The sequence below is a fragment of the Chryseobacterium sp. Marseille-Q3244 genome, from assembly GCF_940807095.1.
Lineage (GTDB): Bacteria > Bacteroidota > Bacteroidia > Flavobacteriales > Weeksellaceae > Chryseobacterium.
The window spans coordinates 346,029-461,371 of sequence record NZ_CALNWX010000001.1 but is presented as its reverse complement, the minus strand read 5'-3'; the positions used below and the strand labels follow the sequence as shown (position 1 = coordinate 461,371).

105 protein-coding genes and 5 tRNA genes (2 of these 110 cut by a window edge) are annotated in these 115,343 nt (G+C 36.1%); 51 read left to right on the top strand and 59 right to left on the bottom strand.

Going from position 1 to position 115,343, the window contains the following annotated elements; translation table 11 throughout:
* The 8 genes from NBX25_RS02140 to msrA all read left to right on the top strand — a co-directional run.
* Positions 1-1,816, top strand: the 3' portion of a protein-coding gene (locus tag NBX25_RS02140) for a TonB-dependent siderophore receptor (RefSeq protein WP_250252661.1). Its footprint begins 392 nt before the window's first position; only the last 1,816 of its 2,208 coding nucleotides appear in the window; the start codon falls outside the window, past its left edge; it ends in the stop codon at positions 1,814-1,816.
* Between the two features lie 30 nt (positions 1,817-1,846).
* A complete protein-coding gene (locus NBX25_RS02135) occupies positions 1,847-3,955 on the top strand; it encodes a TonB-dependent siderophore receptor (RefSeq protein WP_250252660.1) in 2,109 nt (702 codons plus the stop codon).
* Between the two features lie 111 nt (positions 3,956-4,066).
* Positions 4,067-4,867 (top strand): PepSY-associated TM helix domain-containing protein, encoded by an 801-nt coding sequence (locus tag NBX25_RS02130; RefSeq protein WP_250252659.1) that lies wholly within the window; start codon positions 4,067-4,069, stop codon positions 4,865-4,867.
* Positions 4,867-5,268 (top strand): PepSY-associated TM helix domain-containing protein, encoded by a 402-nt coding sequence (locus tag NBX25_RS02125; protein WP_250252658.1) that lies wholly within the window; start codon positions 4,867-4,869, stop codon positions 5,266-5,268. Before NBX25_RS02130 ends, NBX25_RS02125 begins: the two co-directional genes overlap by 1 nt.
* Positions 5,268-7,382, top strand: a complete 2,115-nt coding sequence (locus NBX25_RS02120; RefSeq protein WP_250252657.1) for a TonB-dependent receptor — start codon at positions 5,268-5,270, stop codon at positions 7,380-7,382. The genes NBX25_RS02125 and NBX25_RS02120 overlap by 1 nt, the downstream gene beginning before the upstream one ends.
* 50 nt (positions 7,383-7,432) lie before the next feature.
* Positions 7,433-8,647 carry a PepSY-associated TM helix domain-containing protein gene (locus NBX25_RS02115; RefSeq protein WP_250252656.1) on the top strand — a complete coding sequence of 405 codons (1,215 nt, stop codon included), beginning with the start codon at positions 7,433-7,435 and terminating at the stop codon, positions 8,645-8,647.
* Positions 8,648-8,726: 79 nt separating this feature from the next.
* A complete protein-coding gene (locus NBX25_RS02110) occupies positions 8,727-9,695 on the top strand; it encodes an ROK family protein (protein WP_123858304.1) in 969 nt (322 codons plus the stop codon).
* Between the two features lie 269 nt (positions 9,696-9,964).
* Positions 9,965-10,519: a peptide-methionine (S)-S-oxide reductase MsrA gene (gene msrA, locus NBX25_RS02105; protein WP_250252655.1), complete on the top strand. Its 555-nt coding sequence runs from the start codon at positions 9,965-9,967 to the stop codon at positions 10,517-10,519.
* Positions 10,520-10,552: 33 nt separating this feature from the next.
* Here the strand turns inward: msrA and NBX25_RS02100 are convergent, their stop codons facing one another.
* Together NBX25_RS02100 and NBX25_RS02095 are read right to left on the bottom strand one after the other, a co-directional pair.
* The gene (locus NBX25_RS02100) at positions 10,553-10,732 is read right to left on the bottom strand and encodes a hypothetical protein (RefSeq protein WP_250252654.1); all 180 of its coding nucleotides are present in this window, start codon (positions 10,730-10,732) and stop codon (positions 10,553-10,555) included.
* Positions 10,733-10,768: 36 nt separating this feature from the next.
* Positions 10,769-11,578: a hypothetical protein gene (locus NBX25_RS02095; RefSeq protein WP_250252653.1), complete on the bottom strand. Its 810-nt coding sequence runs from the start codon at positions 11,576-11,578 to the stop codon at positions 10,769-10,771.
* A gap of 383 nt (positions 11,579-11,961) precedes the next feature.
* On the opposite strand from NBX25_RS02095, the gene NBX25_RS02090 reads away from it, so the two are divergent.
* From NBX25_RS02090 to NBX25_RS02055, 8 genes are all read left to right on the top strand, one after another.
* A complete protein-coding gene (locus NBX25_RS02090) occupies positions 11,962-12,141 on the top strand; it encodes a hypothetical protein (RefSeq protein ID WP_250252651.1) in 180 nt (59 codons plus the stop codon).
* Between the two features lie 51 nt (positions 12,142-12,192).
* Positions 12,193-13,854, top strand: a complete 1,662-nt coding sequence (locus NBX25_RS02085; protein WP_250252649.1) for a tetratricopeptide repeat-containing sensor histidine kinase — start codon at positions 12,193-12,195, stop codon at positions 13,852-13,854.
* Positions 13,855-13,866: 12 nt separating this feature from the next.
* Entirely contained in the window at positions 13,867-14,532 is a 666-nt protein-coding gene (locus NBX25_RS02080; protein ID WP_250252647.1) for a response regulator, read from the top strand.
* Positions 14,533-14,653: 121 nt separating this feature from the next.
* Entirely contained in the window at positions 14,654-14,917 is a 264-nt protein-coding gene (locus tag NBX25_RS02075) for a hypothetical protein (RefSeq protein WP_250252645.1), read from the top strand.
* A complete protein-coding gene (yidD, locus tag NBX25_RS02070; protein ID WP_250252643.1) occupies positions 14,889-15,212 on the top strand; it encodes a membrane protein insertion efficiency factor YidD in 324 nt (107 codons plus the stop codon). The genes NBX25_RS02075 and yidD overlap by 29 nt, the downstream gene beginning before the upstream one ends.
* Positions 15,178-15,510: a YegP family protein gene (locus NBX25_RS02065; protein WP_250252641.1), complete on the top strand. Its 333-nt coding sequence runs from the start codon at positions 15,178-15,180 to the stop codon at positions 15,508-15,510. Before yidD ends, NBX25_RS02065 begins: the two co-directional genes overlap by 35 nt.
* 10 nt (positions 15,511-15,520) lie before the next feature.
* Entirely contained in the window at positions 15,521-16,588 is a 1,068-nt protein-coding gene (locus NBX25_RS02060) for a type I restriction endonuclease (protein ID WP_250252639.1), read from the top strand.
* Between the two features lie 77 nt (positions 16,589-16,665).
* Positions 16,666-17,010 (top strand): hypothetical protein, encoded by a 345-nt coding sequence (locus tag NBX25_RS02055; protein WP_123909614.1) that lies wholly within the window; start codon positions 16,666-16,668, stop codon positions 17,008-17,010.
* 94 nt (positions 17,011-17,104) lie between these two features.
* Here the strand turns inward: NBX25_RS02055 and NBX25_RS02050 are convergent, their stop codons facing one another.
* The 3 genes from NBX25_RS02050 to NBX25_RS02040 all read right to left on the bottom strand — a co-directional run bounded on the left by NBX25_RS02050 (position 17,105) and on the right by NBX25_RS02040 (position 18,999).
* Complete coding sequence (locus NBX25_RS02050; RefSeq protein ID WP_123909613.1) at positions 17,105-17,557, bottom strand: GNAT family N-acetyltransferase; 453 nt, start codon at positions 17,555-17,557, stop codon at positions 17,105-17,107.
* Positions 17,547-18,173, bottom strand: a complete 627-nt coding sequence (gene yihA, locus NBX25_RS02045) for a ribosome biogenesis GTP-binding protein YihA/YsxC (RefSeq protein ID WP_123909612.1) — start codon at positions 18,171-18,173, stop codon at positions 17,547-17,549. Before yihA ends, NBX25_RS02050 begins: the two co-directional genes overlap by 11 nt.
* A gap of 64 nt (positions 18,174-18,237) precedes the next feature.
* Positions 18,238-18,999, bottom strand: coding sequence for an alpha/beta fold hydrolase (locus tag NBX25_RS02040; RefSeq protein WP_123909611.1), 762 nt, complete (start codon positions 18,997-18,999; stop codon positions 18,238-18,240).
* A gap of 272 nt (positions 19,000-19,271) precedes the next feature.
* On the opposite strand from NBX25_RS02040, the gene mraZ reads away from it, so the two are divergent.
* From mraZ to NBX25_RS01960, 16 genes are all read left to right on the top strand, one after another.
* Positions 19,272-19,730 carry a division/cell wall cluster transcriptional repressor MraZ gene (gene mraZ / locus NBX25_RS02035; protein ID WP_123909610.1) on the top strand — a complete coding sequence of 153 codons (459 nt, stop codon included), beginning with the start codon at positions 19,272-19,274 and terminating at the stop codon, positions 19,728-19,730.
* 47 nt (positions 19,731-19,777) lie between these two features.
* Positions 19,778-20,671, top strand: coding sequence for a 16S rRNA (cytosine(1402)-N(4))-methyltransferase RsmH (gene rsmH, locus NBX25_RS02030; protein ID WP_123909609.1), 894 nt, complete (start codon positions 19,778-19,780; stop codon positions 20,669-20,671).
* A gap of 96 nt (positions 20,672-20,767) precedes the next feature.
* On the top strand, positions 20,768-21,133 hold the full coding sequence (locus NBX25_RS02025; protein WP_123858318.1) for an FtsL-like putative cell division protein: 366 nt from the start codon (positions 20,768-20,770) through the stop codon (positions 21,131-21,133).
* The gene (locus NBX25_RS02020) at positions 21,117-23,108 is read left to right on the top strand and encodes a penicillin-binding transpeptidase domain-containing protein (protein ID WP_123909608.1); all 1,992 of its coding nucleotides are present in this window, start codon (positions 21,117-21,119) and stop codon (positions 23,106-23,108) included. Before NBX25_RS02025 ends, NBX25_RS02020 begins: the two co-directional genes overlap by 17 nt.
* Positions 23,109-23,169: 61 nt before the next feature.
* On the top strand, positions 23,170-24,630 hold the full coding sequence (locus tag NBX25_RS02015; protein ID WP_250252637.1) for a UDP-N-acetylmuramoyl-L-alanyl-D-glutamate--2,6-diaminopimelate ligase: 1,461 nt from the start codon (positions 23,170-23,172) through the stop codon (positions 24,628-24,630).
* An 18-nt stretch (positions 24,631-24,648) separates the two neighbouring features.
* Complete coding sequence (gene mraY / locus NBX25_RS02010) at positions 24,649-25,890, top strand: phospho-N-acetylmuramoyl-pentapeptide-transferase (RefSeq protein ID WP_123909606.1); 1,242 nt, start codon at positions 24,649-24,651, stop codon at positions 25,888-25,890.
* A gap of 80 nt (positions 25,891-25,970) precedes the next feature.
* Positions 25,971-27,308 (top strand): UDP-N-acetylmuramoyl-L-alanine--D-glutamate ligase, encoded by a 1,338-nt coding sequence (murD, locus tag NBX25_RS02005; RefSeq protein WP_250252629.1) that lies wholly within the window; start codon positions 25,971-25,973, stop codon positions 27,306-27,308.
* A gap of 22 nt (positions 27,309-27,330) precedes the next feature.
* On the top strand, positions 27,331-28,569 hold the full coding sequence (locus tag NBX25_RS02000) for an FtsW/RodA/SpoVE family cell cycle protein (RefSeq protein WP_123909604.1): 1,239 nt from the start codon (positions 27,331-27,333) through the stop codon (positions 28,567-28,569).
* A gap of 64 nt (positions 28,570-28,633) precedes the next feature.
* A complete protein-coding gene (murG, locus tag NBX25_RS01995; protein WP_123909603.1) occupies positions 28,634-29,734 on the top strand; it encodes an undecaprenyldiphospho-muramoylpentapeptide beta-N-acetylglucosaminyltransferase in 1,101 nt (366 codons plus the stop codon).
* Positions 29,735-29,860: 126 nt separating this feature from the next.
* Positions 29,861-31,219, top strand: coding sequence for a UDP-N-acetylmuramate--L-alanine ligase (murC, locus tag NBX25_RS01990; RefSeq protein WP_123909602.1), 1,359 nt, complete (start codon positions 29,861-29,863; stop codon positions 31,217-31,219).
* Between the two features lie 65 nt (positions 31,220-31,284).
* Positions 31,285-32,253, top strand: coding sequence for a cell division protein FtsQ/DivIB (locus tag NBX25_RS01985; protein WP_123909601.1), 969 nt, complete (start codon positions 31,285-31,287; stop codon positions 32,251-32,253).
* 83 nt (positions 32,254-32,336) lie between these two features.
* Positions 32,337-33,722 (top strand): cell division protein FtsA, encoded by a 1,386-nt coding sequence (ftsA, locus tag NBX25_RS01980; protein WP_250252626.1) that lies wholly within the window; start codon positions 32,337-32,339, stop codon positions 33,720-33,722.
* A 91-nt stretch (positions 33,723-33,813) separates the two neighbouring features.
* Positions 33,814-35,715 (top strand): cell division protein FtsZ, encoded by a 1,902-nt coding sequence (ftsZ, locus tag NBX25_RS01975; protein ID WP_250252624.1) that lies wholly within the window; start codon positions 33,814-33,816, stop codon positions 35,713-35,715.
* A 119-nt stretch (positions 35,716-35,834) separates the two neighbouring features.
* On the top strand, positions 35,835-36,281 hold the full coding sequence (locus NBX25_RS01970; protein ID WP_250252622.1) for a GatB/YqeY domain-containing protein: 447 nt from the start codon (positions 35,835-35,837) through the stop codon (positions 36,279-36,281).
* A gap of 455 nt (positions 36,282-36,736) precedes the next feature.
* The gene (locus NBX25_RS01965; RefSeq protein ID WP_123909597.1) at positions 36,737-37,147 is read left to right on the top strand and encodes a BrxA/BrxB family bacilliredoxin; all 411 of its coding nucleotides are present in this window, start codon (positions 36,737-36,739) and stop codon (positions 37,145-37,147) included.
* A gap of 105 nt (positions 37,148-37,252) precedes the next feature.
* Positions 37,253-38,767: a GH3 auxin-responsive promoter family protein gene (locus NBX25_RS01960; RefSeq protein WP_250252620.1), complete on the top strand. Its 1,515-nt coding sequence runs from the start codon at positions 37,253-37,255 to the stop codon at positions 38,765-38,767.
* A 73-nt stretch (positions 38,768-38,840) separates the two neighbouring features.
* Here the strand turns inward: NBX25_RS01960 and NBX25_RS01955 are convergent, their stop codons facing one another.
* The 10 genes from NBX25_RS01955 to NBX25_RS01910 all read right to left on the bottom strand — a co-directional run bounded on the left by NBX25_RS01955 (position 38,841) and on the right by NBX25_RS01910 (position 48,548).
* Complete coding sequence (locus NBX25_RS01955; protein ID WP_123909595.1) at positions 38,841-39,287, bottom strand: hypothetical protein; 447 nt, start codon at positions 39,285-39,287, stop codon at positions 38,841-38,843.
* Between the two features lie 29 nt (positions 39,288-39,316).
* Positions 39,317-39,679, bottom strand: a complete 363-nt coding sequence (locus tag NBX25_RS01950; protein WP_123909594.1) for a hypothetical protein — start codon at positions 39,677-39,679, stop codon at positions 39,317-39,319.
* A gap of 4 nt (positions 39,680-39,683) precedes the next feature.
* On the bottom strand, positions 39,684-40,655 hold the full coding sequence (locus NBX25_RS01945; RefSeq protein ID WP_123858334.1) for an endonuclease/exonuclease/phosphatase family protein: 972 nt from the start codon (positions 40,653-40,655) through the stop codon (positions 39,684-39,686).
* Between the two features lie 74 nt (positions 40,656-40,729).
* Complete coding sequence (locus NBX25_RS01940; RefSeq protein ID WP_164464425.1) at positions 40,730-41,731, bottom strand: endonuclease/exonuclease/phosphatase family protein; 1,002 nt, start codon at positions 41,729-41,731, stop codon at positions 40,730-40,732.
* Between the two features lie 9 nt (positions 41,732-41,740).
* Positions 41,741-42,469 (bottom strand): rhomboid family intramembrane serine protease, encoded by a 729-nt coding sequence (locus tag NBX25_RS01935; RefSeq protein WP_250252618.1) that lies wholly within the window; start codon positions 42,467-42,469, stop codon positions 41,741-41,743.
* Between the two features lie 5 nt (positions 42,470-42,474).
* Positions 42,475-44,271, bottom strand: coding sequence for a DNA mismatch repair endonuclease MutL (gene mutL / locus NBX25_RS01930; protein WP_250252616.1), 1,797 nt, complete (start codon positions 44,269-44,271; stop codon positions 42,475-42,477).
* Positions 44,272-44,518: 247 nt separating this feature from the next.
* Positions 44,519-45,346 (bottom strand): YoaK family protein, encoded by an 828-nt coding sequence (locus tag NBX25_RS01925; RefSeq protein WP_123909591.1) that lies wholly within the window; start codon positions 45,344-45,346, stop codon positions 44,519-44,521.
* 31 nt (positions 45,347-45,377) lie between these two features.
* A complete protein-coding gene (locus NBX25_RS01920) occupies positions 45,378-45,872 on the bottom strand; it encodes a hypothetical protein (RefSeq protein WP_123909590.1) in 495 nt (164 codons plus the stop codon).
* Positions 45,873-46,433: 561 nt separating this feature from the next.
* Positions 46,434-47,837, bottom strand: a complete 1,404-nt coding sequence (locus NBX25_RS01915; protein ID WP_250252614.1) for a sensor histidine kinase — start codon at positions 47,835-47,837, stop codon at positions 46,434-46,436.
* A 3-nt stretch (positions 47,838-47,840) separates the two neighbouring features.
* A complete protein-coding gene (locus NBX25_RS01910) occupies positions 47,841-48,548 on the bottom strand; it encodes a response regulator transcription factor (protein WP_250252612.1) in 708 nt (235 codons plus the stop codon).
* A 407-nt stretch (positions 48,549-48,955) separates the two neighbouring features.
* Between NBX25_RS01910 and NBX25_RS01905 the strand changes: the two genes are divergently transcribed.
* From NBX25_RS01905 to NBX25_RS01880, 6 genes are all read left to right on the top strand, one after another.
* Entirely contained in the window at positions 48,956-49,525 is a 570-nt protein-coding gene (locus NBX25_RS01905; RefSeq protein WP_250252611.1) for a helix-turn-helix domain-containing protein, read from the top strand.
* Between the two features lie 491 nt (positions 49,526-50,016).
* The gene (locus NBX25_RS01900; protein ID WP_250252609.1) at positions 50,017-52,842 is read left to right on the top strand and encodes a TonB-dependent receptor; all 2,826 of its coding nucleotides are present in this window, start codon (positions 50,017-50,019) and stop codon (positions 52,840-52,842) included.
* Between the two features lie 9 nt (positions 52,843-52,851).
* Positions 52,852-54,150 carry a DUF5690 family protein gene (locus NBX25_RS01895; protein WP_250252607.1) on the top strand — a complete coding sequence of 433 codons (1,299 nt, stop codon included), beginning with the start codon at positions 52,852-52,854 and terminating at the stop codon, positions 54,148-54,150.
* A gap of 11 nt (positions 54,151-54,161) precedes the next feature.
* Positions 54,162-55,316 (top strand): TIGR03364 family FAD-dependent oxidoreductase, encoded by a 1,155-nt coding sequence (locus NBX25_RS01890; protein WP_123858343.1) that lies wholly within the window; start codon positions 54,162-54,164, stop codon positions 55,314-55,316.
* 6 nt (positions 55,317-55,322) lie between these two features.
* Positions 55,323-55,991 carry an HAD-IA family hydrolase gene (locus tag NBX25_RS01885; protein ID WP_250252605.1) on the top strand — a complete coding sequence of 223 codons (669 nt, stop codon included), beginning with the start codon at positions 55,323-55,325 and terminating at the stop codon, positions 55,989-55,991.
* A 503-nt stretch (positions 55,992-56,494) separates the two neighbouring features.
* Entirely contained in the window at positions 56,495-58,327 is a 1,833-nt protein-coding gene (locus NBX25_RS01880) for an alkaline phosphatase family protein (RefSeq protein ID WP_250252602.1), read from the top strand.
* Positions 58,328-58,403: 76 nt separating this feature from the next.
* Here NBX25_RS01880 and NBX25_RS01875 read toward each other — a convergent pair whose 3' ends face one another.
* The 3 genes from NBX25_RS01875 to NBX25_RS01865 are packed head-to-tail and all read right to left on the bottom strand — an operon-like array spanning position 58,404 to position 60,727.
* Positions 58,404-58,889, bottom strand: coding sequence for a GNAT family N-acetyltransferase (locus NBX25_RS01875; protein ID WP_123909583.1), 486 nt, complete (start codon positions 58,887-58,889; stop codon positions 58,404-58,406).
* A gap of 12 nt (positions 58,890-58,901) precedes the next feature.
* Positions 58,902-60,317 carry an aminotransferase-like domain-containing protein gene (locus NBX25_RS01870; protein WP_123909582.1) on the bottom strand — a complete coding sequence of 472 codons (1,416 nt, stop codon included), beginning with the start codon at positions 60,315-60,317 and terminating at the stop codon, positions 58,902-58,904.
* A 41-nt stretch (positions 60,318-60,358) separates the two neighbouring features.
* Positions 60,359-60,727 (bottom strand): hypothetical protein, encoded by a 369-nt coding sequence (locus NBX25_RS01865; protein WP_123909581.1) that lies wholly within the window; start codon positions 60,725-60,727, stop codon positions 60,359-60,361.
* Between the two features lie 190 nt (positions 60,728-60,917).
* On the opposite strand from NBX25_RS01865, the gene NBX25_RS01860 reads away from it, so the two are divergent.
* Positions 60,918-62,210, top strand: coding sequence for a DUF389 domain-containing protein (locus NBX25_RS01860; protein WP_123858349.1), 1,293 nt, complete (start codon positions 60,918-60,920; stop codon positions 62,208-62,210).
* Positions 62,211-62,277: 67 nt separating this feature from the next.
* On the opposite strand, the gene NBX25_RS01855 is transcribed toward NBX25_RS01860, so the two are convergent.
* The 5 genes from NBX25_RS01855 to NBX25_RS01835 all read right to left on the bottom strand — a co-directional run bounded on the left by NBX25_RS01855 (position 62,278) and on the right by NBX25_RS01835 (position 71,172).
* Positions 62,278-67,077: a DNA repair ATPase gene (locus tag NBX25_RS01855; RefSeq protein ID WP_250252600.1), complete on the bottom strand. Its 4,800-nt coding sequence runs from the start codon at positions 67,075-67,077 to the stop codon at positions 62,278-62,280.
* A gap of 175 nt (positions 67,078-67,252) precedes the next feature.
* Entirely contained in the window at positions 67,253-69,274 is a 2,022-nt protein-coding gene (locus NBX25_RS01850; protein ID WP_250252598.1) for an SPFH domain-containing protein, read from the bottom strand.
* Between the two features lie 115 nt (positions 69,275-69,389).
* Positions 69,390-70,052, bottom strand: coding sequence for a YqiJ family protein (locus tag NBX25_RS01845; RefSeq protein WP_250252596.1), 663 nt, complete (start codon positions 70,050-70,052; stop codon positions 69,390-69,392).
* A gap of 3 nt (positions 70,053-70,055) precedes the next feature.
* On the bottom strand, positions 70,056-70,757 hold the full coding sequence (locus NBX25_RS01840; RefSeq protein WP_250252594.1) for a PspA/IM30 family protein: 702 nt from the start codon (positions 70,755-70,757) through the stop codon (positions 70,056-70,058).
* Between the two features lie 19 nt (positions 70,758-70,776).
* The gene (locus NBX25_RS01835; protein ID WP_123909576.1) at positions 70,777-71,172 is read right to left on the bottom strand and encodes a YbjN domain-containing protein; all 396 of its coding nucleotides are present in this window, start codon (positions 71,170-71,172) and stop codon (positions 70,777-70,779) included.
* A gap of 125 nt (positions 71,173-71,297) precedes the next feature.
* Here NBX25_RS01835 and NBX25_RS01830 point away from each other — a divergent pair, with 125 nt between their 5' ends.
* Positions 71,298-71,903, top strand: a complete 606-nt coding sequence (locus NBX25_RS01830) for a helix-turn-helix domain-containing protein (RefSeq protein WP_250252592.1) — start codon at positions 71,298-71,300, stop codon at positions 71,901-71,903.
* A 2-nt stretch (positions 71,904-71,905) separates the two neighbouring features.
* Here NBX25_RS01830 and NBX25_RS01825 read toward each other — a convergent pair whose 3' ends face one another.
* Together NBX25_RS01825 and NBX25_RS01820 are read right to left on the bottom strand one after the other, a co-directional pair.
* The gene (locus tag NBX25_RS01825) at positions 71,906-73,069 is read right to left on the bottom strand and encodes a PepSY-associated TM helix domain-containing protein (RefSeq protein ID WP_250252589.1); all 1,164 of its coding nucleotides are present in this window, start codon (positions 73,067-73,069) and stop codon (positions 71,906-71,908) included.
* On the bottom strand, positions 73,070-75,454 hold the full coding sequence (locus tag NBX25_RS01820) for a TonB-dependent siderophore receptor (protein WP_250252587.1): 2,385 nt from the start codon (positions 75,452-75,454) through the stop codon (positions 73,070-73,072).
* Positions 75,455-75,552: 98 nt separating this feature from the next.
* On the opposite strand from NBX25_RS01820, the gene NBX25_RS01815 reads away from it, so the two are divergent.
* Complete coding sequence (locus NBX25_RS01815; RefSeq protein WP_250252585.1) at positions 75,553-76,539, top strand: helix-turn-helix domain-containing protein; 987 nt, start codon at positions 75,553-75,555, stop codon at positions 76,537-76,539.
* Positions 76,540-76,639: 100 nt separating this feature from the next.
* Here NBX25_RS01815 and NBX25_RS01810 read toward each other — a convergent pair.
* From NBX25_RS01810 to NBX25_RS01790, 5 genes are all read right to left on the bottom strand, one after another.
* Positions 76,640-76,723: transfer RNA gene (locus tag NBX25_RS01810), tRNA-Leu, on the bottom strand.
* 49 nt (positions 76,724-76,772) lie between these two features.
* Positions 76,773-76,857: transfer RNA gene (locus NBX25_RS01805), tRNA-Leu, on the bottom strand.
* A 122-nt stretch (positions 76,858-76,979) separates the two neighbouring features.
* A tRNA-Leu gene (locus NBX25_RS01800) sits at positions 76,980-77,063 on the bottom strand.
* A gap of 6 nt (positions 77,064-77,069) precedes the next feature.
* Positions 77,070-77,145, bottom strand: a tRNA-Gly gene (locus NBX25_RS01795).
* Between the two features lie 4 nt (positions 77,146-77,149).
* Positions 77,150-77,231, bottom strand: a tRNA-Leu gene (locus NBX25_RS01790).
* Positions 77,232-77,410: 179 nt separating this feature from the next.
* On the opposite strand from NBX25_RS01790, the gene NBX25_RS01785 reads away from it, so the two are divergent.
* The 3 genes from NBX25_RS01785 to NBX25_RS01775 all read left to right on the top strand — a co-directional run bounded on the left by NBX25_RS01785 (position 77,411) and on the right by NBX25_RS01775 (position 79,369).
* Positions 77,411-77,788, top strand: coding sequence for a DUF3127 domain-containing protein (locus NBX25_RS01785; RefSeq protein WP_123909572.1), 378 nt, complete (start codon positions 77,411-77,413; stop codon positions 77,786-77,788).
* A 62-nt stretch (positions 77,789-77,850) separates the two neighbouring features.
* A complete protein-coding gene (gene aat / locus NBX25_RS01780; RefSeq protein ID WP_250252583.1) occupies positions 77,851-78,504 on the top strand; it encodes a leucyl/phenylalanyl-tRNA--protein transferase in 654 nt (217 codons plus the stop codon).
* A complete protein-coding gene (locus NBX25_RS01775) occupies positions 78,491-79,369 on the top strand; it encodes a DMT family transporter (protein ID WP_123909570.1) in 879 nt (292 codons plus the stop codon). Before aat ends, NBX25_RS01775 begins: the two co-directional genes overlap by 14 nt.
* Positions 79,370-79,575: 206 nt before the next feature.
* On the opposite strand, the gene NBX25_RS01770 is transcribed toward NBX25_RS01775, so the two are convergent.
* The 8 genes from NBX25_RS01770 to NBX25_RS01735 all read right to left on the bottom strand — a co-directional run bounded on the left by NBX25_RS01770 (position 79,576) and on the right by NBX25_RS01735 (position 89,001).
* Entirely contained in the window at positions 79,576-80,958 is a 1,383-nt protein-coding gene (locus tag NBX25_RS01770; RefSeq protein ID WP_123909569.1) for a tetratricopeptide repeat protein, read from the bottom strand.
* A 209-nt stretch (positions 80,959-81,167) separates the two neighbouring features.
* Positions 81,168-82,139, bottom strand: coding sequence for a quinone oxidoreductase family protein (locus tag NBX25_RS01765; RefSeq protein WP_250252581.1), 972 nt, complete (start codon positions 82,137-82,139; stop codon positions 81,168-81,170).
* 229 nt (positions 82,140-82,368) lie between these two features.
* Entirely contained in the window at positions 82,369-82,950 is a 582-nt protein-coding gene (locus NBX25_RS01760) for a Crp/Fnr family transcriptional regulator (protein WP_123909567.1), read from the bottom strand.
* A 44-nt stretch (positions 82,951-82,994) separates the two neighbouring features.
* Positions 82,995-84,377: a phosphoglucosamine mutase gene (gene glmM, locus NBX25_RS01755; protein WP_123909566.1), complete on the bottom strand. Its 1,383-nt coding sequence runs from the start codon at positions 84,375-84,377 to the stop codon at positions 82,995-82,997.
* Between the two features lie 69 nt (positions 84,378-84,446).
* The gene (locus NBX25_RS01750) at positions 84,447-85,460 is read right to left on the bottom strand and encodes a DUF4421 family protein (protein ID WP_250252580.1); all 1,014 of its coding nucleotides are present in this window, start codon (positions 85,458-85,460) and stop codon (positions 84,447-84,449) included.
* Between the two features lie 219 nt (positions 85,461-85,679).
* Complete coding sequence (gene feoB, locus NBX25_RS01745; protein ID WP_250252578.1) at positions 85,680-87,713, bottom strand: ferrous iron transport protein B; 2,034 nt, start codon at positions 87,711-87,713, stop codon at positions 85,680-85,682.
* On the bottom strand, positions 87,713-87,967 hold the full coding sequence (locus NBX25_RS01740; protein WP_082811058.1) for a FeoA family protein: 255 nt from the start codon (positions 87,965-87,967) through the stop codon (positions 87,713-87,715). Before NBX25_RS01740 ends, feoB begins: the two co-directional genes overlap by 1 nt.
* A gap of 134 nt (positions 87,968-88,101) precedes the next feature.
* The gene (locus NBX25_RS01735) at positions 88,102-89,001 is read right to left on the bottom strand and encodes a GLPGLI family protein (protein ID WP_250252576.1); all 900 of its coding nucleotides are present in this window, start codon (positions 88,999-89,001) and stop codon (positions 88,102-88,104) included.
* A 202-nt stretch (positions 89,002-89,203) separates the two neighbouring features.
* Here NBX25_RS01735 and NBX25_RS01730 point away from each other — a divergent pair, with 202 nt between their 5' ends.
* Positions 89,204-89,701, top strand: coding sequence for a DinB family protein (locus NBX25_RS01730; RefSeq protein ID WP_123858368.1), 498 nt, complete (start codon positions 89,204-89,206; stop codon positions 89,699-89,701).
* Between the two features lie 51 nt (positions 89,702-89,752).
* Here the strand turns inward: NBX25_RS01730 and NBX25_RS01725 are convergent, their stop codons facing one another.
* Positions 89,753-92,464 (bottom strand): Plug and carboxypeptidase regulatory-like domain-containing protein, encoded by a 2,712-nt coding sequence (locus NBX25_RS01725; protein ID WP_250252574.1) that lies wholly within the window; start codon positions 92,462-92,464, stop codon positions 89,753-89,755.
* A 678-nt stretch (positions 92,465-93,142) separates the two neighbouring features.
* Here NBX25_RS01725 and NBX25_RS01720 point away from each other — a divergent pair.
* Positions 93,143-94,024, top strand: coding sequence for a cupin-like domain-containing protein (locus NBX25_RS01720; protein ID WP_123909562.1), 882 nt, complete (start codon positions 93,143-93,145; stop codon positions 94,022-94,024).
* A 60-nt stretch (positions 94,025-94,084) separates the two neighbouring features.
* On the opposite strand, the gene NBX25_RS01715 is transcribed toward NBX25_RS01720, so the two are convergent.
* From NBX25_RS01715 to NBX25_RS01640, 16 genes are all read right to left on the bottom strand, one after another.
* Positions 94,085-95,809 (bottom strand): M14 family metallopeptidase, encoded by a 1,725-nt coding sequence (locus NBX25_RS01715; RefSeq protein WP_250252788.1) that lies wholly within the window; start codon positions 95,807-95,809, stop codon positions 94,085-94,087.
* A 107-nt stretch (positions 95,810-95,916) separates the two neighbouring features.
* Positions 95,917-96,174: a hypothetical protein gene (locus NBX25_RS01710; RefSeq protein ID WP_250252572.1), complete on the bottom strand. Its 258-nt coding sequence runs from the start codon at positions 96,172-96,174 to the stop codon at positions 95,917-95,919.
* A gap of 167 nt (positions 96,175-96,341) precedes the next feature.
* The gene (locus NBX25_RS01705; protein WP_123858372.1) at positions 96,342-97,088 is read right to left on the bottom strand and encodes a metallophosphoesterase family protein; all 747 of its coding nucleotides are present in this window, start codon (positions 97,086-97,088) and stop codon (positions 96,342-96,344) included.
* Between the two features lie 76 nt (positions 97,089-97,164).
* Entirely contained in the window at positions 97,165-97,707 is a 543-nt protein-coding gene (locus NBX25_RS01700) for an RNA 2'-phosphotransferase (RefSeq protein ID WP_250252569.1), read from the bottom strand.
* Positions 97,708-97,722: 15 nt separating this feature from the next.
* Positions 97,723-98,202 (bottom strand): hypothetical protein, encoded by a 480-nt coding sequence (locus NBX25_RS01695; RefSeq protein WP_250252567.1) that lies wholly within the window; start codon positions 98,200-98,202, stop codon positions 97,723-97,725.
* A complete protein-coding gene (locus NBX25_RS01690) occupies positions 98,199-99,146 on the bottom strand; it encodes an ADP-ribosylglycohydrolase family protein (RefSeq protein WP_250252566.1) in 948 nt (315 codons plus the stop codon). Before NBX25_RS01690 ends, NBX25_RS01695 begins: the two co-directional genes overlap by 4 nt.
* Positions 99,146-99,832, bottom strand: a complete 687-nt coding sequence (locus NBX25_RS01685) for a Sir2 family NAD-dependent protein deacetylase (protein WP_250252564.1) — start codon at positions 99,830-99,832, stop codon at positions 99,146-99,148. Before NBX25_RS01685 ends, NBX25_RS01690 begins: the two co-directional genes overlap by 1 nt.
* 65 nt (positions 99,833-99,897) lie before the next feature.
* A complete protein-coding gene (locus NBX25_RS01680; RefSeq protein WP_123909556.1) occupies positions 99,898-100,413 on the bottom strand; it encodes an O-acetyl-ADP-ribose deacetylase in 516 nt (171 codons plus the stop codon).
* A complete protein-coding gene (locus tag NBX25_RS01675) occupies positions 100,410-101,225 on the bottom strand; it encodes a TIGR02452 family protein (RefSeq protein ID WP_250252562.1) in 816 nt (271 codons plus the stop codon). The genes NBX25_RS01680 and NBX25_RS01675 overlap by 4 nt, the downstream gene beginning before the upstream one ends.
* Before the next feature lie 155 nt (positions 101,226-101,380).
* Entirely contained in the window at positions 101,381-101,809 is a 429-nt protein-coding gene (locus tag NBX25_RS01670; RefSeq protein WP_250252560.1) for an ADP-ribosylation/crystallin J1, read from the bottom strand.
* 10 nt (positions 101,810-101,819) lie between these two features.
* Complete coding sequence (locus tag NBX25_RS01665) at positions 101,820-102,413, bottom strand: DUF4291 domain-containing protein (protein WP_250252558.1); 594 nt, start codon at positions 102,411-102,413, stop codon at positions 101,820-101,822.
* Positions 102,414-102,484: 71 nt separating this feature from the next.
* On the bottom strand, positions 102,485-103,555 hold the full coding sequence (locus tag NBX25_RS01660) for an adenylosuccinate synthetase (RefSeq protein WP_250252557.1): 1,071 nt from the start codon (positions 103,553-103,555) through the stop codon (positions 102,485-102,487).
* 44 nt (positions 103,556-103,599) lie between these two features.
* Complete coding sequence (locus NBX25_RS01655) at positions 103,600-104,454, bottom strand: hypothetical protein (protein WP_250252555.1); 855 nt, start codon at positions 104,452-104,454, stop codon at positions 103,600-103,602.
* Between the two features lie 2 nt (positions 104,455-104,456).
* Positions 104,457-104,792 (bottom strand): hypothetical protein, encoded by a 336-nt coding sequence (locus NBX25_RS01650; protein ID WP_123909550.1) that lies wholly within the window; start codon positions 104,790-104,792, stop codon positions 104,457-104,459.
* Positions 104,793-104,916: 124 nt separating this feature from the next.
* The gene (ybiA, locus tag NBX25_RS01645; protein ID WP_250252553.1) at positions 104,917-105,459 is read right to left on the bottom strand and encodes a riboflavin biosynthesis intermediates N-glycosidase; all 543 of its coding nucleotides are present in this window, start codon (positions 105,457-105,459) and stop codon (positions 104,917-104,919) included.
* Positions 105,460-105,779: 320 nt separating this feature from the next.
* A complete protein-coding gene (locus NBX25_RS01640) occupies positions 105,780-106,475 on the bottom strand; it encodes an NUDIX hydrolase (protein ID WP_123909548.1) in 696 nt (231 codons plus the stop codon).
* A gap of 122 nt (positions 106,476-106,597) precedes the next feature.
* On the opposite strand from NBX25_RS01640, the gene NBX25_RS01635 reads away from it, so the two are divergent.
* On the top strand, positions 106,598-107,239 hold the full coding sequence (locus NBX25_RS01635; protein WP_250252551.1) for a DUF1579 domain-containing protein: 642 nt from the start codon (positions 106,598-106,600) through the stop codon (positions 107,237-107,239).
* Between the two features lie 48 nt (positions 107,240-107,287).
* On the opposite strand, the gene lepA is transcribed toward NBX25_RS01635, so the two are convergent.
* The 4 genes from lepA to NBX25_RS01615 form a co-directional block, all read right to left on the bottom strand.
* Positions 107,288-109,084 (bottom strand): translation elongation factor 4, encoded by a 1,797-nt coding sequence (lepA, locus tag NBX25_RS01630; protein ID WP_068941220.1) that lies wholly within the window; start codon positions 109,082-109,084, stop codon positions 107,288-107,290.
* A gap of 239 nt (positions 109,085-109,323) precedes the next feature.
* Positions 109,324-109,839: a hypothetical protein gene (locus NBX25_RS01625; protein WP_123909545.1), complete on the bottom strand. Its 516-nt coding sequence runs from the start codon at positions 109,837-109,839 to the stop codon at positions 109,324-109,326.
* A 9-nt stretch (positions 109,840-109,848) separates the two neighbouring features.
* A complete protein-coding gene (locus tag NBX25_RS01620; protein ID WP_250252550.1) occupies positions 109,849-110,397 on the bottom strand; it encodes a hypothetical protein in 549 nt (182 codons plus the stop codon).
* 17 nt (positions 110,398-110,414) lie between these two features.
* On the bottom strand, positions 110,415-110,966 hold the full coding sequence (locus NBX25_RS01615; protein WP_250252548.1) for an RNA polymerase sigma factor: 552 nt from the start codon (positions 110,964-110,966) through the stop codon (positions 110,415-110,417).
* 182 nt (positions 110,967-111,148) lie between these two features.
* Between NBX25_RS01615 and NBX25_RS01610 the strand changes: the two genes are divergently transcribed.
* From NBX25_RS01610 to porW, 4 genes are all read left to right on the top strand, one after another.
* Positions 111,149-111,901 (top strand): Rossmann-like and DUF2520 domain-containing protein, encoded by a 753-nt coding sequence (locus NBX25_RS01610; RefSeq protein ID WP_250252546.1) that lies wholly within the window; start codon positions 111,149-111,151, stop codon positions 111,899-111,901.
* Positions 111,891-112,409 carry a KdsC family phosphatase gene (locus NBX25_RS01605; protein ID WP_250252544.1) on the top strand — a complete coding sequence of 173 codons (519 nt, stop codon included), beginning with the start codon at positions 111,891-111,893 and terminating at the stop codon, positions 112,407-112,409. Before NBX25_RS01610 ends, NBX25_RS01605 begins: the two co-directional genes overlap by 11 nt.
* Before the next feature lie 8 nt (positions 112,410-112,417).
* The gene (locus NBX25_RS01600; protein ID WP_250252542.1) at positions 112,418-112,981 is read left to right on the top strand and encodes a Maf family protein; all 564 of its coding nucleotides are present in this window, start codon (positions 112,418-112,420) and stop codon (positions 112,979-112,981) included.
* A 147-nt stretch (positions 112,982-113,128) separates the two neighbouring features.
* Positions 113,129-115,343, top strand: partial view of a type IX secretion system periplasmic lipoprotein PorW/SprE gene (gene porW / locus NBX25_RS01595; RefSeq protein WP_250252539.1) — the 5' portion only. It continues 374 nt past the right edge of the window; 2,215 of the gene's 2,589 nt are visible here — the first part of the coding sequence; its start codon is at positions 113,129-113,131; its stop codon lies off the right edge, out of view.

The window sequence follows — 115,343 nt, the reverse complement described above, 5'->3', positions numbered from 1 at the left end:
AAGAATTGAAGTATTGAAAGGTCCTTCTGCTACATTATTCGGAAGTAATGTAACTTCTTATGGGGGGGTTGTAAACAGAGTTACCAAAAAACCTTTTGAAACTTTTGCTGGTGCTGTTTCTCTAGCAGGAGGAAGTTATAATTTTTATAGAGTACAGGCAGACGTAAACACTCCTCTTACACAAGATAAAAAATTATTATTCAGATTAAATACAGCTTATACTAACCAGGGAACTTTCCAGAGAACCAATGCGAAGAATTCTTTCTATGCATTTACTCCATCCATTACTTATCGTCCTACGGATAACTTAGAGATCAATGCTGAATTGGAAATGTTTGAAACCAATTCGTATCCTGAGACAGCTTTCTTCTTTTATGTGCCAAGTGCACAGCTTGGTGCAGATAGCATGGACAAACTGGAAAAGCTAGGTTATAATTATAAACAATCTTACACAGGAGAAGGTCTTAAAACTATAGGTAAGGCCAGAAATTTCTTTGGACAGGTTAACTATAAAATTAATGAGCATATTAAATCCTCTACGAATGTAAGTACGGCTTATTCTTATTCTGATGGATTTAACCCTTATTTCTATTTTGCTCCGAAAGGAATGGTTACAGGAAATGCAAGTGATACAGAATTAGGAGTTGTAAGAGCTGATCAGTCAACCAAAGACAGCAAAAGAACTTATTTCCAGATTCAGCAGAATTTCAATTTTGATTTTAATATAGGAAGTGTCAGAAATAGAACTGTAGCTGGTTTTGACTATATGAGATTAAATGACAATCAATACTTTATGTTTACCAACTTTGACTGGGTTCCGTTCACAGGTACAGACTATACTAATATGAACGGGCAAACATTGGGAGCAATGTATGATAATCTGAGAAGTCAGCCTGATTTTGAAAAAAATAATACTTATATAAGCTCTGGTAAAAAAGATACCTATAGTGGCTATATTTCTAACGTTATTACACCAGTAGCCGGTCTTAACATTCTTACTTCAGTACGATATGAAACAAATAACTACAGAGGAGGCCAGGTAGGGCAAAATAAAACAGCCGAATATAAGCAGGGAGCATGGTCTCCAAAATTTGGAGTTGTTTACCAAATTCTTCCAGAAAAATTATCCGTATTTGGAAATTATCAAAACAGCTTCACTGTAAATGGATATTATACTTCAGACAAGGCTGGAAATGTAACACTTTCAACTCCTGAAAGAGCCAATCAGTTTGAAGGTGGTATTAAAACAAATCTTATCAAAGGAAGAATTACAACAACCTTGAGCTACTATAATATTCAGGTGAAAAATACCCTTCTTAATACGGGTGAAATGACAGGAACTGGACAGGCTGTACAAAACCAAGCTGGTTTATTAAGAAGCCAGGGAGTAGAATTGGAAGCAAACGCTTATCTGATCAAAGGATTCTCTGTGATTGCCGGAGTAAGCTATAATGATATGAAGTACACAGAAGCTGATAACACAGTAATCGGAAGAAGACCAGCTACTGCTTCATCTCCATGGTTGGTTAACTTCAATGCAAGCTACCAATTCCTTGACGGAAAATTAAAAGGACTTGGTTTCGGAGTTGGAGGAAACTATGCCAGTGACAACAAGATTGTGAACTCTACAACCATGGGTACGTTCATCCTTCCAAAATATCTGGTACTGAATGCCAATGCATTTTACGATACTAAAAAATTCAGAATCGGGGTAAAAGTAGACAACTTTACGAACGAACATTATTGGAGCGGATATACAACAGCCAATGCTCAGGCCCTTGCCAACGTATTGGGAAGCTTCACTTATAAATTTTAAACTTTTAGAATAATTATTCCCTTAAAAACAATGAAAAGAATAACAATAGGAGCTGCATTATTAACATCAATGTTAAGTTTTGCACAGGAAAAAAAAGACACCATCAAATCCAACGATATTGAAGAAGTAATTGTTAATGGAAGGTATTATCAAAAGTACAAACTAAACGAAGTTTCAGGTTCATTAAGAATTCAGACACCAATTCTTGAACTTCCTCAAAACGTACAATCAGTAAGTTCACAAGTTCTTTCTGATCAGATCACATTGAATATGTCTGAAGGAATTGTCCGTAATGTAAGTGGAGCAAGAAAAGTAGAACACTGGGATAACGTGTATTCCAATGTTTATATGAGAGGAGCCAGTATTGCCACGTTCATGAACGGAATGAATGTTTCTTCTACATGGGGTCCTATCAATCCTGATGCATCCATTATTGATAGAATAGAGTTTGTAAAAGGTCCTGCCGGATTTATGGGTTCTATGGGAGATCCTGCAGGGTTCTATAATGTAGTAACTAAAAAGCCAACAGGAAAATTTGCAAACAGTGTACGTTTCACTACGGGAAGCTATAATCTTTTCAGAGGTGAAGCAGATCTGGATGGAGTTCTTGTGAAAGACGGAGTTTTAGACTACCGAATTAACTTAATGGGAAGTTCCAACAAATCATGGGTCGAAAACGATAAAACAAGCAAAATCATTGTTGCTCCATCTATTACTTTCAGACCTACAAAGACAACTACATTTACAGCACAGTACAATTATCAGTATTTAAAATTCAATCAGCCCGGAGCTTATCTGATGTCTAATGACGGATATGCTTCACTGAATGTACATACCAACTTTAATGATCCCAATTTCAAGCAAACTGAAGTTAAAGATCAAAGTTTATTCTTAAGCTTAGACCAGAAACTTTTCAAAGATTGGGTTTGGAGTACACAATATGCTTATATGGACTTGAACTATGACGGAGGCTCATGGTGGGGAACTTTTGACCCAGCCAATAAAAATATTTTAAATAGAACATTAAGCAACTGGCAGGCAAAAGGAAAAAACCACATTTTCCAGACCTATGTAAGAGGAACGCTTAATACAGGAAACATTGTTCATAAAATTATTGCTGGATTCGATTATGGAGATAGAAGATACGAAGCAGACTTTTCTTCCTATTCAAAAATTGTAGATGATAAAGAAACCTTACAATTCCCTATTGATATTTATAATGTGAATTATGGAGTAGATCCTACCAGGCTACCCTCTTCTGACTTTTATACGTTAAACACCTCTGCTCCTTTTTATAATGATCAGGGAGTAAAATATACATCTTATTATGCTCAGGATCAGATTGAAATGTTTGATAATAAGTTAAGATTAACCTTAGCAGGAAGATATACAAGTGGAAAAACTTATTCTGCTTATCCTAACCTAAGCCCAGGCACTCCTATCGTACCCGATACAGCTGGTGAGTTTACACCAAGAGTTGGAGTGAGCTATTCTATTAATGAAAACTTCTCTGCTTACGGAATTTATGATAAAACCTTTGTGCCACAATCCGCAACAGGGATTAATAATACAAAGATTACAGATCCTTTCAAAGGTCAAAATATTGAATTTGGTTTAAAAAAAGACTGGTTTGGCGGAAAATGGAACTCTACTTTCTCCGTATATGAAATCAGAAGGAAAAATATACTTGTGTCCGGACCTATAGCAGAAAATGGTGGAAATCCATTTCAGGTTGCTACCGGGGAGCAAAGAGCAAGAGGTTTTGAATCTGATATCAAAGGAGAAATTATCAAAGGGTTGAACATTATCATCAATTATGCTTATACTGATGCTAAAACAATTAAAGATAGTGAACCTGCCAACATTGGAATTCAGTCTCCGGGAAATGCCAAAAATGTTCAAAATACATGGATCAATTACAGATTTGAAAATGGTATGATGAAAGGTTTCGGAATCTCAGCAGGATATCAATATCAGGGTGGAAGACAGTCTTGGTATGGAGTAAATGCTAAAAAAGACCAAAGTCTTCCGGATTATTTTGACACCAACTTCGGAATTTCTTATGTTGCCAAAAAATTCGATGTTAATTTAATGCTGAACAATGTTCTTAACAGAGCACTTTACAGTGGATACAGATGAGATCTTGGTGAATATGCGTGGATCTACAATGCGCCACGTAACTGGAGATTATCAATCGGATATAAATTCTAAAAAATAAAAGTTAGCCCTCTTGGGGGCTAACTTTTCGCTATGAGAAAAAAGCAACACCATAAAAAGAAAATTTCTCCAACGAAGAAATGGTCTGCCAAACTGCATTTGTGGTTTGGTTTGTCAGTTGGTATCATTGTGTTCATAGTCTCTCTTACAGGGACTTTGTACGTTTTTAAAGATGAAGTACAAGATAGCCTTCGTAAAGAAGCCATCTATGTAAAACAGAATGAAATCAATAAAAAACCCTTATCCATCGAAATTCTTCGTGAAAAAGTAAGTCTGGAGCTTAACGAGAAATATCCTGTGAGCTCAGTTGAAATCCCTTTGGACAAAAGTAAATCCTATCGTTTTTTATACTATGATAAGAGTAAGAAAGGATGGAACTATTTTCAACAGGTTCTCATCAATAAACAGGTGTATGTCAACCAGTATACCGGAGAAATTCTTGCTGTTTACAATGAAAAGTATGATGTATTTAATATTCTGAAGTATATCCATTGGGGACTTTTACTGAATTCAGAATGGGGACCTTATGTAACGGGAATTCCAACGGTATTATTTATTATTATGCTGATCACCGGAATTATTCTATGGTGGCCGAAAAATAAAAATGCAAGAAAAGGAAGGTTCTGGTTCAACTGGGAAAATGTAAAAAACTGGAAACGCAAAAATTATGATCTTCATAATGTATTAGGGTTCTATGCCTCATTTATTGCCTTAATAATGAGTGTAACAGGGATTTACTTTGCCTATCCTTATGTAAAAAACACTTTTAATCTTACCTTATCCGGTTATGGGAACCTCCAAAAGAAAAGGAAGTCAAATCCCCGGATTCTCTGATGGTAAAGAGAGATGCAGTTTTTGATATCGCAGCATTCCAGACAGAAAAACTATACGCAGGATCATCCAGTTTCAGAATTACTTTAAATGGAAAAAATAAAAAAGGAAAGGAGCTCAAAAACCTTCCGGTCACAGTATACGGCCAGGATGGAAGATTCAGTGAAAGAAACCTGCTTACTTTCGATAAATATTCAGGAAAACTACTAGCCAATAAACCTCATCACAAACTCAAAGCCGCAGAAAAATATGCGAATGCCAATTATGATGTCCACACCGGATCTTATTTCGGATTGTTTGGAAAAATCATCTGGTTTATCGCAGGACTTATCTGCACCTCACTCCCAGTTACCGGATTTTTGGTCTGGTGGGGAAAAAGAAAGAAACAAGGAAAGAAAATATAATGAAAAAAGCAATTTTATCAGCTGCCAGTCTGGGAACTATAATGGTTTTTGGCCAGGTAAAAGATACTTTACAAACCCAAAATGTGGATGAGGTTGTGATGACGGCTTCCAGAAAAAAGGAGAACATTAAAGAGGTTCCCAGTTCAATCACAGTAGTGGGAGAAAAGCAGATTCAGTCTCAATTGACGGTTAATTCTGATATTACAAGCATCCTGCAATACACCGTTCCCAGTTTAGGAACCAATTCGGGACAGACTTCAAACACCGGACAGACCTTAAGAGGCCGTCAGGTATTAGTATTGATTGACGGAATTCCACAGTCTACTCCATTACGAAACGGTGCAAGAGATCTGAGATCCATAGATCCTTCAGCCATTGAAAGAGTGGAGGTTATTAAAGGAGCATCATCAATCTACGGAAATGGTGCTGACGGAGGGATTATCAATTATATCACAAAAAGAAATAAAACAGATCAAAAGATTTCCGGAATATCACAGATTGGTTTTACCGGACAACCTTACGGAGGAACATTAGGAGTAAGAGCCAGCCAGCTTTTATCCGGTAAGATGAACAGATTTGATTACACCCTTTCATTAGCATATGAAAGAACAGGCTATATGAAAGACGCTGACGGTGTTTTCCTAAGCCCTACTTACAGTACTGCGAAAATGGACAATTACAATGGTTTGTTGAAACTGGGCTATAACATTAATGATAATCAAAGAATTGAAGCATCTTATATTGGCTATTCCTCAAGATCAGATCTTAATCTGGGTCTAAGTACAGGAAAGTATGGTACGAAGCCTACGATTGGTGAAGGAGTAGGCAAAGGATTGGAAACAACTCCTCAGGGAACACCAAAAAACCACAATATCAGGGTAAGTTATGATAATAAGAACCTGTTTGCAGGAACTGCGTTAAACGTAAATCTTTATTATCAGGATTTTAAAACCGTTTACGGATACAGTGATACCTTTTTCAATGGTGGTCAGTCTAACGTTCTTTCTAAAAAAGCAGGTGCCCGATTCAATTTTGATACCCAGCTTTGGAATTCTGCGAATTCTCAGGGAGAAATCATCTATGGAGTGGATATTCTGAACGATCAAACCGTACAAAAACTGGAAGATGGCAGATTCTGGACTCCCAATATGAGCATGACCAATATCGCCCCTTTCTTATTGGCAAAAGTTGACCTGTTTAAAAAATTGACCATCAAGGCGGGACTTCGTTATGAAAACATCAAAGTGAATGTAGATGATTTTAATACCCTTTCTGTAATTAAAAGTGACGGAACATTTACCAAGAGTATTCCTGTGGAAGGAGGAAAACTTAACTATAATGCTTTAGTAGGAAATATTGGAATCCGTTACAATATTGAACCTTATATCAATCTTTTTGCAAGTTTTTCACAGGCCTACTCTATCAATGAATTGGGAAGAATCTTAAGAACCTCAACGTCAGAAACCATTAAAAGTCTTGAAACAAAACCCATTATTGTTAACAATTACGAACTGGGAGCCACAGGACAGCTTTCCAGCTGGCTTAATTATGAGTTAACTTCTTATGTAAGTACTTCAAAACTGGGAGCCTCATTCGTACAGAGTCCTGACAGAGCTCTGATGATCCAGAGGTCACCGGAAATAGTATATGGAGTGGAAGGATTTTTACACTTTACCCCAACAAAATGGATCCAGTTTGGTGGAAGCTACAGCTGGATGGAAGGAATTACCTCTGTAAAAGATGACGGAGATTATTCTACCAAGATCAACAACAGTAGAATCTCAGCACCTAAGGTGCTTGCCTACATTCAGGCAAAACCTGTTCCTGCATTATCTGTAGGGTTGGATATGCTTCATTCATTTACTCAAAACAGATTTACTCCAAATATCAAAACCGGATTATATTCTTATGGTGAAGGATATGTCCCGGAATATACGGTTTTCAATTTCAAGTCAAGCTATGAAGTCAACCGTAACTGGAAGCTATCTTTAGGTATCGAGAACATATTCAATAAAAAATACCAACCTGCTATCGCGTGGTGGACAGCAAGAGACAGTGAATTCGTTAATGCGCTGGGGATGAGAGGAACTTTCATTATTGAATATAAATTTTAATTAATCTAAATAAAAAGTAAAGTTTATCTTTGCAGAACTTTAACGATTATATGAAGAAAAATCATCACCATAAGAAGAAACAACCTGGATTTTTTAAGAAATGGTCTGCTAAGCTCCATTTATGGTTTGGGCTCGTCATTGGATTTTTAATCTTTATTATCTCTATTACCGGAGCATTATATGTGTTTAAGGATGAGGTGGAAAACTACACCCGAAAGGATGTGATCTACCACAATGAACAGAATATTGATCAAAAACAGATTCTTCCCATCCGTGTTATGGAAAAGGCTGTTGCCGAGCAGGTAAAAGAAAAATACCCAATCCATTGGGTCAATATTCCTATGGATAAGAAAATGTCCTATATGTTCTTCTGGTATGAGCATAATACGGATGCCTGGAATTATTTTGATGAATTTCCGATCTATAAGCAGGCCTATGTAAACCCATACACGGGAAAAGTACTGAGAGTATATGATGAAAAGAACGGATTCTTCAATATTGTCAAAATGATCCACTGGAGCTACCTTCTGAAGCAGGATTGGGGAACTTATGTAGTGGGAATACCTGTGATTATCTTTATCATTATGCTCATTACAGGAATTGTTTTATGGTGGCCTAAAAATAAAGCAGCAAGAAAACAACGTTTTTCTTTTAAATGGAAGAATATTAAAAGCTGGAAAAGAAAGAACTACGATCTTCATAACGTATTGGGCTTTTATGTTTCAATCTTTGCCCTTATCTTTTCGATTACCGGGTTGTTTTACGCATTCTTTGTAGTTCAGGCGATGATTTATGTGATATTTTCCGGAGGGGAAACCCAATATCCTGATTTCTCGCATATCAAAACAAAAGCTCCAATTGAACTAAGAACTGAAAATACTCTGGATAAAATTATCAACACAGTTAAAGAAAAATATCCTGAATCTTATGGTTTTGCTATCGATCTTGGACATGAGCATATGGATGATCATGAGCATCCTAATTTTGAGGTCTATGTAAAACATCTTACCTATTCATATCACAAAAGCAGCAGTCTTATTTTTGACGAAAACTCAGGAGAATTGCTGCATACTCATGATCCAAAAGATAAAAACTTTGGAGAAAAGGTAGTAGGCGCCAATTACGATATCCACGTAGGGGCTATTTTAGGGCTTCCTACAAAGATTATTGCTTTTATTGTAAGTCTTATCTGCGCTTCTCTTCCTGTAACAGGTTTTATGATCTGGTGGGGTCGAAGAAAGAAAAAACCGGTAAAAAAAGCTTAATCTTTTAAATAATACAAGGTTAATAAGCTATTAATACAATCTTTTTTATAATTTTAGCCCTTAGAATTTAATAATAGAAATGTCATTAATAGATTTATCAAAACAGGTTGCCCTTGGAGTTGACATCGGCGGAACCAATACCAAATTCGGAATTGTAAACCACCGTGGAGAAGTTCTGGATAAAGGAAACCTTAAAACCGATGCCTATGATAAAGTAGAAGATTTTATCGATGCTTTATATGAACATGTACGCCCATTAATGGAAAAACATGGTGCTGAAAAGCACTTCGACGGAATTGGTGTAGGGGCTCCCAACGCCAACTATTATAAAGGAACAATAGAATTAGCACCCAATCTGCCATGGAAAGGAGTAATTCCTTTTGCTGAACTGATGACCGCAAAATTCAATTTGCCATGTACAGTAACCAATGATGCCAATGCAGCAGCTTTGGGGGAAATGCTTTTCGGGGCAGCACGCGGCATGAAAGATTTTATCATGATTACCCTGGGAACAGGAGTAGGAAGCGGAATTATCGCCAACGGAAATCTAATCTATGGCCATGACGGTTTTGCTGGAGAATTGGGACACACTATTGTAAAACCAGGCGGAAGAAAGCATTGGAGTACAGGATCTGAAGGAAGCCTGGAAGCTTATGCTTCAGCAACAGGAATTACCATCACGGCTAAGAAAATGAGAGCCGAATTCCCGGAATCTATGCTGAACCAATATCCTGAAGACGAGATCAATTCTAAAACCGTATATGAATGTGCGATGAAAGAAGACCCGATTGCTATTGAAGTTTTCAGATATACTGGGCAAAAGTTGGGGGAAGCATTAGCCAATTTTGTGATGTTCTCTTCACCTCAAGCTATTTTGCTATTCGGTGGAGTGATCAAAGCCGGAGATTTTATCTTAAAGCCTGCTAAACTTCATATGGAAAGGAACCTTCTTCCGATCTTCAGAAATAAAGTAAAATTAGTATTCAGTGAACTGGATGAAGCCGATGCTGCTATTTTGGGAGCAAGTGCTTTGGTTTGGGAAAAATAACTAATACACTTATAATATTTAAAGCGATCTCAATGCGAGATCGCTTTTTTATTTTACAACGAATTCACGAATAAGTTTATTAATGCATTCGTTGCAAAAAAATAAATATTCTATACAGCCCAGCCATTCTCTTTATCATTAGCATTATCTATGAAAACAATTCATGAGATCCGTATCAAAATCCATGAAGTTTTTCTTACTTTTGATTAGCATTTTCCGTGGTCTTTAAGATTAAAAAAATGCCATTAAACAATAATAATTACCAAAAAATGGATAACAATAATTTAGAAACCATCGTTTTCGGTGGTGGATGCTTCTGGTGTGTAGAAAGTTGCTTCAACTTATTAAAAGGTGTTGAAGCTGCTATATCAGGGTATTCCGGTGGTCATAAAGAAAACCCAACCTACCAGGAAGTGTGTACCGGAGAAACAGGTCATGCAGAGGTAGTACAAATCACTTATAATCCATCCATAATTTCTTATGAACAACTTATGGATGTTTTCTTCTTCCTACACGATCCTACTCAGCTTAACAGACAGGGAAATGACATTGGAACACAATACCGTTCAGTTATTTATTATAAAGATGAGACTGAAAAACAAAAAGCAGAACAAGCCATCAAAGCATCTCAGGAATCAGGAAGATGGGCAGGAACTTACGTAACTGAACTGGCTCCATTTGAAAAATTCTGGCCTGCTGAACAATATCATCAAGGGTATTATAATGAAAACCCTACACAACCATATTGTAGTGCAGTGGTTGGACCTAAAATCCAGAAGTTTAAAAAATATTTTGGAGAGTTGGGGATGCTGAATGCAGAATAGAAATTAAAAACAAATATAACCATAGAACATGATTCAATTTATTTTAATGCTATTTGGCTTTGCATTTCCTAATAGCACAACCCATGCAGTAGTACCGAATAATTCATTAATAATATCACAAAGTTCAGCATCCGAATCAAGCGGATCAATAGAAGATACCGGAGGAGAAACTGGACAAACTCCACCTCCTCCAAAAAAATAAAGACTATACATAAAAGCGGAATATTCTCTATTCCGCTTTTTTATTGTTTAATACCCTGCATATTTCCCAATAATATATGCTGTAGAAGCTCTCAGCTCACGTCCAGTATCCGGATCTACTCCATCCATAGTAAAAAACTCAACATTCCCATTAAACTTTGAGTACCAAGTACTACCTAAGGCATTATCCACAGTAAGCGTATCTTTTCTTGTAATCCGTTTAAAATACTTTAGCTGAACGGTATCTTTAGGAATAAGACTTCGTTGAGGGTTTTTATCTTCACAATCCCCCAGCTTATATTCACTATCATCCCAAAACATACAACTTCTCTCATCAGCAGATGTTCCAAAAAAACTTAAAGGACTGTTACTTTTACTTTTTGAGTTATAATTATTCCCAATTAAAACACTTATAATCAGAAAAGCTCCGGCAATACCCAAACCATTTTGTTTGACAAACTCCGGCATTTTGAAGTGCTGCTCATTCGTAATATTGATAATAATATTAGATAACTTTTCTGATAATGACTCTTCATCTTCATCTACTTTAATTTTCACTGTAGTTTTATTAGTTTCCTCCTCCTTCTTGGTAAAAGTTCTGGAGAAATCAAGAAAGTCTTTATAGCCTACGTATTGGCTAATTTTATCTAGTCGATCAATATGAATATCTTTCTCTTCATCCTTTTCCTTTATATAAGTATCATAATATCTCCCAAAGGTTTTGTCATTTATTTCGAAACCAATGTCTTCTTTAAAATAAACCCATAGATAAGAAGCAAGCCCATTCTTAGTATCTTTTCCAGATTCCTCCCTTGCTTTTCTGAACAGCTCATGAATTAGTAGTTTTTTCTTGGACATATATAGTTTTTTGAGTCTTTACAAAATAGGTGATTATCCATCATACCACATTACGGATTCCCATAAAGCCTTCATTGTCCATTTCGTGTCCATCAATGTCCAAAACGTGACTAACACATGCGTCACCCTTTGTCGCATCTTTGCTTCAGAAAATCAGTGAAAAACAAAACATTAGAAAACAAATTTACAAAACTGATTTCAAAATCACCAGATAAAACGGAGGGAAAACTCCGGGTTGGGAAGCAGATGTTTCTCCTCCGTTTTTGAAGGTTCACTTCCCAAAAAATTTAGAAGCGCTTCAATTTTTTTAACCGTGTAACCCTATCTGCGATCTGTTTCGCAGGGAAGAACACGAATGCTTTAACAATAAATTTTTTGAAAAAATGATCCATTTTATTTTAATGCTATTAGGTTTAGCATTCCCGAATAATAATACACAAACAACAAATGATAATAATTCAACGCCAATCACAACGCAAAACGCGGCCAATCAAGATGGTGAAGGACTTGATCCAGGAGATACTGGTGGAGATACAGGTCCCGTAAGACCCCCAAAAATATAAGTTTTGACAAACCACTCTTTTTATGAGTGGTTTTTTATTTATTTTAGTGGGATGATGAGATATTTATTTTTTTGCTTACTCATTCTGGTTTCCTGCAAACAAGAAAAAGTAAATTCCCATACCGCAAATGAAGGTAATGACGATTTGTATAAAGAAGGAATAGCCTTAGTACAAAACGATAATATTAAAGCATACTCAAAATTTCAGCAGGCTATTATTCATTACAGCAAGCTAAAAGACTCTGTGAAGATTTCAAAGAGCTTAATCTATCAGTCTATTGTTCAGAATTACACAGGTGATTATCTTGGATCAGAAGCAACATTGGTTGAAGCTTTAAATTATATGAAAGAAGGGGATGAAAGCTACTATTCTGTGTATGGGAGTTTAGGAAACCTAAAGTATGATCAAAAAGAATATTCAGAAGCAGAAAAATGGTATACAAAAGCTCTTGCAGAAGAAATTAAATCTATTGAAGAAAAGGCAAACCTTATCAACAATAAATCGGCAAGTGAATACAGGCAGGGAAAATACATTAATGCATTAAAAACGTTAGCCCAAATTGATCTAACAAAAATATCAGATAAAAATCTTATCAACAGGGTTAAAGAAAATACTGTTTATATTCAATGGTTGCAAAATAACAATTATCCGGCTCAGGAAGAATTTGAGAATCTATTAGCGAATAAATTACAAAATAATGATTTTTGGGGAGCCAATTCCAGTTATGCTCATTTAGCAGAAATCAATCAAAAAGCTGCTCCGGAAGCCTCTTTACACTATGCAAGAACAATGCTTCAAAATGCTATTAAAATTAAAAGTCCCGAAGACAGGCTGGAAGCTATGGAAAAGATTATTGCTGTAGATTCTCCCTCAAACTCCAAACAAAATTTTAAAAGTTATAAAACCCTTTCAGACAGTATACAGAGAAGCAGAAATGATTACAGAAATAGATTTGCATACATCAAATATGATAGTGAGAAAAAAAATGCAGAAAATCAAACACTAAAAACCCAAAATGCGGAAAGTCAAATTAAGTTACTACAACAAAATGTTATATTAGTAGCTTTATCATTACTTCTAATTAGTGGTTATCTTTGGTATAGACGAAGAAAGAAAAGACTTCAGAAAGAAAAGGAACTTGAAGTAAAAAACACTCAGCTTAAAATGTCTAAAAAAGTCCATGATGTAGTAGCCAACGGGATTTATCAGGTAATGACCAAAATTGAAAATCAGGAAAATTTTGATAAAGAGAAGGCTCTAGATGAACTGGAATTTGTTTATGAAAAATCCAGAGACATATCCTATGAAAAACCGGAGACAAAAGATACTGTAGAATTTGCTGAAAGAATATTCAACCTCATTGATTCCTTTAAAAACGATCATATAAAACCTTTTCTTACCGGAAACAGTCAAAATATATGGAATGATGTAAGTGGAACCGTACAAAATGAAATTTTTCAAGTTATCCGCGAACTGTTGGTCAATATGAAAAAGCACAGTCAGGCCAGTCTTGTGGCTTTTAAATTTGAAAAAAATAATAACGAAATACACATTCAGTATAAAGACAATGGAATTGGGATCCCAGGAGAAATAATTCATGGAAATGGATTATCAAATACGGTTTCCCGTATTGAAAAAATAAAGGGGACAATTACTTTTGACAATACAACAGAAAAAGGGTTGAAAGTCAATATTTCATTCCCCACATCATAAAATGAAAAAGAAATGTTCAAAAAAATTTTAATAGCCGAAGACCACGAAAGCAGCAGTATTTCTGTACAGAGAACACTAGAAGACCTCAATATTTCAAATGCAGACTATGTTTATTATTGTGATGATGCAGTAGCAAAAATTCAAAAATCAATTCGGGAAGCCGACTTCTATGACTTATTAATTACTGATCTTTCCTTTGAAGAAGACCATCATGAGCAAAAGATTAAGGACGGCAAAGAGCTCATTAAAGCCATAAAAGGACTACAGCCTGCGTTGAAAACTATTGTTTTTTCTTCTGAACACAAATCCGGTACTATCAATTCTCTTTTTACAGAATATGGAATTAATGGTTTTGTCCGTAAAGCCAGAAATGATGCCAAAGATTTAAAAAAAGCAATCGCATCAGTATATGAAGGAAACAATTATCTCTCACTTGACCTTAAACAGGAAGTGAAAAAACTAAACAGCTATGAGTTTTCAGAATACGACATCACTCTTGTTTCTCTCCTATCGCAAGGGGTCCTTCAAAAAAATATTCCTGTGTATCTCCAAAATAACAACATCCGCCCCAATAGCCTGAGCAGTGTAGAAAAGAAACTGAATAGCCTGAAAGAAGAGCTTGAGATTACCAATAACGAACAACTTGTTGCTTTCTGTAAAGATTTAGGGATAATTTAGATTATAAACCATCTCAATTTTATATAACCTTTCAAAATTTTGAAAGGTTATTTGTTTTTACGGGTTCCCGTAAGGATTGGATTTTAAAGGATCATATTTTTGACCCATAAATAAAACAATCATGGAATACAAAGTAATACCATTTGTTGCAACTGCCAATCAACAAAATATGGGTTCAAAAAATATTGCAGAACAATTAGACAATTTAATAAAAGTTCATACCAATGATGGTTGGGAGTATCTAAGGTTGGAAAGTGTATCCACATATATACAACCTATTGAGGGGTGTTTTGGATTTGGCCATAAACCAGGCTATATGACGTCTTATCAAATGGTTGTTTTTACAAAAAAAGAAAATGAAAAATCTATTAATTCTTCTTATTAAAATTTATTGGTTGGTAATTCCAGCCGCAAAAAGAAGAAAATGTATTTTCAGAACAAGTTGTTCCAAACATGTCTACGAAACAACAACAAATGAAGGATTTATTTCTGGATTAAGTGCTTTCATATATCGATTTAAAAATTGTAGATCTGGCGCCTATATTATGGAAACTCCTTCAGGGGAAACTCAAATCATTTTACCTAATCAACGAATTCTTAATGAAATAGAAATTTCAGAAAGATTTATTAAAAATAAAAACAATCATGGGAAAATTTGTGATCACTCAAAGAGTGAATAAAGAATATCAATTCAATCTGAAAGCCGAAAACGAAGAAATAATTCTAACAAGTGAAGGCTATGTTCAAAAAGCATCTTGTCATAAAGGAATTGAATCCGTAAAACTTAATTCTCAAGAAGATGTAAGATATGAAAGAAAAGTTTCTGTAAATGATAAAGATTATTTTGTTCTCAAAGCTAGGAATGGAGAAATCATAGGCAAAAGCCAATTATACAGTTCTAAAACGAGCATGGAAAATGGAATAGCTTCTGTGAAGAGCAATGCTCCCGAAGCAGAAATAATAGATGAAACCCTTTAAAAATAATATCATGGATCTTAAGATTAAACTTGAACAACTACAACAAAAAGTCATAGCATTAAAAGATCAGATTGCTACAGAGGAAGCTACAAAAAATGCTTTTGTAATGCCTTTTATACAAATTTTAGGGTATGATATCTTTAATCCTACAGAGGTTATTCCTGAGCACATTTGTGATATTGGAACCAAAAAAGGAGAAAAGGTAGACTATGTGATTAAAAATAATGACGAACCTATCTTCATCATTGAATGTAAACATTGGAAAGAGAACGCTGATGCTCATAACTCTCAGCTTCATAGATATTATCATGTTTCCAAAACAAGGTTTGGGGTTCTTACCAATGGTATTATTTATAATTTTTATACAGATCTTGAAAAGCCTAATATCATGGATGAAAAGCCATTTTTCACTATAAATATTGAAGACTTAAAAGATAGCTCCATTAAGATCCTTGAAAGTTTTACCAAGAAAGATTATAACCTTGAAAGTATTTTGGATTCTGCAGAAGCTCTAAAATATATTAAGGCTATAAGAAAGGAATTTGAAAAAGAAATAGAAACCCCTTCTGATGAAATCGTAAAACTTTTAGTGAACAGATTCTTTGACAAGCCTATTACTGCCAGCAGATTGGTTTCTTTTAAAGAGTATACTAAAAAAGCATTAACAACCTCTATCAACGAATCTATAAGTTTTAGGCTTAAGTCTGCTTTAAGCATTAATGAACAAATTGAAAAGCAGGATGATGATATAAAAGCACCACAGCCTATTGATGAAAATAATGATTCAAGAATTGTGACTACTGAAGAAGAACTCGAAGGCTTTCAAATTGTAAAAGCAATTATGAGAGAAAAAATCCCTTCAACACGTATAGCTTACAGAGACACTTTATCTTATTTTGGAATTTTATTGGATGACAATAACAGAAAACCCCTTTGCAGACTGCACTTCAATACAGCGAATAAATATATTGAAACATTCCACAATGGTAAAGATTCTGGCGAGAAAGTACTACTCAGTAATCTTGATGAAATCTATAATTTTAGAGAAGAGCTCCATAAAACATTAGAAAACTATTAAACACCTTCCTCAATATAATTTACAATAGAAACTATTTAATACCCATGAAAACCTTTCTATATAAAAAAACAAATACTATGAAAAAACTACTTTTTACAGGACTTCTAGGACTTGGATTATTATTCCCTGCCAACATTTCAGCATCTACAGTTAGTACAACTTCAACTAAAGAATTTTTCAAAAAGCCAGGAAAAGGAAAAACTAAAACCAGCAGAAAGAGTAAATCGTCTAGATCACGCTATACTCCTTCAAGTTCCTATTCAAGCTACTCTTCTCCAAGATCTTATTCTTCAAGTTCCAGAAGCCGGGGATGCACATACAATGGTAATCAATTGTACGTTGGCTCAAGAGGAGGCTGCTATTATTATTCAGGAAACAGTAAGCAATATGTAGATAGATCTTATTGTTCCGGATGCAATTAAAATACGAAGCTAATAACCATGAATTTTAAATAAAAAAACACTCAACATATAACCATTGAAAAAGGTATCTCATCCGAGATACCTTTCTTTATTTTTATTTTCTAATCATTTCCGTATGCGGAATATCATCCTCCAGATACTTCTTTCCAGTATCCTCAAACCCAAAATCACCATAAAATCTCAACAGATAATCCTGTGCTGAAATTCTGATTTCAGAAGTATGAAAACGATTTTCTATCGTATCAACAGCATATTTAATCAATAGCTTTCCTAAACTTTTTCCTCTGCCTTTCTCCGTTGTAAGAACCCTTCCAATAGAAGTTTCATCATATTTTATTCCTTTATCGAAAATACGGCAGTACGCCAATACATCGCCGTTTTCCTCCGCCCAGATATGAACCGCTTTCTGATCATAATTGTCCAAATCAGGATAAGGACAGTTTTGCTCAATAACAAAAACGTCTATACGAGCTTTCAATATAGCATACAATTCAGGAACTGTAAACTCATCAAAGGTTTTTATTTTCCAGAGAGTATTATTGCTCATCGAAGCTTACACTATTTTGAGTTAAAAAGTCATTCGTGGTGTCTATGAACTTCAGAATCTCATCACCACCTGTTTTCTTTTCAGCTGAAGTAATATATAATTCAGGAAGATCCTCCCATGTTTTATGCAATTCCGATTTATAATTTTCAAAGTTTTTAATAACCTCGCTTGGTTTTAACTTATCCGACTTGGTAAAAACGATTGAAAACGGCACCCCACTTTCTCCACACCATTGGATAAATTCCAGGTCAATCTTCTGAGGAGCGTGTCTTGAATCTACCAATACAAAAAGGTTTACAAGATTTCTTCTGTTTAGAATATAATTGGTAATCAGCTTCTCAAAATCCTTTCGAAGAGCCTTTGAAACCTTTGCATATCCATATCCCGGTAAATCTGTAAGATACCAGTTTTCATTAACTAGAAAATGATTAATCAGCTGGGTTTTTCCTGGAGTCTGTGATGTTTTAGCTAAATCTTTATGATTCATCATAGCGTTGATCAATGAAGACTTTCCTACATTGGACCTTCCAATAAAAGCATATTCAGGAAGATTTGGTTCAGGACAATCCTGCCATTTTCCACTACTTTTTACAAATGTTGCTGTCTTAATAACCATTTTGAAATATATTTTAGAAAAATAAACCATTAAGAAAAGCTCTTAATGGTCATTTATTATGTTTTTAAACTTTATCTTTTACCCAGTTGTATAGGATTTCATTGAACTCTTCTGGTTTTTCCATCATGGCAGCATGACCGCAATGATCTATCCAGAACAGGTCCGAATTAGGAATAAACTTATGCATATCCTCAGCCACTTCCGGAGGAGTTACATTGTCCTGTCTCCCCCAGATCAGACACGTAGGTGTTGTAATCTTAGGAAGGTCATTCAGCATATTGTGTTTGATGGCACTTCTGGCCAACATTACTGTTTTTATTCCCTTCATTCTGTCATTCACCACTGCAAAAACTTCATCTACAAGATCTTCAGTAGCAACTTTCGGGTCATAAAAAACCTCTTCTGTTTTCTTTCTGATATAAGATCTGTCATTCTTTCTTGGAAAACTGTCACCGAAAGTTCTTTCATACAATCCTGAGCTCCCGGTAAGAACTAAATTTTTTACCAGATCAGGTCTTGCCAAAGTCAAAATAAGCCCAACATGTCCTCCCATTGAATTTCCAACAATGGTAACAGGTCCTGAAATATGACTTTCTATAAACTTGATGATATATTTCGCAATAGTGGTAAGATTCGTATTGAGTACTGGCAAATCATAGATGGGCAACTGAGGAACATATACCTTGAATCCTCTGTCCGAAAAAAAATCTACCATTTTATCGAAATTACTCAAACCACCCATTAACCCGTGCAGCAGCACTAATGGATGTCCTTCCCCAGCCTCTACATAGGAATATTTCTTTTCTTTTTTTGTACTAAATATCATATAATGCCTTAATAAAGCCTTGCAAAAATACAAATTAAACCTCAAAAATATTTTGATTATCCTAATTTAAGATAAAAATAATACAATATTCCCCTTTTTAACTTTTTTTTTCAAAACCGCTTTATTATGGCTTGAATAACAGTTTTAACAACCTTCTACATATCAACCAATTACATTCTTAGAGCTCAATCTTTAATAAAACTTATTAACATTGAGTCAAAAAGTGGGAAAAAGTGGGAAATTTTGGAAATTATTATATAAATTTGTCCCAAATGAAAAATTTCATTGGGACATATGAGTGTAAAATTGACGACAAAGGCCGCTTAAAAGTTCCTTCATCTTTAATCAAACAGATGGAAAACTTCGAAGACAAGGCATTTGTAGTCAAAAGATCTGTGTTCCAACCTTGTCTGGAAGTCTATCCAATGAATGCGTGGGATAAACTGATGGGCAAAATTAATAAACTGAACAGATTCATAAAAAAGAATGCTGATTTCATACGAATGTTTACGGCAGGAGTAAAAACAGTAGAATTGGATAATGCCGGAAGATTACAGATTTCCAAAGACCTGATGACTTTTTCAAATCTTCAGAAGGAAGTAGTAATCACCAGCGCGGGAGAACTTTTCGAAATTTGGGATAAAGAAGCCTACGAACAGGTAATCTCCACCAATGAAACTGATTTTGCCAGCCTTGCCGAAGATGTAATGGGCTCTTTTGACGAAGAATAACTGTAGAAGTTATTAAAGATTTTATTTAATAAAAAACACAATTAAGCATGTATCATAACCCCGTTTTGTTGAAGCAGAGTGTAGATGATTTGGTGACGAATCCTGACGGAATCTATGTGGACTGCACCTTTGGAGGAGGTGGCCACTCAAGAGAGATTTTGAGCAGACTTTCTGACAAAGGAAAACTGTTCAGCTTCGATCAGGATCTGGATGCGCTTAAAAATACAATTGATGATCCCAGATTTACATTAGTTAATCAGAATTTCAGATTTCTGGAAAACTCTTTATTAATGTATGGCATTCCTCAGGTTGATGGTGTTTTGGCTGATTTGGGAGTTTCTTCTCATCAGTTTGACGAAGCAGACAGAGGATTTTCTACAAGAAGCAATGCTCCTTTAGACATGCGAATGAACGTCATGCAGAGTCTTGACGCTAAAAGAGTAATCAATGAATACGGCGAGGAAGAACTTGCAGATATTTTTTATTACTATGGAGAATTAAGAGAAGCAAGAAAGCTGGCAAGGGAAATTGTTCATCATAGAAAAACAAAAAGTATAAATACCACAGAGGATTTGAAAAAGCTTTTCAGCTACATTCCCCCTCATAAGGTAAATAAATTCTATGCTCAGCTATTTCAGGCAGTAAGAATAGAGGTAAATCAGGAACTTGAAGTATTGAAAGAAATGCTGGTACAGGCTTTCAATGTTTTAAAACCAGAAGGAAGATTAGTCGTAATATCTTACCATTCTTTAGAAGACCGATTGGTAAAAAGATTCCTGAAAAATGGAATGTTCGAAGGAGAACCGGAAAGAGATATCTACGGAAATTATAAAAAGGCATTCGAATTGATGAAGAGTAAAGCAATCATTCCTGACAATAAGGAGATTGAAGAAAACTCAAGAGCAAGAAGTGCTAAAATGAGAACAGGAATTAAAGTGTAAAAGTGAACCCGTAGATTATCTAAAGTGAATTTTTAAAAATAAGATTGACAATTGATAACAAGGTAAGTTCGCAGAAAGCAAATTGATTGAATTAAAGTGGCAAAAAGAACAACAAATCGCCCCCAGAAAAGACTCACTTTTATAGACATTATAAAAGGAAACTTTCTGAATCGTGATGAGATCAAAATACATTACAGGTATTTTCTCTTGTTGTTTATCCTGATGATGGCTATGATTTACAGTAACCATCTCGTCAATAAAAAAATTAAAATTGTAAACGCCTTAAAGGAAGAAACAGAAGAATATAAATCGAGAAACGCTTACGCCCAGAGTAAGCTAATCAAGGTGAAAATGGAATCAGAGCTGGGGAAAGAGGTTGCACGGGATTCATTAATGACCTTAGAAAACCACCCTCATAAATTGCTAATAAAACTGGACAGTACAGATGCAAAAGCAAAATGAATACGACAACAAACGTAAAAAAACGTTACGATGGGGCTACCTCTTTGCAGTGGTAGCTTTGTGCGTGTTTGTAATGTTCTTGGCAAGGATTGTCATCCTTCAGAATACCAATGTCCAGGAAATTAAAGATGATTACATTAACAAAAACTATCGCGAAGCTACTTTAAAAGCTGCCCGCGGTAATTTATTTGCTTCCGATGGTTCTATTTTGGCCACAACCGTAATGCGATATGACATCTATCTTGACTTCAAAACGATGAAAGATACGATTTACAGCAACAACATCGGAGCTTTAACGGATTCTCTGAGCAAAATGTTCGGAAAATCCAGAGGAGAGTTCAGACAAAAATTTGACGAACAGAAGAAAAAGAAAAATCAATATTATACCCTGGTCAAAGGGCTTGATTTTGATCAGTACGATAGAATCAGAAACTTCCCGATCTTCAAAAGAGGTAAAAACAAAGGTGGTTTCATTGTAGACAGAAACTACAAAAGGGAGCTTGCCACTTCTGAAATCGGAGCCGGAACTATCGGTATGGATAACGGAGAACTTAAGTCCGGATTAGAAGGAGCTTTTTCAAAACATTTAACAGGAACTGACGGAAAAAGATTAGAACAAAGAATCAACTCTTCCCAGTGGAAACCTATTGACTTCTGGAAAGTTCAGGAACCTATCGACGGAGAAGATGTTTATACAACCTTAGACCTTAGAATTCAAGACATTGCACACTCTGCATTAGAGAAACAACTGGTCCATTATGAAGCCAAACACGGAACCGTAATTGTAATGGAAGTGGAAACCGGAAAAGTACGTGCTTTGGTTAACTTAAGAAGAACAGAATCAGGAGAATACGAAGATTCTTACAACTATGCGTTAAAAGATAATATCGAGCCAGGATCCACCTTCAAAACCATTTCGCTGCTAGCAGCAATGGATGATGGATTCATCGATGAAAACACGACGGTAAATGTAGGAAATGGAGTTTGGACGTATGCCAAGCAAAGAATTTCTGATGGTCACGGCGGAGGAACTTATGATATCAGTGATGTATTAGCAAAATCCAGTAACGTAGGAACAGCAAAACTCATCACAAAGTTTTATGCTGAAAAACCACAAATTTTCCTTGATCACCTGAAACGTTGGAAATTATTCGACAAAATGGACATCGAACTTCCGGGAATCACAAAACCGAAGATCGTAACCCCGGAAAATAAAAGATGGAATGCGGCAACACTAGCCTCTATCTCTTACGGATACTCTTCAAACATCAACCTGTTACAGCTGACAAGCTTCTATAATGGAGTTGCCAACGGAGGTAAAATGCTTAAACCACTGTTCATCGATAAGATCATGAAAGACGGAAAGGTAATGTACAGCGCAAAACCTGAAGTTATGGTAAATAAAATGGCATCCGAAAAGGCCATCAAAATGATGACCAGCGCATTAACTAAGGCTGTAGAAAAAGGAACAGGACGAAGCATCTTCACTCCCAACCTGAAAATGGCAGGAAAAACAGGAACCGCAAGATTTGAATACTGGCTTCCTGGCCCAATGAAATATCGCGCATCATTTGCAGGATTCTATCCGGCTGATGCTCCAAAATATACGTGTTATGTGATGGTAAGTGAACCCAATACATCAATTGGGTTTTATGGAGGACCAGTAGCAGCCCCGGTGTTTAAAGAAATCGCAGGAAAAACCTTCCTGAAAACACCACAAAATATTGAAAAAGAAATGCTCGTGGACAAAAAGGTAAACCTGAGTAAAATGGTGGAACCTAATGTAAAAGTAGCAGTCAATGATAAGCAAATGCCTAATGTAGTAGGATTGATCGGTAAAAACGTCATCCCACAATTGGAAAATTTAGGATACCGTGTCGATTTTAAAGGAGTTGGACGAATAAAAGAACAATTCCCATTAGAAGGCACAACCATCAGTAAGAACCAGAGAATATATTTATCTCTACAGAATTAAAAAAACAGAGTCCCAAAGGGACGACTTAAGCCCAAATAGGATAAAGTCCTATTGATATAAAATGATAATAACAGAATTAGTAAACAGAATCCCAGTAATAGAAATCCACGGTGATAACAACCGTGAAGTATCCGAACTGGTGTTCGACAGCAGAAAGGTTACAGAAAACGCTCTTTACATCGCTATGAGAGGAACAGTGGTGGATGGACATTCATTCATTGTATCTTCTATTGAGAAAGGAGCAACAACGATTGTTTGTGAAGAATTTCCTGAAACTCTGGCAGAAAACGTAACCTATATTAAGGTTAAAGATTCTGCTAAAGCTTTAGGTCACCTTGCTTCGAACTTCTACGGAAATCCATCCAGAAAACTGAAACTGATAGGAGTTACAGGAACAAACGGGAAAACCTCTGTTTCTACCCTGCTTTTTGATGTTTTCAGAAATTTAGGATATGATTCTGCTTTATTATCAACCGTTGAAATCAGAATCGGGGAAGAAGTTATTCCAGCGACTCATACCACTCCGGATGTTATTACCATTAACAAAATCTTAGCTGAAGCAGTTGAGAAAGGATGTGAATTTGCTTTCATGGAAGTAAGTTCTCACGGAATTGCTCAAAACAGAATCGAGGGACTACACTTTAAAATAGCCGGGTTTACAAACATTACCCATGATCATCTAGATTATCACAAAACATTTGAAGAATATTTAAAAACAAAGAAAAGATTCTTTGATGAATTAGAAGATACAGCCATTGCCATCACCAATGTAGATGACAAAAATGGGAATGTCATGCTTCAGAATACAAAGGCTAAAAAGAAGTCTTATGCTTTGAAAACAATGGCAGACTATCACGGAAAACTATTGGAAGTGGATTTCAACGGAATGTTGCTAAACTTCAACGGAAAAGAATTCTGGACAACGCTGACGGGTAAATTCAACGTATACAATCTATTGCTTGTATTTGGAATTGCAGAAGAACTTGGTTTTGAACAGGACGAAATCCTACAAGCTATCAGCAAGCTAAAAAGAGTTTCCGGAAGATTTGAAACCCTAAAATCAGATGGTGGGATTTTCTTTATCGTAGACTATGCACACACTCCGGATGCTTTAGAAAACATTCTGGACAGTATCAACGATATCAGAACCAAAAATGAAAGATTAATCACCGTTTTCGGTTGCGGAGGAGACAGAGATCACTCCAAAAGACCTGAAATGGGAAATATTGCCACTAAGAAATCAACATTGGCAATCATCACTTCAGATAACCCCAGAACAGAAGATCCGGGACAAATTATCAAGGAAATTGAAGCAGGTGTTGAGCCTCAGAACTTCAGCAAATACACTTCAATTCCAGACAGAAAAGAAGCCATAAAAATGGCCATAAAGTTTGCAGAACCTAAAGATATCATTCTCGTAGCCGGAAAAGGTCACGAAAATTATCAGGAGATAAATGGTGTGAAACATCATTTTGATGACAAAGAAGTAATTAATGAACTTTGGAAATTAATGTCCAAGTAATTATTAACAATTGAAACTATGCTATACTATCTATACGAATATCTAACAGACCATGGAATTCACGTTCCGGGATTAGGATTGTTGAAATACATCTCCTTCCGTGCCGGAATGGCTGTATTGTTCTCTTTAATTATTGCCCTTGTCTACGGAAAAAGAGTGATTAATTACCTGAGAACAAAACAAATGGGTGAATTAGTCCGTGATCTTGGATTGGATGGCCAAAAGCAAAAAGAAGGGACTCCTACCATGGGAGGACTTATCATCATTTTGGCAACCATTATTCCCGTATTATTGTTTACAAGAATTACCAACGTATATATTGTCTTGCTGTTGGTTTCAATGTTTTGGATGGGAGCCATCGGATTCCTGGATGATTATCTAAAGAAAATAAAGAAAAATAAAGACGGACTTAGTGGTAAATTCAAAATTGTCGGACAGGTTGGCCTAGGGTTAATTGTCGGAGTTACCATGTATTTCCACCCGGATATCACCGTTAAAAGAAAATATGCGGATGCAAAAGTGGTGAACCGAAACAACGTAGAGCAAAACTTCATGCCTACAGAGAAAATCACAGTTTCTACAGTACCTTTTGCAAAGAACAATGAGTTTGATTATAGCGGAATCCTGTTTTGGATGAATGAAAAAGATGCCCACGAATGGGCATGGATTGTCTTTATTCCTATTGTTATCTTCATTGTAACAGCTGTTTCCAATGGAGCTAATATCACAGACGGAATAGATGGCCTCGCCGCAGGGACCAGTGCTATTATACTGCTTACCCTTGCCCTCTTCGCCTACCTTTCAGGGAACATCATCTTTGCAGACTATCTGAATATCATGTTCCTTCCGAATATGGGGGAAACCACCATTTTCGCCGTCGCAATGGTAGGAGCCGTAATTGGCTTTTTCTGGTATAACACCTATCCTGCCCAGGTTTTCATGGGAGATACAGGAAGTTTAATGTTGGGAGGTGTGATTGCTGTTTTAGCCATTATCTTAAGAAAAGAATTATTGATTCCTGTTTTATGCGGAATATTTTTGATCGAAAACCTGTCTGTGATGCTTCAGGTAATCGTTTTCAAATACAGAAAGAAAAAATATGGGTTAGAATATGCCCAAAACAATAGACTATTCAAAATGTCACCATTGCACCACCACTATCAGAAAGATGGATTTCACGAGAGTAAAATCGTCAACAGAATGATTATCATTGGAGTAATATTGGCAATTGTTTGTCTGATCACCTTAAAAATGAGATAAGATCAATTTAAAAATTGAAAGATTTAAACATTGAAAAATTTTTTAATCATTAAATCTTTTAATCATTAAATCAAAATAATATGAAAATAGTTGTTTTAGGAGGAGGAGAAAGCGGATGTGGAGCTGCTTATTTGGCTAAAAAGAAAGGTCTGGAAGTATTTCTTTCAGACAAAGGAGCCATTAAAGATAACTATAAGCAGTTTCTTACCGAAAATGGGATTGAATTTGAAGAAGGAGACCACAACGAAGAAAGGATTCTAAATGCAGATTGGATCGTAAAAAGCCCGGGAATTCCGAAAAAAGCAGAGATCATCCATAAAATTCATGAAAAAGGAATAAGACTTTCTTCAGAAATTGAATTTGCTTCTGAATTTACAGATGCTAAGATCATTGCTATCACAGGAAGCAACGGAAAAACCACCACCACTTCTCTGATCTACTATATCCTGAAAAATGACGGATTAAACGTAGGTTTAGGAGGAAACATAGGCTATAGCTTTGCAAAACAGGTTGCAGATGAAAATCATGAATATTATGTACTGGAAGTAAGCTCTTTCCAGTTGGATGACATTCAGAACTTCAGACCCTACATCTCTTTATTGTTGAACTTATCTCAGGATCACCTGGATCAGTACAATTACAATTATGAAGAATATGCATTGGCAAAATTCAGAATCACTGAAAATCAGGAAAATGACAACTTCTTCATCTACAATAAAGATGATGAAATGAGCAAAAACCTGCTTGAAAAGCTAGAAATAAAAGCGAAGATGATTCCTTTCTCCACAAAGGAACAACTTCCTGAAGGAGGTTTTGTAAATGATGATCAGATTGTGGTAAAAATGAAAGATGAATTCTCAATGAAAGTTGAAGAGTTATCTCTTTTAGGAAACCATAATGTTGCCAATAGCTTAGCCGCATCAATTGCAGGTAAAATACTGAAGATCAACAATGAAAGCATAAGACATTCATTAATGACATTCCAGGCCGTAGAACACAGATTGGAATTCGTAACGGAAACAGACGGTGTAAAATACATCAATGACAGTAAGGCAACCAATGTGAATGCCACTTACTATGCTTTAGAAAGTATGAAAACCCCAACCGTATGGATCGTGGGTGGATTAGATAAAGGGAATGACTATACTGAAATTGAAGATTTAGTCAAAAGAAAAGTAAAGGCAATTGTTTGCCTTGGTGTTGATAATAAGAAAATTATAGATTTTTTCAAGGATAAAAAGGAATTTATCTATGATACTTCAAGTATGGAAGAAGCGGTGAAAATATCAAAATCACTGGCTAAAAAAGGAGACACCGTTCTGCTTTCTCCATGCTGCGCAAGCTTTGATTTATTCAAAAGCTATGAAGACAGAGGACGTCAGTTTAAAGAGCAGGTATTAAAAGCCAATGGCCATTAGTCAGAAGCCAATAGCATTAATTATGGACGAGCAGAATACAGAAACCAGATTTGAATTTCTAAAGGGCGATAAAGTACTTTGGATGGTCATTCTTGTGATCTCCATTTTCTCTATTTTCCCTGTTTACTCTGCAAGTTCAAACCTGGAATATATTGTGAATAACGGAACCACCACAGGCCACGTTATCAAACATATGTTCTTTGTACTCCTTGGATTAGCCATTATGAGGCTTGTAGGAACTATAAAATACGAATACATCGGAAAGCTCAGCAGTATTCTACTGGGGCTGATGATCGTTTTATTGATTGTTACCATGTTTACCGGCCAAACCATTGATGGAGCCAGTGCTTCCAGATGGTTGAAAATTCCGGGTACCCCCATTTCCTTTCAGCCATCATCATTCGCCTTCCTGATGTTGATTATCTATTTATGCAGATACTTAACCAAGAAGATCACAAGAGAAAGGCTTCCAATAGAGAATATCATGTATATTTTCGGACCTATTCTTCTTGTTTTTGTACTGGTAGCAAAAGATAACGGTTCTACCGCATTAATGATTCTGATGGTTTCAGTAATTGTTTTGATTGTCGGACAGCTTCACTGGAAATACATTGCGGGTTTTATTTCAGCCTCATTTGTAGCCATTGTATTCTTCCTGTTGATTGCATTAAATACCAATATGATTGGCGGAAACCGTGTTCACACATGGATGAGCCGTATTGAAACATTTACATCAAGCAAAGCAAAATCAGCAGACACAGATGATGAAAGTGTAAAAGCCAAGAACTATCAGGTAATGCAGGCCAAAGCCGCCATTGTACACGGTGGAATTACAGGAATGGGACCAGGAAAAAGTGCCTTAAAGCAAATGCTTCCACAATCCGCCTCCGACTTTATCTTCGCGGTTATCGTAGAAGAATACGGAGTAATCGGAGCTGCCTTTTTGATCAGTCTCTATCTGATTATGATGATACGAATTGTGATGATCGCAAGTAAAATGCCAGCCTTCTTCGGATCGTTGCTGGTGCTCAGTCTCGGGGTAATGATTTTTATACAGTTATCGGTCAATATTGCCGTTGCTGTGAATCTGATCCCGGTAACAGGACAGCCATTACCACTGATCAGTTATGGAGGAACCTCGATGCTGGTAACCTATTTACAGCTAGGAATTATCTTAAATATAAGCTCCAGAATTCAGATTTACGATGAAGAAGGAATGGGCAAAAAACAAAGCATAGCAGAAATAAACGATATCGCATAAACCAAAAAGAGTCCCGAAGGGACGATTTAACAAAAAATCGGACGCAGTCCTATTATATTAAACAATGAGCAAAAGACTAAAAATATTACTATCAGGCGGAGGAACAGGAGGACATATCTTCCCTGCCATCGCCATCGCTGATGAGATCAAGAGCAGATTTCCTGATGCAGAATTTTTGTTCATTGGAGCCAACGGAAAAATGGAAATGGAAAAAGTTCCACAAGCCGGATACAAAATTGAAGGAATTGATATCGCCGGAATCGACAGAGGAAACCTGTTGTCCAACTTAGGACTCCCTTTCAAGATTTTGAAAAGTTTAAACAGATCAAAAGCCATCATCAAAGAATTTAAACCGGATGTTGCGATAGGAACAGGAGGATTTGCAAGCGGACCTGCTTTATATGAAGCGACCAAATTGGGAGTTCCGGTCTTTATTCAAGAACAGAACGCTCATGCTGGTGTAACCAATAAAATTTTAAGTAAAGCAGCTAAAGCGATATTTACAGCTTACCCTAAAGTAGCAGGCTTCCCAGCAGAAAAGATAAAATTTCTTGGAAATCCGATCCGTTCTGTTATTATTTCTGGGATGCAGGATACTGCTCAGGCAAAAGAAAAAATGGGATTAAATAAGGATAAACTTACCATTTTATCGGTAGGTGGATCTTTAGGCTCCAGAACATTAAATAATGCCTGGAAATCTCATTTAAAACAAATTGTAGACAAAGATTATCAGCTGATCTGGCAGACCGGAAAGCTTGATTATAAAGATATTATTGAAGAAACGAAAAATATTGATACCAGGAATATTCAGATCCGTGAATTTATCAAAGACATGGAATTGGCCTATTCTGCAGCAGACATCATCGTTTCAAGAGCCGGAGCCATTGCCATTTCAGAGTTGGCAGTAGCACAAAAGCCGGTATTATTGGTGCCATTCCCATTTGCGGCAGAAGACCACCAAACCAAAAATGCCATGAACCTGGTTGAAAAAAATGCTGCCAGAATGGTAAAAGACTCTGAAATGCAGGAGAAATTCTGGAATACATTATCAGAAATCTGCGAAAACGAAAATGTGAGAAAAGAAATGTCCGACAATCTTGAGTATTTTGCTAAGCCAAATGCCACGAAAGAGATTGTAGATGAGATATTTAAAATAATAAGATAAATATGTAGGGTTTGTCATTCTGAACGAAACGTAGTGAAGTGAAGAATCTCAATTATTGAGATTTCTTGGTCCTCGGAAATCACAGATTCGGCACAGCCAATGACAAATGAAAATTTTTAATAAATAATGAAGAACTTAGAAACATATCAAAACTTTTACTTCGTTGGAATCGGAGGTATCGGAATGAGTGCTTTAGCACGTTACTTCCATGCGTCCGGTAAAAAAGTATTGGGTTACGATAAAACCAACACCAAGCTTACCCAAAATCTGATGAAAGAAGGGATTGATATTGTTTTTGAAGATCTTATAGACAAAAGAATTACATCCCTTCATAAAGAAGATACATTGGTAATCTATACTCCTGCCATTAAAACGCTTGGAATCTTAGATCATTTCAATCAAAGTCAGTTTGAAGTGTTGAAACGTGCAAAAGTTTTAGGCTTAATTACGGAAAATACAGACTGCATCGCAGTAGCTGGAACCCACGGGAAGACCACTACCTCTACCCTGGTTTCTCACCTATGCAAAGAAGCAAACTTACCGTTCTCATGCTTTTTAGGAGGAATTTCTGAGAACTTTAAGTCAAACTTTCTATACAACGGTTCCACCTATTCAGTGGTGGAGGCAGATGAATATGACAGAAGCTTCCTGAACCTCTCTCCGGATTGGGCAGTAGTGACTTCAACTGATGCAGACCACCTGGATATTTATGGAGATAAAAGCCATATTGAAGAAGGCTTCAGACAATTTGCAGCCCTAGTTCCTGAAGATAAACAACTATTTGTAAGAAAAGGAATTGAAATCGGAAGAGCCCATCAGACTTACGCTGTAAACGAAAAAGCTGATTACTATTCGGATAACCTGAGAATGGATCATGATAAGATTTATTTTGACTTCCATACTCCAACAGAAACAATAAAAGATTTTGTTTGGGAAATCCCGGGAATCCATAATGTGGAAAATGCTACAGTAGCATTGGCAATTTTGCATAATTTGGGCGTAGATTTTGATACGCTGAAAAAAGCAATTGCCAATTTTAAAGGAATTAAAAGAAGATATACCAAGCATTTTTACGAAAACGGTAAAATTTATATTGATGATTATGCTCACCACCCTACAGAAATCAATGCGGTAATGAGCTCTATTAAAACATTTTACCCCAATAAAAAATTATTGGTAGCCTTCCAGCCGCACCTGTTTAGCAGAACAAGAGATTTTGCAGACGGATTTGCAGAAAGTCTGAGTAAGGCAGACGAATTGATCTTATTGGACATTTATCCGGCAAGAGAACTTCAGGAGAATTTTGAAGGAATTACTTCAAGCTGGTTGTTGGACAAAGTAACATTAGACAAAAAAGAAGTATCAACTTTATCTGATGCTTTTGAAAAAATAAAAGAAAAAGAATTTGACATCCTTCTCACCGTAGGAGCCGGGAATATAGATACCCTGTACGACCCAATCTGTGAATGGATAAATAAATTGTAAAAAGTAATAATGTATTTACGTATTCATGAATACATTTTACATAAATACATGAATACAGAAAATGTATGAAAAATAAGTACAGAATATTAAAAATTGTTATCACGGTAATCATCCTTGGATTGTTACTGAGTTTCTCGTTGAAGAGATTCGGTGGCCAAAAGATTACGGATAATAAGATTTCTGTAAAAATGAATGAAAAAACTCCTGTTTACTTTGTTGATGAAAAAGATATCAGGGAAATTGTAAAAAAAGAGAATCCATCAGGAAAAGTAGGAGATCTGAATATTCCGGCTTTGGAAAAAAAGATCAATGCACTTCCCGCAGTGGATAGTGCCAATGTTTATCTAAACCTAAACGGAAAATTGAACCTTGATATCAAACAGAGGGTTCCGGTATTCAGGCTTAATAAAGATGGAAAAGACTTTTATGTAGACGAAAAAGGAATTGAATTTCCTATTTCAAGAACCTATTCCCATCCTTGTATGCTTGTAACAGGAAATGTACAGCCGGATGAATATGAAAAACTGGCAGAACTGGTTGGAAAAATTGATAACGATGATTTTAGTAAGAAATATTTTATTGGAATTTCAAAAAGCAAGGACAGCTATAACCTCCTGACCAGCGAAGGAAACTACAGAGTGGAAATTGGAGATCTCGATAATATTGATTTTAAAGTAAAAGGATTTAAAACCTTTGTGGAAAAATACCTGGTCTATCAGGATCCGCAAAAATACAGTATGGTCTCTGTAAAGTATCAAAACCAGATTGTGACCACTCTCAATCCTCACTTCAAGGAAAACGACAGTATCCTGAAGGCGGGTAGATTAGAAATGGCAAAAGCTCCTGCACTCACTGCCGCTGCTAAAAAAGCAGAGGTAAAGCCAAAGATTGCAGAAGTAAAAAAAACAAGCTCACCCCCGGCAAAACCGAAAGAGAGTACAAAACCTAAAATACAGGCAAAGAAAACAGAGAAAAAAACAACGGCCCCGGCACAGTCCAAGCCAAAGCCGAAACCAAAGGTGAAAATAGAATAAAAAAGGTCCTAAAGGACTATTAACACAAAGCAGGACCTGATCCTGCCATGGAAAAAGTAGAAAAAAATCAAATCGATATAAAAATGGAAAATCAAGAGTATTCAGTAGGTCTGGACATCGGGACAACAAAGATAGTCGCGATTGTCGGAAGAAGGAATGCACACGGGAAAATAGAAGTTCTCGGTGTAGGAAAAGCTAAAAGTCTTGGTGTTCATAAAGGTATTGTGAATAATATTTCACAGACAATTAATTCAATCAAGGCTGCAGTATCCGAGGCACAATCCAGTGCCGGGGTTCCTATCCGCAAAGTTACGGTAGGTATTGCAGGAAAACACATTCGTTCTCTGCAGCACTCCGATTATATTATGCGTGAACATCCGGATAAATTCATCACAGATGATGATATTGAAGCATTAAAAGATCAGGTCAAGAAACTGGTTATGCTTCCTGGAGAAGAAATTATCCATGTCCTTCCACAAGAATATAAAGTGGATTCCGAAGGGGAAATTCAGGAACCTGTCGGAATGCACGGAAAACGTTTAGAAGCTAACTTCCACGTTGTTGTCGGGCAAATGGGAAGCATCAGAAATATTGCAAGATGCGTTCGCGAAGCCGGACTAGAAATGGAAGCCCTTACTTTAGAACCATTAGCCTCTTCTGAAGCTGTTCTTACCAAAGAAGAGAAAGAAGCCGGAGTCGCTATTGTAGACATCGGAGGAGGAACTACAGATATTGCGATCTTCAAAGACAATATCATCCGCCATACCTGCGTAATCCCTTACGGAGGTGGAATTATTACGGAAGATATCAAAGAAGGTTGCTCCATTATTGAAAAACATGCTGAACAATTGAAAGTAAAATTCGGTTCGGCTGTTCCCGAATTAGAAAAAGACAGTACTTTTGTAACAATTCCCGGACTTCATGGGCGACCAGATAAGGAAATCTCTTTAAAAACCCTTGCTCAAATCATCAATGCAAGAGTAGAAGAAGTTTTGGAAATGGTAAATACCGAGTTAAAAGCCTACGGAGCCTTTGAACAAAAGAAAAAGCTGATTGCCGGAATTGTTCTGACAGGTGGTGGATCAAACCTTAAGCACCTTAGACAACTGGCCAACTATACCACAGGTTTTGACAGCAGAATCGGTTTTGCGAATGAATATATCGCCAACGATAAAAATCAGTACCTGAAAGGCCCTGAATTTGCTACGTCTATTGGGTTGCTGATGGAAAGTTTGAAGATCAGAGATAAAAAGCAAACTATTGACGATATAGAGGAGGTTGTAAAAGAGCAAACTAAGCCTGAAGCAGCTCCTGTACAGACAGAAACTGTTCAACCCGTTCAACAGGCTGCAGCTCCTGTTCAGGAACAATTGGTTGCCGATGAAAAGCAGGAAAACAGAAAAGCGAAGTTGACCTTCGGGCAGTCGCTTATGGAAAAAGTAAAAAAATTCTTTGAAGAAGTAGAGTAAATTATAAATGATGAATGATAAGCGATAAACGATCTTTTCCTTATCAATTATCATCAGTCAATTATCAATTATAATTATTAAAAGTATAGTTATGGAAAATATAGGTACACAAGGATTTTCATTTGACCTACCAAAGGGAAATTCATCCATCATAAAAGTAATCGGTGTAGGAGGCGGAGGAAACAACGCACTAAAACACATGTACGAAAAAGGGATCCACGGGGTTGATTTCGTGATCTGTAATACAGATGCCCAAACCCTGGATAATAACCCTGTTGCCAATAAAGTTCAATTGGGAACTTCCATCACGGAAGGTCTTGGAGCTGGTGCAGATCCTGAAGTAGGAGAAAAATCTGCTATTGAAAGTATTGAAGATATCAAAGCCGCTATGGGTCAGAACACGAAAATGGTGTTCATCACTGCCGGAATGGGTGGTGGTACAGGTACCGGAGCAGCTCCTGTCATTGCTAAAGTAGCAAAAGACATGGGAATCCTAACCGTAGGTATTGTTACCGTCCCTTTCAGTTTCGAAGGAAAAAGAAGATTGGAACAAGCTGAAAACGGACTTGATAAATTAAAAAATAATGTTGATTCATTAATTGTCATCAACAACGATAAACTGAGACAGCAATTTGGAAACCTTGGATTCAAACAAGGATTCTCTAAGGCCGATGAAGTGTTAGCCAATGCCGCTAAAGGAATGGCAGAAGTTATTACAGGGTACTTTGATGTAAACATTGACTTTAGAGATGCTAAATCTGTCCTTCAGAACTCTGGTACAGCGCTAATGTCTACAGGTACTGCTTCAGGTGAAAATAAGGCTGAAGAAGCCGTAAGAAAAGCATTGGATTCTCCGTTATTGAATGATAACAAGATTACAGGTGCCAAAAATGTACTATTGTTGATCAGAAGTGGTGCTGAAGAAGTTACGATGGACGAGATCGGTATCATTATGGACCACATCCAGAAAGAAGCTGGAAATACCGCAGATATTATTTTCGGGGTGGGTGCTGATGAAGAATTAGGAGATGCAGTAAGTGTACTTGTTATCGCTACAGGATTCTCTAATGATAATAAGAAATTTTCAGGTCCTACAGAAAAGATCAGAATCAGTCTTAACGATAATTTAGAGTCCCCAAAATCTTCTCCTTTTAAAACAAGAGAAGAAAGAGAGTCTGCTCCTGAAATAACGCATGATTTCGGCGGAAAAAGCCTTTTCAGGTTGGATGATGAGGACCATGATACTCCATTCAATGTGACTTCTACCGAAAAAAAAATGATTATTGAGGAAGAGGAAATCAGAACAGAAATAAAATTCTTTGATAAAGAAGAAAGTACAGTTAACACTCCTGAACAAGGATGGAGAAATGAAGATGAGCAGGAGGAATATAGCCTACTTTCTATTGAAGAAGAGGAAGATCCAAACGATTTGGAAATTCAGTCTTTCTCATTTGATTTTGATAATAAAAAAGAAGACCCTCAGTCTGGTAATGTATTCAACAACAATTCTTCACAAGAGAAACCGGTTGAATTCAATTTCTTCGTTAATGAGCCTATCAGGAATGAACCTAAGACAGATTACGGACAGCCTAAAGCAGAGTTTAATGCTCCGGCAAGTGCTGTAGCAGAACCTGCTCAGAAAATTGAAACCTTCTATCAAAAAGAAGAACCAAAAGTTGAAACAAAGCCTGCTTTTGAAAGCAAAACAGAAGTTGAAGCTCCGAAAACAGAAGAATCAGAATTCACTTTCGTGAACAAAACGATCGACCAGGACAAGATAATTGAAAGAAGAAATAAATTAAAAGAATTCAATTCCCGTTATCAAAGCTTTGACAGCACGAGTGAATTCGAATCTATTCCTGCTTTCAAGAGAAAAAATATCTCTATTGACGGAACTAATGCTTCAGACCAAAATATCAACACGTATATGTCTGACAACAATGGTTCTATGCAGATCAGAGAAAACAGGTTTTTAAATAAAGACGTAGACTAAATTAATTTGAAAATGATATAATTTGAGAATTTGAAAATTATTCTGTGGGAACGATAACCCCATTGCAGCAAAATAATAATTTTCAAATTGTTTCATTTTCAGATTTTCAAATTATAATTATGAGTTTAGAAAATACAATAAGCGAAGCAATAAAAACAGCTATGAGAGAGAAAGACAGAGTTGCTCTGGATTCCCTTCGTGCTGTAAAATCTCAAATTCTTCTTTTACAAACAGAAGCCAGAGGGGCTGAAGTTTCCGCAGAACAGGAAATTGCTATTCTTCAGAGAATGATTAAGCAGCGTAAAGACTCTTTTGAGCAGTTTTCTGCTCAGGGAAGACAGGACCTTGCTGAAGTGGAAGAAGCTCAGATGAAAATCATTGAGAAGTTTTTACCGAAACAGCTTTCTGCAGAAGAATTAGAAACAGAAATTAAAAACATAATTTCAGAAACCGGAGCTGAGTCTATTAAAGATTTAGGGAAGGTAATGGGAGCTGCTTCCAAAGCATTAGCTGGAAAATCAGATGGAAAAAGTATTTCCGAGATGGTTAAAAAGCTCCTTTCATAATGTGATCGAGTTCTGGGGTTCGGAGCGATTTCGAATCTCACAAACGCGTATCTCATTCCATAACTAAGGATATACAACCTTTGCATATCGATTTGATTAAGAAGCCCGGGACTGTTGAGTCTCGGGCTTCATTTTTTGGATATTAAAGTCTATTCGTCTTTTTGATTCAAAAAACTTTAAAAAAGAGTTTAGATACGATCATATTTCAGACAGTATTAAGTGATTGATTGCTTGAGGGAAAGCCTAAATGTTTTTTTCATGGTCGTTTGTTTTTCAGAATCATTTCAAATTTAATAATAATATTTCATTATTCCTAATTTTAATTCACATTTTTATGAATATTGTTATATTATTAATATTCAGTTAATTTTATATACCTAATCCATTCATAGTTATTATATATTGAACAAACGTAAAGAATTGTTTAACTTTGCACTGATAAAAAAACAAAATATATGTATCCAACAGATTTAGTAATGCCTATGAAGGCTGAACTTACAGATAAAGGTTTCCAGGATTTAACAACACCTGCTCAGGTAGAAGATGCTTTAAAGCAATCCGGAACAACATTATTAGTTATCAATTCCGTATGTGGATGTGCTGCAGGTGCTGCAAGACCAGGAGTTGTGTATTCTTTAACAGGAGATAAAAAACCAGATCATTTAACTACTGTATTTGCAGGTTTTGATACTGAGGCTGTAGCAGAAGCAAGAAAACATCTTGCTCCATTCCCGCCAAGCTCTCCGTGTGTTGCACTTTTCAAAGATGGAGAATTAGTTCATATGCTGGAAAGACACCACATTGAAGGAAATCCTGCAGGAGCAATTGCTGCTAACCTTCAGGCTGCTTATGATGAGTATTGCTAATAAGCAATAAACTAGATACTAAACCGTTACAAATTTTGTAGCGGTTTTTTTATTTAACTTCACAAAAAATTCTCTAAACATTCAAATATCATTATATTTGTTGGAATGGCAACCAAAGCACTTTTTAATACTGTAGTCAACTGGTTCATCCGTCAGAGGATAGACCAGATACAAAATTTCATGGATCATCCCATTGAAACTCAGAAGGGTATATTATTTTCCCAGCTGTTTCATGCGGAAGATACAGAATATGGTAAGCAGTACGGGTTTAATTCTATCTCAAGTTATCAGGACTTTAAAAATAAAGTTCCTATTGTTACGTATGAAGAAATGGAGCCTTATATTGAAAAAGCAAGACAGGGACAAAAAGACGTAAGTTGGCCAGGGCTGATTAAACATTTTGCTAAATCTTCAGGAACAACGAATGCTAAAAGCAAATTCATTCCTATTTCTGCAGAAAGCCTTGAATACTGCCATATGAAGGCAGGAAAAGACATGGTTTCCATTTACGCCAACAATCATCCGGAAAACCAGCTTTTTAATTATAAAAATTTACGCTTAGGCGGAAGTTCTGAGTTATACGCAGATTTTAATACAAAATTTGGCGACTTATCAGCAATTTTAATTGATAATCTTCCGTTTTGGGTAGAAATTACAACTACTCCAAGCAAGAAGGTTTCTTTGATGGGCGAATGGGAAAGCAAGCTTAGGGCTATCACCTCTGAGGTAAAAAACGAAGATGTAGGAAGTATCCTTGGCGTACCCAGCTGGATGTTGGTTCTTTTACAAAGGGTATTGAACGAGACTAATGTAGATAATATTTCAGAGCTATGGCCTAATTTAGAGGTGTTTTTTCACGGCGGAATCAGTTTTAAGCCCTACAGGGAACAATACCGTAAGATCATCGGAAAAAACATCAATTACTACGAAATATACAATGCTTCGGAAGGGTTCTTCGGGATACAGGACAGATCCAATAGTGATGAAATGCTTCTGATGCTTGATTATGGTATATTCTATGAATTTATTCCTATGGATCAGTTTCATTTTTCAAATCCAAAAGTCGTAAGCCTGGAAGATGTGGAAATCGGAAAAAACTATGCCATGGTGATCACTACCAACGGTGGACTTTGGAGATACCTGATTGGAGATACCGTTGTATTTACTTCTATTAATCCTTTCAGAATAAAAATAACAGGAAGAACGAAGCATTATATCAATGCTTTTGGAGAAGAACTAATGATTACCAATGTAGAATCTGCCTTATCCAGAGCCTGTGAGCTAACCGGCGCTCAAATTACAGATTTTACAGGGGCTCCGGTTTTTATGAAAGAAAATGAAGGAGGTGCTCATGAATGGATCTTTGAATTCAGCCAATATCCTGATAACCTTGATAGCTTCATTGATGCTTTTGACCAACATCTGAAGAAAATCAATTCGGATTATGAAGCGAAAAGATACAATAATATGACGCTTAGAAGACCTATCGTTCATATTGCCAAGGACAACCTATTCTATCATTGGCTAGAATCTAGAGGAAAACTTGGTGGACAAAATAAGGTTCCAAGGTTGAGTAACGACAGAGAATACATTGACCCCTTACTGGAATTAAATAGATAAGTGTAAGGAATTTCCTGACCTTCAATTAAATAAAAAATAAAACCCGCCATTGAATTCAATGACGGGTTTCTTTTTATTTGCTTAAATCTTCTTTTAATTTTTTAGCGGCGTCTTCTACTTTCGCAGCTCCTTTTCTGGCAGCGTCTTTTGCATCTTTTCCGGCGTCTTGTGCTCCGGCTTTGATATCTTTTCCAACTTTATTAGCCTCATTTTTGATATCCTGTCCTGCTTTATTAAGATCTTGTTTTGTCTTATCCGCAGTAGCATCAATTTTATCTTTAGCTTTTTGAGCGGCATTATCAATCTTATCTCCAGCCTGATCTAATTTGGCATCAACTTTTTCCTTAGCTTCACTAACTTTTGCCGAATCAACCATATGAGGAGATGTTTCAGAAACCGTTGTAGTAGTGGTAGTAACAGATCCATCTGCATTTTCTACCTGTTCTGTCTTTGATGTTGATTTTGTGCAGGCAACTGTGAATACTGAGATTGCAATTGCTGCAAGAATTTGCTTTTTCATATTATATATTTTTAAAGATGTTTTTGAATTTATTCTGTTTTGGTATTAGTAGAAGGAGGAGTTTCAGCAGTTTTTTTCTGCTTTTCAGCATCTGCTTTTTTCTTTTCTTCCTCTTCTTTCTTTTTGTTTTCTTTCTCCAGCTCCGTTTTCAGTTTTTGTTCGTCTGCCAGCGCTTTTTTAGCCTGCTTTACAGAGTCCAGATACTGAGGCGAAGACATTTTAATCTTACGGGCAATATCTACCGTAACAGCCCCATTGGAGAAAGAATCAACAGCCATTGTATCATAATGAATTTTCAAATCCTGTTCAGCTCCAAAGCCCGGAGATTCTTTCTTTGAACAAGCCGTCAAAAGGAGTACAAAAATGAAAATGGCAGACAATAAATTTTTCATGGAACTAATTTAGCAGAAATTCTGCAATTACAGGATAGTGATCCGATAATTTCACAGACTGATCTACTTTATAGCTTAGTGGAATGATGGATTTTGAACTGAAAATATAATCAATTCTTAAAGGAATCTTATAATCATGAAAACTGGAAGCACTTCCCTTTCCTGCTGTTAAAAAAGCATCCTGAAGATCTTTTCCCAGGCTATAATATTCATAAGAATTCGGGACCGAATTAAAATCACCGGCTAAAATTACCGGATAAGGAGAAAAGTCAATAGCTTTTCTGATCTTTTTAATCTGATCTTCATGGGCCTGAAAAGTAGGAATCATATGAGAAAGAAGATTAGATACATTTCCAATTCCCATGGCATCAAGCTTTGTAAACATTGTTTTCTGAAGTCTGAAAGGTTCCAGATAAACATTTACAATTCTGATGATTTTCCCATTGATGTCTACATCTGCATAGAACGAATTTCCTCTTGAATTATCTTCTATGATCTCTGCCTGTCTTAGAATTTTATGCTTTGTTTTTAGGATTACAGAAGGGTATTTTACGAGATCTTGTCTTAAAGCACGATTAGTGTCTTTTTCCTGTACCAAAATAATGTCCGGATCTTGCTCTTTAATATAGTTTTTCACCTTATCCCATCCGTAATCACCATATTTTACATTAAAAGTAAGAACTTTGATATCTCTTATTGTCTTTTCTTTATCCGATTTAGGAACAAAATTCACCCATCTTCTGATCGGGTTGTAAAAAAGTAATGTTCCCAGTGCAAAAGCGATAGCAATTTTATTTTTTTTGAAAATCCATACCAAAGTAAGAAGGATATGCGCAGATATCAGATAGGGAAAACCAAGAGAAAGTAAATTAAGGTTCCCTAAAATATTAGGCGGAACCCATGCATTCCCCAATGTGCACAGCAGTAAAACAGCAATAGCGATATGTATAAATAGTAATATCTGATTCGACTTCATGAAAAAACATTCTTGGTACCCGTTTTTTTAAGCAAAAACCCTACCAAGAAGCCAAATTTTAACTATTTTTATGATTATTTGTCGTTTAAAGAAATCCTCGCAACTACTGGATAATGATCTGAAATACTGACAGAACGGTCAACAACATAGGAAATAGCCGTCAACGATTTTGAGTAAAAAACATAATCTATCCGGATCGGAAATTTATAATCATGAAAGCTGGTTGCGCTCCCCTTTCCTGCTGTCATAAATGCATCTTCAAGACCGTCTGATAAGTGATAGTACTCATAAGAATTAGGAACAGAGTTGAAGTCTCCTGCAACGATAACCGGATATGGTGAGTTTTCTATCGTTTCACTAATTTTTCTTACCTGATCCTGATGTTTTTTAAAGGTCGGAATAAGTTTTCTTACAACGCCCTTTACTTTCTGCTCATTGTCTTCGGAATTTCCATCAAGTTTAACCATCTTTTTTTCAAACTGAAACGGATAAAGATAAACGTCTACAAATCTATACGTTTTACCTTTTATTTCAATATCTGCCTGAAGACCGCTTTGTAAGTTCATACTTTCATCTTCAGAAAAAATTAATTTTTCGCTGGATAAATGATGCTTCGTCAGAATGGTTAAAATTCCATTAGATTTGGTTCTATTATAGCCTTTAAGGGTTGGATATTCCATTCCTCCATCTTCCTGCAAGAGAATAACATCCGCATCTTGAGCTTTGAGATAATTTAAAACCTCTTCCCTGCCCATCAACCCTGCTTTTATATTAAAAGATACAATCTTTATAGGATCAGCACTTTCTTTCTTCTCCGAGGAAAAATTGACCCATCGCTTGACAGGATTAATAAATACTAACCCTACCAACATGAATACAAAAGCTCTTTTTTTCCAGCTGAATACCCAAAATACGGTTAATATAATATACAGGATAATAAGAACAGGAAATCCTAAAGACAGCAAATTAAACCACGGAAATATTTTAGGCGGGATATAGGCATTCAATAGAGAACCCAGCAATAGACATAGGATTCCTATATGCAGGATCAGTACTATAAGTCGGAAAATCTTCACAGAAAATGATTAATTGAATCTATATAAATGCTTCTTCCAAATCCTTGCCAGCAGCCAACCAACCAAAGCTCCACCAACGTGTGCAAGGTGAGCAATTCCACCTCCATTACCGGAAACCCCCAAATAAATAGAAATAACGACAATAATAGGTAATAAATATTTTACTTTAATCGGAACTGGAATAAACATAATTCCAATTTTTGAATCCGGATATAATGTTGCAAAAGCAGCTACTACTCCGAAAATAGCTCCGGAAGCACCTACCATAGGGGTTGCTACAATAGCTTTTAAACTTTCTAATAAATCTCTCTGCTTCAGAATAGCATCTGCATTCCCTGCAAATTGCACACTTGCTCCGGACATATAAGCATCTACATTAAAGCCTAGCTGTTGTAATTCGCTGGAAAGTTGTTGAGCTTCAACAAAATTCCATAAATTAAACAGGAAGAAGGCACCCAGACCACTTAAAAAGTACAGTATAAGGTATTTTTTTTCTCCAAGTGTTTGTTCCAGAATAGGACCAAAACTAAAGAGGGTCATCATATTAAATAAAATGTGCATAATACTTCCGTGCATAAACATGTGAGTAATCACCTGCCATGAATGGAAGTAAGGAGAAAAGGGATAAAACCCGGCAAGATATTCAATAACTTGATTCCCCATTAAAGAAGTAACGATGAATACGATTACATTGATAATGATAATATTCCTTGTAATGGGTGGTATATTGTTAAACATATTTTTTAAAATTTGTTTTTAAAATCATTAAACGGAACTTCATAGAAACATCTCTTCCCATCTGGCAAAAACTCGGGGAAGCCTAATGCTGTAAAGTCTTTGATAACCTGTTCCGCATCTTTTTTATAAATAAAGTCAAATCTTGACTTCGAATGCATTTTGCTCCATTGGTTATGATAATACTGCATAAACTCGCCTTCTGTTTTATAATCAAGAATCTCGAAAAGGTTTTCCAGGAACTTCATCGCCTGCGTTTCTTTCAGTCCTTCCGGAAGTGAATCTATTCTCAGTACACTTTCATGAGCAATTTTCATGTCAAACCCAAGTTCAGGAAGATATTTTTTGATGGATTCGTATTTACTTTTCTCAATCTCGTTCATATGATACTCCAGGGAGAAAAGCAAAGCATGACTGTTTGTACCTGTATTTGTTTTCCTGGTTGTTTTATTATTTTCTGAAACCAGTAATCTATGCATTCTTCCCAAATCAAGCATCAGGGTAACATCTCCTTTATTGAATAACCAATACCCGTTAGGAAGTCTCATCAAATCTTCATCAAAGTCTTCATCTTCAAAAAGATTGATCTTTGAAGGCTCTGCGGAAATATTCTGATGGTACATTTCAGTCAGATTCTGAATTTCTTCGGGGTGTACTACATTTTTTTCTTCCAAAAACGGATTATAATCCCTATCTACAATAATCTCAGGCATTTTGATAACGCCACTTCCGCCACCGTTTCCTTTGCTTGGAATGGGCTTGTTCATCATCTCATCCAATTCCGGATCTCTGTCGAAATCCAGGCTTGGAGAAACATTATAGATTCCCAATGATCTCTTGATTGTGGAACGAAGCAGAGCGAAAATAAGATGTTCATCTTCAAATTTCACCTCTGTTTTCTGCGGATGAATATTGACATCTATTTTCTCCGGATCCATTTCCAGATAAAGGAAAAATGATGGAACATATCCGGGCTGAAGAAGACCTTCAAAGGCTTCCTGCACCGCTTTATTGAAATATGGGCTCTTGAAATATCTCCCGTTTACGAAAAGAAACTGTTCACCTCTTGCTTTTTTAGCACCTTCAGGTTTGGCCACAAATCCGTGAAGTTTACACCAGATAATATCTTCCTTGATAGGAATCAAAAGCGGTTGTAATTTTCTTCCGAAAACATCTACAATACGCTGCATCTGGCTTCCTTTTCTTAATCTGAAAACGGCTTCATCATCATGAAACAATGAGAATTCTAACCCCTCATGTGCCAGCGCAACACGCTGAAATTCATCAATAACGTGTCTGAATTCAATATTATTATTTTTCAGAAACTTTCTTCTGGCAGGAACATTATAAAAAAGATTCTTTACCAGGAAGTTGGATCCTTCTGCAGTCTGTATAGGGTCCTGAAACTGGAAAACTCCACCTTCAATATATATGTTGGTTCCAATGGAAGCCTCCTTTTGTTTTGTTCTCAGCTCCACCTGTGAAACGGCAGCAATAGAAGCTAACGCTTCTCCGCGGAATCCTTTTGTTGAGATCTTAAAGATATCTTCTGTTCCTCTGATTTTGGAGGTAGCATGCCTTTCAAATGCAAGTCTGGCATCTGTTTCGGACATTCCTTTTCCGTCATCTACGACCTGGATAAGATTTTTCCCGGAATCCCTGATAATCAGTTCAATCTTCGTTGCATCTGCATCTATAGCATTTTCCAAAAGTTCCTTCACGATGGATGCAGGTCTCTGCACCACCTCTCCTGCCGCAATTTGGTTGGCTACATGATCCGGTAAAAGCTGAATAATATCTGACATAAAAACGTAAATCAACTTACAAAAATAGTCAATGAAAATGGGAATTAAAACATTAAAAACGGGAATTAATATTTAATTATCAACATTTCAACAATACAGCTTTCTGCAAATTCTGCTCCAAACTGTTTGTGATATTAGCATTTCATAGAGAACAATCCCCTATTGCATTTACATCAATAGAGGATTGAACCAGCTAGTTTATACAAAAAATTAATAGTGATATTTACCCTGCACCAGGTATCTAATCCTAGTCTTCAAAGACCAGTTTTCTATTCTCTTTACTTTTAGGAATCCCATGGATCTTTTCATACAGATAAGCCAAAAGATTCGGTTTTTTATAAATTCTGTTGTATCTGTACTTTGTATTAAAGTGTCTTACATGAATTTTATAAGCATCATATCCAATTACAATCATAAGACATAAGCTAATTACATAGAATACTCTAAACTCCAGATAATAATAGGTTAATCCTGAGAATACAGCTCCTAATACATAAGCTACCATAATACTCATCAGCAATTTTGCTCTTCCGATTAATTCACCGTTTTTTCTGTATTTCTTTTGAGTAAACATAGAAACCAGGATTCCTAAATCGGTTGTTGTTCCTGTAAGGTGGGTCGTTTTAACGGAGAAGTTGGATATACTTGCCGTTAAACCATTTTGTAGTCCTGTGGCAAAAAGCATGATTGCTACTAAAACTTCTGTTTCCGCCAACGTTTTTTGATAATATAATTGGCCATACACTCCTACTCCAAACAAACATAAGATTTCCAATACAAGAGGCATTGCGTGAGCAAAATACTTACTCTTCCTGTTGAAATTAATCACAATAAAATTGGACAGGAAACTTCCGAAGAAGAATAAAAAGATCCAGCTTGCCATTATGGCTACCTGAGACCAGTTTCCTTTACTGATTTCTGCGGCCAAAATAGCATAATGACCTGTTACGTTGGAAGTAAAAGAGAGAAATATGAGTAGGGATGCAATATTTATAGTACCCGCCGTAAAGGCAGTCAGCGTCCCCAACCTGATATTGTCTCCCAATGTTCTGCTGTTACTATAATTCCTTAACATTTTTTATTTTTTTAGATTGTGTTGATGATGATTAGACCTCTACAAAGATCTCTGCCAGCCTTCCTCTTTCCGGAAGTCTTTCTTTAATTTCAAGGGTAATTTCCCCAGCTTGAAGTACTTTGCATTTTTTGATATAAGGAACAAGATCAAATTTTCCTTTACCTTTACTTTTAATAGAGCTAGAATAATAAGCTTCTTCAATAGTATTAGCCTCCACATATTGGTTAAAGGTTCTCTGAAAGCTACCTGTAAAGATGTCGCAGATAATTTTATTAACTAAATGAGGATACTTATTCTTGATGATTTCATAGCCATCACAAAACTCCACAGGTCTGATCTTATTGAAAATGGTTGTCTTGGTATTGAATAGAAGATCTCTGATAGAATCTCCTGAATCATATCCTGAAACCAAAAGGATGTTATATTGGTTCTGATCTTCAGAAGCGTCCTTTTCTCTTAGAACTTTTTTTAATATGTTTAATGACTCAAGGGAGTAATCTGTTGCAATTAGAATTGTTTTAGCCATGTTCTTATTATTTTGTATTGTGTTTATCTTTTTTGATGATACAAAACTAGAACGGTCAGATTAAAAGTTCTTTGGAACGGAATTAAAATGTCATTAAAGAGATTAAAATGAGATTAGAAAATTGTTAAGGGGTATTAATATGAACAAATCTGTAGCAAACAAAGCTACCTAACAAACTCATTGTCATTAAAATAAAACAATATGATTAAATTTTATCGCAGATAAAATCTTTGCGCCTTAAAAACACATACCATATAAAATTCTTTTGCGCCTTTGCGTTTCTCCAGCATAATGAATATTTTTTGGGGAACGCAAAGGCGCAAAGGTTATAAATAATAAGTTGCCTTTAAGGCGCAAGAAAATCAAAGATTTTCAGCAAGTGCATATTTTAAAAGAAACATTCTATGCATCTATGTGGTTTAATTTTTCTAACTACATAGACTTATGGTAAAGTAAAAAATGATAAAACCGTAGGTTATGGATTTTTAGAAGATCATTAACATTGAAACATCAATCTAAAACACTTCAAGAAAATTTTTTGATTACTTTATATATTTAGATTTACACGGTCTCTTTTTGTGTGCTGTAAAAGTTAGGAAAGCGCATCTGTACGGTAGTTCCTTCGTTCTCACTGGAAGTAACGATCAATTCACCGTGATGCATTCTTACAATGTTTCTGGCCAGAGGAAGTCCAATCCCATAACCTTCATAATTATTAGTATTGGATGCCCTGAAAAACGGGTCATAGATTTTGTTCATCTCCGATTGAGGAATTCCAATCCCATTATCTTTTACAATAATATAAACGTCTGCATCTGTAGCCCCCAAGGAAACTTTCACCTGCTGGAAATTAGAATATTTACAGCCGTTACTGATAATATTGGCAACGGCAAGATGTAGAAGCTGCTCATTCCCCTGTACTTTCAGTTTTTTAGGATTATCGGGAAGCATACTGATATCCAGATAGATATTGTTTCTGGCATCAATTTTTCTCAGGGTTTCAATAACGTCCCAAAGTAGCTGATCCATTCTTACTTTATCCATTTTCTGGATCTTACCGTCAAACCCGGTTTGTGCGATCATCAATAAGGCTTTAATCTTTCTGTCAAGCTTTTCCGCTTCATCCAGAATGATTTCAAGGGTTTCTTTATATTCTTCGGGTGTTCTGCTTATAGAAAGAGCAACATCGGCTTCTCCCATAATCGAAGTAAGAGGAGTTCGTAATTCATGGGAAACATTTCCGATCAAATGATTCTGGGTTTCAAAAGAAGTTTCAATACGGTTGAGCATCCCGTTGAATGTGTCTACTAATTCATTAAGTTCTTTATTATCAGGCTGTGGCTCTAGTCTTAAATGAAGATTTTCTGAACTGATCTCTTTTACTTTTCCTGTTATTTTCAGGATCGGCTTAAATAATGTTTTAGACAGATAAAAAGAGAATATCATACTGAAAAACAAAGAGAGCACAATACAGGTAAGCAGTGTTCTTTTTAAAAATCCAAGGTAGTAAATTACATAATGGTTTTTGGCTGAAGCAATAGCAATATAATCTTTATCATCATATTTAAAGCTCTGCCCGATGTAATAGAACTCCTTATCATTATAATTATCCTCTCCTTTTTTAAGAACATTTTTAAAGAAATAATCGGGAATATGAACTTCCTGAGAGATTTTTTTGAAATTAGAATCTGTTGGAACGGCAAAAACATAATCTTTTTCCATCGGAAGTTCCTCGTCATTCAGATTGCTGAGAATATAATTTTCAGGAAGATCCAGATGATCTTTACTCTTTTCTATCTGAACAATAGTGGCCGTACGGATTTTTAAGAGTTCATAAAACCTCTGGTGGGAAAAATTAACGATTGAAAAATAAACCAAACCACTGAACAATAAAATAATGACGGTAAAAACCAACATTAAAAGCACCATCGTTTTGGTCTGATTTGTAATCACTTTGTTAAACATCCTTTATGCTTTTTTCAGAACATAACCCATTCCTATCACAGTATGAATCAGTTTATTATCATCATGACTATCCAATTTTTTCCTCAGATAATTCACATACACATCTACCACATTGGTTCCCAGTTCATAATTTACACCCCAGACCGCATCTAAGATTTCAGCTCTGGAAATTACTTTTTCAGGGTTATTAAGGAAATACACCAACAATTTATATTCTGTAGAAGTCAATGTAATTTCTTCTCCTGCGCGGGTTACCTTCTTCGTATAATCATTGACCGTTAAATCTGAAAATTGAAATACATGTTCATTATCCGGTTCTGGTTCCGAAATTTCTTGTGGCCCGTTATTATGGCTTCTTCTCAGAAGAGATTTTACACGGGCAACCAACTCAATAAATTTGAACGGTTTTACTAAATAATCATCGCCCCCACTTTCTAATCCCAACACAATATTTTCAGAAGTTCCTAAAGCTGTTAAAAATAAAATCGGAACACTCTGATTGGTTTTTCTGATCTCCTTACAGACATCTAATCCATTCATTTCCGGCAACATAATATCTAAAATAACCAAATCGAAATCATTAGCCTGTACCAGCTGTACCCCCGTACGGCCGTCAAAAGCCACAGAAATTTCATATCCGTTTTCCTGAAGTCCTTTTTTAATGAAAGATACTACACTGGTTTCGTCTTCGATAAGAATTATTTTTTTCATAAATGAAATAAGGAGTTTTACAAAAATAGTGAAATTTTATTGGGATAAAAGCATTGGAAGGAAAAGCTTTTTTAGACTGGAAGAGGGAGACTGGAAGCTGGATGTTTCTTTAGAACAATGTAGAGCTGAAGATTATTCATTGTTTTTTTAATGCTATGTACGCAAAGAATCTTAAAAATGATGCTTATAAAATATTCGCAAAAGCGTTTCACTCAGCAATAGGCTCCATATTCTATGTTGAGCGAGGCTTACTCTTACCATCGTAAAAAAACAACATAATTACTCAGCTTGAGAGCCATACGTTTTTATTTTTTCACTTTTTTACAATTTTACCTTTTTGTGAATTCCTCTTTTTGCCATACAACCTATATAGAATAATACTACCTTTGCTTTTCATTGACTACAACATGAATGACTTTTTAATAGGAATCGGAAAGAGATTAAAGGATATTAGAAAAAAAAACAACCTGACCATTAACGAACTGGCTTTTAGAGCTAATGTAAGCAACGGTCTTGTTTCCCGTATTGAAAATGGAAGAACAATTCCTTCGCTTCCTGTTTTACTGGACCTGATTCAATCACTGGATATTGATGCCAGTTATTTCTTTGAAGGAGTGGAAAAAAAGTCCAATGCAAAATTCATTTATGTTCCTAAAGAAAGCCAGCAGGTTATAGAAAAAGAGGTTGAAGCTGAAGGCTTTAAATATATGCATATCTTCAGCAAAAGTCTTCATTCTTTAGGATTTGAAGCAGTATTGCTAACTCTTGAACCCAATTCTAAAAGGGAAAAAGTTATTACAGATGCCTGGGAATTCAAATATATTCTGAAAGGAGAAGTAAAATACATCATTGATAATGAAGAAGTCATCATGAAAGAAGGCGATTCTCTATACTTCAATGGAAAGTTTCCGCACGTTCCGGTAAGCATCAGTCATGAAAGCTGCGTGATGCTTGTTCTTTATTTTTATACTGCTTAGATCCTCATATTACACAGAATTTTTAGCCACGAATACACGAATAATTTTATTCTATGCGCCTATGTGGTTATTTTTTTTCAACCACACAGATACATAGTTTTTAGAGCTATGCATTGTTGATTTTATTAAGGTATTCATGGCAAAAAATATATTTTATCAGTATCTACACAATTATATCCCATCAAAAAGTTTACTATTTGTAAACTTTTGGTTTTCTTATTTTGGCTTAAAATGAACGGTATGTTAATCAAAAACTCCATTTCAACAGAAAATACTGATTCAGAAAACCAGTTCTCAACAGAGCTATAACACCTTAAAAATAAAACACTTATAAAAACCACAATTTATTTGCTTTTCTTCTCGATACATGTTTGGAAAGTAAAATTTGGGTAATAAACCGGCTTGATTTGTTAAATAATACTTAATACAAAATATTTATATATATTAAAATTATTAGCGTGATTTGCATAAAAAATTTAATATATGTAAAAATGAAAACAAATTTAGAGAAAATACTTACCCTTGCTTCTGTCTGTTTCATCACTTTTGTTTCAGCGCAAAAGCAGTTAATTATAGGAACTGTTCTTGATGACAACCAGCCGCTCCCCGGTGCGACCGTTAAAATAAAAGGTTTATCCAAAAACATAACCACGGATGTTGACGGAAAGTTTACAATCAATGATATCAAAGAAGGTGAATACAACCTACAAATTAGCTACATTGGTTATGCTACAACGAATATTACGGTTAATTTAAAATCTGACGAGACTACAGATCTTGGAACCATAAAGCTATCTCAACCGAGGAAGAATATTGATGAAGTAGTGGTTACCGGAACTTTAAAGAATACCGAGGCAAGAGCCTTAAATCTACAGAAAAATGCAATTAACATTACCAATGTCATTGCTTCTGACGGAATCGGAAAACTACCGGACAGAAATGCAGCGGAAACCGTACAGCGCGTCCAGGGAGTTTCTATTGAAAGGGATCAGGGAGAGGGAAGATTTGTTTCTCTAAGAGGACTTCCTCCATTCTGGGCATCTACCACCATCAATGGAAACAGACTTCCTACAGCAGAAGAGGAAACGACTTCCAGAGCTACTGCTTTTGACTTCTTTCCAACAGAACTGATCTCTTATGTACATGTCAATAAATCTTTTACTCCTGATATTGAAGCCGACGGAATTGGTGGCGGAGTAAACTTTATTACGAAAACTCCACCTATGAAAACGGAGTTTAAAGCAACATTAGGAAGTGGTTACAATGCCAAAGCAGACAAAGGAGTCTATAATCTTGGATTCTTGTATGGAGGGAGAACAAAGGATAAAAAATTCGGGTATTTATTCAATTTTGCCCATTTCATCAGAAACTGGTCAACGGATAATTTCGAAGCAAGAAGAAGTGGTGATGAAGGCGTTTTCAGAATGGAACTGCGTGATTATAACGGGGTAAGAAAAACTACCGGAATTAATGCTGCTTTCGAATATGTCCTTTCCCCAAAAAACACTTTGTATCTGAAGGGAATGTATGGAACATTATCTGATGATGAAACCCATTACAAACACAGAGTACGATTTGATAAGTTCAGTGCTGCCAATAATACGGCAAGAGTGGAGCTTCAAAACATTCACAACTTACTGATTACAGAACTTACTTCTGTTTCATTAGGTGGAGTTCATAATTTAAATAAAGGAAAAATTGATTGGGATCTTTCATATTATGATAACCAGTTTAAATATGGAAATATTCCTGATAAACAGAACAATTCTTATTATGTCATTAAATATACCCAATCTGGAGTAGGCATCAACCCAGATTATATAGCTGACCGTGGAAATGGGCCAAGAGCCTACTGGAAAGCTGATGGTGGAAAATTAGATTATAAAAATCCGGATGCTTTATTCGGTTTCTACAGCAATCCCGATTTTAAAATGGATGCTACTCAGATGAGATTTACTGATCTGGAATTTTATAAAGTATTTGTAGAAGAAAAAGATAAGATTGTAGCAGCTTTTAATCATGAAATTAATGCTTCTGATAACCTAACGATAAAGTATGGTTTCAAATACAGGGATAAGGAACGTAATGCTAAATTCTCTGATATTTTCTACAACTGGAGCAACGGAACGGCACCTCTGTTATCTGATTACGCCCAATATATTACGACTCAGCCTAACGGAAGAAAGTATTTAAGTGAAATGAATGCTCATATCGGAAATACATTCGGACCCGTACTTTCTACAGGAGGAATGAACCAGTTCTGGTATGATAATCAAGGAAATTTAAAGATCAACACCACTGATTCCGAAGCTTTGGAATACAATAAGGCACTAGGAAGAAACTTTGATGTTTTTGAAAAACATGCGGATGCATACGGGATGGCCACTTACAAACTGAATGATAAAATTACCTTTTTAGGAGGAATCAGATTATCGAATACCAATACAAAGGTAAAAGGATATAATGTGGTTGATGATGTGCTAACACCAGTTGAGCATACTAAAAATTATCTGGCTGTTCTTCCAATGATTCATCTGAAATATGCCTTAAACGATAAGACCAATCTTCGTTTTGCAGCAACAAGAACTTTTTCAAGGCCTAACTTCGGAGATCTGACTCCTGGCGGAACTTATATTGAAGCTGATAATGCATTCAAAGGAGGAAATCCCAACCTTAATCCTACCTATTCTTTGAATTTTGACCTGATGGGAGAATATTATTTTTCAAATGTCGGGATTCTGAGTGGTGGTGTTTTTTATAAATCCATTACAGACCCCATTTTTCAGGATTCTTTTATTGGAAACTATAATGGAATGAACGGGGTACAGTTTTCTGCTCCTAATAACGGTAGTGCAGCATGGCTGGGAGGTCTTGAATTAGGTATTACCAAAAGATTTGATTTCCTGCCAGGCTTCCTTAAATATTTCGGAGCTCAGGTCAACGCAACGTTTATGACTTCAGAAATGGAAAAACCAAGCGGAAGAAAAGTTGCCCTTCCTTATCAGGCTAAAGAGTTGTATAACATCCAGCTATTCTATGAGCAAAAGGGATTCAATGCCAGACTGGCCTACAATTATAAAGGAAAATATGCGGTTGAATATGCTGAAGATGACATCAATGATTCTTACTATGGGAAATACAGTAGCTTAGACTTTGGGGGATCTTATCAGTTTACCAAAAATCTGGGACTATATATGGATATCAATAATATTCTGAATAAACCTCTGATCTACCACTTCGGAAAAAGTGAAGACCGTCCTGAACAGGTAGAATATTATGGAGTAAGATGTAACCTTGGAATAAAATTAAACTTCTAAACCATCACCATGGCCAGAACGATCAATACAAAAACATTAGTAACACTGAAGGCTGCCTTTGCTGCCTTTGGTGTCTACTTCTGCATGTACGGTTTCAGAAAACCTTTTACCGTAGCTTCTTTTGAAGGGCTCTCCTATTTTGGAGTGGATTATAAGATCCTGATTATCATCGCACAGGCTGTAGGATATTTTATTTCCAAGTTTGTTGGAATTAAATTTATTTCCGAATTAAAACCAACGAAAAGACTGACTTATCTATTTTCTTTTATTGCCATCGCAGAGCTTTCCTTATTAGGATTTGCGGTAGTTCCTGCTCCTTACAACATTCTTTTTATGTTTCTAAACGGGATTCCGTTGGGAATGATCTGGGGGATTGTCTTTTCATATATTGAAGGCCGTAAAACAACAGAAATTATCGGGCTTTTCCTTTGCTCAAGCTTTGTGGTTTCTTCAGGATTCACCAAGTCTGTAGGAAAGTTTTTGATGGATACTTTTTCTGTTTCAGAATTCTGGATGCCTTTCTCAGCAGGATTGATTTTTATTATTCCATTATTTCTTTTTGGAATCCTTTTAGAAAGAATCCCCAAGCCCAGTGAGGAAGATGTTATGCTTAAAAGCAAAAGACAGCCTTTGAACGGAACGGAAAGAAAAGCGCTTATTCAGCAATTCTTCATTCCTATTGTCTGTATTATTTTTCTTTACATCTGTCTTACTGTTTTAAGAGATTTCAGAGATAATTTCAACCGTGAGATCTGGGATGGACTTCATTTTAGCTTTGACAGTTCTATTTTTACCCTTACAGAAATCCCGATTGCCATCATGGTTCTTCTCATCATGAGTTTCATGGTGAAAGTAAAAAATAACAAAAAGGCTTTTGCTTACTATCATTACATTCTTTTTGCAGGAATTCTGACAGTAGGGCTTTCCACTTATTTATTCCAACAGAATACATTATCTCCATTTTTATGGATGACCGTTTCCGGCTTTGGAATGTATATCTGTTATATTCCTTTTAACGGAATTTACTTTGACAGAATGATTGCAGCCTTTGATATTAAAGGAAATGTAGGCTTTCTGATCTATATTGTAGATTCTTTTGGATACCTGGGGAGCGTTTTGATCCTTCTTTATAAGAATTTTGGATCGTCCCAGACTTCCTGGCTTAGCTTTTATATCAGTTTAAATTATATTATTACTATCAGTGTTTTAATTCTTTCAATCATTGCCTTTCTGGCATTTAGAAAAAAAGCAAAACCTAATTCAAATTCTAATCAATACATCAATTTCGATACTTCGAAAATCTTATAAATTATAGTACAATGACAACAAAATTTGATTTACTCGTTGTGGGAGGTGGGATTTTAGGAACATTCCATGCTTATCATGCCCTGAAGAAAAATCTTAAAGTAGCTTTACTGGAAAGAAATTCTGTTCCTCAGGGTGCCACGGTAAGAAATTTCGGACAGGTAGTTCCTTCCGGAATGGATCTTAAATGGCAAAACTTCGGAAGAGAAAGTCTCGCAATATATAATGAACTTCATAATCAGGCTGATCTTACGATCAGGCAAAACGGCTCTGTTTATATCGCATCCAATGATGAGGAACTTCAGCTTATTGAAGAACTGTACGAGATCAACAGAAATAATGATTATGAATCAGTTTTATTCTCCAAAAGTGACTGCATCAAGAAGTTTGACGGCCTTCGTTCCGATTACTGTAAAGGTGGATTATTCTTCCCTCAGGAGCTTTCTGTAGATTCAGCAGATATGATTGTAAAACTTCACAAGCTTTTACAGGAAAAAATGGGTTTACAAATCATTTACAATACTACGGTTGTTGAAACGCATGAAGACGATCAGAAATGTACCGCTATTACTGCGGATGGAGAAGAATATATGGCTTCGAAGATCATTATTTGTGGTGGACATGAGTTCAAAACATTATATCCTAATGTATTCAATGAAAGTGATTTGGAAGTAAGCAAGCTTCAGATGCTTCAAACTAAGCCTCAGGGAATTTATTCTCTTCAGGGAAACATTCTGACAGGGCTTTCTATCAGAAGATATGAGTCTTTTAGTGAATGTCCTTCTTTTCAGAAAATCAAATCATTAGAAGATCCGAATTCATTTGAAAAGAAATATGGAGTTCACATCCTGTTCAAGCAGGCATTAGATGGTTCTATCATTCTTGGAGATTCCCACGAATACGCTAGTGCTAAAAATGCAGACGATCTTGGCTTTGACCTTAATATGGAAATTGATGAATTTATGATTCTTGAAGCTAAGAAAATCATTGATCTTCCCACTTATGAAATCCAGAGAAGATGGTTTGGAGTATATTCTCAATGCAAAACAAAGGATATTTTTGAACACAGTCCCTCTCCGAACATTCATATTGTAACGGGTATCGGTGGAAAAGGAATGACAGGAAGCGGAGGCTTCTCTAAGTTTAACATAGAAAAAATTTACGCATAAATTTCAATGAAAAATATAGAATTATTGGTTCTGGATATGGCCGGAACTACAGTGAATGAAGATAATGTAGTGTATAAAACGCTAACTAAAGCTGTTAATGAACATGGTTATGAAGTTAAGTTGGAACAGGTACTTATCACCTGTGCCGGAATGGAAAAACTGGAAGCTATTACAAGCTTATTAAAAGAAATCAATGGAAATGAAGAAGATGCTGCTGCTATTTTTGAAAACTTCTCTGGAAAACTAAAGGATGCTTATCAGAATCTTGAGGTAAAACCTATCAACGGAACGGAAGATTTTCTCCTTAAAATGAAAGCTAAGCATAAAAAAGTGGTTCTGAATACCGGTTATACCTATGAAATCGCTCAACAGCTTTTGGATAAACTGCAGTGGAAAGAAAATATACACTTTGACGCCTTAATCACCGCTGATGATGTTTCAGAAAGCAGGCCGAGTCCGGAAATGATCAATCTGGCTATGAAAAAATTTAATATCCTGGAACCTGAAAAGGTTTTAAAAGCCGGAGATTCCGTGATCGATATTGAAGAGGGCAAAAATGCCGGTTGTGGACTCACTGTCGCAGTGCTTTCCGGAGCTCAAAACAGAACAGCGCTGGAAAAGGCTGAACCTGATTATATTTTCAATACGATTTCCGAAGCTGAGGGAATTCTTTAGATACTTCTTTTTTAATACTTATGGCACAAATGTTTTCTAATGAGAGCATTTGTGTCTTTTTGAAACCACCCCTTCAGAGAAGGGGAATTATTACGCTTTCGACTGTCGCTTTGCCCAATATTACAATTGACCCACTGTCATTCTGAGCGAAATGAAATGGAGCGAAGAATCTCAAATCTAAAATCCATCTATAAGATTAGAATGAAAATTTGAATATTTGTCAACTTCAAAATCCTCCCACTTCTTAAGCATACTTCTAGCACAAAGTATTTTACTTAAAAACAAATTAAGTATTAAAACATTAATAGACTTATAGTTGTAAACAGTTTTAAGTTATCCGCGTTTCAATTTCAAAGGAAGTTTTTAATTATCAATTAATTAATTTTCAGTTTACATATGTTTACAAATAGTAAATTAATTTTACAAATAATAAAAAATAAATTACTCTTTGTAAAATTTTAATGTTCTAAATCTTTTATCCCATGAAAGCAAAACTATTCTCAATGGCAGTTGTAATAAGCTGTTTCCTTGGTGCCCAAACCAAAAAAGTTCTTTTTATTGGTATTGACGGTTGTCGTGCAGATGTAATGATGTCTACCAACACACCTAACATCCAAAACCTCATCAGCCGGTCCATTTATTCTCTTGATGGATTATGTGCTGCCACAACCTGGAGTGGAAATGGCTGGAGTACCATGCTTACCGGTGTATGGCATACTAAACATAATGTACAGGACAATAATTTTACCAACCCAAATTATGTGAATTATCCTGATTTTCTAACCAGAGCAGAAAATTATAATCCTAATCTTAGAACGATTTCCCTTGCCAATTGGGCTCCAATCAACGACAAAATTGTAAAGAATGCAGATATAAAATCTAACTTAGGAAGCGATCTTGCCGTAAAAAATGCGGCTGTAAATGCTTTACAGAATGATAATCCTGATATCCTTTTCGTAGATTTTGATGATGTAGATCATGCTGGTCATTCGTATGGGTTTTCTTCTGCTGTTCCCCAGTATGTTTCTTCTATTCAGACTACGGATGCTTACATTGGAGAGATTGTGAATGCTATGAAAAACAGATCCACCTACAATAATGAGGATTGGATGGTTGTTTTAACAACAGATCATGGCGCAACAGATACTTCCCACGGTGGCGGAAATCTTTCTGAACGGGATATTTTCACGATTTATTCTAATCCCGGTTTTACCCCTCAACAGATCAGTAAAACTATTCTGGAATCCAATAAGACTTTTAATCAGCTTACTCTTCCTGCAGGAGCTTATGCAAAGCCCGCCAACCAAACTCCATTTAATTTTGGAGCCAATCAGGATTTCACTATTGAATTCTGGGTAAAGCCCAATGCAGCCTATTCCAGTGATCCTGTATTTATTGGAAATAAAAACTGGGCCAATGGAAAGAACAAAGGGATTATCTTCTCCGGCTACTCCGGACAAACTTTTAAAATGAATATTGCAGATGGTACCAACCGAATTGACCTTATTGGTGGAAAATTGGAAACTAATAAATGGAAACATATTGCAGCGAGCTTTGACAGAGATGGTCTTGTTACCTTATATGAGGACGGAGTTCCTGTAACTTTTGCTAAAATGAGTACTATAGGAAATATAGATTCTGTACTTCCATTAACATTAAATCAGGATGGAACCAATACTTACGGAGTGACTCTTGCCGCTTCTTACAAAGACGTAAGAATATGGAAATCTGCCCTTCCTAATGATGTGATCGCGAACTGGGCTAACCAGGATATTACAACATCTCATCCTTATTATTCTCAGTTATTGGCAAATTGGACATGTAATGAAACTTCAGGAAACTCCTTGACTGATTCCAGCTCTAATGCCAATCCTATGACCATCACAGGATCTCCAACTTATGCTCTTAATACCTCAAATAGTTTTAAAATCTATGATTACACCTCAACAACGAGAGAAACAGATCATTTTCCAACGGTATTGAACTGGTTGTGTATTCCGGTGCTGTCTTCATGGGGAATTGATGGTGTAAACAGAATCCCTGAATGTTCAAAAGGAACTTTGGCAACTCAGGAAGTAAAAGAAACAACAGATCATTTTATTATTTATCCCAATCCTGCATCTACTTATGTAAGCATCCGATATCAATCTGGAGATAAGGAAATTAAAGCAGAAATTATAGATACTAAAGGGTCACTTATTACCACAAAAAGCCTAAAGTCTTCCCACGGAAATTATGATGAGAAAATCAATATTGAAGGGCTTCCTGCCGGAATGTATTTTATTAAACTTAAAGGAAGTAAAAAATCTCTGACCAAAGCTTTTATCAAGAAATAAAACAGTAAAACAATTAGATTTAAATTTTGATATTGGAACAAGGATATGATGATCCGAGTTCCAATATTTTTTTTGCCTATGACTTAAGATCAAGCTCCATCTGTACATCTACACGATCATAGCCCGGATTGGTAATTTCAGTATGTTTAAACCCTAGTTTTTCATATAACTTTATGGCAGGAACCAATATAGAGTTTGTTTCCAGGAATACTTTCTCGGCTTTTAACGCTTTAGCTTTTTCTACAAGAGCATTACCCAACAGATAACCGATTTTCTTTCCCTGTGCTTTAGGGCTTACCGCCATTTTTGACAATTCAAAAGCAAGAGGTTCTTCCTGAGCTCTTACCAAGGCGCAGGTACCTACAGCTTCACCATCCAGCAAAGCAAAAGCAATATATCCGCCTTTGTCAATAATATGCTCTTCAGGATTATCAAGCAATTTAAAATCACTGGATTCCATAACAAAGAATGTTTTGATCCATTCTTCGTTTAAAGTTTTAAAGGCTTCCTTATACTGAGGTTCATAGCCTATAATTTTTACTTCATTATTAATATCATTCATCGCTTAGGTATATTATATTCTGTTTTTTATCATTTTTCCCAGTTTTTCGAGATCGCTTTCTACACGGTCTGTCCATTCGAGGGCATAATTTAATCGCATACAGTTTTGGTACTGATTGTATTGTGAAAACATTCTTCCCGGGGCAAAGTTTACTTTCTGGCTGACTGCTTCATCATATAAATCTTCGGTACAAATTCTTTTATCCAGTTCCAGCCACAACATAAACCCTCCTTTTGGTTCTGAGATCTTGGTATTATCCGGAAAATACTGTGTTACCGACTTCTGAATCTGGAGATAATTAGCATACAGCTTTTTCCTGAACATCCTTAAATGATGATCGTAACGCCCATGAGCAAGGAAGTCGGCAATCACATCCGAAAATAAGGAAGGGCCACTTACCGTTTGAACCAATTTCTGACGGATGATCTTTTCTTTAAATTTTCCGGGAGCTACCCATCCTACCCTAAATCCGGGAGCCAGTGTTTTAGAGACCGATCCCGTCCACATTACAATTCCCGCCTCATCATAAAACTTACAGGGTTTAGGTCTTCCAGCCCCGAAGTAAATATTTCCATAAACATCATCTTCCACCAGAGGAACATTATACTCAGTAAGCATTTTTACCAGTTCTTTCTTGTTCTCATCCGGCATCTGAAACCCCAGCGGATTATTATAATTCACCACAAAACAACAGGCTGAAAGATTGGGAAGCACTTTTTTTAAGGCATCCAAATCTACTCCTGTAATGGGATGGGTAGGAATTTCTACAGCTCTCAATCCTAATAGCTGAATAGCCTGAAGGATTCCGAAATAAACAGGACTTTCCACCGCTACTGAATCTCCTGGCTGTGTTACTGCCATTAAACAATTGTATACAGCATTCATCGCTCCTGAGGTAATCACCAGATCATCTTCTGTAATTCTCCCTTCCATTACGATAGACCATTTGGCAATTTCACGGCGAAGCAATTCGCTTCCCTGTACCGGTTCATAGTTGGTTCCACTATCCCCTTTCCGCTTTATCACATCAATCATACATTTTTTCATCTTGGCTACCGGAAGAAGGCTTTTCCCGGGAATACCCAATGCAAACTGCGTAACGTCTGTTCCTCCAATCGTTCCAAACACTTTATCAATAAGATCTTGTGGTGTATTTTTCCCTTCTGACACTTTCATTTGGGTGATAGAAGGCAATGCCAACTTTCGTTGCGAAGTTTGGCTTACATAATATCCGTATTTAGGACGAGACTCAACCAAAGAACGGCTTTCTAGTTCCATATAAGCCTGTTTTACTGTATTCAGGCTGACATTGTAAAGTTTTTGGGCGCTCCTCAACGAGGGTAGCCTGTCTCCAAATTGCAGGGTCTCACTTTTGATCTGCTCCGTGACAGAATTCGCTATTTTGAGGTATAAAACATCTTTCAACATTGAATTACAGTTTTAAGTAAATGTACAATTTTATTCAGGTCCTACTGAAGTTCAAGCCAGCTCATCATACTTTTGATGCTGCTTTTTAATTGTTTGGGATTTCTGAAATTGGGGGCTGTATTCCTTTTAAAGTAGTTTTCAACTCTTACAGAAAAGGATCTCTTTTCTATTTCAGTTATTCCTTTCTTATCATATACTACAAATGTTATTTCTCCTTTCTCATTAATGATAAGACTGGCAAATAAGACAATTTCTTTTTTTTTCTTTGCTAAAAGGAATGGAATTCCAAAATCGGAAGCCGTCTTAGAAGTACTCTGTGTCTGTAAAAATATGTTTTTCAATGCTAACATGTCTGAAATATATACTTCAGCATATTGAAGCTGTTCCTGATGTTGTGCAATTGTTTCCATAGTATTTCTTCTTTACCTTAACAAAATTATGGAGTCTCTCAGTTTGGATACAGATACAGAAGAATAGAATATTATGGGTACAGATAATAAGCTAACAAGTCTCAGCTACAATGAAAATTTTTAAAGCTTTCGTGTAAAATAATCTATAAATATGTATTTTTATTTTTGAATCTAAACAAGTGAATAAACAATGATGGGAAAATTTTTGAGATTTATTAATCTTCATTTCGGGGAAGAAGATAAAGGGAAAGTTCTGGAGAACATCACCGATAATATCTCGTTCCGGGGTTCGAATCTATGGATTTTAGCCTGTGCGATTGTTATTGCGTCCGTGGGACTCAATGTAAACTCTACGGCAGTCATCATTGGGGCAATGCTTATATCTCCTCTTATGGGACCTATAGTAGGAGCGGGGTTTGCCTTAGGTACCTATAATTTTCACTTACTTAAAAGATCAGCTAAGAATCTTCTTATTGCAACTATTGTCAGTTTATTGGTATCTTTTATCTATTTCTCCTTAAGTCCTTTTAAAGAAACTCAATCTGAGCTATTAGCCCGTACATCTCCGAATATTTATGATGTCCTTATTGCTTTTTTTGGTGGTCTTGTAGGGGTTATAGCCATCACCCGTGTGAAACAAGGTAATCCGATACCGGGAGTTGCTATTGCCACGGCATTAATGCCTCCTCTCTGTACGGCAGGATACGGACTTGCTATAGGAAACTGGAGCTATTTTGCAGGAGCATTTTATCTTTATACCATCAACTGCTTTTTCATTTGTATCGCAACGTTTCTTATTATCAAATATCTGAGGTATGAGCCTATTGAACTGGTAGACAGAAAGTATGAAAGACAGATACGATATGGCATAACGGCTTTGATCATTATTATGATTGTGCCAAGTTCTTATCTGGCTTATAATCTTTTGAACCAGAAGAAGTTTACTCAAAATATTGATCAGTTCATCAATAGTGAATTTACTCAGAAAGGGTATACTCTCATTTATAAAAAATTAAACTATAATTCTTCTCCAAAAACAGTGGAATTGGCTTTTCTATCTAAAAAATTTAATAAAAGTGAATTAGATACCATTAATAAAAAAATTAAAGATCTCGGAATTGCCAATACAAAATTGGTTATTAAACAGGATGCTACCGATATTAAATCCGAAATACTTAACGAAATTGGGCAACGGAATAATGTATTGTCTGAAAAAGACCTTGTCATCAACCAATTAAGACAACAATTGGATAAATACACGGTAAAAGACTCAAGCCTTATTAAGGAAATACATATTCTATTCCCGGATTTTAACCATATTTCTATTGGTAAAGTAACCAATTTCCCCAATACAGACAGTGCCAATGTAAGCACCGTAATCCTTTATCGATCTGAAAAAGAAGAAAAGGAGCAAGAAGAAAAAATGAAACAATGGCTCTCGGAAAAGTTATCCGATAAAAACGCCAAAGTTATTCGTCAATAAGTATCAATAAAACAGCACCCCATATATACAGGGTGCTGTTTTTACTTTTATGATAAAGTAAGGTTTACTATTCTTTTCTCAAAACCTCTTTTATCCCTTCAAGGCCATCTCCAAACTGTGCAAGGAGTGCAACAATCTGAGACATTCTATCGTTTTCTCCAAGTCCTTTTAAGGTTTTATTTTTTACAAAGGTCTTCTTGATCTCTTCCCAACGTACTGTTTCTTCTTCCGAGATATTCCCTATCAGTTCTTTCAGCTTCAGCATATTCGCTTCTGCGCCAGTTGTCAGCGTTTGGGATTCATTCTGATAATGATTCAAGACTATCTGAATCACTTCATTTTCCTTTAGAATAGGCTGAATCTTAGTAATCAGCTTATTCATGTTACGATACGACCCCTGAAGTTTAAACGGAGGTTCATTTCTGTAATCATCAGCCATTGCTGCTGAAGCAATATACTCTTTATTGACCTTCAGAATCATATTTCTTACCATGATGGTATTTTTCAGTACTGCTCTGAAGTCTGATATTTCATTGGAACTGAAGTTTCCTTTCAGATTGTCTGCAGGATTATCTGTTACCACACAATCATAAAGTTCATAGAGGTTCTCTATGCCTGGCTGCGTAAGTCTGGTCAGATACTCGTTAGACATAAGGGCGTTTTCTATCAAACTTAAATCAAAAAGGGTTGTTTTTGAGCCTGATATTTCTCCCAGATTATAAGTATCCGAACGGTTTGCCAACATATCCGGAATTTTAAATTTTTCTCCACTTTCGGTGTACGGGTTTCCTGCCATGACCAGACAAAATCTTTTCGAGCGTAAATCATAGGTTTTACTTTCTCCGTTATAAATTCCTTCAATTTTTCTCTGACCATCGGCAAGGGAAATGAATTTCTGCAAAAATTCAGGATTACAATGCTGAATATCATCAAGGTACAACATCACATTATCTCCCATTTCCAAAGCAAGATTAAGTTTCTCCAATTCCTGTCTTGCTCCTGCATTTCTGGCTTCACTTGGATCTGTAGAAACAATATCATATCCTAAAGAAGGCCCATTGATCTTCATAAATACCAATCCCATACGCTCTGCCATATATTCCATCAGGGTGGTCTTCCCATATCCTGGAGGAGATACCAGAAGTAACATTCCCATTCTGTCTGTTCTCTTATCTGAACCCACTGTTCCCAACTGTTTTGACAGGTTAGCTCCAATCAAAGGAAAATAAACATCATTAATCAGTTTATTTCTGACAAATGAACTTAATATCTGTGGTTGGAAAGTATCCAGTTTCAGGGCTTTTTTCTTCTCACTCACCCAACTGTATTTCAATTCCTGAAGCCTTTTGTATTTTGGAACGGTAACTGTATTGAAATGGCTCAATCTGGATACAAATTCAAAATAATTCAAATGGTATTCTGTATCTTTTTCAAGGGATTTCAAATCTTTAATCTCCGCTTCATAGGAAATACATCTGATATTTTTCGGATCAAACTTCTGGGTAATGATAAATCCAAGCACCTCATCTATGATATTTTTTTCTGCATCCGGATCAAAAGCTTTTAATGCTCCTTCTGCAATATAATAACATGCTGAAGGATATTGGTACATAGCCTGTATCTGAGCAAAAAACTCCAGATCTTTACCTTTTTCTTTAAGTTCTTTTAAAAATAAACCATACAAAGCACCTGCTTTTTCCGAGATCAGGAAGTTTTCTTTGTCTTCCTGCTTCAGATATACCGCTGCATTGATATAATCTATCTCCGTAAAAATACCATTCACTGATGCAAATGATTTCATTTCTTCTGCCAACTCCCTGTTTAGGTATTCAAAACCTTGTTTTACGGCAAAGGATTGAGCAATGATAGCCGTTACTTCAAACTGTTTGCTGTAATATTCTTTTCTTTCAGGATTCAGGAAAAACCAAAAAAGCTGTGAAAGAGCTCTTTCCTGAGCCGTAAACCGCATCAATCCCAGCTCATTATGCATCTGTTGAAGCCTGGTGACGATAATCTGCGCATCTTTATCATGGATTCCCTTTACCAAACCTTCGCCAAAATGCTCTGCTGTAAATTGCTGAACTTCTTGTTCGTTCTGGGGCTCTGTGGCAATTTCTTTATGATTGGAAAACACATTCCAGGCAAGATATTCAAACCGTTTTACCTTGGTATTTTCTGAAACAAATTCCTGGTTCCAGACTTCTTTGAATTCATCAGCTGTAGTGAAGTTCAAGGGTTCATAAAAGCTTGTTCCGGTAAGATGATAGTAATATTGGGCATTTCTCAGGACAAGGGTAAGATCCAGTTTCTGTTGATTGACTGCAAACTTATAATCCCCTAATGCTATAATACTTTCCCCATCTACATAGATTTCTTTTTTATCCTTAAGCTTTCTTACGGATTCCTGCTGGCATGTTTTTAAAAGAGTTTGTATCTCTTCAGATTTTGCTGAATCTTCTAATTCCGCTAATTGTCTTGAAAGGTCTCTTACTTTCTCTACCATAAGATCTGAAGCAAAATAACCGTTGATTTCATTTTCAGAGTCAAAGGATTCTGCCTTGGTCTGAACGGATTTCAGGATTCTTTGGGCTGCCTCAAAGAGACTTTGGGTTCTCTTGTTTCTTGATTCTGTAAGCTGTACCCTTTTATTCTGGAAATGTCCGTAAACTTCTTCTCTTTTGGTTCCTATCTGCTGAATTAACTCATCAAAATCAATGAATTTCGTTTCCATCTCTTCCAGTTGAATGGAAAGCTTGGTTAAATATTCATCACATTTCTCCGGAGTCTGGGAAAGTTCCAGAAAATTAATCACAGACTGATCGAATAAGGTAATCTGTGCTTGAAAATCGGAAGCAAGTTCTTTACCTGAGATTTCTCTTTTCCTTTTGCTGAGCTCAAGTCTTTCCTGATTCAATCGGGCAAAGATCAAAGATATGTTTTCAATGATCTGGGTAGACTGGGAAGTATCTTCAATCTTAAGATTATTGACGATATCTACCAACAGCTCCAATTGTCCGGATAAGGTGTTTATATTTTCATCGATGGTTTTAGCATCAATAGCTTTTTGTAATGAAACAATATCCTCTGAAATCTTTTGTGCTTTCTCCTCATAAGGCAATAAAGCACCTTCCTGCAACAGAAAATCCACACAGGCATTGGAAAGTTCAGTATAGCGGTCTGCAAGTGCATTTTCAAGGGAATCTAATAAGTTTATATCTGCATATTTCAATTCTCTTGCTCCTGTAACCTCTCCTCTTAGCGCTCTTATTTGTGAAAGAGCATCAATATATTCTGTGAGCTGAGAATAATGAAGCCTTTTGGTATCATCCAGGATCTTATCACAGCTATACTTTATTTTTTCTAATGCTTCTTCCGTATTTTTTCTTTGTTCAACGACTTTTTCGTATTCGTTGATCGCTGAATGGGCGATTTTGCGAATTTCTTTAAGCGGCTGATCCAGTTTCTGAACTTCATCCTCACCCAAAAAGTAATACGTATCCAGAATAAAGGTGGAAAGCTTTACAATATCATCGTATAATCCGCTGTAGGAATCTTTCTTATTCAAAAGCGTGATAAGTTCCTGACTTTCTGCCATTACCCTTACAATATCCTTGTTTCCGATCTTATAGATGAGACTATCTGCTTTTTCAGCATTCGGCTGCAATTCTTTGGAGAAAGGAGTTTGCCAAATCTGAGCAAGATGATGTTTGGTAGTTTCAATACTCTCTCTAAGATAGATTAGTTTTCCATCATTCAGAAGTGAGAAACCACTGCAGCGGATAGGCGTTTCTATTGTTTGGGTGATAATATTATAGGAGATCAGCTGATAGTTATTCGTTTTATCATCATAGAAAACATATAAAAAGTTTTCTCCGTTTGGTTCTGTAACGGTTTTAAGATAATAAAGTCTGTTCTGCTCCTGTGAAATCACCTTTAACCCACCCGTCTGGAGAGCATACCCGTTTGAGAACAACACTCCTTGGTTTTCAGGGAGCAACAATCCGGAATATTTAAGCGCATCAGCTCTTGAAACCGTCTTTTCTTTATGATTATAAATAAAATAGCGTTCTGTTTCCTGATAGGGTTTTATTTTGAACAAAACAAGATTGTCCAGGTCACAAAAATGAATCTCTGCATCATCCAGGTTCTGATCTTTATGAATCACATCCTCGGAGTAAATTCCTTTCCCCGTATCTGTATTATCTTCAACTTTAATGGTAATATCTCCACCGATACTTTCTACGAAAACCTTATCGGCCAGGGAAATATGTGGATGTCTTCCAGACCGTTGCATATCTCTTGTAGCTTTTGTCCATGCAAAACCATGCTGAGGCGGATATGATGTTTCTGAAGCACTCCTTGAATCTACATAAATAAGCTGATTGTCTTTGATCAGCCATTTGAATGCTTTGATGTCTGTGGTACTTTCCGAAAGCTGGAAAACCATATAGAGATAATTCTCTGTAAAACTAAATCTTGCGAAGAATGTATTTCTGTAGTATTTGTAAAGGTTTTTAAACTCATCAATAAAGACCTCATCATTGATAAGAGCCTGATCCTGAGGTTCAAACCTGTTATTATTAATGGTATAGATTGAAAAAACGTCCGAAATATTGATTTCAGTCTGTAATCCTAAATGGGCATTGGAACCAAATATTAGATAATTACCTAATGAATAGATATCCTTGGCTATGCAGTTATGTTCAGTGGAAATCCGTTCATTGGCAATTAGCGAAAAATCTATTCCACCGAAGATATTTTTACGGTCTTCATTAAGCTGATGAAGCCTTTCTATAAGGTCATTCTTCTGCTCATTCAAACGGCTCTGAATAATTTCGTAGGTTCCGGAATTAAGTTGTTCTGACATAGTGTTGGGTTAAATTGTATGACTGCTGTTGAGCAGCATATCTTGGTGTAGAACTTATCATTTTTTGCTTTTATCTTCATGGAAACCTTATAGGTTTTGAGAACCTATAAGGTTTGTCATGCAAACAGTTAATTTATTTTTAATCTGATTATCAACAAATTAACTATTCTATATATTAAACATGGTTATTGTTTACCGGTTTATGTTCTACCCCCATATGTCTGGCCATATCAAGAGCTCTTTCCAGAATTCCTTTTTCCTGGTGATTCGCTACGCTGTTTAACTTAAAGATCAGGGATGCAATACTCATGTTCTTGATATCGTCTGATGAAATTTTGTATTTATCTACCATTCCCATTACCTTGCCAATGATATTTTCCCCATCTCCCAGCAAATTTTCTCTCACCATCTGTGCATTTTCGCTATGGCTGACAAATTTATCCAGTCCTTTTCCTGCTGAAACCTGACGAATTACATTATCAAAGAAAGTGTTATCACCTCCTACGATATCAATCTTAGCCGTTTTAAATGCTTCTGCCAATACCAGGGCCTGGGCTTCTGCAATCTCTTTCTGAATAGCAATTTCAGCCAGTTCCACTTCTTTTTCTTTATTCAGTTTCAGACGGAATTCTTCGTGATCTTTTCCTGCATCATTCAGCTTCTTCATGGCTTCTGCTTTTTCATTGATTCCTGCAGCTTCTGCCAATGCTTTTTCTTTAATCACTTCTGCCTGTGCAATACCTTCTTTTTTGGTTGCATCTGCTTTTTTCTCAATGACAACAGCTTCAGCCACACCTTGTCTTTCTGCTGCGTCTGCTTTAGCATGCATTACCTGGGCTTCAGATAAACCTACTGTAGCTTCTTCTTTCGCTTTTGCATCTGCAATAATCTTGCGAGCTTCTGCTTCTTTTTCAGCTGCATCTCTTTTTGCCTGAGCTTCAATCACGTATTTCTGTGCATCCTTTTCGGCCGATAATCTTCTTGATTCTGCAGCTCTTGTTTCTTCAATCAGTTTTTTCTCCGCTTCCTGAGTAGCTACCGTAATTTCAACCTGTTTGTTTCTTTCTGCAGTTTTGAATGCTTCCAGATCTTTGATTCCCTGCTGTTCTTCCACCACTGTTTTTTCCATGGTCAGACGCTCACGGATGGCATCCTGAATACTTTTCTTTTCCAGTTCTATTGCCTTCTCTTTTTCAATCTGTGCAAGAGAAACAATTCTTTCTCTTTCTGTTGCTTCTAAAGCTTTGTCTTTTAATACTCTTTCTGTTTCTACCAGATCTGCACGTTCTTTATTTTTAGCAGCAATCACTACCTGACGAAGTTTATTTTCTTCTGCAATCTGTAATTTCTCTTCCGTTGCAATGCGAACAGTTTCATATCTCAGACGTTCTTCTTCTTCTACTTTTAAGATTTCGGCATTTTCACGGGCTTTAATATTGGCCACTTCCCTTTTCTGAGATTCCTGTTTTTCTGCCAACTGTTTTTCCAGTTCCAGAATTGCCTCACGAGCTTCAACATTCTGCTTTGTAATGGTTTTTTCTTCATCACGGCGAACCTGATTGGCTTTAATATTCTGTGTTGCAGTTAATTCAGTGATTTTTTTAATCCCTTCTGAGTCCAGGATATTATCTTTATCTAGCTTATCAATAGAAGTTTGTTCAAGATAATCGATGGCACAATCGTCCAAGACATATCCATTCAGGTCTGTTCCGATAATGTCAAGGATTTCCTGACGGAATTCACTTCTTGCTTCGTATAATTCGGTGAAATCAAATTTCTTTCCTACTGTTTTTAAGGCTTCCGAGAATTTGGCTTCAAAAAGCTCTCTTAACGTCTGCGCATCAGATGCTCTCTGGCAGCCAATTGTTTGCCCTACATTAACAATATCATCTACTGATTTGTTCACACGAATAAAGAATGCTACCTGAATATCAGCTCTCATATTATCTTTACAGATCAATCCGGCTCTTCCTTCTCTTGATATCTCCAGTTTTTTCACAGAAATATCCATAGATTCCATACGGTGGATGACAGGAATTACGATTCCTGCGTTAAAGAAAACCTTTGTGCCACCATAACCTGTTCTTAAAATAACAATTCCCTGAACAGTTTTTTTATACATGGATAAAATCCAGAAAATCAATCCGATTGATGCTACCGCAACGATGATAATTCCAGCAATTAATGGTAAGTTCATAGTTTTATAAGTTTAATAGTTTATATATAAATGTGTTTTTTTAAAAAGTGTTGAGAAAGATCTCCAACATAGAATTCAATATGATTAAAAATAAGCTGAGCATGGTATTGTGTTTTTAATATCTCATGGATTTCTGTACGTAGTAAATCCGTTTATCAAGATCTTCATCCACAATCATGACACGGGTTCCATGTTCCAGTTTTGTTCCGTCCTGGCTTCTTACCATCAGGGCCATTGGATCACTTCCAATAAAGACTTCCATCATTCCTATTTTATCATCCTGAATACTCGACTTCAGCCTTCCTTCTCTCCCTAAAAAGGCATAGGAAGCTTCTCCCTTATGGTTAATTTCTTTAAAAAATGGATTTAAAGGCTTCAAAATGATTTTGGTAAGTAACATTCCACCAATCAACAATGGAAATAAGATCAGTATTCCCAGCCATGTTGGCAATGGAATAAAATAATTCAGATAAAAAGATCCGAGCCATGTCATCAATAATGACAGTGTCATGAAATAGGTAATAGGAACAATATCCAGATTAAGAAACTTCAGGAAATGCATCCACGTAGAAGGATCGTGATTATGAGCATGAAAATGTCCATCCGGGACATGGGCATCTGCACCCGCATCAACATCAAGGTCAGAATGCAACCCCACATCGATGTCCAGGCCCGTGATTATGGTAAATAACCAATACACAACCGAAAGCCCCAGCAATACACTCAAAACAGTGTTTACCGGCGAAAATGCAATGTTTAAAAATTCCTGAAAGGTCATATATTAGCCTTTTTTAAGTGTTTCCTTTAATCTGTTCAAAGCTTCCTCAGCTTCGGTATCTTTATTGTTTACCATAGCCTCAATCTCTTCATCAATCGTCTTTCCCGATTTTGAAATATCAGAATAGGCTTCTGCCAGCGTTTCCTGCTGTACCACTCTTTCCTTCAGCTTTTCCAGCATGCTTACAGTACTTCCTGTATCCATCTGGGTCATTTTCTGATTAATATCTTTCGTGGCTTCGCTTACCTGAACTCTTGCTTTAAGGGTTTTTAATTCATTTTCCCATTTGGCAATACTGGATTTCAGATGATTGATGGCAGCCTGCATCTTTTCACATTCAGTGTGAAGCTTTTCATGTTCTTTATGCAGCTGATCTGCATTTTCCTTAGACGAAACCTGTCTTTTTAAGGCTTCTTTGGCAAGGCGATCTGCTTCTGAAGATTCTACATCTCCTTTTTCAGCTTTCTGAACAATCACTATGGCTTTGTTGTAATAATCTTTGGAGATTTGTTCTTCGGCTTCCGCTTCATTTTTCTTACGAATGGTAAGCGCTTTTAGCTGTGCAAGGGATTCGATACTTCTCCCCAATTCTTCCTTCATTTCACGGATTCCCTGTTCCGTTAAGTTGATAGGATCTTCAAAGCTATCGATCACAGAATGGACCTCTGCTTTTCCTATTGTTAATAATCTTTTGAAAATGTTCATTTTAAATATCTTTTGTGAATTACTTACTCATTTCAAGCATCTCGTTGGTAAACTCGCCTACCAGAATTCCCAGTGAATTGATGGAAGCCATCACTTCGTTCTGAGCCATATGATCTGTAGGAAGGGTATCCCTGAAAATTACCCGTTTTCCGGTACTGTCTAAAACAAAAGCTCCATGCACGATATCCCTGTTTTTCTGAAGCAGTCTTCTAAAGGTTTGTTCTGTAGGATTTTTTATTTCGAAAAGAAACTGTTCCATAATAAGGATAGAATCTGATATAATAAGAATCATATTTTTGATCCCGTTGGATTCTTTTTCAATGATTAAGATTCTCTGAGCCTCATCTTCCAGGGTGATGGTAAACTCATAATCTAACAACCACTCTTTGACCGTTCTAAATATTTGATTTTTCATGCAGGCTGGTTTAGTGTTTTGATTTTTCGTTCTACACAAATATACCATAAAATTTTCAATTTGCAAATATTTTTAGCATTCATTTGTTTAATAATCTCTATCTTTGCAAAAAAGATTAGACAAAAATGAGCTTCTTTGGAACTAATATTAAGAAAATAAGACAGGTTAAAGGACTGAGTCAAAAGGCTTTTGCTGATTTATTTGACTTAAACAGAGGAGTAATCAGTTCTTATGAAGAAGGACGTGCTGAACCGAAGATTGAAACCATACTAAAAGTTGCGAGTCATTTTAATCTTGATCTTGATAAATTACTTACTGAAACTCTACAGGTAAACCAATTAGCAAGTGTTTCAGACATTGATCAATTGATGCTTTTTCCCGAACTTGCCATCAGTGAAAGAAAAGAAGCAGCAAATTCAGGAAAGCATAATGCTGAAAACAGCTCTATTGTGCAAAAAATATTAGCATCTGTAGATCTGGTATTTGAATTTACTACAGAAAAGCCCTTGATCTCTCCTTATCATTATGGAGATATTTTATTTTTGAATAAAGCTGATGCTAAGAAGGATTCTGCTTCCCAGTTATTGGAATACACTGAAGGTCAATTGCATTACGCATCACCCCAAATCAACAAAGATCTTTATAAAATTGTAGGGCATGTTTCCCTTGCAGAAAAGAATATTTTTACAGAGATTTTTGAAAGGCTGGAAAGACTGGAAAGAAAAAGATAAATCTACGGTTTCCCTTTCTTCTTTCTCTTAAACCACCATACCAGAAACCCGGTAATAGGAAGTGAGGCTCCTATCACCGTAATAAAGAAGTATAATACCCTTCCCCATATACCTCCAAGAGCTGACCCCACGTGCAAATCATAATTAAGCTTCTGTACTTTGGTTGCAAAATCAGCCTTATCAAAAGGAGCGGCATATGCTGACGTATTGGTCAAACGGCTGCCTGTATTCCTATCATAACTAAAACTTTGAAGATCATAAAACTGGCGGTGTGAAGGATATAAGAATATCCCAATTGTTTCCGTAGAATCTTTAGGGACAGATAAATAATACCCTTTTGCATCTACTTTATCTACAGCATCTTCCCAGGCCATAAGCATAGATATTGGTAATTTTTCCGGCTGATAGGAACCAATATTTTTAATTTCCTGTCGTTCGGTAGTCGTTTTACCAAGAGAAGTTGTGAAATATAGAAATTTATTGAACCAGGGAAGTCCATAATACATTCCGGTCATCGAAATAACCAAAAGGATAATCAGGGTATAGAAGCCAAAGACATTGTGCAGGTCATAATTAAGCCTTTTGATTTTCGCATCCCATTTTACTGAAAAACTCTGTTTTCTCATGGCTTTTGTCCATTTTTTAGGCCACCACAAAACCAGTCCTGAGAGTAAAGTAATGAAGAAAATTAAGGTAGAATAATTGATTACAGGCCTGCCGATTTCTGATGGCAGCCATAAGAACCGATGTCCTTTTAATGTCCATTCAAAAAAATCAAACTCTTGTTTAAATGAGGGTTTGCGAATCACTTCACCTGTGTAGGGATTCAGATGCAGAACAAACCCCGGATTTCTTTTTCCGAAACCTATCATTGCAGCCTTGCCTGTAGGGCGCCATACAAAGGAGATTTCCTGTTCAGGATATAAAGCCTTTGCTTTTGCGTAAAGATCAGCAGGATTAGCCAAGTCTTTTCCCGGAACAGACTCAATTTTTAATTCAGGATCCAGCCAGTCTTTGATTTCATCACGAAAAGACCAGGTAATCCCGGTGAGACAGATCACCACAATAATACCCCCGGAAATAAGACCTAGCCACAAATGCAGCCAGGCCGATATTCTATAAAAAAGGCTTCTGTTGTTTTTCTTTTTAGGTTTTCCGGAATTCATTTAGAAATTATATGAAAGGTTGAGTCTGAAATTGATCGGATTTGATGCTCGCCATCCATAGTGAGTATACCCCCAGGCACCGGGATAAAATCCTACATAATTATAACGGTCGGTTAAGTTATTCACAAGGAATGACAGTTGGTAATGATCCCGTTTATAAGAAACACCAACATCCAAAGTGAAATAATCATCAGGAAGATAAGGATGATCTAAAACCACCGGCCACGCCGCTCTTTTAGCTTGATATTCATACCCAAAGGAAAAACCAAGCCCTTCCAGACCTCCTTCTGCAATCGTATATTTTAGCCAGGCATTAGTGATATGTTTTGCTGTTCCATAGAGCATTCCCCCAATTTTTTTAGGATCATTATCTTCTGTTACTTTTGCATCTGTGTAGGCATAATTAAAAAGAATACTCCAGTTTTTACTGATATTTCCATTCAGATCAAACTCAATTCCTTTTGAGACGCTTTTCCCAGATTGTTCAAAGAGACCCGGATATTCAATTCCGGCGGCAGTCAGCATATTGGTTTTGGTAAGATGATAAAAAGTAAGATTAGTCATCAGTTGTCCATTGAACCATGTTTTCTTTACTCCAAATTCTGTATTCTTTCCATACGAAGGATCTGCTGTACTTCCATTAAGAAGTTTTCCGGTCTGTTCCTGAAAAGTTTCATCATACAATCCGTACACAGTGAATGTCTGAGTCAGTAATCCGGTAATACTGAACCTTGGAGTTACCGCCGTATTTTTAACTTCCGCTCCTTTATCCGCCGCACTTGTTTTTACCGTTGAAGTATAGCGGAAGCCTGCTGCTATTCTTAATTTATCTTCCAGAAAACGGGCTTCATCCTGTAGATGAAATGAAGTATAAGAATAATCCGTAAGATAATTAGCACCCCGTTCTCTAAGAGATCTTGAACGATCATATTCCGGAATATCGGATTTTTTCAAATGGCCATAGACAGGATTATAAATATTAAATACAGGACCTACCTTTTGTGGAAGCACTGACCAATCGGCCACATAAGATTTTTTTCCCATATCTATTCCCGCAAGAATATTATGACTGATATTTCCAGTCTCAAATTTTCCTCTCGTAAATACCTGACCTATTGTTGATGTATTCAAAGCATCATTAATACTGATTCCTCGATCTACATCTCCTTTTTTTCTTCCCTTTACAGGATCGTCCGCCAATGCAATCGTATTATAACTAGCATATAATGATTCTCCCTGCATTTGGGACCGTATGTACCCAAACTGACCGGTAATCATCCAATTATCATTAAAATTATGATTTATGGTTCCATACACATTATGTTCCCATGAGCGGGTTGGATCTATAATGGGATCAGAAAAACTGAATGATCTTTTTACGTCTTTAAACCCATCAATACCATAGGCATATTTAGCAAACCCTCCCTGAAAGTTATTCTGCGAAAGAATATATTCCAATGTAATATTGGTGTTCTCTGATGCAATATATTTGAAAGATGGGTTGATTACGTATTGTTCATGCTCTACATATTGCTGAAAAGATCCTGATTTTGTCCCCATCAAATTAAGTCTTCCCCAGAACTTTCCATCTTTACTTAATTTTTTCTCAACATCTGTAGATGCCCGGTACAGATTAAAACTGCCTAAAGTAAGCTGAACATTTCCTTTTTCTCTCCCCACTGGCTTTTTGGTAACAATATTATAGAAACCTCCGGGCTGTGTATTCCCCATCATAAATCCGGCAGGGCCTTTTACAAACTCTACACGATCTACAAACGACATATCTTCACGAAGAGGACCAAAGCTTCCACTTACATCCATTCCGTTTCTAAGATTAGAAGCAGAGAATCCACGTACGGCAATTCCCACACTTCCTTCCTCCTGATGCGTAATCGTACGTACTCCACTTACATTTCGGCTAAGCCCTTCAGCTGTTGTAAGAATTTGCTGATCGTTCAGTAGACGCTGATCTATCACCTGAATATTCTGAGGAGTTACCAAAAGATTCTCTCCTAATCTTAAAGTAGAAGAAGGAATTGTTTTACGGTTTGCAGTAACGTTTACAGCAACAATCTGGTAAGTATCTGTTGTTTGTATAAAATCATGAGTAATACTGTCACTTTCCTTTAATGTAAAAGAATAAGTTTTAAGAATCTCAGGATCATCCACTTTAAGTACATAATTTCCTGAGGGCATATTATTAAAACGATAAAAACCGTTCTCATCAGTATAAGTTTCTGATTCTCCGTTATTAAGAATAACTTTTACAGCCGGAACCGGTTTCTTTTGGGAATTCATTACCTTTCCTGTAATCTGTGCTGTACTTTGTGCCCAGATCACTGCAGGAAAAAGCACTACAGGAAAAAGGAATCTGTTCTTATTCATAAATTGTTATTTAGAATTAGTTTAATTAAATTTACACAGGCAAAATTAGCGGTTGCCAATAGGAAAAACTTTTGAGCTTGGGATAAAGACTTTAGATTTTGGGAGAGATTGTACCGAACCATACGATAGCAAGACAGATTTTGGATTTTTTCGGGGGGAATCATCGCAGCAGTGTGCCCGAAACTTTCGTTAATGAGCTTGGAACATTTGAAACCCTTACTCTGTATGAAGGGGATGAATTTTTAGTAAAAGAATATCAGTTTTCTTATATCAGGGACTATACGATGAAATTCCGTACAGAAGCCATAAAATATATTGAACTGGCTTTTTTCCTTGACGGAGCAGAAGTTATCAGGGATTTGGTTGATGGGAAGCCCGGAGAATATAAACTGTTTCATCATTATATTTATTTTACTCCGGAAAATGCGGATGTACAAATAGATTTCCAGAAAGAGATGTCTTACAAAAATCTTGATATTTACGTTTCCAAGGATTACTTTCACCAATTGGCAGAAAGCAGCGGTATTTTACAGGATTTCATTTTTAAAATAGATCAGAATCAGCCTGCCAGTCTATTCCCTGAAGGGCTCCCTATAACCCCACAAATGATGAGTATTTTGTTAGAAATCAAAAAATGCAGTCTGGAAGGGTTCTATAAAGATTATTTTATTAAAAGTAAAATACTCAGTCTTCTTCTGCTCATCTTTGAATTTGCAAAAAAAGAGGAAAACGAAGCAGAAACAAAAAGCAAAGCTTCCATCAGCAATTCTGAAATTCACAAACTCATGGCCGTAAAAGATTTTATAGAGGGAAACCTAAAATCATTCTACACCATTGAACAGCTTTCTATAAAATTTGGTATTAATGAGTTTAAATTAAAGAACGGCTTCAAGGCATTGTTTGGGGATGGTGTTTTCCATTATGCTTCCAAGCTTAGGATGAAAGAAGCGCTTTATCTGCTTAAAAATTCTGATTATTCTATTAAAGAGATTGGCTATCATTTGGGATATGCTTCTCCTTCATCATTTAGTGTGGCTTTTAAGAACGAAGTTGGGGTTGGACCTAGTTATTATCGTAAAAATTGAAAGAAGTCAATAGAAAAGCTTTCTTGGACTAAGATTAAAAATAAGGGCACAGAATACTAAAATAAAAAACCCTCCGTATTCAAAATACAGAGGGTTTTTGTACCCCAGACGGGACTTGAACCCGTACGTCCTTACGGACACAGGATTTTAAGTCCTGCGTGTCTACCAGTTCCACCACCAGGGCTGGTGTGTGGTACAAAAAAAGGATTTGAAAGCAAATCCTACTTTTTGTATGGTGCGGATGAAGGGACTCGAACCCCCACGCCTCACGGCACCAGATCCTAAGTCTGGCGTGGCTACCAATTACACCACATCCGCTGGTTATATTGATCTGTTTTCACAGATACAAAATCAATTCTCTTACAAATATAAGAAATCCTATTAAAGAACTCTCTCTATAAAAACAAAAAACCCTCCGTAATGAAATACAGAGGGATTTGTACCCCAGACGGGACTTGAACCCGTACGTCCTTACGGACACAGGATTTTAAGTCCTGCGTGTCTACCAGTTCCACCACCAGGGCATGGTGTGGAGCGAAAAACGGGATTCGAACCCGCGACCCCAACCTTGGCAAGGTTGTGCTCTACCAGCTGAGCTATTTTCGCATAGTGCGGATGAAGGGACTCGAACCCCCACGCCTCACGGCACCAGATCCTAAGTCTGGCGTGGCTACCAATTACACCACATCCGCTGGTTTTTTTGTATTGTAAGTTTTAAAGAGCTTGCTTCGTTTTTGTGAGTGCAAATATAGGACAATTTCCTTTACCTCCAAACTTTTTCGAGAAAAAAATTAAAATTTCCAGATTTTTTTTCAGCAGCACCTATTATTACATTTCATTTTCTTACTTTTACATCGTTAATAATTACGATATGGAATTACAAGGAACGGTAAAGAAACTTTTTGAAACTCAAACATTTGCAAGTGGATTTCAAAAAAGAGAATTGGTTATTTTAACCCAGGAACAGTATCCACAGCCGATAAACATAGAATTTTTGTCTGATAAAATTAGTTTATTAGATAATATTAAAGAAGGTGAGAACGTAAAAATAGGAATCAACATCAGAGGTAGAGAATGGGTTTCTCCACAGGGTGAAACTAAATACTTCAACTCTATCACAGGATGGAAAGTAGAGAAAGTTTTTGATAATGGATCAGAACCTACTCAGGCTATGCCTCAGCAATCCGCATCTCCTGTTTCTAATGAGAATCCGTTTGCCGGAGACGACGATGATGATTTGCCTTTCTAATTAAAGAATTAAGATCAAATATAAATCCTGCTTTCTTAAAAGTGGGATTTTTTTTCTAAAAAATGGTTCGATTAGACGAAAACGAAATTTCATTTCCTGATCCGGAGGTGTATGATGGCCATGATGGGCTTATTGCTTATGGTGGTGATCTGTCTGTAGAGCGCATTTGGTTCGCTTATCAATTAGGTATTTTCCCTTGGTACAACCCAGGAGAGGATATTTTATGGTGGTGCCCTGACCCAAGATTTGTTTTGGTACCTGATGAAATCAAGGTTTCCAAATCGATGAGAAAGATATTAAACAGAAATATTTTCACTTTTTCCGAGAACAAAAATTTCAGAGAAGTCATCAAAAACTGTCAGCAAACTATCCGAAAAGGACAATCCGGTACCTGGCTTTCCGATGAACTGATGGATTCTTTCATCCAACTTCATGAATATGGTCTGGCCAAGAGCATAGAAGTGTGGCAGGATGAAGAGCTTGTAGGAGGTTTTTACGGGTTACAAATCGGAAACATTTTCTGTGGTGAAAGTATGTTTGCCAAAGTCAGCAATGCCTCAAAAGCTGGGTTTATCCATTTTGTGGAAAGCAACAAAGAGCAGATTGAATTAATTGACTGCCAATCTCATACAGAACATCTGGAGAGTCTGGGTGCTAAAATGATTCCCAAAAAAGAATTTTTAAAAATCCTACACGAAAATAATGAACGCAGATAAAGAAAAATGGCTTCTTCTGGTGATCCTGAGTATTATTTGGGGGTCTTCTTTTATTTTGATCAAAAAATCACTGGATCATTTCAATCCATATCAGGTAGGATCACTAAGAGTGCTTATCGCTGGTATTATTTTGCTTCCCATTGCCATTTCCAATTACAAACTTTTTCCGAAGAAGCATTTAAAATGGCTTGTTTTAGCTGCCTTGACCGGAAACTTCATCCCTATGTTCCTGTTCCCGATTGCAGAAACGGAGGTCAGCAGCAGTATTGCCGGGATCATCAACTCCATGATGCCTATTTTCGTCATTATTGTAGGTGCTTTGGTTTGGAAGTTTGAAACCACAAAAAAACAGATCGTCGGAACACTGATAAGCTTTACAGGAGTCTGTATTCTGGCTTTTGGTGGTGGTGACAGCGGTGAACTTAAAATAATACCGATTTTATTGCTATTACTGGCTACTTTATGCTATGCTTTAAGTACAACAACCGTAAAATCAAAACTTATGGAGGTTTCTTCCGTGGTTTTATCTTCTTTTATCTTTTCTTTTGTTTTAATTTTTCCTTCCATTATCGCTCTTACGAGTACAGGATTCTTTTCTGAGTTCAGTTTTTCAAAGGACAATATGCTTGGGCTGATGTTCGTCAGTCTACTCTCCATTTTCGGAACCGGACTTGCCATGACTATGAATTATAGGTTATTAAAAGTTTCCACTCCGCTTTTTGCTTCAACAGTTACCCTTATAATGCCTATTGTGGCAATTATCTGGGGGATAATTGATGGTGAAAAACTAACTCTATTCCAATTTATAGGCGCAGGAATTATCATTGCCGGATTGATCTTTTTAAGGAGTAATCCGAAAAAATAGATGTACTACAAACACTGGAAGCTGGAAGTTACTGTTAGTGATATAATTGTTAATTGTCACTATAGATTTTAAAAATGGTAAAACAGAGAGAACGGTGATTCTTTATGACCTTCATAACTTTCCATCTCCAGTTCCCAGCTTCAAATCCCCTTAATCAATAAAAAAAGCCTGCATTTCTGCAGACTTTTTCGTTATTTGGAGTACGTTTAGTTCTTTTTCTTCACTTTACTTACCTTCACCTTTTTTACCTCTTCCTTGATGAATGGATATTTCTTTTGCATATCCTTTACCAAAGACGGATCCAGTTCTAAAGCTTTCTGAAGTGATTCTATTCCTTTATCCTGATCTCTAAGGTTGAAAAAACAATTGCTTAACTGATAAAACAGCTCAGCTCTGTGGTGATGCTTAACTGCTGCATTTAAAACAGTAACCGCTTCTTCATATTCTCCTACAAGCATCAGAACTTCTGAGTATGCATACCAGTTGTAAAACCTTGATGGTTCAGCATCTACAAGCTTTTTAAGACAGGCAAGACTTTCTTCAAATTTCCCTGAATCTATGAACAGGAATGCAAGTCTTTTTTGATAATCCAGATTATTCTCGTTCAACTGGGTAGCCTCTTTAGCAAAATAAAGTGCTTCAGACATGCCGCCCATTTCTTCATATAAATAAGACTGCTCCATCATCGCCAGATAAAACTGAGGGTCTTCTCTCAATGATTTCTGAAATGAGTTTAAAGCTAAAATAGGTTGCTTTAATGCTTTATTACACAGTCCGATTTTATAGAAAGTAAATGCTTTGGTATATTCCAGCTCAAGCATTTCCTCATAGGTTTCAATTGCTTTCTGGTATTGTCCTAAAGCTTCATAGCAAGCTGCTTTATTGGCATATACTCCTACAGAATTTGAATTAATGGCCAATAGATAATCATATCCTTTTATGGCTTCATCAAAATTCTTTCTATTGAAGTAGAATTGTCCATATTCAAACCATGCAGTTTCGGAATAAGGGAATTCATCTAAATATTCATTAAGAAAGGCAATAGCCTCCTCACTCTTATTCAAATCGCTAAAGCACACCATCGCATTTTCCATTGAATATTCATCAGAAGGATCTTCTTTGAGTGCTTTTCTATAATGCTTAAGAGCGTTAAAAGGATCACCCAGATTTACATATTCATCCGCAATAAAGTTGTGAAGGAAATTTTCTTCTTCCTCCAGCGTAAGGGCTTTTTTACAGATTTCAATGGATCTTCTAGGGTTACCCAGGTTCGAATAATACTTGGCGTAACAAACCAAAAAGTCTGTATTCTCCATAGAAGAACCTTTTAACTCATCAATAAGTTCTTTCGCCGTATTATATTCTTCCCACTCCAGAAGAATTTCAAGTTTTTTGATCTTGATATCTAATGAATTGGGATGAAGCTTCAGTCCATAATTAACGGCCATATCGGCGTAATTAAAATCACCAAGCTCCAAATAATAAACAATGATATCTTCCAACTCCTCGGTATCGAAGTAGAATTCGTCATTGTTTTCCATCATTTCTTCGAACTTTTTTACAAGTTCATTTCCAAAATACTCTTCCAATAGTGTCCTCTTTGTCGGCCCAATGCCTGAATTTACTTACAGACCTCGGCAAACTTTATTAATTAATAATATATCTGAAACTGATATTCAAATATTTATGCAAAGTTGCAACTTTTTTTTGAATTTTCCATTTCATAAATTTCTATTATAAAAATAGTAAAAAAAGAAAACCAATAAAAGGATTGTGGATAAAAAAATGGAAATTGGGGTTAAATTCTTACTACAAGCCTTTTTCCGGTTTGTATCTCAGCATTCCATACCGTTTCGATATTTTTTATATCAACCTCTTCAGTTTCTATTTTAATTTTTCCTTCCACAGCTGCTTTAAACATTTCGGGAATAATTTCTGAAAATAAAAGTGCTGATTCTTCTTTTGTCCAACTTCCCAATCCTGATCCAGAAATCCGGATATCTGTTGCTCTGAGAATCTGTGAGGACAATTGAATCGTATCACCGCTCATTCCACCAATAGTAACCAGTTTCGTTGTATGAGAAAATGTTCCATCTCCTTTAAACGCTGATAAAATCATTTCTACAGAATGTCCCCAGATATAATCGATAACAATATCGATAGGACTTTCATTATGAATTTCTTTTATTCTCGTTTTAAAATCTTCGTCACTTAACTGTAAGGAAACAACCTCATCTGCTCCCAGTTCACGAAGTGCCTGTAGAGATTCTTCGTTTCGTCCGGTAACAATAATTTTTTTTGCGCCATACACCTTTGCAATCTGAACGGCTATTCTGCCTGTAATTCCTGTTGCTCCATTCACCAGCACAACATTTCCAGGCTGTATACCGGCTTTGAACTTTAATGCCATTGCTGATCCCATTACCGCATTGGGAAGTGCTGCTGCTATGGAAAAGTCTAATCCTTCAGGAATAGCCACCATCATGTTGGGATTAGCAACTGCTTTTTCTGCAACGGTTCCCTTTTTACTGAAAAAATAGACTTTTGAACCGTTTTCAAGGTACCCCACTCCGTCTGAACCTACAATTGTTGGTTTATGGACTTCGCTTTCCGTAGAATAATGTTTCCCACTAGCTCTTGCTTTATCAAGGTTTTTAATGGATGCTGCCTTTACCGTTACTAATACTTCGTTTTCATTTGTTATTTCCGGCTCAGGAAAATCTGCATATTGAGGGATACTTCCTTTTTCAAATACTATTGCTGCTTTCATTGTTTTACATTTTTATACAAAATTATGAAGGGGAAAATGAGGAAGCGATAACATTTGTTATCAGTTGAGGAAACATATGAAAATGAAAGCAGAAGGCTGGGTTCGCAAGTGTTTTTACTATGTTTTTTTATTTTTTGAATGTTAGGGCAACTCAGCAAACAAGGTAAGCATAGCCTTCATTTCTACATGGCCTGCGAAAAACCTCCTGCTCCAAAACCCGTCTTCCTGCCTAAGAACTCTTCTCTTTCAATATTTTACTCTTTATCCTACTGAGATGCACCGTGGTAATCCCTAAATAAGAAGCAATATAATGCTGGGGGACTCTTTTGATGATCTCCGGCTTTTGCTGAGCAAGGTGAATATACCGTTGCTGTGGAGTGTCTTTTATAAATGAAAAGAAATGTTTCATATAATCGAAGATTCTCTCAAAAAGGGCATCCATCAATAGGTTTCTAAGTTCAGGAGTTTCGTAAGCTTCTTCAAGAAATGCTTCTACATCAGGTTTTTTAATTTTATACAAAATACAGGGTTCCACTGTTTCAAAGGAGACCATGCTCGGAAGACCTTTTTTAAAACTTTCCAGGGAAGAGAACATGGTATTTTCCAGGAAAAACTGAAAGGTAACATCTTTACCGTCGTTATTATACCAAGCTCTTACAATTCCTTTTTCCAGATAGAAGGCATTATTTGAAACATCTCCTTCATTTAAAAGTACGGTTTTAGCAGGAACTTCCATCCGCTCGAAGTTGCCTAAAAATTTTCTCCATTTTTCTTTCGGAAAGGGAAATTTGTTTTTGATATGTTCAAACATTCGGGGATAAAAAAAGAACGGAGCAAGTCCGTTCTTATGTTTATTTAAATTAAACTTTTAATCTTAGCGATGATATCATCTCCCAATTTATCAGCTTCTTCCTGAGATTTAGCTTCAGTATAAATTCTGATGATTGGCTCTGTATTGGATTTTCTAAGGTGTACCCAATTGTTTTCAAAGTCTATTTTAACGCCATCAACGGTAGAAACTTCTTCGTTCTCATATTCTTTCTCCATTTTACTTAGGATAGCATCTACATCAATTTCCGGGGTCAGTTCAATTTTCTTTTTCCCCATGAAATAGCTTGGATATCCAGCTCTTAGTTCGGAAACGGTTTTATTTTCTTTTGCCAAATGAGTCAGGAATAAGGCTACACCTACTAAAGAATCTCTTCCGTAGTGAAGTTCAGGATAGATAATTCCTCCATTTCCTTCTCCACCAATTACTGCATTTTTTTCTTTCATTAAAGTGACTACATTTACCTCTCCTACAGCACTTGCGAAATATTCTGAATTGTGAGTATGCGCAACGTCTCTCAAAGCACGGCTTGAAGAAAGGTTGGAAATTGCTGCTCCGTTTTTATGTTTTAAAAGATAATCTGCAACGGCTACCAAGGTGTATTCTTCACCGAACATTTCTCCTTTTTCATCAATTAAAGCTAATCTGTCTACATCCGGATCTACTACTACTCCAAGATCTGCATTTTCTTTTTTAACCAGTTCACAGATGTCCCCTAAATGTTCTTTTAACGGTTCAGGATTGTGTGGAAAATGGCCTGTTGGTTCGCAATATAGTTTAATGGTTTCACAACCTAATTTGTCTAATAACATTGGAATGGCGATTCCCCCTGTAGAGTTTACAGCATCTAATACTACTTTAAAGTTTTTAGCTTTGATTGCTTCAACGTCTACCATTGGCAAATCAAGGATCTGCTTAATATGAATGTCAAAAGCATCATCTCTTGTTTCGTATTTACCCAAATCGTCTACTTCTGCATAATTGAATTCTTCACTTTCTGCTAAAGCAAGAACCTCTGCTCCATTTTCACCACTGATGAATTCTCCTTTTTCGTTTAACAATTTAAGAGCGTTCCATTGTTTTGGGTTGTGAGATGCGGTAAGGATAATTCCTCCATCTGCATTTAGCTCAGGAACCATTACTTCAACGGTAGGCGTTGTAGAAAGGCCCAGATCAACCACGTTGATTCCTAATCCCTGTAATGTTGCAGTAACCAGGGAAGAAACCATCTGTCCTGAGATTCTGGCATCTCTTCCGATAATAAGGGTTAAATCTTTTTTATTTTTATTATTCTGAAGCCATGTTCCGAATGCGGAAGCGAATTTTACTACATCAAGAGGTGTTAAGTTATCATTTACTTTCCCTCCTATAGTTCCGCGAATTCCCGAAATAGATTTTATTAACGACATTCTGTTTTATTTCTTATTGATTAGTGTAATAATTTATGAGAAACAAAGATACTTAAAAAGACATTGACCTTATAAGACAGGGATCTTTTTTTGAACTTTATCATATGTATCTTTCACAACTCTCGGAGGAGCAAAGCGATAGCCTATGTACAGTAAACCGTACAGACTGTTGTTCTCTACGGTTTGATTCCTTGTTTGGTTATAAGCATATGCACTGAAATTCATCTTTCCGCCGAATAAAAACCGGTCTGTATTGTATCCTATGTGAAGACCTCCTTCCATTCTTAAAGTCAGATATTGGACATTCTTTATTGAGCCATCCCCAAAAACATCGCGATAGGTAGAAAATTTTCCTCCGAGTCCTAAGGCAAGATAAGGTGCGATATTTACATTTTTCCCGAGTACCCAGTTATAGAAATACCCCATATTGGCTCCTAATTTATACTGTGTTTCTTTGGCTTTTTGATCTTCTATTTTATTTCTTAAAATGGTAAGGTCATAATCCAGAAACGGAACCCAACTGCCACTGCTTTTCCTTTGCCATTCACCTTGTGTATAGATGCTTCTTGCGGAAAAGTTTTTATTCAGAATATAGGCGGTAGAGCCTCCAAAGCTTTGTACTCTTAAATCCGGGAATTGCATATAAGAATCTCCTTCCTTCCAATCTGGAAAGATCTCTTTCATATTTTCAATATAAAAGCCTTTTACATTTTTGTAATAAAGATTCTGGATGAGTCTGTTGGGGAAAAATCTGACACTAAAGTCCGTATAAGAGCTGTTCCCTTTCAGGTCGTTGTCATTATTCCCTGTGAAAAAACGGGGTGCAAAGGATATCGTTGCACTTATAATCCTATAGTCTATAGAAAAAGAAACCTTTGTTTTGTTATTGATAGAGAAGATCTGTTTTTTTTCTTTTCCCTCTTCTCCTTCTGTAAAAATATAGCTTTCAATATTAGTATCAAGATTGGCACGGACCATAACCTGATCTGCGTAAGATTTGATATCTGTGGTATCCCTTTGTGCATTGACCTGAGTGGCCAACAGTAGAAATACTACAACAAATACGTCTCTTGTAAGAATCAATCTGGATATTTTAAATTAAAAAAATGAAAATACTACATTTTTTTTAATTTATCCCTTGAAATCTGTGTTAAGAACAGCCACAATCTTTATCGCAGCCTGATCTTTTGGAACTGAACTTATTGGGCGCAAAATTCTTTTTAAGTACCTTGAATAAAGAATAGCAGGCAAATGCTACTATTAATGCAATCAGTATGTATTGAAAAATTAATGAAGAATCCATTACTTTAAAATTTGATATACTATCATCGACACAAAATATGCCAAACCTGTCATCATAGCTACCTGAAAGCCTGTCCATTTCCAGCTTTTGGTTTCTCTATAGACTACTGCAAGTGTAGACACACACTGCATTGCAAACGCGTAGAACAGAAGAACGGAAATTCCGGTCGCAAAGCTGAAGACTTTTTCTCCATTAGGCTTTACATCTCTTCTCATTTTATCAATAACTTTTACTTCCGGAGCATCATCTTCAAGGCTATACAACGTTGACATAGTCCCTACGAAGACTTCTCTTGCTACAAAACTGGTTAGTATCCCTACTCCCATTTTCCAGTCGTATCCCAAAGGAGCGATTAACGGTTCTATACTTTTACCCATTTTGGCCAGATAAGAATGGTCTAAATGAACGTTTGAAGCAACCATCTCATTGGGTTGTTGTTTAGGTCCAAAATAGCTTAACACCCAGATAATAATACTTACAATGAAGATTATTTTTCCGGCTCCGGTGATGAAATCCCATACTTTACCTAAAACCATTTTAAGATCATATCCAAAAAGCGGTTTTTTATAGGCAGGAAGATCCATTACCAAATAGGTTTTTCCTTTATCTTTAATAAATCTCTTAAGAATTGCTGCAGAGAATAATGCGACCAAGAATCCTAACAGATACATTCCCATTAGAACCAAAGCTTTATACTTTATTCCTAAAAATGATCCTTCTGAAATGATCAGTCCTATAATGATACTATATACCGGAAGTCTTGCCGAGCACGTCATAAACGGTGTTACCAATATGGTGAGCAATCTTTCTTTAACGTTCTCAATGTTTCTTGTTGAAATGACTGCCGGAATCGCACAGGCTGTTCCTGAAACAAGGGGAACGATACTTTTCCCGTTCAATCCAAAAGGACGCAAAAGCCTATCCATCAGGAAGACAACTCTTGCCATATATCCTGAATCCTCTAATAAATAAAGGAAGTACAGTAAAATACCAATCTGTGGAGCAAACACTACAATTCCTCCGATTCCCGGAACAATTCCATTGGAGATTAGTGAATTAATAGGTCCTTCCGGAAGATGTTCATTCGTAAAGGCTGACAGCCATGAGAAAAATTCTTCGATCCAGTTCATTGGATATTCTGCCAGAAAGAAAACACTTTGGAAGATGACCAATAAGATTAATAAGAAAACCACATATCCCCAGAATTTATGAACTAAAACTTTATCCAGTTTTTCTGTTAGCAATTCTTTGAACTGCGGTTGCTTTGAAATTACGTTCTCTAATATTTTATCTACGTTCTGATATCTCCTAACGGTCTCCTGAACCTGTAATCTTTTCGGAACCAAACTTTTAGACTGAGAATCATTAATCTGATCCATTACAGATTCTAGTTTATCAAGATCTGTTCCCAATGAAAGGCTCATCCAAGCTTTATATTCATTATCAAAGCCTTTACCAGATACCAATTTCTGGATGAACTCTTTGTGTTCACCAGGTATTTCAAATGAGGCATTTTCTGTTTTTACAAACTCGTTATTATAAACGGCTTCTCTCACTTCATCAATCCCAATCTGCTCCTTGGCATTGGTTTGAATGATCTTAATTCCTAATGCTTCAGAAAATTTCTGAATATCTATGGTGATGCCTCTTCTCTCTGCCTGATCAATCTGATTAACGATCAGAATCATCGGGATCCCAAGATCCTGAATTTGCTGGAATAGAAGCAGACCTCTTTTTAAACTTAGGGCTTCAAGAATATAAACAACTCCTGCGTAGTTTTTCTGCTCATCACGAAGGTATTTTGAGAAAATAGCCTCATCTTCTGAACTTGGATAAACGCTGTAAGAACCTGGAAGGTCAATGACTTCAACGTCTTCGTTTTTATGCGTATAGTTTCCCGAATGGCTTGCAACGGTAACACCCGCATAGTTTCCGGTTTTCTGCTTTTTGTTACAAAGTGCATTAAAAACCGTTGACTTTCCTACATTAGGATTCCCAACTAAAAGTATCTGTTTTTTCTTGTTTGCCTGCATTAATTCAATTCTTCAACAATGATATAATCTCCTTCTTCCTCACGAAGAGCAATCCGGCTTTTCTCTGCTCCAAACTCCACATACATCGGTCCATTGAATGGAGCCTGGTACAAAATCCTGAAAACGGTCTCCGGTAGAAGTCCCATTTCAATGATTTTATTGGGCATTTTCAGATGGTCATTATCATATCCCAATATCTTTCCCATTTTGTTTTTAGGAAATCCACTTAATTTATGTAAATCTTTCTCTTTCAAAGCCCTATTTTTTTGTAGTGCAAATATACGCTATTTAAATTTAATCTAAATAACGTTTAGCCTATAAAAAAATCAACCCAAATACATTACTGCACCTGGGTTGATTCGGAATATAATTTAGTTGATATGAATGCTTATTTTTTCTTTTTATCAGAAGAAGCCTGATCTTTTTCAATCGGATTATCATTTGAGTTAAAGTAATCCTTTGTCATTTTTTCTTGTCTTTTAAGTGCATCACCGATGGTTACATCAGATCCCGGCATTTTCATATTCATCATTTCCGGAGTCACTCTTTGTCTGATTTCAGCCATTGGATCCTGCTTAAAACTAGCATAGGCCTTGTCAAATTTTTCTTTTGTTGTAGGTGTTACTGTGTTGGAAACACCATATTTCGCATTGATCTTATCTGAATAGGATAACTCATCATAATTTTCAATCTTCTTATTCCCGCTTAACATCCAGGAATAGTTTTTCTCGTCATCTTCAATCTTAACGATTAACCCTGGAAGACCGTAGAACTTATAGGGGCCATCCTGAAAAGGAATATCTGAACTAAACCATGCAGTCCATTTTCTGCCTCCATATTCTGTAGTCGCTTTTTGAGTATTGTATTCTCCTATTTTCTGCTTATCCGGAAGAATATTCCAGGTAAACTTAACAGGGTCATCATATCCAAATAAATTCATGCTTACTCTATCAACATACTGCTCTTTCATTTCCGGATAAGTTTTCACAATCTTATAGGCAAACTTAGGCATCCTGATGAGTTTAGAAATATCTTTCCATGTTTTGGCTTTCTCCATTTCCTCAACAGCGAGCTTGATAATAGAATCCTGAGAAGGAATGGTATAATCCTGATAAATAGATTTTTTAGGAGTAATATCCAAAATCGTTATCAGCTTATCTAGCTTTACAGAGTCTTTTCTTGGCTTAAATGTAAGTTCATAAAAGAATCGGTTAGCCGTTTCTTTAGCTTCCTGAGCATTAGCAAAGGCAAAAAGCGTGATAAGAAATACTGAAAATAGCTTTTTCATTTCTCAAGTTTTATTAATTAGTGATCACTTTGGTGAATTTGTTACAGTTTTTTTTCAATTTTTTTAGATGGAAGCAGGAAGATGGAGGGGTAGAATTTAATATTGGTCAAACAATAACTCTTTGTATGTAAAAATTATGATTCTCTTAAAACATTTTAAGGCTTAAAATTTTTAACTTTAATCCTCTCAAAAACAAAATATTATGGATACTTTATCACAATTTAAAAATGAGCTGGAAGCCGAATACCAAACCACCAGAAAATTCTTTGAAGCTTATCCTGACGAAAAAAATGACTTTTCCCCTCATGAAAAAAGTATGAAAATGCTGCCTCTCGCTACTCACATTGCTGAAATTTTTGAATGGCCGAACACCATGCTTACTACATCTGAGCTTGATTTTGCCAGTGGGGCCTATCAGCCTAAGCAACTTTCTACGAGAGAAGATCTTCTTCAAACACTTGATCAGAATTTCAAATCAGGAAAAGAAGCCCTGGAAAATGCCAATGAGAATGATCTTACAGCAAGTTGGGCGCTGAAAAACAATGGAGAAGAACTGGCAAAATGGTCTAAATACGAATCCATTCGCCATGCTTTAAACCAAATTACTCATCACAGAGCACAATTGGGTGTTTATTACAGGATCAATGATATTCCTTTACCGGGAAGCTACGGTCCTTCTGCCGATCATCAGGCTTTTTAAATCTATACTATATCTCAACAAAAAACCAATCCTTTCGGATTGGTTTTTATTTTATTTAAAATTGAATTTTACCGTAAACATGACCTGACTAGGACGGAGCTGCATTGTGGTTTGTTTAATTGTAGCATCTTCTACTGTTACCTTTTCAAATACTTTTCTATCAGCAATATTCATCCATTTCAGTTCAAAATCAACTTTTTTCTTAGTCCAGCTGAATTGATAGGATACATCAAAAAATCCATTGTTAAATTTTGTATCGCCCAATTTTGAATTAATCTGATCCCAATAGAATCCAAGCGTATGACCTTCCAAAGGATAGAAGAATACATTTAAATTATGGGTATATCCTTCTATTTTTCCTAAGTTTCCTGTCAGATAGGCATTAGATTGTTTGCTCCATGTTTTAGTAGCATTAAAATCTATACTCATCCATGAGAAATATGTATTGTTCAACTTAAAGCCTAATGTATTGGCATCAGTCTTATTATCAATCAAATCTGTATTCCTTATCAATTGTGATTTTGATAGACTATTATTAAAGCTAAATGATGCATTGGTTTTAAATTTTGGAAAATATTTTCCTATTTCTGCATAATAGCTATTGCTTGTTCTTTTATTTTCACGCTCTATATATTCAGTCATACTGATCCCTGATGCATTAACGACACTTGAAGCCAATAAGTTATTTTTAGCATCACTTAGCCTATACCCAACATTAAAGAAAAGATTATTAAGTGGATTTCTATATTCCAACCTTACTCCTCCATTTTTTGTAGTAGTCTGAGGTATTGGATTTTCAGGACTCATTATACTGAACCCCCCAGGGCTTGTAAGAATATATCCTGCATAAGCAGTTTGTATATCCCCGAAATTATTACTGATTCCTCCGCTCATACTTGCTTTAAAGAATGATGCAAAAGAGTATTGAGCAAAAATATTAGGGGTAAAGGTCACTTTATTTAAAGACTTTGAAACATTTCTGAACTGGTCTTCTGCTTTTATATTATTAAAGTTAACCGGAAAGCTGGAAAATAAGCTCCATGATTCTGATTTATAGTTTATACCTACTGAAGCAGATGGGTTAACTCTAGTGAACTTTAAATCATTTTCATAAGCCAGGGTACTGAAATCAGGTTTGTTATCCTCTGTAATTGCATCAAAATTAGTAGTTAACTTATCTGTAGAAAAATCAATTCCAACTTGTGGTGTAAACGTCCATCCTTTTGTGGTAAAACTGATATTTGCAGAGTGTGATGTATCTAAACTTTTAATTCTAAAACTCTGTAAAGCAATGCTTCCAGGTGCAAACTTCATATTTTTAATTTCATCATCATCTTTCTCTTTATAAGGAATTAGTAAATAATTGGCAGGAGAAATCTCCAATACCTGTTTATCATTCTGATAACTTATATAGGATTTAAAATTGACCATTTTCTCTTTCCATGGAATGATGGTACTTAAGGAGTTCTGAAATGACGAAGTTGGAGACTGCAATGCTTCATTTCCGTATCTATATCCAAATTTATCATTTCTCTCTGCAAAGGCTCTATCTGCATTCCAAAACTGGGAGAAAGTTGTTGTATTTTTAAAGAATCCCTTTTTAGCATTCTTTGTGAAAATTAATTCTCCTTTAAGTTTATCTGTATAAAAATTATTCAGAAACCTGGTATTGTACTTTATTCCCTGCTGGATATCTGTAGTTATAGCATTTGACTCTCTTTCCACCGCATTATTAGTATAATTGGCATTGGCTTTAAGTTCCCATTCTTTTTTCTTATCAATATTGGTAAGGTAATTGGCAGAGAGGTAATGTACACTATTCAGCAAATATCTTTTCACAGGAAGATTGGGTGCATCTGCATTTTCTACACTCAGCCAGTTATTCTGGGAAATATTGGATCTCTTCCCTTCCCATCCACTTCCGAATGCCAGAATATTTCCTTCATTTTCCACCTGCTCACCCATATTGTTGGTTTTATAGTTGACTACCCACTGGCTTTTCTGTCCGAAAAACATAGGAGTAAGCTTCACATTCCATAGCCATGGTTCACCAAAACCGGTCCCCACTTCGCCACGGCCGGTCATAGTTACTGAGTTTTTAAGTTTAATATTGATCGCCGCCTGGTCTGAAGGTACTTTATCCTGAAGGATTTTTACCGGCTGGTGATTTTCAAGGACTTCCACTTTTTGTACAGCATCTTTGGGAAGCGAATTATTGATCGTCCCATAACCGCCTTCCATAAGGTCTTTACCGTTAACATAGAATTTATTGATTGCATTCCCCTGATACAAGATGGTTCCGTCTGTATTGACTTCAATCCCGGGAATCTTTTTCATGACATCGGCCAGGGTTCTGTCATTTTTACTGTTGAATGCTTTAAGATCATAGGAAATGGTATCTCCTCTCGCAGTGATCATTTTTGTTTTCAGTTGTACTTCTTTAATTTCTGTAGCTTCAGACTGCATTTTAAAATTCAAGGTCTGATCACTGTTGCTGATTTGCTTTGTAAGCGATTTCAGGTTGAAGGCTTTTACCTTGAGATCCACATTGGATTCCGGAGAAGTGAAAGTAACCTTGTACTCCCCTTTGGAATTCGTTATTCCATAAGCCAAAATGGCATCTTTACCCGGTTCTTCAATGGTTACACTTGCACTCGGTATACCTACCCCATCATCATCCGTAATTTTTCCGGAAATTGTTTTCTGAGCAAAGGTGAATACCGTTATAAAAAGCATCAGAAATAAGGAAATATTTTTTTTCATATCCACTATTTGAGTAATTAGTTAATCATTGTAGTTTTTCGTTACACTTTCTTTAAAGATATATTTTTAACTGAAAAGTTAAATTGTATCACTATAAAAATAGTTATTATTTGTTTTTTCAGCAAAAGAAATAAGTCAATCCGGTCAATTATAGTTTTCAATGCTTTATCTTACTGTAATGAAAATTTATATAAATGAAAAGTATTAAAAATCACTAACGAATGAATAACATTTAAATATAAAAATGTTAAAACAACCACCTTTATATTAAATATTAAAAATTTGGCCATTTCCTTTGAATATAAAATATTCATAAGTAGTCTTCTTTAAAAATAAAATTTAAAAATATTTCCCTAAATTTTGAATTGATATCGTTTAAGTCTCTTTTAATTCTTAAATTTATTCTCCTTTTAAAAAAAGTTTGTAAATAAAAAGAATAGTTATACCCTCAAAATGGATTTTTATTCATCTATTTTTATGTTTTTACCCTGAAATTCTATTACAAGGTATTTTTTGTTCATATTGGTAATAAAATTAAACATCGGATAAACAATTGTAAATATTTATATTTTTTATTTAGACTAAATAAGAAAATTTGAATTGAATCATATATTAAAAAAAATTAAACACGGGTTCATAAATATTTATTTAATAATTTTGTAACATAAAATTTACAAAATGGGAATTATTTTAAAGCCTATAGATGTTGTCGATGATATTTCTAAAGAGGAATTCTACGAAAAATATCTAAAGCCAAGAAGGCCCGTTGTCATCAAAAATATGGCAAAAAAGTGGCCTGCTTATCAAAAATGGACGATGGAATATATGAAGGAGGTTGTAGGAGATGTGGAGGTCCCTTTATATGACAGCTCAAAGGCAGATCCTTCTGCTCCCATCAATTCTTCGGCGGCCAAAATGAAATTCGGAGATTATATAGATCTTATTCAGAGAGAGCCTACTGATCTTAGAATTTTCCTTTTTGACCCAATAAAATATGCTCCAAAACTTTTAGAAGATTATATTTCACCCAAAGAGCTTATGGGAGGGTTTCTTGATAAATACCCAAATATGTTCTTCGGTGGGAAAGGCTCCGTTACCTTTTTGCATTTTGATATAGATATGGCGCACATTTTCCATACTCATTTTAACGGAAGAAAGCATATTCTTCTTTTTGATTATAAATGGAGAGAAAGGCTGTACCAGATTCCTTATGCAACCTATGCTCTCGAGGATTATGATATTGAAAATCCTGATTTCACAAAGTTCCCGGCATTGGACGGTGTAGAAGGTATTGAATGTTTCCTTGAGCATGGTGATACCCTATTCATGCCTACAGGATGGTGGCACTGGATGAAATATCTTGATGGTTCTTTCTCTATCTCGTTAAGGGCTTGGGATAAATCATGGGCAGTAAAGGCACATTCTTTATGGAACCTTACCGTACAACGAAAGTTTGATGACATTATGAAGTCTAACTTCAAGAACAAGTACATGGACTGGAAGGAAAAGATGGCCATTAAGAGAGCAGAGATCGCTTTAAAAAGAGGCTTACCAAAATAAATCAAAAAAGACGTTTCAATGAAACGTCTTTTTTGATCTTATTTATTTATTTTCAATTATTTACAGAACCCTAAACACCGGATACTGTTTGAAAGTTTTTTCTTCAAAATAAGGCGAATGTCTGTACACCCAATCCAGTTGAGCTTCTCCATCTTCTGCCAGTCTTTTATCTGATTTCTTTGCCATTTCAAATGCTTCCCTAAGCTTTTGATCTTTTTTGAGTAACTCAGCAGCTGTGTCTTCAAAAATATAGGCTGAATAATATTCTTTCTGAGCCAAGATGCCATCAAAGAAATTCCAGTTAAAAAAAGAATCCAATGCTTCAGGTTCAAGGGTTTCTATAATGTATTTAACTCCAGACTGATGGGTAGAAACAATATAATCACCTGCCGCAAATTTCTGATCTTTTTTGGAGGTCTCTACTGTGGTTTCATAATGCAGATAGTGTCCTTCGTAAGAGTTTTTTACCGTTTTAAAATCTTTGATCTTATAGGACTCCACGGCAATGGTACTGTCCTTCAGGATTGGCTTCATCTGGATACCGTTTCTCTTAAATTCCTCAATGATCCTGTACTGCGATTGTGGAATAACATAGTATTTAGGAATCGTGATATATCCAGTAGGTACAGCTGTGGTAAAAAGTTTTATATTCTTAGTAAAGGGTTTGTTTCTATCATAATACAGCCTTGGTTTTCCTGAGATTTCGCTTGGTTTATACTTTCCTTCATACCCTTTAAAATCCATAGTTGTATATTGGGTAGAGTCTATTTTCCAACGAATTCCGTACTGTTTACCGGCCTGGTATTGCTTAAGGTTCTCTATACGAAGCTGTTTTATCTTCTGGTAGTCTTTATCAAGATTCTGTACATTGACCAACATATATTTGTAGGTAGCATCTACCCTTTTATCATAAGGCTTCAGCATGTGAGTTTCGGGAACGGTTCCTAAAGAATTGAACAAAGTAGTATACCCTGTAGAATATCTGGGTGAATCTTCGAATGATGCAAAGCCTACTTCCGGAACGTCGCCATGAATATTAACATAAGGTGTACTCTCATAACCCAGCTTCTTCATATCATCAAGGTTTTTAGCCTGATAATCGTTATAAAAATAGGTTCCTAATGTATTTCCTAACCGTTCTTTAAAGGTTGAGATATAGGTAAAAGTATATTGGTAATCTGCTCCATTACTAACGTGGTTATCAATAAAAACATCGGGTTTCAGCCATTGATAGATTTCCTGAAAGCTTTTGGCATTTTTAGAATCTGCTTTAATGAAGTCTCTGTTAAGATCATAGTTCCTTGCATTTCCTCTGAATCCATATTGCTCCGGACCATTCTGATTAGCTCTGGAATGTGATCCCCTGTTCAGCATCCCACTGACATTATAGGCTGAAATAGCAGCAATGATAAAGTTTTGTGGAGTTTTAATCTTTTTCGTGGCTAAATCTCTCATCAGCATCATGGTAGCATCAATTCCGTCCGGTTCACCCGGGTGAATTCCGTTATTGACAAAGAGAATGGCTTTATCTTTTCTCAGTTTTTCGGGATCTTTTTCAGGAAAAGGATTGTATATAACAACATAAATAGGCTTTCCGTTGTCATCTTCTCCTTTTTTAAGATACTGAATGGTATTAAAATTTTTGGCCAGATCCTGATAATAGGCATTCATTTCATCATAGGTAACAGTTTGATTACCGTTTCCTTTTTCAAAAGGGGTCTGGAATGATTTCTGAGCAAAAAGAAGAGAAGAACTTAAGGTAAGCAGGAGATATTTCAGTTTCATTATTGACATAATTTTCAGGATTTAAAATTAATCAATATGATCCTGTCAAAAAAGCAAAATATACATCAATATAGTATTTTTCTGCTTCCTGTCCAATGATAAGGGGATTAGAGATTTCTTGATTTGATCTCTTTATTCACTAAGTTTAGATTGATAAGCAAAGGAGCCATCGTTACAGGCATTACAATGAATGGAGTAAATGCTGCAAAGGGAAAGCCTTTCGCCCCTTTTATGGCCAGAATTGTAATAAATGCTATAATGCCTAGTATAAAAACAATTCCAAAGCCAATAGAAACTCCTTTGAATGTATTTCTTTTTTTAAGCAGCTCTTCATCAGATAATTGTTCGTAGATATTTTTCTTCATAGCGGATCGTTTTTACAAATATAGAAGGTTTCAGGGATATAAAATACTAAAAGAAGAGAGGAAATTACTAAGTTTGAAAGTAGGCGCAATCCAACAAGATTAGTGCCTACGAACAAAAGGAAGAACACATCAATTTATGATCCTTGAAAAGTTTAATTCCTTATTTATCATCTATTTAACATATCGCCATTCCTTCCTTTTTCATTAGGATATAATGAGGGAAGCGGATCACTTTGCCAGAATTCATTGGTATCAATATCCATGATAGATAATGCACCTGTAAATGCAGCTCCGGTATCCATATTCCAGATATTGGCTTTATTGGTTGGAGTTTTACTTCCAATATACAGCGTTGGAGTATGTCCGATAAATATTTCCTTGTAAAGAAGCAGCCTTTTGGGATATAACATGGAGTGCTTTTCCAGTTTCTTATCCATGGCTACAGCTGTTTCCCAAAGGGTTCTGTCCCAGCGGTAATTGCTGGAATACACTTCTTTTTCAGGTCCGTGCATGGACGAGTATCCGGCATGAATAAACAGACGGTTCTGGTCATCAACGTGATAACTTTTCATACGCTGGAAAAACTCAAGATGTAACTCTTGATCTTCCTGAGAATAATTCTCATAACTGTCTACCGTACTTTTCCCGCCATTGGAAAGCCATACACCAGGCCCTTCTCCACGGGCTAACCAATCTTCACACCATACGTCATGATTTCCTTTGATAAAAATACAGTTGTTCTTTTCGGAAAGTTCTATTAAAGTTTGAATAACCTGGAAAGATTCACTCCAACCGTCTACATAATCTCCAAGGAAGATCAGCTTGTCATTTGGGGCTACTTCAGCCCTTTCAAGTACCTGTTCTAATGCTCTAAATCCGCCGTGAATGTCTCCTATTACTAATGTTCTGTTCATTTCATGCTTTAGTTGGTGAAAAGATAAGCCATTATCTTTAAATAATGGCTCTTCCAGTTCAACACTGCTATTTTTATTATTTTGAAATGTATTTCGGATCTATAAACTCTGTGAGCCACACTCCGTTAGCAGATTGGAAAAAGAATAAGCCATCCTCATGCATTTTTCCGGTTCTGATCGTCAGGATTATAGGTTTACCGTGTCTCATTCCCACTTTCGTAGCGGTCTCTTTATCAGCGCTTAAGTGTACATGATGGCGGGTTCTTTTTTCAATTCCTTTTTCTAAAATGGAGGAAATATTGGCTTCAGCCGTTCCGTGATATAAAAACTCAGGCGGTTGTAGAGCTTCCAAAGCTAAATTGATGTCGATAGAATGTCCCTGGCTGGCTCTGATTTTTGTTTTATCATCATTAAAAGCAAATCTTTTTTTATTATTGGTTTCAACCACCTCATCTAATTCTTCAAAAGAAAAATGTACTCTTTTTTTTGCTGATTTTGCTCTCAGCTCTTCTACATCTGCCCAGCCGTTTTCATCCAGCTTTAAGCCGATAGTTTCAGGTTGATGCCTCAAAATAAGGCTTAAAAATTTACTTATTCTTTTTGTTTCTATTTCGTTCATTGGTTTTTGTTTTAATTAAGCATTATAAAATTCCGGGGAAAAGGTCACTATAAATCCTGTTGTTTTATTGATTTCCTCTGCATATTGATCAAAATAATAAATCTCCGGTGATATTGAAAGCATTACAAATGATTTTTCATACAGATAAACCCACAAACAAGCTTCAGCGGGGCCCCTTCCTTTAAGGACATTTTGAATTTCGATTCTACTGATCTTATTCAGAGGAACTAATAAGGTTCTCTTTTGATCCGTAAACCCCAGCAGGCTATTTTGACGATCCATCCAAAGTAATGACTTATCCTTTAAAATATTCAATACTTCATCCGGTGTCTGAAATAAATAATCCGGCGAATAATGAACACGACAATCTCCTAATTCTACCACTTTATTGATATCTATTCTTCCTATATATTGCTGCAAAGGGAAATTCTGAATATCATTATCGGAATCATATTTGGAAAACATATTGAGAATAGCTTTTAGGAAAGATTTCATTCGCTTATAGAGTATTTATGGTTTAACTTTTCACATATTTTTTCAATATCATCTTTTCTTACCAGCTCCCCAACCCATTCCTGGGGTATATTTTCAAAACCATAATAGATTCCCGCCAACCCTCCGGTAATAGCTCCGGTTGTGTCTGTATCTTCACCCAGGTTTACAGCTTTCAATACGGCTTCAGAGTAGCTTTCTGAGTTTAAAAAACACCATAAAGAAGCTTCCAGGCTGTGTAACACATAGCCACTTCCTCTTATTTCTTCTTCGGAATACCCTGAAATATCATTTTTTAAAATCCTATGAAAAAGCTCAATCTCATTTAAGCTAAACCATTGTTTTTCTGCATATTCCAGAACCACATTTTGTGTATAAGTATATGCTTCCGTTTTATTTTTTCCTTTTATTAACTGAATTGCAAAAATCACATAGATAAAACAGGCAAAAACAGATCGGAAATGTCCATGAGTAATTGTGGAAACTTCCTTTACCGTTTTGTAAATCTTTTCAAGATTTTCTTCATCTTTGAAATAAAAAGCCAGAGGAAGAATTCTCATTAAGGATCCGTTTCCATTATCTTCTTCAAAAACATTTCCTGAAAATCTGGCACTCTCTCCTTTAATTAGTCTTGTAATGGCTTCCCTTGTAGTTCCTCCAATATCGAAAAGTCTTCCGTGGGCAGTCCAGTGGCCATATTTCACCCATTTTACAAAACTTTGTCCAATTTTTTCCAGATCATAGCCTTTTATAAGAACCTCAGCGAGGCAGAGCGTCAGAGAGCTATCATCACTCCAGGTACCTTTGGGTTGATTATGTGATCCAAATTCCTGCATTTTAGTTACCGGAAAACGTTTCAAATAATCTCTATCTTTGAATTCTACCGGAACACCAAGTGCATCGCCGATGCATACTCCCATAATTCCAGCTTTTACTTTATTTTTCATCAGGCAAGTTTTACCAGTTTATCAAACAACAGTTTCATTCCTTGTGTGGCTGTTTCTTTCATCACTACCGCTCTTTGCCCATAACCAAAACCTGTTTCATTAGGATTGATAACAATTAAAAGACAATCATCTTTGATATCGTGGATCAGGCCCGCAGCCGGATATACCTGCAAAGAAGTTCCGATGACCAGCAAAATATCTGAATCTTTTACTATTTCTCTGGCATCCTGATATAAAGGAACATCTTCCCCAAACCAAACGATAAAAGGCCTCAACTGAGCTCCGTCTTCTGCTTTATCTCCTATCTTAATATCGTCTTTCTGCTCATAGATCAATCTTTTATTATTGCATGAGCATGATTTGAACAATTCTCCATGGATGTGAAGGGTCTTGGTGGAACCGGCTCTTTCATGCAGGTCATCAATATTTTGGGTGATGATCTGAACATCAAAGTATTTTTCCAGTTCTGCTACTAGTTTGTGGGCTTCATTAGGTTGTACTTCATGAAGCTGACGTCTTCTCTGGTTGTAAAATTCCAATACCAAGGTTCTATCTTTTCTCCATCCTTCCGGACTGGCTACATCGGTTACATTATGATTTTCCCAAAGGCCGTCTCCATCTCTGAAGGTTTGTATTCCGCTTTCAGCACTGATTCCCGCACCGCTTAATATGGTTAGTTTTTTCATTGGTTTTAAATTTTTGTTTTTGTACACTGTGGTTTTTAGCCACGAATGCACGAATATAATTGATTCTAAAGAGGAGACTTTAAAAGCTTTTTATAAATCTCTTCATTTTCTTCATCAAAACACACAAAAATAACTGTCTCTATACTATTTGAGCGAAACTTTCTTACTTCATTAATAGCTATTTCTCCTGCCAGATCTTTTGGAAATTTATAAATTCCTGTGCTGATATTGGGAAAAGCTATGGTTTTCACTCCAAAACTTTCTGCCAACAGTAAAGAGTTCTTATAACATTCTGATAAAAGCTTTAAACTCTTTTCTTTATCATTATTCCAGACTGGTCCTACAGTATGGATGACATATTTTGCAGGAAGATTTCCAGCTGTTGTCACTACTGCTTCTCCTGTATTGCATTTACCTTGTCTGTTTCTGATCGCCATGCATTCTTCCAATATTTTTGGTCCTCCTACTCGATGAATAGCTCCATCTACACCTCCTCCTCCCAATAAGGAAGAGTTGGCTGCATTGACAACAGCCTCTGCATGAATCTTTGTGATGTCTCCTTTTATAACTTCAATTTTCATTGTATTTCTTCAAATGGTTTCAGCATCTCCTCTTTTTTTGTAAGCACTGCAAAAACCACTCTTTTAAATTTGTTCTTATATTTTCCGTGAAGATATTTTTTGAACAGTCCGGCGATTTCTTTCGGATCATTTTTGAATACGCCACAACCCCAGGCCCCTAAAATAAGGGTTTCATTTCCCTGGTGTAAGGCCAGTGCAAGCATCTTATCTGTCCTAATATCCATTGCTCCCAATATCTCATTTTCTCTTTGGGGTTCCTGTCGCTTTACAACCCCTGCATTCACTGCTGGAGAAGTAATGAAATTACATAGTACCGGTTTCGATAGCAATTCTCCTTTATCTTTTCTGAAAACAGGAACTTTAGGGCTGTAAATCATCGTATCCGTGTAAAAGCAAGAGGTCATACTGCGATGTAATGTATAATAATCTTCTGCCATTAACAGGGTTTCATACAATCCCGAAGTTCTTGCTAAGCTTTCTTCCTGCGCTTCGGCTCCATTGATAAATCCGCCACCCGGATTTTTTGCTGAGGCAAAATTCAGGCACATTACTTTTTCCTGATCTTCTTTTTGTGTTAAGTCTAAAATAGCCTTTAGTGAACTACAACGCCAGGTTTCAAATTGAGTTTCAAAATGAGTTTCCGGCATTGGAGCAGCTGTGAGCTCAGAAAGTTGTTCCGGGATGAAAAGAACGGTTTCCTTTTTACTGGTTTCCAGCTCTTTTCCCATATCTATTCTTTCGTTTTCTGTATTTATATAATATTTCCTGGCCAGGATATCCAATGTATCTTTTGCCATTCCTTTATTTGTCATGATTCTTTTTTTTAGCCACGAATGCACTAATTTTTTTTAGGTTTATGGGTCGTTTTAAACCTCATAATGATTGCATTATCTTTTTTATTCGTTCATTCGTGGCACTATTCATTTAATTCTTTTTTGGCCACGAATGCACGAATATTTTTACAATCCTATGGATTCGTGGTGGTTGTTTTTAAAGTCTTTACCAGACCTTCTATTTCGTTATTTGCAGATCCTTTAAAATCCTTTCCCGCAAATACTTTGATGACCTCTATGTTTCCGATGATAGCCTGATTGAATACTGCCAGCTCTTCTGAAGGAACCCACAATTCATTATGATTTCTGGCTCCTACATTCTGTGCCGGATACTGATTGGCAACATCTTCCAACACTTCAAAACGGGTAACAAAACCAAGATAGTTTCCGAACTCATCTCTGGTATTCCATTTCTCAGCAATTTCCGAAGCATAATCTTCATCCAGAACCGGGTAAAAAATGGGCTGCCATTCCAGTCTTGGAGGAAATTTTTGATATCCGTTCTCAATAATAAGAACCATTTCCTTTTCTCCTACCGGTCTGTACAATCTTGTTGTTTTCATTTTGTTCATTTTAATTTTCTGATCCTATTCTCCGGGCAATTTCTTTGGATAATGGATATATTTTTTCTGTCGGTAATAGTTTTTTTGCCTTATTATATTCTCCCTTCTTTGTAAGATCTAAGATCTTTTTTACTAAAGGGGAATAATCTTCTATTTTTACGATCCAGTCTTCATTAAATTCTTCTATCAGATAACGGCTGATTCCCACCTGAATGGAGCGGTATTCAAGTTTATTTCCTTTGATACTCCTTTCCGGGTCCCATTGTACATACACTTTGGCATTTTCAAATGCTTCTTCCCAGGTTTTGGGATTGGGATAAACTCTTTTTTCAGGAGAGGTTAAAATCGCCAGTTCCAGTGCCTTTTCCCATGCTTCCCTTTTAATATGGATGGCAAGAGTACATTCCTGGTTGGATTTTTGTCCGTAATTGCTCCGTTCCATCATCCAAAGAAAAGAAGGCTTAATCCATGTCATTCTGCTGAATGAAAAAGGAGTACTGAACTTCTGATTTTCAACGGCAGTTTTTGCAATAGCTTTATTATAAGCCTGATAGACCACTATCGTATCACGGGTATAATCTGCTCTTATTTCAAATTCTTTCATTACTTATTAATCAAAATCATGTATACTTCACACTTTACCTAAATATAAAATTAAAACCTTTATCTTCAGTATTAAATCAGTCTTTTAAAATCTTTTGAATAAGGAGAATAAGATCCGAAAATGCTGTCAAATTTCATTTCCAGTTTCTCAAATTTAAACTCCTCGTCAATCTGATCCAGGCAAGTAACCACTAAGTTCTTTTTTGTTGCATTGATATAGGCTCCATCCAATTTCAAAGCATAATTCAGCAGGCTATAATCCAGTTCACCGAACCTCAGCTCTTTTTGATATTCATTAAAGATACAGGTTTCCTCTTCATTGTTTTTTAAAACAAATTCTTTTTCATTGCTCATCCAGCCATTTCCATGGCGTGTTGCGTAGCTTCTGGTTACATAATACATTTCAATATCCTCAATATCAAGTTTCTTACAGATCTCATAAGCATTCTTTGAGGTCGTGTGAGCATAAGTTACATTCGGAAAAACACCATGATCCATATCTAATAAAATGCCTTGGCTTCCCTCAAAAATGAGATTTTCAAACAAGTTCAGATAACTATAATCATCTATTTTCCAATCTATTTCCTCTACAGCTTCTAAAAAAGGAATGATCTGTTCATTAATCTGTTCTTCTTCCATAAAACCATAGTAGTAAGCAATTCCTTTCAACTTTTCTATCAACATTTCCTTAGGAGCAATAAGATCAATGGCAAATAATTTATAAGGGCTTTCATTTCTTTTCATGGTAGCTCCTACTCCTTTTCCACAGGTTCCATGTTCCAGATTTTTTGAATTGGTCCTGTTTTGCCAGACATCAAAAGGCGTAGTTACCTTGGCCAAAGGATGAATGTGTACCTCTGTATTTCCATTTTTTATTTTTAATTCCTCCTTTTCATTAAATAAAAATAAGGGATGAATTGTACAATGTTCGGTAAAATAAGAAGGCAATCCACGAAGCGCTCCACTTCCAAAACTGGAATGAACATGTTTCCTGTCATCCATCATTACTGTATGAGCAGCCTGCTGTCCTCCTGAGAATCTGATGACCACAGACTCAGGATTTTGCTGAGCAAGAAAATCTGTAGTAATTCCTTTTCCTTCATCTCCGAAACCTAATCCTATAACAATTTGCGCCTTTTTCATGTCTAGCATTTTTAAAGTGATTGCCATTCAGGCAAATTTGTGATTTAAAGCATCTGGAAGTTGTCTAATCCTTCTCTGTTTGGTGTTCCAAAGGTTTTGTCTTTAAATGTATTACAGATAATCTTTGTGATCACCTGTGGAATGTCTCTATGGTCATGTATTGATATACAGTGTTGTCCTAATAATTCTTTCCAGTCTCTATCTGCTCTTATAGCCTGATCAGAATGCAGAACATTGATGTGATATACCTCATATCGTTTTTTAGCTTCTTCCAACAGCTCATAATGAGTGTAGGTTTGTTGTCCTGAGCCCATAATCTCTCTGATAGCTGATGCCGGAAGTACTTTTAAATAAGGTTCGTCACCTACGGTAAACAAAATCCCTTTCCGGTTTCTTTTTTCAAAAGCATCTGTTCTGGTATGGAAAGCGGCAAAATACCACGCTAAAAGATAACTTTCACCTCCATTTCCACCACCACCGGATTCAATATAAGTTCGGGTAAGCCACATATCCAGTTCTTCATCTCCTGATTCAAACTGACCTACCTGTAATGGATAGCTGTCACATTCATGATCTCCTATTCCCAGGAAAAGCAATGCCGGATCCGGAACTCCACCCTGGATAATACCACCCATCAGCTTAGGTAAACCTTCTTTGATGAGTTGATGTGGAATATGTCCCATGCTTCCGGTTACATCCAATCCCAGAATAATAGGAACTGAATTAGGATGCACTTCAGAATCCCTGGATTCCCTGAAAGAAATTCCCTGCGGAACCATTGAAGGATGCGCCTGTCTTTTGGCATTCTGTGTGAAAATTTCACCTGCGGATTTTGTTCCGTAACCTGCTTTGCTTGCTCTGTCATAACGAGCGTCTATATCGTATCTTGTACTTCCCATGATTAAAATGTTTTTCCGAATAAATATTCAAATCTTTTTTGACTCACTTCTAACTGAATATTCAGATTTCTAATGGTTAATGATAATTCCATGTCTTTCTGAACAAATGCTTCAGGATTAAAATCTACAAAAGTCAGACTGTTCCTGTCCAAAGGACTGACATCAATAAGTCCTTCCTGCTCACGCTCGAGTCTTTTTATTTTCAACTCGATGTCTTCTACCTTGCGCCTGTAAATCAATTCCGAATCTTCTCCGATCGTTCGCGCACGGTCTTCTCTTATCTGATCATTATTTCTTTGTAATGACTCGATAAATCTTGGTTTTAATTCATCTTCCATACTGATCATTTTTTTGTGTTGTTATTACGCTAATTCAATAGGACATAGTTTTACTCCTCAATTTTTTGCTATTTATCCGGGATAATTTTCCATGATGCCTATTGTGTGATTGGTTATTGTGTTTTTACCCTCTTAATTCGTCTCTTACTTCCATCAAAGCAAATCCTAATAGGTTTTCTCCGTTCCATAATAAAGGATTTTCTGCTCTTGAATCTGTTTCCAGCATCCCGATTCCCCAAATGGTATCGTAAGGACTGGCTTCTACCAGGATTTTATCTCCTGTTGACAAAAGAAAGTCTTTATACTTTTTATTCTGAGAAAATTTTAAAAGATTTCCCTGTTTTACAATCTCATATTTGTGTTCATCCCAAAGTTTCGGATCAAAGTTTTTAACCTTTCTTCCCAGACTTTTAACCTGATTCGGACTTGCAGCTTTCAATATTTTTTCCAGGGTTTCAGCATCATTAAATAATCTTGCTTTACCAGCCATCATATAATGCTCTGCCGTTTTATAAACGATCCCGTTTTCTTCAAAATTTCCTGTAAACCATTGGCTAAAACATGACTTTGTGATCTCATCTTTAGCAGTATGCCCCCAGAAAAATAAAAACTTTATTCTTTGTTTCTTCTGAAACTTCTCTTTACTATTTTGTAGGGTGTATTTCATATTGTGTTATTTCTACGCAAATGTAAAACAATATCATTTTATTTGCCAAATTTATTTGTGTTTATTTTACACTAATATAGATAAATTACTGATTATCAGATAGTAAAATTTATTCAGAATTTTAATACTTTGCAATACCTGACAAAATATAAATACTTTTGTTCAATAATTTACGATTACCGGAGTTAATAAACTGCCCATAGAAAGAATTCGCTTATTATGGCATTTCTTATTTCATCTGCGTTCCCCATGAACAATCAAAATGGTCGACTCAATTTGAGCCGACCACTTGATTTTAAGTATAATTTGTAGTTTTAAAACTATTTGATCTCGAAGTAGAATCCCTGTTCTTCAAGTTCTTTATATTTCTCCTGATTGAAAGTAAAGAGTTTTCCGGGCCTTCCACTTCCTTCTTTTTTAACGTTGTTGGTTTCATTAAGCAATCCGTAGCTCATGATTTTTTTGCGGAAATTTCTTCGGTCTATTTCCTGTCCTACGATAGTTTTATAAAGGTTTTCAAGGTCTGAAAAAGGGAATTCTTCATTGAGAAGATTAAAGCCGATCGGTTGATATTGAATTTTGGTACGAAGCCTTTTTAGAGCAATATCAATGATATTTTTGTGGTCAAAAGCCACTAAAGGAAGTTGATTTACACTGAACCACTGCGCATCATCTGCATCAGAGTCAGCAAAGAGTTCATGATAAGAAGGGTTCACCAACCCCAGATAAGCCACAGAAACCACTCTGTTTCTCGGGTCACGGCCTACGTTACCAAATGTATAGAGCTGTTCTAAAAAATCGGGCTTTATTCCAGCCTCTTCATGCAGCTCTCTTTTTACAGCATCATCAAGGTTTTCATCATCCAGAACCAGTCCACCCGGAAGCGCCCAACCCCCTTTAAAAGGTTCAATATTTCTTTTAATCAGAAGGATTTGAAGATCTTTTTTATCGAAATACCCGAAAATGACTGCATCTACAGCCACTTTGATATCCTGTAATTTTTTTGGAGACTCCATAAATTTATTTGCGTTACGAATACGCAAAACTACAATTTATCATGAGAATAAAAAAGATTTTATATATAATAAAAGTTCATACCTTTAAGTTATCATCATAACCAACTTAAAATTAAATATTTATGAAAAATTTACTAGCAATCATTTCTCTAGCTTTTTTATGTACAGCTTGTGAGAAAGGAAAAACAAAAGCTTCAGATTATTCTGATAAAAATGATTCTGCCACAACATCTGAATGGAAACCTGTAGATTCTGCCACAGCAACTAAGGCATGGATGGACTTTGCAACGCCTGGCGATATGCATAAAATGCTGGCGAAATTTGACGGAAACTGGACGGGTTCTACGAATATGTGGATGGATGACAGTGGAAAGGCAGCTACCAGTACCTCTGAATGTACTAATAAAATGATCTTTGATGGACGTTATCAGGTAAGTAATTACAAAGGAAACTTCATGGGAATGCCATTTGAAGGAATGAGTATTATGGGATATGACAATGCCAAGAAAAAATTTGTAAGTACATGGATTGACAATATGGGAACAGGCCTAATGCATGCAGAAGGAGATTGGAACCCTAGTAAAAAATCAATTGATTTTAAGGGCAAAATGACGGATCCAAGCCGACCTGGAAAAGAATGTGAAGTAAGAGAAGTCTATATATTCACTGATGATAACAACCATACTTTAGAGATGTACGGGCCTAATCCGAAAACAGGAAAGGAAATGAAAACAATGGAAATAAAATTCACCCGTAAAAAGTAAAATAAAAACCCCCGTCTCAGTTTGAAACGGGGGTTATTTTATAACAAATTAGTCATTAAGCTTTAATACAGCCATAAACGCAGACTGTGGTACTTCTACTCTTCCGATCTGCTTCATTTTCTTTTTACCTTCTTTCTGCTTTTCTAATAGCTTACGCTTTCTGGAAATATCCCCTCCGTAACATTTTGCGGTAACGTCTTTTCTTAAGGCTTTGATAGTTTCTCTTGCAATAACCTTCGTTCCTAATGCTGCCTGAACAGCGATATCAAACTGCTGTCTTGGGATCAACTCACGAAGCTTTTCACACATTCTCTTACCAATATAGTAAGCATTACTATCGTGAATCAATGATGAAAGAGCATCTACCATGTCACCGTTGATCAGGATGTCCATTTTTACAAGCTTGGAAGCTCTGAATCCGATCGGGTGGTAATCGAATGATGCATATCCTTTAGAGATTGATTTCAGTCTGTCATAGAAATCGAAAACAACCTCAGCCAAAGGCATATTGAAAATTAATTCAACTCTTTCCGATGTTAAATAACTTTGGTTAACGATCTCTCCTCTTTTTTCAATACATAAAGTCATTACCGCTCCAACAAAGTCAGATTTTGTAATGATAGAAGCCTTAATGAAAGGTTCTTCTACTCTATCCATTGTAGAAGGATCCATCATTTCAGATGGGTTATTGATCAGAATCGGAACTTCAGGTTCTTTTTTAGTATATCCGAAGTATGATACGTTAGGTACTGTAGTAATTACGTTCATATTGAACTCTCTATCCAAACGTTCCTGAACAATTTCCATGTGAAGCATTCCTAAGAATCCACAACGGAAACCGAAACCAAGAGCGGCTGAACTTTCCGGTTCAAAAACCAAAGAAGCGTCATTCAATCTTAATTTTTCAAGAGAGAATCTCAATTCTTCAAAATCCTCAGAATCAATTGGATAAATACCAGCAAATACCATTGGTTTTACTTCTTCAAATCCATCAATCGGTCCATCAGCAGGTTTCTCAAAAGAAGTAATGGTATCTCCTACTTTTACTTCACGGGCATCTTTAATCCCTGAAACAAGGTAACCTACATCTCCACACTGAATGGTTTTCTTTGGAACCTGCTTCAATTTCAGGGTACCTACCTCATCAGCTCCATATTCTTTTCCTGTAGCAAAGAATTTAATCTTTTCATTTTTGGTAATGCTACCGTTTACTACTTTGAAGTAAGCTTCAATCCCTCTGAACGGGTTGTAAACAGAGTCAAAGATCAAGGCCTGAAGTGGTCCGTCAGGATTTCCTACCGGTGCAGGGATTCTTTCAACGATCTGCTCCAATAAATGATGAACTCCTTCACCTGTTTTTCCTGAAACTCTCAATACATCTTCATATTCGCATCCGATAAGATTCATGATCTCATCAGTTACTTCTTCAGGATTAGCAGACGGAAGGTCAATTTTATTCAAAATCGGAATGATTGTTAAATCATTTTCCAATGCTAAATACAGATTACTAATTGTTTGTGCCTGAATACTCTGAGCAGCATCTACAATAAGAAGCGCTCCTTCACAGGCAGCAATAGAACGGGAAACTTCGTAAGAAAAGTCTACGTGTCCCGGTGTATCAATCAGGTTTAGAATATATTTTTCTCCTTTATATTCATAATCCATCTGGATCGCGTGAGATTTAATCGTAATCCCACGTTCCTTTTCCAAATCCATATCATCAAGCGTCTGAGACTGTAATTCTCTTTGAGTAACGGTATTCGTGTACTCCAAAAGACGGTCTGCCAGGGTACTTTTACCGTGGTCGATATGAGCGATTATGCAAAAATTTCGTATGTTTTTCATTTAAGAATCTTGTAATTTGCAAAGATAAAAAAAAGCGAGAGATTATTGTCTTTCATCATCTTATTGTATCAATTTATTTAAATTTTCATCAGAATTATCATACTCTCTCTTGTTCGGAATATTTCTCTTCAACATAATAATCTCTTTATTCTCCGACAAAATATAGATTTAAAGAGATAATTAAACGGCTCTCACAAAAAGAAATTGTAAGAGCCGTCCAACATTAAAAAAATAAACTATTATGGGTTTTGTTTAGGTCCCGAAGTATTACTGTGTACATGGGGTTTTCTTTCGTTCATTTTATCTCTCATCATACCCTCAGACTGAAATAACTTCAGAACTTTCTGACAGGGAATTACCTCCTGCATTTTCTCTGCGTATTTTTTTCTGTTATCCAAAAGCTTCTGCCCTATTTCAAAGCTTTGCTGTAATTTAGCTTTCGCTTCGTCATCGGATAGTGTTTCAGGATTAAAGCCTGGATCAAATTGACTTTTTATCTGTTTCTGACTGTCAAGATACTCATTATAAAGCTGTGTAAATTCCGCCTTATCTCCTGGATCTACATTTAGGTTATCCATGATCATATTATTCCTGAATTTTTTAAGGAGTTCCTTTCTTTCTTCAGGAGAAAGATTGTTGATGACCTCCTTCCTTTGTTTAGGATCCATCTTTTTCCAGTCATAATCGGTTCTTTGAGCATTTAAGCCAAGACTAAAACCATAAATAATAAAAAACGTCAATAGTATCTTTTTCATCTTTCTTTATTAATTATATAAATCCAAATAAACATCCTGAGTCGAGTTACTTGCCAGTTCTGCAATTTCAGAATTGGAGAACGAATCCAGATATTCATTCATCCGTGTTTCTTCTTTTTTATTTACTGGTTTCACTACTTTTTGTGAAACAGTTTCTTTTTCATTTCCTCCCTCGCTTTTCACAGCTAAAGAAGTATTATTTTTCTGATTTACAACTGTTTGATTATTATTTTCAACAGAGGTTAAATCTCCTTTCAATGTTTCATAAGCAAGCTCAGCTTCCGTCTGAGGTTCTCCTTTATGCATCGCATACGCCTCTTTTGAATTCAGCTCTTTATCTGCAGAATTATTATTGGAATTATAAATAAAAGTTACTCCAAAGATCAAAGCCAGTGACGCTGCTGCTGCATACATCCAATTTAATTTAAAGACCGGTGCTGGTGCTTTTTGCTCCGCCTTTATATCATTCATAACCCTCTCCTGAATATTTTCAAACAAATTATCAGGGACTGTGTAAATGTTTTTACGTTCTAGTTTTTCTATGTCGAACTCTTTCATCTTTGTTTTGTCAAAAATTATCTTTCGTAATTTTCCTTAATATATTCTTCTATTTTCTGTTTGGCATAATGATAATTTGTTTTTAATGTTCCTACGGACATCTCTACAATTTTAGATATCTCTTCATAGGGCAAATCATCATAATACCGCATCATAAATACCAGTTTCTGCTTTTCCGGCAGGCTTTGTATGGCGTTCTGCAGTAACATCTGTATTTCTTCGGCATCTCCTTCCACATTGTCTGCTACAAGATTTTGCATATGATACTCGGGATCTTCATCTGTTTTCTGCATTTTCTTCAGTTTATTAACCTGCTGTAGAGCTTCATTGGTAGCAATTCTATACAGCCAGGTATACAACTGGCTATCGTTTTTAAACTGATGAAAATTCTGATAAGCTTTAATAAAAGTTTCCTGCAAAGTATCCTGGGCAAGATCTCCGTCCACAATAATTCTTCGTATGTGCCAGTACAATCTGCTTTGATAGGCATCCATCAAGGCACGAACACCTTTATCCTGTGTCCGTGGATTCTGCATCAACGAAATAATCTCCGCGTCCTTAATCTTCATAAGATGCCTTTCACTATTTTGGATTACAAAAATAACTGAAAGTTAAATTAAATATTCAATTTTCAGTGTAAATATTAAAAATAATATGAGACAGTTACGCAATAAACGTGCCTATATTTAAGTTTCAAGCCTCTGTATTACTCTTCCTTTCCCGACTCAGCTTAAAATCTTATATTTGTTAGATGCAAATTGTAATTATCGGTTCCGGAAATGTTGCGTATCACATGGCAAAAGCCTTCAACCTGAAAGGTATTTCCCTTGCTCAGATTTTTGGGCGGAACGAAAAAGAATTGAGTAAAATTTCTGAAGAACTGAATATTCCTTATTCTACGGAACATCTTGAAGATGCAGATCTTTATATCATCTGTGTAAGTGATAATTCTGTAGGAGAAGTCTCGACATTGATTACTAAAAAGAACTGTCTGGTTGCCCATACTTCAGGTTCTCTTCCAAAGGAAACTTTGAACGGACAATACAGAAAGGCAAGCTTTTATCCGCTACAAACCTTTTCAAAATCCAAAGAACTTGAATACGACAAGATTCCGTTTTTCATTGAAGCTGAAAATGAAGAGGATACAAAAATACTCTTTGAACTGGCTTCGAGGATTTCGAAAAATGTGATGGAAAGCAATCATGAAAAAAGAAAGTACATTCACCTGACTGCAGTTTTTGCGTGCAATTTTGTGAATCATCTTTTTTCAAGAGCTAAGGAAATTTCGGATTCTCAGGAGATTCCATTTGATTATTTTTTACCCTTGATTGATGAAACGGTTCAGAAGATTCACGAGATAGATCCTAAAATGGCTCAAACTGGACCGGCTGTAAGAAATGATCTTAGGGTTTTAGAATTACATGAGCAATTATTACAAGACGAAGAAAGTCTTAGCATTTATAAGACAATGAATCATTCTATTCAAAAAATGTATGAGTTATAAAGAGAAATTAAAGGATATTAAGGCCTTTGTATTTGATGTAGACGGAGTTTTCACAGATGGAAGTGTTTATCTGATGCCAGGAGGAAATATGTGCAGGGTAATGAATGTACTGGATGGCTATGCAGTAGTTAAAGCCCTAAAAAACAACTATTTAATAGGAGTTATTACAGGTGGGAATGATGATATGGTAAAACATAGAATCAATTACCTTGGTATTCAGGACTATTATCCGAAATCCCATAATAAAGTGGAAGATTTTGAAGATTTTAAAAAGAAGTATAACCTTAAAAATGAGGAGATTCTAACCATGGGAGATGATCTTCCGGATATTCATATCATGGAAAACTCTGCCATTGCAGCATGTCCTGAAAATGCTGTTCCTGAAGTAAAAGGAGTAGCTGATTATATTTCTCCAATAAAAGGAGGAAGCGGTGCTGTACGCGATGTCATTGAACAGGTAATGAAAGTTCAGGGGAACTGGCATGATGATAACACACAATCTGTATAATCCTACTTATGAAATTACTTTTAGCATCACAATCACCAAGAAGAAAAGAACTTCTTTCCAGCCTTGGTTTTGAATTTGAAGTGGTAAAAATCGACTGTGAGGAAATTATCCCTGAATCTATAAAAATAGAGGAAGCTGCTGCCTATTTAGCTGAATTAAAAGCAGATGCTTTCAGAAGTCTTACAGCTGATGAAGTTTTACTGACTGCTGACACTGTCGTTGCCATAGATCGTCAGATTCTGGGGAAGCCAAAGGATGAAGCAGATGCTTATCATATGCTCAGAAGCCTTTCAGGAAAAACCCATCAGGTATATACTGGAATAACCATCAAAACTGCAGATAAGGTATTTACGGAAACAGATGTTGCTGATGTGACTTTTGATGAGATCACTGATGAAGAAATTCAGTATTATATTCAAAATTACAAGCCTTTTGATAAAGCCGGAAGTTATGGTATCCAGGAATGGCTGGGAATGGCAAAAATCAAAAACCTTAAAGGTAGTTTTTATACTATTATGGGGCTTCCGACCCACATGGTTTACAAAATTTTAAAAGAGATCTCCGCTAATTAAAAATCATAGCGGTTTCTGATCCTCATAAAGATGAAATAAAATATTTCCGGAAGAAATATAAATATTATTCATTATAAAATTTTATTATTTTTACAAAATCATCAAACTGCTGATAATAAAAAGCAGATTAGCGAGTTATATTGAATAATGAAAAAGAATATATTGTTCCTTTTAGTGATTTGCCTTGTTGCTTCCTGTGCTACCAAAACAAAGAAGCCGGAGCAGCGTTCCAAACTATTGAAAGGATTTTCCACATATTATAACACCCTGTTTAATGCTAAGGATGCCTTAAACAGTGAGTTTACAGCTAGAGATAAGGGACATAAGGACAATTTTTATGCTCCTTACATTCCTATTCTTACCTTTGAAGAACAGCCTTTAGGAAGTGACTTAGGACAATCAACTGCTTTTGCAGAGAATTCCATGAAAATGGCAGAAGTTGCCAACAGACCCTCCGGAAGAAATTCCGGAATTCCTAATATACCAAATATGCCAAGTAATCAGGGAAATACTCCTTCTAATCCTGATGGAGGAACGGCAACTAAAGGAGCAACAACTCTCGAAATTGCTGAAGCCAAGGCATTAAAAGCTATCAATAAATATTCTGTTACCAGAAACGGCGAGGAAAAAAACAAACAGATTTTTGATGCCTATATTATTCTTGCGCAGTCCAGAATTTATAGAAATAAACCGTTGGAAGCGATGGATGCACTTAATTATGTCTTCACTCATATGAAGGATGATAAAAGGATTCCATTGGCCAGAATTTATCAAGGGGTAGCTTATGATAAAATCAAAGACTACCACAGAGCCCATGAAACTTTTGCCAAGCTAAAGGGTGATGGAATCAATAAAACTTATTCCAAACTTTTAAGCATTTATTATGCTGAATCACTCTTGGATGCCGGAAAAAAGGAAGATGCTGCGAAAGAGCTTGATTTGGCTTTTGAGCTGAATTCCAATAGAAAGCTGAAGAGCAGAATTGCTTATTTGAGAGGTCAGGTTCTGGAAAATCTTGGACAAAACGATAAAGCAAGAGAAAGCTATACTGCAGCCTATAAGTATTCCAGTGATTTTGAATTTGAAGTAAAATCCCAAATTGCTATTGCCAAAACGTTCAATGGTAAAGGAGACTATAACGGAGCTAAAAACTATCTGGAAGGGATTAGTAAAAAAGGAACTTATGCTTCCAGAAAAAATGAATTTTACTATGCGTTAGGGCTTATGGCCAATAAAGCCGGAAAAAAGGATGAAGCACAGCAGTTTTTCAGAAAGTCTTTGTTTGAGAAGGTTTCTGATCCTCAGATTCGTGGATTGGCTTATTATGAGATAGGGAAAAGTTATCTTGAAAAGAATGATTATATTGGTGCGGGAACGTATTATGATTCAGCTCTTGCCGTAATGACCTATGAACCTTCAAAGATCTTACTACAGGATCAGTCTGCCTACATTAAAAAGATTTCTAAAAACTATTATCTCATCAAAAAGAATGACAGTATTCTTTCTTTGGCTAAGATGGATAATACACAACGAACAGAATTTTTCTCAAAATATATTGCCAAATTAAAGATTAAGGAGGAGAAAGAGGAACAGGAAAGAAGACGTGCAGAGCGAAACAAGGGATTTGATACCGGAGATTATAATGCCAATTCTATTTTTGCCAATAACAATTCTAATTCTTTTGAAGATTTTGGAGTAACAACGAAAGGTTTTTATTTCAACAATACAGGTACGGTAAGCAAAGGAACGTCTTCATTTAAACAGGTTTGGGGAGAAAGAGCTCTATCTGATAACTGGCGTTTTTCCAAGAAAATGGCTTCTATTGAGGATATGAAAAGTGAAGCGCTTGGGGTAACTACTGTTGCTAATCCGAGACGTTTTGAACCTGCTTATTACATTGAGCAGATTCCTACCGATCAAGGTAAACTGGCACTTCTTAAAAAGGACAGAGATACTGCATCTTTAGGCCTTGGGATTATGTATCAGAATTATTTTACCAATACTCCACTGGCCACGAAAACGTTGTATGACCTTGTAGATGTAAAACCGGAAGAGAAGGTAATGCTTCAGGCATTGTATGAGATTTTTGCCATGAATTATGAGAAAACTCCTCAGGCGGCTGAAAGAGCAAAACAAATTCTATTAGCTGATTATCCTTATACTTCATATGCTGAGTTTGCCCGAAATCCTAAAAACAATTCATTTGTAAAATCAACAGAGGATGTTGAAAATGAATACAAAAAAGCTTATGCGTTATATGAAGCTGAGAAATTCGGGGAAAGTAAAGAAGTTATTGACCAAACACTCCAAAAGTATCCGAAAGACGCATTAGTTCCGAAATTATACCTATTGAATGCTTTTA

Excerpts from the sequence above, each read along its gene's own strand:
- NBX25_RS01970 (WP_250252622.1), top strand. The coding sequence starts at position 35,835 with ATGAGTTTAGAAAATACAATAAGCGAAGCAATAAAAACAGCTATGAGA.
- ftsZ (WP_250252624.1), top strand. The coding sequence starts at position 33,814 with ATGGAAAATATAGGTACACAAGGATTTTCATTTGACCTACCAAAGGGA.
- ybiA (WP_250252553.1), bottom strand. The coding sequence starts at position 105,459 with ATGAAATACACCCTACAAAATAGTAAAGAGAAGTTTCAGAAGAAACAA.
- NBX25_RS02110 (WP_123858304.1), top strand. The coding sequence starts at position 8,727 with ATGTCATTAATAGATTTATCAAAACAGGTTGCCCTTGGAGTTGACATC.
- NBX25_RS01865 (WP_123909581.1), bottom strand. The coding sequence starts at position 60,727 with ATGGAAACAATTGCACAACATCAGGAACAGCTTCAATATGCTGAAGTA.
- lepA (WP_068941220.1), bottom strand. The coding sequence starts at position 109,084 with ATGAAAAACATACGAAATTTTTGCATAATCGCTCATATCGACCACGGT.
- NBX25_RS01860 (WP_123858349.1), top strand. The coding sequence starts at position 60,918 with ATGATGGGAAAATTTTTGAGATTTATTAATCTTCATTTCGGGGAAGAA.
- NBX25_RS02090 (WP_250252651.1), top strand. The coding sequence starts at position 11,962 with ATGATCCATTTTATTTTAATGCTATTAGGTTTAGCATTCCCGAATAAT.
- NBX25_RS02100 (WP_250252654.1), bottom strand. The coding sequence starts at position 10,732 with ATGTATAGTCTTTATTTTTTTGGAGGAGGTGGAGTTTGTCCAGTTTCT.
- NBX25_RS01950 (WP_123909594.1), bottom strand. The coding sequence starts at position 39,679 with ATGAAAAATTTATTGTCTGCCATTTTCATTTTTGTACTCCTTTTGACG.
- NBX25_RS01625 (WP_123909545.1), bottom strand. The coding sequence starts at position 109,839 with ATGAAAAAGATACTATTGACGTTTTTTATTATTTATGGTTTTAGTCTT.
- NBX25_RS01675 (WP_250252562.1), bottom strand. The coding sequence starts at position 101,225 with ATGACAAATAAAGGAATGGCAAAAGATACATTGGATATCCTGGCCAGG.
- NBX25_RS01875 (WP_123909583.1), bottom strand. The coding sequence starts at position 58,889 with ATGAATGATATTAATAATGAAGTAAAAATTATAGGCTATGAACCTCAG.
- NBX25_RS02050 (WP_123909613.1), bottom strand. The coding sequence starts at position 17,557 with ATGAGCAATAATACTCTCTGGAAAATAAAAACCTTTGATGAGTTTACA.
- NBX25_RS01700 (WP_250252569.1), bottom strand. The coding sequence starts at position 97,707 with ATGAACGAAATAGAAACAAAAAGAATAAGTAAATTTTTAAGCCTTATT.
- NBX25_RS01870 (WP_123909582.1), bottom strand. The coding sequence starts at position 60,317 with ATGTTGAAAGATGTTTTATACCTCAAAATAGCGAATTCTGTCACGGAG.
- NBX25_RS02015 (WP_250252637.1), top strand. The coding sequence starts at position 23,170 with ATGATAATAACAGAATTAGTAAACAGAATCCCAGTAATAGAAATCCAC.
- mraZ (WP_123909610.1), top strand. The coding sequence starts at position 19,272 with ATGAAAAATTTCATTGGGACATATGAGTGTAAAATTGACGACAAAGGC.
- glmM (WP_123909566.1), bottom strand. The coding sequence starts at position 84,377 with ATGTCGTTAATAAAATCTATTTCGGGAATTCGCGGAACTATAGGAGGG.
- NBX25_RS01935 (WP_250252618.1), bottom strand. The coding sequence starts at position 42,469 with ATGTTTAACAATATACCACCCATTACAAGGAATATTATCATTATCAAT.
- NBX25_RS01895 (WP_250252607.1), top strand. The coding sequence starts at position 52,852 with ATGGCCAGAACGATCAATACAAAAACATTAGTAACACTGAAGGCTGCC.
- NBX25_RS01705 (WP_123858372.1), bottom strand. The coding sequence starts at position 97,088 with ATGAACAGAACATTAGTAATAGGAGACATTCACGGCGGATTTAGAGCA.
- NBX25_RS01835 (WP_123909576.1), bottom strand. The coding sequence starts at position 71,172 with ATGAAAAATCAAATATTTAGAACGGTCAAAGAGTGGTTGTTAGATTAT.
- mraY (WP_123909606.1), top strand. The coding sequence starts at position 24,649 with ATGCTATACTATCTATACGAATATCTAACAGACCATGGAATTCACGTT.
- NBX25_RS02125 (WP_250252658.1), top strand. The coding sequence starts at position 4,867 with ATGGTAAAGAGAGATGCAGTTTTTGATATCGCAGCATTCCAGACAGAA.
- NBX25_RS02040 (WP_123909611.1), bottom strand. The coding sequence starts at position 18,999 with ATGATATTTAGTACAAAAAAAGAAAAGAAATATTCCTATGTAGAGGCT.
- NBX25_RS01690 (WP_250252566.1), bottom strand. The coding sequence starts at position 99,146 with ATGAAAAATAAAGTAAAAGCTGGAATTATGGGAGTATGCATCGGCGAT.
- NBX25_RS01840 (WP_250252594.1), bottom strand. The coding sequence starts at position 70,757 with ATGAACATTTTCAAAAGATTATTAACAATAGGAAAAGCAGAGGTCCAT.
- NBX25_RS01650 (WP_123909550.1), bottom strand. The coding sequence starts at position 104,792 with ATGGAAGATGAATTAAAACCAAGATTTATCGAGTCATTACAAAGAAAT.
- NBX25_RS01785 (WP_123909572.1), top strand. The coding sequence starts at position 77,411 with ATGGAATTACAAGGAACGGTAAAGAAACTTTTTGAAACTCAAACATTT.
- NBX25_RS01600 (WP_250252542.1), top strand. The coding sequence starts at position 112,418 with ATGAAATTACTTTTAGCATCACAATCACCAAGAAGAAAAGAACTTCTT.
- rsmH (WP_123909609.1), top strand. The coding sequence starts at position 19,778 with ATGTATCATAACCCCGTTTTGTTGAAGCAGAGTGTAGATGATTTGGTG.
- murG (WP_123909603.1), top strand. The coding sequence starts at position 28,634 with ATGAGCAAAAGACTAAAAATATTACTATCAGGCGGAGGAACAGGAGGA.
- NBX25_RS01665 (WP_250252558.1), bottom strand. The coding sequence starts at position 102,413 with ATGAAAGAATTTGAAATAAGAGCAGATTATACCCGTGATACGATAGTG.
- NBX25_RS02055 (WP_123909614.1), top strand. The coding sequence starts at position 16,666 with ATGAAAAAACTACTTTTTACAGGACTTCTAGGACTTGGATTATTATTC.
- NBX25_RS02060 (WP_250252639.1), top strand. The coding sequence starts at position 15,521 with ATGGATCTTAAGATTAAACTTGAACAACTACAACAAAAAGTCATAGCA.
- NBX25_RS01960 (WP_250252620.1), top strand. The coding sequence starts at position 37,253 with ATGGCAACCAAAGCACTTTTTAATACTGTAGTCAACTGGTTCATCCGT.
- NBX25_RS01850 (WP_250252598.1), bottom strand. The coding sequence starts at position 69,274 with ATGAACTTACCATTAATTGCTGGAATTATCATCGTTGCGGTAGCATCA.
- NBX25_RS02065 (WP_250252641.1), top strand. The coding sequence starts at position 15,178 with ATGGGAAAATTTGTGATCACTCAAAGAGTGAATAAAGAATATCAATTC.
- NBX25_RS01825 (WP_250252589.1), bottom strand. The coding sequence starts at position 73,069 with ATGAATTCCGGAAAACCTAAAAAGAAAAACAACAGAAGCCTTTTTTAT.
- NBX25_RS01890 (WP_123858343.1), top strand. The coding sequence starts at position 54,162 with ATGACAACAAAATTTGATTTACTCGTTGTGGGAGGTGGGATTTTAGGA.
- NBX25_RS01885 (WP_250252605.1), top strand. The coding sequence starts at position 55,323 with ATGAAAAATATAGAATTATTGGTTCTGGATATGGCCGGAACTACAGTG.
- NBX25_RS02135 (WP_250252660.1), top strand. The coding sequence starts at position 1,847 with ATGAAAAGAATAACAATAGGAGCTGCATTATTAACATCAATGTTAAGT.
- NBX25_RS01845 (WP_250252596.1), bottom strand. The coding sequence starts at position 70,052 with ATGACCTTTCAGGAATTTTTAAACATTGCATTTTCGCCGGTAAACACT.
- NBX25_RS01925 (WP_123909591.1), bottom strand. The coding sequence starts at position 45,346 with ATGTTAAGGAATTATAGTAACAGCAGAACATTGGGAGACAATATCAGG.
- NBX25_RS01985 (WP_123909601.1), top strand. The coding sequence starts at position 31,285 with ATGAAAAATAAGTACAGAATATTAAAAATTGTTATCACGGTAATCATC.
- NBX25_RS01820 (WP_250252587.1), bottom strand. The coding sequence starts at position 75,454 with ATGAATAAGAACAGATTCCTTTTTCCTGTAGTGCTTTTTCCTGCAGTG.
- NBX25_RS01765 (WP_250252581.1), bottom strand. The coding sequence starts at position 82,139 with ATGAAAGCAGCAATAGTATTTGAAAAAGGAAGTATCCCTCAATATGCA.
- NBX25_RS01655 (WP_250252555.1), bottom strand. The coding sequence starts at position 104,454 with ATGGGAAGTACAAGATACGATATAGACGCTCGTTATGACAGAGCAAGC.
- NBX25_RS02130 (WP_250252659.1), top strand. The coding sequence starts at position 4,067 with ATGAGAAAAAAGCAACACCATAAAAAGAAAATTTCTCCAACGAAGAAA.
- NBX25_RS01725 (WP_250252574.1), bottom strand. The coding sequence starts at position 92,464 with ATGAAAAAAAATATTTCCTTATTTCTGATGCTTTTTATAACGGTATTC.
- NBX25_RS01710 (WP_250252572.1), bottom strand. The coding sequence starts at position 96,174 with ATGAAGAAAAATATCTACGAACAATTATCTGATGAAGAGCTGCTTAAA.
- NBX25_RS01910 (WP_250252612.1), bottom strand. The coding sequence starts at position 48,548 with ATGAAAAAAATAATTCTTATCGAAGACGAAACCAGTGTAGTATCTTTC.
- NBX25_RS02120 (WP_250252657.1), top strand. The coding sequence starts at position 5,268 with ATGAAAAAAGCAATTTTATCAGCTGCCAGTCTGGGAACTATAATGGTT.
- NBX25_RS02080 (WP_250252647.1), top strand. The coding sequence starts at position 13,867 with ATGTTCAAAAAAATTTTAATAGCCGAAGACCACGAAAGCAGCAGTATT.
- aat (WP_250252583.1), top strand. The coding sequence starts at position 77,851 with ATGGTTCGATTAGACGAAAACGAAATTTCATTTCCTGATCCGGAGGTG.
- NBX25_RS01635 (WP_250252551.1), top strand. The coding sequence starts at position 106,598 with ATGAAAAATTTACTAGCAATCATTTCTCTAGCTTTTTTATGTACAGCT.
- ftsA (WP_250252626.1), top strand. The coding sequence starts at position 32,337 with ATGGAAAATCAAGAGTATTCAGTAGGTCTGGACATCGGGACAACAAAG.
- NBX25_RS01670 (WP_250252560.1), bottom strand. The coding sequence starts at position 101,809 with ATGAAAACAACAAGATTGTACAGACCGGTAGGAGAAAAGGAAATGGTT.
- NBX25_RS01605 (WP_250252544.1), top strand. The coding sequence starts at position 111,891 with ATGAGTTATAAAGAGAAATTAAAGGATATTAAGGCCTTTGTATTTGAT.
- mutL (WP_250252616.1), bottom strand. The coding sequence starts at position 44,271 with ATGTCAGATATTATTCAGCTTTTACCGGATCATGTAGCCAACCAAATT.
- NBX25_RS01640 (WP_123909548.1), bottom strand. The coding sequence starts at position 106,475 with ATGGAGTCTCCAAAAAAATTACAGGATATCAAAGTGGCTGTAGATGCA.
- NBX25_RS01965 (WP_123909597.1), top strand. The coding sequence starts at position 36,737 with ATGTATCCAACAGATTTAGTAATGCCTATGAAGGCTGAACTTACAGAT.
- NBX25_RS01855 (WP_250252600.1), bottom strand. The coding sequence starts at position 67,077 with ATGTCAGAACAACTTAATTCCGGAACCTACGAAATTATTCAGAGCCGT.
- murD (WP_250252629.1), top strand. The coding sequence starts at position 25,971 with ATGAAAATAGTTGTTTTAGGAGGAGGAGAAAGCGGATGTGGAGCTGCT.
- NBX25_RS01660 (WP_250252557.1), bottom strand. The coding sequence starts at position 103,555 with ATGAAAAAGGCGCAAATTGTTATAGGATTAGGTTTCGGAGATGAAGGA.
- NBX25_RS02085 (WP_250252649.1), top strand. The coding sequence starts at position 12,193 with ATGATGAGATATTTATTTTTTTGCTTACTCATTCTGGTTTCCTGCAAA.
- NBX25_RS01615 (WP_250252548.1), bottom strand. The coding sequence starts at position 110,966 with ATGAAGATTAAGGACGCGGAGATTATTTCGTTGATGCAGAATCCACGG.
- NBX25_RS01720 (WP_123909562.1), top strand. The coding sequence starts at position 93,143 with ATGGGAATTATTTTAAAGCCTATAGATGTTGTCGATGATATTTCTAAA.
- NBX25_RS01730 (WP_123858368.1), top strand. The coding sequence starts at position 89,204 with ATGGATACTTTATCACAATTTAAAAATGAGCTGGAAGCCGAATACCAA.
- NBX25_RS02020 (WP_123909608.1), top strand. The coding sequence starts at position 21,117 with ATGCAAAAGCAAAATGAATACGACAACAAACGTAAAAAAACGTTACGA.
- NBX25_RS01920 (WP_123909590.1), bottom strand. The coding sequence starts at position 45,872 with ATGGCTAAAACAATTCTAATTGCAACAGATTACTCCCTTGAGTCATTA.
- NBX25_RS01685 (WP_250252564.1), bottom strand. The coding sequence starts at position 99,832 with ATGAAAAAACTAACCATATTAAGCGGTGCGGGAATCAGTGCTGAAAGC.
- NBX25_RS01610 (WP_250252546.1), top strand. The coding sequence starts at position 111,149 with ATGCAAATTGTAATTATCGGTTCCGGAAATGTTGCGTATCACATGGCA.
- NBX25_RS02075 (WP_250252645.1), top strand. The coding sequence starts at position 14,654 with ATGGAATACAAAGTAATACCATTTGTTGCAACTGCCAATCAACAAAAT.
- yihA (WP_123909612.1), bottom strand. The coding sequence starts at position 18,173 with ATGGTTATTAAGACAGCAACATTTGTAAAAAGTAGTGGAAAATGGCAG.
- NBX25_RS01880 (WP_250252602.1), top strand. The coding sequence starts at position 56,495 with ATGGCAGTTGTAATAAGCTGTTTCCTTGGTGCCCAAACCAAAAAAGTT.
- NBX25_RS01715 (WP_250252788.1), bottom strand. The coding sequence starts at position 95,809 with ATGAAACTGAAATATCTCCTGCTTACCTTAAGTTCTTCTCTTCTTTTT.
- NBX25_RS01695 (WP_250252567.1), bottom strand. The coding sequence starts at position 98,202 with ATGAAATCTTTCCTAAAAGCTATTCTCAATATGTTTTCCAAATATGAT.
- NBX25_RS02115 (WP_250252656.1), top strand. The coding sequence starts at position 7,433 with ATGAAGAAAAATCATCACCATAAGAAGAAACAACCTGGATTTTTTAAG.
- NBX25_RS01830 (WP_250252592.1), top strand. The coding sequence starts at position 71,298 with ATGAGCTTCTTTGGAACTAATATTAAGAAAATAAGACAGGTTAAAGGA.
- msrA (WP_250252655.1), top strand. The coding sequence starts at position 9,965 with ATGGATAACAATAATTTAGAAACCATCGTTTTCGGTGGTGGATGCTTC.
- NBX25_RS02095 (WP_250252653.1), bottom strand. The coding sequence starts at position 11,578 with ATGTCCAAGAAAAAACTACTAATTCATGAGCTGTTCAGAAAAGCAAGG.
- NBX25_RS01900 (WP_250252609.1), top strand. The coding sequence starts at position 50,017 with ATGAAAACAAATTTAGAGAAAATACTTACCCTTGCTTCTGTCTGTTTC.
- NBX25_RS01735 (WP_250252576.1), bottom strand. The coding sequence starts at position 89,001 with ATGAAAAAGCTATTTTCAGTATTTCTTATCACGCTTTTTGCCTTTGCT.
- feoB (WP_250252578.1), bottom strand. The coding sequence starts at position 87,713 with ATGCAGGCAAACAAGAAAAAACAGATACTTTTAGTTGGGAATCCTAAT.
- NBX25_RS01620 (WP_250252550.1), bottom strand. The coding sequence starts at position 110,397 with ATGAAAGAGTTCGACATAGAAAAACTAGAACGTAAAAACATTTACACA.
- NBX25_RS01775 (WP_123909570.1), top strand. The coding sequence starts at position 78,491 with ATGAACGCAGATAAAGAAAAATGGCTTCTTCTGGTGATCCTGAGTATT.
- NBX25_RS01955 (WP_123909595.1), bottom strand. The coding sequence starts at position 39,287 with ATGAAAAAGCAAATTCTTGCAGCAATTGCAATCTCAGTATTCACAGTT.
- NBX25_RS01760 (WP_123909567.1), bottom strand. The coding sequence starts at position 82,950 with ATGTTTGAACATATCAAAAACAAATTTCCCTTTCCGAAAGAAAAATGG.
- murC (WP_123909602.1), top strand. The coding sequence starts at position 29,861 with ATGAAGAACTTAGAAACATATCAAAACTTTTACTTCGTTGGAATCGGA.
- NBX25_RS01915 (WP_250252614.1), bottom strand. The coding sequence starts at position 47,837 with ATGTTTAACAAAGTGATTACAAATCAGACCAAAACGATGGTGCTTTTA.
- NBX25_RS01945 (WP_123858334.1), bottom strand. The coding sequence starts at position 40,655 with ATGAAGTCGAATCAGATATTACTATTTATACATATCGCTATTGCTGTT.
- NBX25_RS02000 (WP_123909604.1), top strand. The coding sequence starts at position 27,331 with ATGGACGAGCAGAATACAGAAACCAGATTTGAATTTCTAAAGGGCGAT.
- yidD (WP_250252643.1), top strand. The coding sequence starts at position 14,889 with ATGAAAAATCTATTAATTCTTCTTATTAAAATTTATTGGTTGGTAATT.
- NBX25_RS01905 (WP_250252611.1), top strand. The coding sequence starts at position 48,956 with ATGAATGACTTTTTAATAGGAATCGGAAAGAGATTAAAGGATATTAGA.
- NBX25_RS01680 (WP_123909556.1), bottom strand. The coding sequence starts at position 100,413 with ATGAAAATTGAAGTTATAAAAGGAGACATCACAAAGATTCATGCAGAG.